The sequence below is a fragment of the Streptomyces angustmyceticus genome, assembly GCF_019933235.1.
Classification (GTDB): Bacteria; Actinomycetota; Actinomycetes; order Streptomycetales; family Streptomycetaceae; genus Streptomyces; species Streptomyces angustmyceticus.
Window position 1 is genome coordinate 783,473 of record NZ_CP082945.1, and the last position, 114,157, is coordinate 897,629.

The following is a 114,157-nucleotide window of genomic DNA, read 5'->3' on the forward strand; positions in this document are numbered from 1 at the left end:
CGGCCCCACGCCGAAGGGAGACACCATGCGGACCCGCTTCCGGCGCCGCCTGTTCCACCGAGTCGACGTCACGGACGCGGTGGCCCTGGCGGTACTCGCCGCGTCGGCGGCGACCGTCTTCCTGTTGGTCGTCACCCTTCTCTGACCGCACGTCCTGCCGCCCCCCGAAGAAGAAAGCACCCAGTCATCATGCGCATCCCCCGTCACACCACCCGACTCGCCGCGTCAGCCGCCGTGCTGGCGGCCGCTCTCTCCCTGACCGCCTGCGACAGTGACGCCAGGAACACCGGCAGCGCGGTCCCGGCCGCGTCCGCCCGGCCCGGGGCCGGCGACCAGGGCGCCCCGTCCTCGTCGAAGGCGAACGGCCAGGCCAAGGGCGGTGACGCGACACAGGTCGCCTCGCATGCGTCCGGCAGCGGGACCGGAGGGAAGAAGGCCGCCGGTGTGGCCGCCGGCAAGGGTTCCGGCAGCCAGAAGGCCGCCGGAGCCTGTACCGGTGCGCAGGTCAAGGCCACCGTGACGAAGGTCGATCGCCCCCTCAACCACATGCTCCTCACCGTCACCAACACCGGCTCCGCGCCCTGCCACGCCTACTACGCCCCCTACCTCCGCTGGGACGACGACCAGGCCGCCACCACGTTCCTGGAGGCGTCCGAGCCGCAGGCCGTGGTCACGCTCGGTCCGGGCCAGTCGGCGTACGCGGGGATCATGTACCGGGCCGCGGACGGCTCCGGCAGCGGCAGCCACACGGCCCACAAGCTGGGCATGCTGTTCGCCAACCGGGCAGGGGGCGGGTCGACCGGCCCGGCCGTGCGGCTCACGCTGCCCAAGGGCGGTATCACCACCGACAGTTCGGCGTGGGTCACCTACTGGCAGTCCACCGTCGGGCAGGCGCTGAGCTGGTGAACGGACGTCACTGACCTCGTCCGGGGCCCGGGGCCGGCACAGACGCCGGCCCCGGGCTCAGCCGTTCTCCTCCGGGGCGGGAATCCATTTGCTGCCGCCCAGCGGGTAGTCGTACTGGGGCCGGCCGGCCATGCCACTGGTGTGGAACGGCTCCCCGTTGTCGTCGATCCGGAGCGTGCCGTGCCGGTTCCCGCTGGACCACTCCAGCTCCATGTACCAGCGCACGTCGCGGGAGCCGGCCCGCGCGATGACCTGGAAGACCTCGGGGTCGCTCTCGCTCGTCCTGTACGGGAAGTCCGGCTGCCCGTTCTGCGGTGTGATCCGTGGCTGCGCCGCGTCCAGGGAGACCGACAGCGACTTGGGCTTGATGCCACCGCCACAGCCCACGCCCATGCTGTAGGCGGTCCAGGCGGGCGGGGCCGCGCTTCCCACGACCCGCACCCGCAGGGCGTGCAGGATCACCGTCTTGCCGCCCACGCCCTGCACCGACATCTGGACGCGCTGGCTGTCCGCCGAGACGGCACCCAGGGCCGCGATCCAGCCGCGGGCGTCCTGTTCCGGGGGCGGCGGGGGCATCTCGCCCGGCTTCCGGTCCACCAAGTAACGCTGGCTGCACGGGTCCTCCCAGGTGTACGGGCGGACGTCCACGCTCACCGGGAGCCCGTCGCGGTCGGCCGCGTCCGGGCTCGTCGCCCGGTCGTCGGATCTGCCCGACGTCCTGCTGCCGGGCGTGTGCGACCAGGTCGGGGTGGGGCTCACACTGCCCTCGCCGTGCGGCTTCGCGGACGCGGACGCCGACCGCCCGTCCCCAGGACGCGTCGGCTTGCCGTCGTCGTTCGTACGGGCGGCCGCCGCGCCGCTTGCCGCCTCGCGGTCGCCGCCGTCGGAGACCAGTCCGGCGAGCAACGCGGCGGACGCGGCCACGGCCGCCACGGCGATGCCGGCGGTCAGCGCGATCCGCCGCCGGTTGCCCGCGGGCGGCCGCCGGCGCACGGTCCGCCCCTCGGGGGTGACCTCGGCGACCTCACCGGCGTCGGCATCGGAGGGGGGCGCGGTGGCGGGGACGGCGGCAGTCGTGGAAACGGAGGTGGAGGCCGCCTCGGCGGAGGCCGTCGGCGGCACGGTATCGCGGCCCGCCTCGGCCTCGGTGTCCGATGCGGAGTGGGCGTCGGTTCCGGATCCGGCCCGGAGCCGGGAGCTGGCCGCATCCCGGGCCTGGGGCCGGGAGTTGGCCCCGGTTCCGGTGCCGGGGCCGGACGTGGCCCCGGATTCCACCGCTGACTCGGCGGACTCGCTCCCGTGCCCGGCTCCCGTCCCCCGCACCGCCGCGGCACCCCCGGTTACCGGCTCGGGTACGGACGCAGTTCGGGGTGCGGACGCGGCCCCGGCTGCCGTCACGAGACCGGATCCGGCAACCCGTTCGCCATTGGCCCCGGCGGGCGCCCCCGCCTCGCCGCCCCCTTGTCTGCGGTCCCGTTCGCGCCGGCGGGCCTCGTCCGCCAGGATCCAGCGCCGGTGCAGCTCCACCAGCTCGTCCGGCGTCGCCCGGCACAGCCGTGCCAGCCGCTCCAGCGGTGCGTACTCCGTCGGCACCGCGTCGCCGTTGCAGTAGCGGTGCAGTGTCGACGTGCTCATGTGCAGTCGCTTCGCGAGCACTCCATAGCTGTATCCGGAGCGGTCCTTCCACTCCTTCAGCAGTGCCGCGACCCCCGCCGCTTCCTCAGCCGCCCCCACTGTTCACTCCCCTCCCCGCCCGCGCGCCCCGCACACGTGCAATCCGCTCCCCACGACCGCTCCCACGGCCCTGACCACGTCGATTCCCCCGCCGCACCCCGGCCCCCCAGTTGGCCGTTCCGCCGGTGACCGGGTGGGTCACCGGCGGTCCGCGTCGCCCGGTACGTCAGGATCAATGTTCGCACCGATCCGCTCAGCCGCTGTTCGGAACACTCGCGACACGCCCAACGGCCCGTATCGGTCATGCCGTTGCGGCACGTTCCGGCCCCCGCGGTCGCTCCCGGTCACAGCGGGCGGGGCAGGGCCCCGAGGCCGTGGTCGTATGCGGCAGAGGGGCCGCATATTGGCCGGTTTACGAGCTTCCAGCGCGCTTTGCCCTTTCCCATCGACAGGCGTGAACGGTGCGGGTTACACCGGACCATCGGAGCGCCCGACCGCCGGAGCAGGTCGGGCAACCGACGCGATCGCGCGCCCGCACCGCACCAGTCCTCAGGTGCGGGCCGTCCAGTACCTCTTGAACACCTCCAGCTGGAGGGAACATTCCAGGGAAGTGACCTCCTCGCTGCCCGCGAAGCCTCCGGTGAGGGAGTCGGCGAGGTGTTCCTCGTCGCGGAAGACGCCTCCGTAGGTGAACACCGAGGAGGCCGCCGTGAGGGGCGAGGAACCGCGTCGCGGGGTGGTCGGCGAGGGAGCCGGCGAGGCGCTTCACGGCGCCCGGGCGGCGCGCGGCGAGGGCCTGTGCCACTTCGGGCGCGCGCCCGGGTTCGGTGCCGATCCACACGGTGGCGGGCAGGCCTTCGGCCAGCAGCGACCACGGGCGACGACTACCTCACCGTGACCACGCCCGATGCGGGCGCGGGCGGACTGCCCGTGCTGGTCTGGCCGCTCCCCCGGCCGCCGGGCTCTTCCGCCGGGCCATCAGCCAGAGCGGCAACGGCCTGTGCGCCGTACCCTCCGACCACAGTCTCGCGATCACGCGGCAGGTGTGTGCGCTGCTCGGACTGCCGCCCCGCGCCGAGGCGTTCCTCGGGGTGGACGACGCCCGGCTGACCGCCGCCGTCGACGAGCTTCCGCCGACCGGTCCCGCGCTCTCCGGCCACGTCGATCCGTCGCTGGGCAACAGCCCCTTCAAGCCCGTGCTCGACGGCGTCCTCCAGGAGCGGCAGCCCGCCCTCGCCCTCCGCGCGGCAGGCCGGAACGGCGCGGGGCCGGTGGCGGCCCGAGAACTCCTGATCGGTACCAACGCGGACGAGGCCGCCCTCTACACCGTCCCCGACGGCGCGGTCAGCGCGATGACGCCCGGCACCCTGGCGGCCGTCGCGGCCCGGCGCTCGGCCCGGCCGGAAGCGCTGCTGGCGCACTACCGGACCCGGTTCCCCGATGCCGGGCCGGGCGTCTGGGCGACCCACCTGATGACGGACGTGTACCGCGCCGGCAGCCGTGCGCTCGCGGACGCCCACAGCGCGCTGCCGGGCACCCGGACCTTCGCCTACGCCTTCGACTGGCGCTCCGCCGCCTTCGAGGGGCAACTCGGCGCCTGCCACTGCGTCGAGCTGCCCTTCGTCTTCGACCGCACGGAACTCCCCGCGCTGCACGGCGCGCGTGCCCTGCTCGGCCCCGGCCGCCCGGGCCGTGTCGCCGGCCTCGCGGCCCGCACGCACGCCGCCCGGGTCGCCTTCGCCACCCACGGCGACCCCGGCTGGCAGCCCTACGACGCCGACGGGCGGGCCACCATGCACCTCGACCACTCCTGGCGACTGCGCTGCGGCGCCCCGGACGTCGCCTGACGATCCGGCAGAACGCTGCCCCTTCGCCGGACGACGGAGGCAGCCGGCGCTGTCCCTTCGCGCCGCCGGGCTGCCTCCCAGGGCACCAACCAGGTTCCTCCTGGAGCCCCCTGCCTGGTCATCACAAAGGTCACCCGCGCCCTCGGGCGTTCCAGGCGGGCGTTCCAGGCGCAAGACGTTCTCACAGGTCACAGCGCGTTTCGGCGTTCCCGCGTTCTCGTTTTGCCCGGATTCGTTGCCGTGCACACGGCCCGCCCCGCAGGCTGGTGCACACGGCATTGCCGAACGGGAGCCGCACGGCGTACCCACTTCGGCAGAGGCGAAGTGCTCGCCGACGCTGCCCGAACCGACCGCAGCGCCTGCCCACTCGCCAACCGCCCGACCGGCAGCAATGCCCGGTCTGAACCATTCGCATCATCCCGATGCCTACGGGTACCGGGAGGCGCCCACCGCCCGGACCGGGCGCGGCCCGCCGGGCGCGGCGGCCCGGTGGGCGGTTCCCGCGCCCTCGGCCGTAGTGGCACGCCGGAGGGACCGGCGGGGCACGGCCGGAGTCGGGCGCTCCAGAGAACGAGGGAACACAGATGCAAGCAACCATGAGTCAGACCGAGCTGGAGATACCCGTCGTGGTCCGCGCACCGGACCCGATCTCCCTGGCGGGCGTGACCAGTCAGCTCAACCAGCACCGGGGGGTGCGGCTGGTGGAGGGCGGCGGGGATCGCCCGCCCTCGGTGGCCGTCGTCGTCACCACGACGATGGACGACTCCACGATCCCGCAGCTGCGCCGTCTCGTCCGGATCGACGGGGCACGGGTCGTGCTGGTGGCGGACCAGATCCGGGAGGCCGAACTGCTCGCCGTCATCGAGTGCGGCGTCGGAGCGATCCTGTGGCGCCATCAAGCCACCCCCCGCCGCCTGTACCAGGCCGTGCTGGCGGCCTCCCGGGGCGAGGGGGACCTGCCCTCTGACCTGCTCGCCCGACTGCTCCAGCAGGTGGGGCAGATGCAGCGCAGCGCCGACGACCGGCCCGGCACGCTGGCCGGACTGGCCCCGCGCGAGATCGATGTCATCCGGCTGATCGCCGAAGGACTGGACACGGCGGAGATCGCGAGCAAGCTCTCGTACTCCGAACGCACCGTCAAGAACGTGCTGCACGGCATGACCACCCGTCTCCACCTGCGCAACCGGGCCCATGCCGTCGCCTTTGCGCTGCGGGAGGGGCACATCTGACCGGCGCCCGGGAGCCGTGGAGCGAGGCGGGGGCGGGGACGGGGCGTCCGCTTCCGCTATCGCGACCGGGAGACGATCAGCACGATGCCGTAGCAGGCCAGGCCCGCGCAGACGGCGAAGCAGAGCGCCGCCGCGGCCCTCGCCGGCACCGCCGCCCTGCCCCCGCGTCCGGTACCGGCCGACCGCGTCTCCCGGGACCGGGTCAGGGCGACGAGCCCGAGGGAGAAGACCCCCACGAGCAGGATCCCGACGGTCAGGCTGACGGCACAGACCGCGGCGAGCGCCTCCCATTCGATCCGCATGGCTCCGGCCTCCTCCGCTCCCCCACCGGGGGAACTGCTGTCGTGTGCGGGCCGTCGGCAGACCGGTGGCTCCCCGGTCACACCGCGGTGCGGTCGGCCCGTTCGTCTTCCGCACCGGCCGGCGCGTTGACGTTGCCCGCGTGGACGGGCCTGCGCCGGGAGAGCGCGTACATCCCGGCGACCGCGGCCAGGGCCGCTGCCGCCACCAGCACCAGGCCGATGTCGCCGCGCCCGGCCAGCCAGGCCGCGACGCCCCCGGCGGCCGCCGCCGCGGGGAGAGTGAGGATCCAGGACACCGCGATCCGCCCCGCCACTCCCCAGCGGACCTGGGCCAGCTTCCTGCCGAGGCCGGAGCCGAGGATGCCGCCCGCGCAGACCTGCGTGGTCGACAGCGGGAAGCCCATGTGGGAGGAGACCAGGACGACGGTGGCGGCGGTGGTCTCCGCGGTGAACCCCTGCGGCGGCTCGATGTCGGTCAGCCCCCTGCCCATGGTCCTGATGATCCGCCACCCACCCGCGTAGGTCCCGAGCGAGATCGCCAGGCCCGCGCCGAGTGTCACCCACCACGGCGGGCCGGAACCCTGGCTCAGCAGGCCGGCGGAGATGAGGGTGAGGGTGATGACTCCCATGGTCTTCTGGGCGTCATTGGTGCCGTGGGCGAGGGCGACGAGTGAGGCGGAACCGATCTGCCCCATGCGAAACCCCCGGCTGACCTCGCCGCCCGGCGTCCGCCGGGTGAGCACATAGGCGAGGTAGGTCGCCAGCAGCGCGCTCACACCGGCCAGCACCGGCGCCACCAGAGCCGGGATCACGATCTTCTCCACGACCTGCCCGAGCCGGACCGCGTCACCTCCCGCGCCCACCCACACCGCGCCGATCAGGCCGCCGAACAGGGCGTGCGAGGAGCTGGAGGGCAGTCCCGCGAGCCAGGTGACCATGTTCCAGAGGATCGCGCCGATGAGCCCGGCGAAGATCATCGTGAGGGTGACCGCGTGGTCGTCGACGATGCCGCCGGAGATCGTCCTGGCGACGGTGGTGGACAGGAACGCACCCGCGAGGTTGAGCACTCCGGCGACCACGACCGCGATCCGCGGCGCCAGCGCCCCGGTGGCGATGGAGGTCGCCATCGAGTTGGCCGTGTCGTGGAACCCGTTGGTGAAGTCGAAGGCCAGCGCCGTGACGATCACCGCTACGAGCAGAACGGAGAGGCCGTCCACCACACCGCTCCCTCCGCAACCGCGCTCCGGGGCCGTCGTGGCACCTGCCAAGAACGTATGCCACTCGCCGTGGCGGGGACGCCAGGCGCCACGGCGGACCGGGGGGCGTGTCGCGGTCGCCGTGAATCGGGCTACCGGCTCAGGCGATCGACGTCCACGACCCGGTAGCCCTGTGCCACCAGCAGCGGTGCGACGGCGGCGTAGCTGTGAATTCGTAGGGCCGGCCGTGCAGAAGCAGGACCGCCGGGCCATGGGCCGGGCCCGCTTCGGCGTGTCCCACGCCGGGGCATTCAGTGGGAGAGGAGCTGCTGTCCGCCGTCGATGTCGTACGTGCCGCCGGTGAGCGCTTCGTTGCACATGAGGTGGACGGCCAGCGCGGCGACATCCGCCGGGAGGACGACCCGCCGGATGGGCAGCGTGGCACGCAACTCCTCGCGCCGGGCTTCGAGTTGATCGCCCAGGAGGGCGGCCGACAGCGGGGTGTCGACGAACCCGGCCGCGATCAGGTTCACCCGGACCGGCGCCAGTTCGAGCGCCAGGTCGGCGGTGAGGGCGGGGAGCGCGGCCGTGAGCGCGGACACCACGCTCATGCCGGCGCCGGGCCGGCGGCCGCCCGTGCCGCCCATGAACACCAGCGTGCCGCCGGCCCGTACCTTGTCACGGCTGTGGAGGGCCACACCGAGCGTGAGGGCGAGCCGTTGTCCGAACTCGCTGCGCGCGGCGTCGAGGTCCATGCCGGACAAGGGCCGGTAGGAAGGGCTGCCGGCCGTCACCATCACATGGTCGACCGGTCCGGGCAGTTCGTCGAAGAACCGCCGGAGCCGGTCGGAGTCGGTGGCGTCGAACGCGGCCGTGGCGAGCGGCCGGAGTTCCTGCGCGGCCTGGTGCAGCCGCTCGGGGTTGCGGCCGACCAGCACCAGCCTGCCGCCCCCTGCCCGTACCTGACGGGCGGTTTCGCGTCCGATACCCGCGCCGGCGCCGATCACCACGACGGTCTGACCGGCGAGAGCGGCGCCGCCGGGAGCGTTGGGCGCGGCCGTCACGACGACCCGCCGCCGCTCGGGGGCATGTGCCGTTCGGGAGCCGGTGCGCTGCCCGTCATCCGTGCCTCCGGACCTCGGGATATCGGCTTCTGGGCTCCATTGTCACGCCACCGGCCGCGGATCACCTGTCGGCCGGCGCGGCGCAGGCCAGGCCGCCGCCCCGCGGGCCGCACGGGTGCGACGCCGCGCGAAAAGAGCGACCGTGGAAGCAGCACGCGAGCGCGAACGGAGGGCGCGATGAGCGGCGGCAAAGGCAGCGGCACGACCTATGACTACGACGTGATCGTCCTCGGCGGCGGCGCGCCGGGCGAGCACACCGCCGGCGCGCTCGCCGAGGGCGGCCTGCGCGTCGCGGTCGTGGAGCGCGACCTGGCCGGCGGCGAGTGCACCTACTGGGCGTGCATCCCCTCGAAGACGCTGTTGCGGCCGGGCGAGGCGGTGCAGGGCGCGCGTACGGCGGCGGGCACCGCCGAGGTCTACGTCCAGGCGGCCCTGGCCTGGCGCGACTACATGGTCTCGGACTACTCCGACGCCGGGGCCGAGCGGTGGCTGACGGAGAAGGGGATCACGCTGCTGCGGGGTCACGGCCGTCTGGCGTCCACCGGGGTGGTGGAGGTCGACGGGGTCCGGTACACCGCCGAGCACCTCGTGCTGGCGAACGGCGCCGACCCCGTCGTCCCCCCGGTTCCCGGCCTGCGGAACCTCGAAGGCGTCTGGAGCACACGCGAGGCGACCGGCATGAAGGCGGTGCCCGAGCGGCTGATCGTGCTCGGCGGTGGGCCGGCGGGGCTCGAACTGGCGCAGGTGGTACGGCGCTTCGGCGGCGAGGTGGTCCTCGTGGAGGCCGCGGCGCACCTGCTCGCGCGCGAGCCCGCACCGCTGGGCGAGGCGCTGGCGACCGCGCTGCGCCGCGACGGCATCGAGTTCGTCCTCGGCACGCCGGCGACCGGGGCGCGCCGCGACGGCGAGGACTTCGTCCTGGAGCTGGCGGACGGACGGGTGCTGCGCGGCGACCGGCTGCTCGTGGCGACCGGCCGCCGCCCGCGCGTCGAGGGGATCGGGCTGGAGACCGTCGGCGTCACCGCGGACGGCCGGGGCGTGCCGGTCGACGCGCGGATGCGGGCGGGCGAGCGGCTGTGGGCGGTCGGCGACATCACCGGCATCTGGCCGCTGACGCACGTCGGCGAGTACCAGGGCGAGGTCGTCGCGTCGAACCTCCTCGGCGAGCCCCGTGAGGCCCATTACGAGGCGGTCCCGCGCGTCACCTACACCGATCCGCAGGCGGCGGCCGTCGGCGCCACCGAGGCGCGGTTCGGCGCGACCGCGCTGCTCACGGAGATCGCCAAGACGGCCACCTACACGCACACCTACGCCGAGTCCAACGGCTTCCTGACGCTGCTCAGCGACGGTGAGGTGCTGACCGGCGCCTATGCGCTGGGCCCCGAGGCCGGGGAGTGGATGCAGCAGGCCACGCTGGCGATCCGGGCCCGGGTCCCGCTCGCCGTGCTGCGCGACACGATCCAGCCGTTCCCCAGCTTCTCGGAGATCCACGCCGCCGCGCTGAAGGCGCTCAGCCGCGAGGTGAAGGGGGCGGGGCAGCCGCTCAGGGCGTGAACCCGACGCCCACGACCGGAACGGCGACCGCGACGGCACCGGGCGCGGCCCGCGCGCTCGGCGTCCGAACGGCCGACCCGGTCCGGCGGCCAGCGCCCCACACCCCTGCCGGCGCCTCAGCTCCGCACCCCACAACCCCGCCTCCGGAAGCCCTAGTTGAGCGTCTTGAGCGCCGTCGCGTCGTACGGCTTCAGCTCCGTGAAACGGTCGCCCAGCACCTTCGCCGCCCACTGCGGGTCCTGGAGCAGGGCGCGGCCGACGGCGACCATGTCGAACTCGTCGCGCTCCAGCCGGTCGAGGAGGTTGTCGATGCCCCGGACCGGGGCGCCCTCGCCCGCGAACGAGCGCAGGAAGTCGCCGTCGAGACCGACCGAGCCGACGGTGATGGTGGGCTTGCCGGTGAGCTTCTTGCTCCAGCCCGCCAGGTTGAGGTCCGAGCCCTCGAACTCCGGGAGCCAGTAGCGGCGGGTGGAGGCGTGGAAGGCGTCGACACCGGCCGCGGTCAGCGGGGCCAGGATCGCGTCCAGCTCCTCCGGGGTCTCGGCGAGCCTCGCGTCGTAGGCCTCCTGCTTCCACTGCGAGTAGCGGAAGATCACCGGGAAGTCGGGCGAGACGGTCTCGCGGACCGCGGCCACGATCTCGGCGGCGAACTTCGTACGGGCCACGGGGTCGCCGCCGTAGGCGTCGGTACGGCGGTTCGTGCCCGCCCACAGGAACTGGTCGAGGAGGTAGCCGTGGGCGCCGTGCAGTTCGACGCCGTCGAAGCCGACGCGCTCGGCGGCCGCGGCGGCCTCGGCGAAGGCGCCGATGACGTCGTCCAGGTCGCGCCGGGTCATCGCCCGGCCGGCGCCCTCGGTGCCGTCGACGCGGATGCCGGAGGGGCCGACGGCGGGGGCGTCGGCGAAGGGCGGCTCGCCCTGCTTGCGCACCATGCCGATGTGCCACAGCTGCGGCACGATCGTGCCGCCCGCCTCGTGCACGGCGTCGGCGACCTTCGCCCAGCCCGCGAGCTGCTCCTCGCCGTGGAACCGCGGCACCCGGTCGCTCTGTCCGGCCGAGTCGTGGCCGACGTAGGTCCCCTCGGTGACGATCAGGCCGACTCCGGCGGCGGCACGGCGGGCGTAATACGACCGCACGTCCTCACCCGGGACGCCGCCCGGCGAGAACATGCGGGTCATCGGCGCCATCGCGATGCGGTTCGGGACGGTCAGGCCGTTGAGCGCGATGGGCCGGGAGAGGATCTCGGCCGCACGGGAGGCGGCGGACTCGGTGACGGTCACGGGGGTGCTCCTCGAAAGTACCAGGCGGTATGTGTACGTGCATCGAATGCGTGCAGGCGTCAACGGTCCACGGCGGCGACGGCATTCCGCCCCGCCGCCCCGCCGCCCTGTGATCCCGGACACCCGACCGCCTCGGCCGTCCCGGCCGCCCGCCACCCCGAGGAAGATCACGGCACCCACTAAGATGCCCCTGAAAGCAGACAAACCCCCTCAAAAATCATCACGTCGGTACCGGCCGGGACCGCCGTCTCCGCAGCAACACGGGCACACCACGGCCCATCCGGAAGACACACAAGAGGGCCCCTGACTTCTGCGGGCACCACCGCGCCAGGAAGCACGAAGCCACCGCAGGGAGCCGGCGAGGACCGGCCGGACACCGGAGAGAGAAGGCGCCGCGTGAGCGTGCAACGGGTGGGCATCGTCGTCCACGGGGGCCGTCCCGCCGCCGTGGCCGCCGCCGGGGTCGTCCAGCGGTGGTGCGAGCGCCAGGAGGTCGGCTGCGTCGCCATCGACGTGTGGAACCAGGACGAACAGCGGCGGGACGCGCGCGAGGAGGTCGACGCCGCCGGCGGCCCCGACCTGATCGTCACGCTCGGCGGCGACGGCACCTTCCTCCGCGGAGCACGCCTGGCCGCACAGAACGACGCCCTGGTCCTCGGCGTCGACCTGGGCACGCTCGGCTTCCTGACCGAGGTCCCGGCCGACGACGTCGCCCGCGCGCTGGACGCCGTCCACCGCGGCCGGGTGACGGTCGAGACCCGTCTGATGCTGACGATGCGGGCGTCCCGGCCGCTGGCGCTCCCCGAAGGGATGGACGCCCTCCTCCACTACGGCCGGGGCCCGGCGCTCCCGCCCCCACTGGTGCGCCCCGAGTGCGCCGTCGCCCTGGACTGGGGGGTGGCCCTCAACCTGACGGCCCTCAACGACATCGTGCTGGAGAAGCTGGCCCGTGACCGGCAGGTCTCCCTCGGCGTGTACCTCGCGGGCCGGCTGCTCGCCTCGTACTCCGCCGACGCCGTCCTGGTCGCCACGCCCACCGGCTCCACCGCCTACAGCTTCGCCGCGGGCGGCCCCGTCATCTCCCCCGCGGCCGACGCCATCGTCTTCACCCCCGTCGCCCCGCACATGACCTTCAACCGCTCGGTGGTCGCCGCCCCCGACGAGGCGGTCGCCGTCCGCGTCCTGGGGCACTCCGGCCGGGCGGCGGTCAGCGTCGACGGCCAGTTGCGCGGCGTGCTGGAGCCGGGCGACTGGATCGGCGTCTACGCGGCGCCACGACGTCTGCGGGTCGTACGGCTCGGACCGACCGACTTCTACGGCAGGCTGCGCGAGCGCATGCGCCTGACCGACGCCCCCGCGGCGGACGACCCCGGCGTCACCCCCTTGTGGCCGCACACCACCCCGGCCCCCGACGACCTCGCGCACCTGCGCCTGCCGCCCCTGCCCGTGGACGCCGACTGACGTCCGAGGCCGCTCGGCGGGCGATGAGTTCCCGCCGCCCCGGGAGTCCTTCCCCGTGCAGACACGTTCCGCAGCACCCGAAAGGCGACACCATGAGCAAGCTGATCGTCACCGCGTTCCTCACCCTGGACGGCGTCATGCAGGCCCCCGGCGGCCCGGACGAAGACGTCGACCGGGGCTTCGAGCACGGCGGCTGGCAGGTCCCCTACGTCGACGACGACCTCATGAGCCTCATGACGGAGGTTCTGGAGCACACCACCGACCATCTCCTGCTCGGCCGCAGGACCTACGACATCTTCGCCGCGTACTGGCCCCGCGTCACCGACGAGAACAACCCGATCGCGGTGAAGCTGAACGCCATGCCCAAGTACGTCGCCTCACGCACCCTCAGCGGCCTGGAGTGGCACAACTCCCATCTGCTGAAGGGCGAGGCGGCCGAGGCCGTCGCACGGCTCAAGGAAGAGCTCGACGGCGTGATCATGACCCAGGGCAGCGGCGACCTCATCCACACCCTGCAACGGCACGACCTCGTCGACGAGTACCGGCTGCTCGTCCACCCGGTGGTCCTCGGCAGCGGCAAACGGCTCTTCGCCGACGGCGCCGCCCCCGCCGCCTGGGCCCTCACCCATTCCCGCAGCACCGCCGCGGGCGTGCAGTACTGCGTCTACGAGCGCACGGGGAAGCCCGCATACGGCTCCTTCGCCCTGGACGAGGAGGAGTGAACCGCCCAGGTGGTGGCGCCCGGCGGTGACCTCCAGGGGGCGGAGCCGCACGCGGCTCGCGCCCCCGACGGGCTTCCCGGTGCGGCCGGTCAGGACAGGATCTCGACGTACCCCTCGGTTCCGTGCACCCGGATCCGCTGCCCGTCCCGGATCAGCCGGGTGGCCCCCTCCACGCCCACGACGGCCGGCAGGCCGTACTCCCGGGCGATCACCGCGCCATGGGTCATCAGGCCGCCCACCTCCGTCACCAGGCCCGCGACGCCGACGAACAGCGGCGACCAGCTGGGATCCGTGAAGGTCGTGACCAGGATGTCGCCCGCTCGGAGATCCGCCCGGGCCAGGTCGAGGATGACCCGGGCCCGTCCCTCGACGGTCCCGGCGGACACCGGCAGGCCGCTCAGGGCGCCGGCCGGCAGGTCGTCGCGCCGGTACGTCCCGTTGACCGCCTCACCCTCCGAGGTGAGCACCCGGGGCGGGGTGAGCGCGTGGTACGAGCGGAACGCGTCCTTGCGCTGCCGGACGAGCTGGTCGTCCACCCGGTGCGAACGCACGACGTCATGGAGTTCCTGGAACGTGAGGTAGAAGACGTCCTCCTGCTCACGGAGCACGCCTGCCCGCACGAGGCGCCCGGCCTCCCTCAGCAGGGCCTGCTTGTAGACGAAGTAGCGGCTGACGATGCCGTACTTCGGGTACTCCCGGTACCCGATGAAGGTCCGGACCCGGTCGATCATCCGCTTGGCCTCGTCGGCCTTCCGGTCCCCGTCCGGCAGTTCCCGCAGGCGCGACAGCACGTCCTGCTCCTTCGCCCGCGCCTTGTGCCGCCCCTGCTCGAAGCGCCGCCCGGCGGCGCCCGGCTCGAAGTTCCTGACATTGTCGAGGATCACGGGCACGAGCGTGGTGGGGCGCTCGCGCCACCGCGGCCTGGTGATGTCGATCTCGCCGACGCAGCGCATGCCGTACCGGTCGAGATACGCCTCGATGGCGTCGCGCGCCGCGGCCCCGCCCGCGACCTTCGCCAGCTCGTCCAGGAAGGCCGCGTCCTCGACGCCCTCGACGCCCCGCAGGAACGCCACCACGTCCGGCAGCGGGCGGATCACGTCCGCGACGTCGAGCAGCGCCAGCCCCATCTCCGACGTGATGTTGTCGGGGGCGGACAGCGTGAGCGTGTCAGCCGCGTTCTTCTCGCCCAGCCACTCCGCCAGCTTGTCGTTGAGCCACCACGTGGCCTCCATCCCGGCCATGATCGCCTGGAGGCTCAGCGGATCGCCGAGGACCCGCTTGTGCTCCTCGAAGGCGTCCAGCAGGAAGTCGAACAGCGCCGGTCCGCTCCTCGTCCGGATGTCGCGCTCCAGAGCGGCGACGGACGCCCGGCTGCGCTCGATCAGCTCGGTGACGACGGCCGGATCGGTCTCGACCGGGGCGGGCGCACCGCCGGCCGGCGGTCCGCCGGGACCCGCGTCCGGGAGGGACGGGACGAAGTCGTCGCGGTCGAGGACGGTCTCCAGCGCGTCCCTGACCAGCGGATCGCCTCTCCCCAGGACGTCCAGGAGGCCGGCGCGGCTCGCGGGCGAGGCCAGGCGCCGGGTGACGTCGACGAACAGCCGCCCGCCGGCTTCGTGCATCGGAACCATGGCCGTCAGCTGCCACATGGAGAGCCCCAGCGGCTTCATGGGGTCGGTCATCATCTGCCCATGGCCGACAGAGACATAGACGTGGTTCTCCTCGTCGCCGCGCTCGGGGACGGGGTACAGCGTCGTGATCGGCCGGCTCTGCACGATCTGGAAGTCATCGTCGGCCAGGCACCATTCGATGTCCTGCGGGCGGCCGAAGTGCGCCTCGATCCGGCGCCCGAGCCGTACGAGCCGCACGACCTGCGCGTCCGTCAGCGCCGGCTGCTCCTGCCGCGTCGGCTCGACCGCCACTTCCCGCGTACCGCCGGCCGGCAGGGCCCGCACCGCACGCTGTTTGGCGGCGATCGCCCTGGCGACGACCTCGCCGTGCCGCACCGTGAAGACGTCCGGGTTCACCAGGCCGGAGACCAGGGCCTCGCCGAGGCCGAAGCCGGCGTCCACGGTGGCGACCGTGCGGTTGCCCGTGACGGGGTCGGCCGTGAACAGGATGCCGGCCGCATGCGGGAGGACCATCCGCTGCACGACCACGGCCATGTGGACCGTACGGTGGTCGATGCCGTTGTGCCGGCGGTAGGCCACGGCACGCTCGGTGAACAGCGAGGCCCAGCACCGGCTGACGTGCCGGAGGATCGCCTCAGGACCCACGACGTTCAGGTACGTGTCCTGCTGGCCGGCGAAGGAGGCCGTCGGCAGGTCCTCCGCCGTCGCGCTGGAGCGGACGGCGCAGGCGGTCCGCTCGCCGAGCCGGGCGAGCGCGCGGATGATCGCCGCCGCGAGATCGTCCGGGACGGCGATCTCCTCGATGGTCCGGCGGATCTGCGCGCTGAGTGTGCGGAGCGCCTCCCGGTCGTCCGGGTCCAGGCGCGCCAGCCGGTCGAGTTGATCGTCGAGCGACGGCACTTCCGCCATGATCCGCCGGAAGGCGTCCGTCGTCACGCAGAAGCCGTCCGGGACGCGGATGCCGTCGATCCGCGACAGCCCGCCCAGGTGCGCGGCCTTCCCGCCGACGACCGCGACCTGCGTCTCGTCGACCTCGTGAAGGTCCCGCACGTACTGCCCGGTCATCGCGACACCTCCGGGGCAGCCGCGCTCCCGTGCACCGCGCCGGCCGACCGCTCCGCCCGGCCCGGCCACGCACACCCCCGGACCACCGCCCCGGCCGCTCGCGGCCGCACCGCCCCTCCCGCCGCCGGTCCGACGCCACCGCGTCCCCCACGCGTCGACAACACACGCACGTCGTGCCCTCATTTCCCCAGGTTGTGGCCTTGGCGGACGATTTTGCGGCACCCTGGGGGCCTTGCCGCAAGCCCCCCTGTGCGCTATACGTTGAGAGTGGCAAGGAGAGACATCTCCTTGCCTTTGTCTTTTGCCGTCCCGGGGAACCGGCGAGCCTCTCGCGAAGCGGTGGCATGCCGCGTACGGGTAGCCGGCCTCGGGGCAGGCGGATGCCCACCCGGCCGGCCGCGCGGCCGCGGGACCAGACGTCCCGTCAGCTCCCCGGAACCGGCCCCGGCCCCGGCGTCGTCGCCCAGGACGGGCGCCAGACCGCCCCGGGGAGGGGCGCCAGACTTCCGAAGTGGCCGATGACCGCGCGGAGTCCCGGATGCGGATTCGCCCGGGGCAGGATGAGCGAGAGCGGGTACGCGAGCGTCGGGTTCACGATCGGGATGCGGCGCAGGTCGTGGTTCGTCGGCCAGAGGTACCGGTCGCGCGAGCCGACGAGCGTGGCCACGTCCGCGGAGTCCGCGAGGACGTCGAGGAGCACCTCGTCGCCGAAGTGCGGGCCCGCGGCGTCGATACGGAGGCCGAATTCGGCGGCGAGCTGATCGTAGAACTCCGCCCATTCGCTGAGCGGGGCGATACCCGGCACCCAGATCCGGTGCCCACGCAGCTGGGACGGGCTCAGTGTGCGCGCGGAGGCCAGCGGATGCCTCGGGCCGGCGAGGAGTTCCAGCGGCGAGTCGAAGGCGTGGATCATCCGCACCTCGCGCGGCAGCGCGGCCGGGCCGGTGACCGAGCGGAACGAGGCGTCGACGTCGCCCGCCCGGACGGCGGCGACCGCCACGCGCGGGTCGTTGACCTTGAGGGTCACCACGTCGAGGTCGGTCTCGGGATGCGACCGCCAGTAGTCGTGCAGGATGACGGCCTGCGCGGTGCGCAGGCCGAGGACGTCGATCCGAAGGGCCCGCGAGCCGGGCCTGATCGCGGTGAGGGCACGATCGACGCTCGTGACGATGTTCCGGGCGTGCGGGAGGAACGCCTGGCCGTCGAGGGTCAGCTCGACCCCTCGGGCGGTGCGGGTGAACAGCCGGACGGCGAGTGTGCGCTCAAGGGCGGCGATGCGCTTCGACACGGCCTGCTGGGTGACGCCGAGCTCGTCGGCCGCGTGCTGCAGCTGCCCGAGTTCGGCCGCGCGGACGAACGACCGCACCGCCTCGGTATCCATCGGCCCAGCATAAGTGTGCCCAACCGATGGTTGTGGCTCTCCCGGGGCCGGTTGTTTGATCCCGGGCGGGTGCGGCCGGTGTGATGGGGAGATCCGGACACCGGTTGTCGCGAGGGGGGCGCGCATGCGCGTGCAGTTGGGGCGTGGTTTCGCTCGGCTGTGGTCGGCCTACGCCGTCAGCACCTACGGCACGTGGCTCGCCTTCGGCGCGTTCCCGCTGATCGCGGTGCACGTGCTGCACGCGCCGGCCGTCGCCGTATCGCTCCTGGAGGCGGCCGGGCCCGCCGTCGCGGCCGTGGTCGCCTTCTCGCTCGGGCCGTGGGTCGAGCACCGGGCCAAGCGTCCGGTGATGATCGCGATGGACCTGATCCGGTTCGTCGCGATGGCGAGCGTCCCGGTCGCGTACGTCCTCGGCCGGCTGTCCTACGGACAACTGCTGGTGGTGTCGGTCGTTTCCGGGACCGCGAGCATCGCCTTCAGCGCCGCGTCCGGCGCGTATCTGAAGCATCTCGTCCGCGGCGAACACCTCCTGGTGGCGAACGGAAGGTTCGAGGGCACGAGCTGGGTGGCGACCGCGGCGGGCCCGCCCCTCGGCGGTGCCCTCGTAGGGCTGCTCGGCCCGGTCGTGACGATCACGGCCGACGCCGTCAGCTACCTGCTGTCCGCGCTCGGGGTCCTCCGCATCCGCGGTGGCGATGTCGCGGCACCCCGCGACCGGGCCACCGGGTCGCGCGGCGCCGGCCTTCTCACCGGCTGGCGGATCATCCTCGGCGACCGCGCGCTCCGGCGCCTGTTCCTCAACTCGATCCTGGTCAGCGGCCTCATCATGGCCACCGTCCCGCTCCTGGCCGTCCTCCTGCTGGGCCAGTACCACTTCCCTGCCTGGCAGTACGGTCTCGCCTTCGGCCTCCCGGCCCTCGGCGGCTTCGCGGGCGCCCGCCTTTCGGCACGCCTGGTGACCCGCTACGGCCGGCACCGGGTCATGACCGTCTCCGGCTGGCTGCGCTCGTTCTTCCCCCTCGGTCTCGCGTGCGTCCGCCCCGGCATCCCCGGACTCCTCACCGTGATCGTCGTCGAGGCCCTGCTGATCACCTCGATGGGCGTCTTCAACCCCGTCTACGCGACCGAGCGCCTGCGACGGGCTCCCGCGGGCCACACCGCCCACGTCCTGAGCACATGGAGCGCCAGCAGCAAACTCCTCCAAGCCGCCCTGATGGTGGTCTGGGGCCTTCTCGCCACCCTCACCAGCCCCCGCACCGCGATCACCCTCTCCGGCGTACTCCTCCTCACCACCCCTCTCCTGCTCCCCAAACGGACACACCTCGCCACCCGCGAACCCACCGCCCCGGCCGAAGACGTCCGATTCGCCTGACGCACCGCACCCACCGCCACCGGACGTACCGCAACACCGCCGCCGGCCTCGTCCCTGTCCACGCCGAAGTTCGCCGTCGACACGCCAACTGGCCGCGCACCCGGCCACTTTCGAGACATAGGGTCGGCGCACCATGGCCGAGGGCCGATCACCAGCCCCCGTCAGGGATTTCTTGTCGTCCACGGCTCCTGGGGACGGCCGGAGCAGGCGGACCGGCGTACTCCGGCAGGTCGCGCTCGCGACGCATCGGGCTCATGGCGAGGATGAGCCAGCAGGACGCGACCACGCTCGTCATGATCCACATCGCAGACCGGTACCCGACGGTGTCACCGAGCACGCCGCCGAGCAGGGAACCCAGTGGGATGGTGCTGTGGTTGATCATCATGGCCGTCGCCACGACGCGGCCGAGCATGTACGGCGGGCAGTAGGTCTGCCGGAAGCTGCCGACCACGATGTTGGCGACGGAGATGCCGATCCCGACGAGCAAGGCTCCCAGCGCGAACAGCAGGAGCCCCGGTCCCGCCGTGGTCATCGGCAGGAGCAACGCGAACGGAGAAGTGGCGACCTGCAGGACAAGCAACCCGCGTGCCGTGCCGAACCGGCGGCTGACCCTGGTGACGACCAGCGCACCCACGATGCCGCCGGTGCTGCCGCCGGCCAACAGCAACCCGACCATGGCCGGATGCAGCCCGACGACGCGGACCAGGAAGACGACTTGGACCGCTTGATAGCCCATCAGCGCCATGTTGATCACGGCGCCCCAGGTGACCATCGGCCGCAGGTACCGGTCCCGGCCCAGGAAGCGGAGCCCTTCGACGATCTGCTGTCGAAGGGAGGCGCGTTCCTCGTCGGGAGCGTGGTCCGGCTCGACCACCCTGATCCGCATCAGGGAGGCGGCGGAAACCAGGAAGGTCACCGCGTCGGCCACGAGTGCGGTGAGCGCGCCGAACGCCTGGGCGAGCAGCCCCGCCGCCCCCGGACCGGCGACCCGAGTGGCGGCCTCGCTGCCCTGCAGCTTGGCGTTGCCTTCCAGGAGGTCGCGGCCGTCGAGCACGGTCCGGATGTACGAGTGGTAGGCGGTGTTGAAGCACACCGCCGCGGTGCCACAGATCAACGCGACGCCGACCATGTGCGGCAAGGAGAGCACGTCGAGCCGCGCCGCCAGTGGAATGCTCACCAGCGCCGCGGCGGACACCAGATCACACACGATCATCAGTGGCCGTTTGCGTATGCGGTCCACCCACGCGCCCACCGGCAGACCGACCAGCAGCCAGGGCAGCCACACCGCCGCGGCGATCAGGCCGACGGCGGTGGAGTTGGCGTCCAGCACCTCGACCGCGATCAGCGGCAAGGCCACCGCGGTGATGCTGTTGCCCAACCCGCTCACGGTCTCGCCCACCCAGAGCAGGCGGAAATCGTGTCGGGCGAAAACTCCCCAGCGTGTGCGGGGACGGTCCGGTGTGCCATTCATCGGGTCCACCCGCGGCATCATGCCGTGTGCTCTGACACCCCGTCGGGGGCCTTGAGACGCGGTGGGCCGGGCACCCGGTGATGACGGTCGGCATGGCGGTCGGCATGGCGGCCCGCCCCACCCACGCCGCCCCTCGCACAGGTCACCCAAACCCCGTTACTCAGGAGTACCGATGCACGCACCGCCCGCACTCTCCACGTTCGCTGCCGCGTCCGCGGCCGAGCCGGGTCCTGCGCCGGGCGAGCCGCCCCGGAAGCCGGATTCCGACGCGCCGGATCCGCCTCCGCCCGGCCCCCAGGACCCCGTCCACCCCGATCCCGAACCTCCGCCGGCCCCTGCCCCGGCCCCGGGCAAGACGCCCGATCCGGAAGAGGGCGCATCACCCGCCCGGCCTACAGCCACCACCGAAACCAGGGGCCGGCATCGGATGCCGTCCGCGAGATGAACCCCGGCGGTCAGCCCACCGCGCCCTCCCCGGCAGCAACGGTTCGCCCCCTGACCGCCTCGGGGACTTGCCCCGCACGCACCCTGAGGGCCTCCGGGGCGCTCCCCGCTCGGACCTGAGCGCCTCCGCGGCCTGGCCCGCACGCACCGCCCGGACCCGGTGGGCCCGCCTGCCTCCCGCGACTGCCCCTGCCTCCTCCCGATTTGACGCTCGCCGCCTCTGACCTGCGTCGATACCGACCGGCCCGCTCTTTCGCCGTCTGGCGGCCCCTTCTGGACGCGCAGACAATGAGGGCCGGAGCAGATGGTGACAAACCAGGCAGCTACGTCGGTCGTCGTCGCGCAGGAGGCAGCGATGCATCACACCCACCCCACCGAGGAGCCGGCCGCATACGTCGACGCCCGGGAGGAGCTGCGACAGGCCGAGATCGAGCTGATGCGTCAGCGCGAGCGCGTCGCCGGCCTGCGCCGTCGGCTGCCCCTGGGACCCGCCGTCGACGACTACGCGTTCGAGGAAGGCCCGGCCGATCTGGAGGCCGGTGACGCGCCGGCCACCACCGTGCGGCTGAGCGACCTGTTCACCCGGCCCGGACGCGACCTGGTCGTCTACCACTTCATGTACGGCAAGCGGCAGACCGAGGCATGCCCCATGTGCACGATGTGGATCGACGGCTTCAACGGAGTCGCGCGTCACCTCGCCCAGAACGTCGACTTCGTGATCGTCGCCGCGGCCGGCCTGCCGACGCTCCGCGCACACGCCCGAAGCCGGCAGTGGACCAACCTGCGCCTTCTCAGCGCGGGTTCCAGCACCTTCAAGTACGACTTCGGCAGCGAGGACGCCGAGGGCAACCAGGACTCGACGGTCTCGGTGTTCACCCGCGACGACAACGGGCCGGTGCGCCACTTCTACTCGGTCCACCCGCAGTTGTCCGACGACATCGACCAGCGGGGCATCGACCTGCTCAGCCCCGTGTGGCACGTCCTCGACCTCACGCGGCACGGCCGGGGCGAGTGGTTCCCCTCCCTCGGCTACTAGCGAGGGGCCGCAGCCGGAGGTGAGCCGGAGCGTCCCACTTCCTCCCTGGGACGCCTGGGACACATCATCGGCGGAGTCGTCGGAAACGCTGAGCGACGCAGGGTCACGCTCCGGTGGACCTGCAGAGCACTCGAGGAGAATCCGATGAAGCGACGCATGATGCGCAACGGCGTGGTCGCCGTGGTTGCCGCCCTCGCCATGGTCCCGGCGGTGGCGTCCGCCGACTCCTGCCCGCACCCCGCCCACGGCCGGCACTTCGGGCACCAGGACACGGCGACGGCGAGGACCACTCATGCGTACGGCCGCGTGATGACCCCGAACAACGCCCGCCTGAACGTCCGTTCGGGCCCGGGCACCGGCTACCGCGTGGTCGGCACCGTACGCGCCGGCCGGGTGCGGGCCCTCGCGTGCAAGACGTACGGCAGCCCCGTGGGCGGCAACGAGCGCTGGTACCGGCTCTCGCACCACCGGGGCTATGTCTCCGCGCACTACGTCCAGCCCTTCCGGTCCGTCCCGTGGTGCCGCGTCCTCGGCGGCTGATGCCGCCGACCACGGTGCCACCGCAATGATCCTTGGCTGCCCGCCCGTTCGAGGGGGCGGGCGGGCGGCCGGCCCGAACCCTTGGAGCGCTTGATGGTCACAGAAATGCAGGGGCCGAGACCGGGACGCCGGGCCGTGTGCGGGCTCGGGATGTTCGCGGCGGCCGGTGCCGTGCTGCCGACGCGGTGGGCGCGGGCGGCCCCCGCCTCGGCCCGGAAGCCGCCCGCGCTGTCCGCCGCGGGCCGGCAGTTCCTCGCCGGGCGGCTGCGGCACACCACGGTGCTGCAGTCCTTCACCGTCGACGAACGGCACGGTCACCTCTACGCGCTGCAGCTGGTGGCGGGCGGGGTCCGGCTGGCGGGCGAGGAGCGGGCGCCGTCCCATGCGGAACGCGTCGAGAACGGTGATCTGTGCCTGAACCGGCTCACCCTCGACGGCTCCGCGGCCGGCCACATGTACCTGAAGGGCTTCGGTCACGGCGGCTCGATCGGGCTGGAGGAGTCCGCGGGCGGAGTCACCCTGTGGACGGAGTGGGACGCCAACCCGGCGTCCGGCTACGGGCGGGGCGTGTGCCGCTTCCGCTTCACGGACGGCCGGGTACTGGAACACGGCAGCGACGGACTCCGCACCTACCACCCCGTCACCGGCTCCACCAGCAACTTCCCTGCCCTCGATGTGACGCACCGACAACTGCTGCTGCGGTACAAGACGGGCGGCATACCGAGGTTCGCCCTGTACGACCTCGACCGGTTCCGGGCCCGGCAGTTCCTCCCGCTGGCCGACTTCCCCCAGCCGGGTGCCGACCTCGACCTGCCCTTCCAGGGCATGGCCGTCTACGGCGACTACGCCTACCAACTCCTGGGCAGCGCCTACGGAACGGGCAATCCGGCGTCCTCGGGCGGCAACACCCGGCTCTACCGCATCGGCCTGCGGACCGGGCGGGTGGTGTGGCAGCAGGTGGAGCGGACGGCTCCGGGGCTGTCCCCGCGCGAGCCGGAGGGCCTGGCCGTGCTGCGGAGCGGTGGCACGCCGCGGCTGTGCCTGGGGTTCGTCGAGGGCCCCGCGGGAAGTCGCACTTTCCGCCTGTACGACAAGGCGCTCAGCTGACATGTCGCGTTCGGCGCGTACGGGGTGTCGTCGGCCGCCACGCGTGGGTACACATTCCGCCATCCGGGAGGAAACAGACCTCCGGACCGCCGGTCGGGACCGCAGAGGCGACCGCTCCCGGGGCGGAGGCAGGTGGTAAGGGGAGGCGCACACGGTGTCCCACTGGCGGCCGCTGCCCGGCACACTCGATACCCACGCGCAACGCCTGACGGAGGAGTTGCGCGTACTCAAGGAACGGACCGGGCTCAGCCTCGACGGGCTGGCCAGGAAAACCCCGTACAGCAAGTCCGCCTGGCACCGCTACCTCAACGGCGAGAAACTGCCGCCGCGCAGCGCGGTGGTGGCTCTCGGCCAGGTGGCGGGCGCGGATCAGGAACGGCTGCTCGCGGCGTACGAGGCCGCGTACCGGGCCCGGACCGCGCCCGCCCCCGTTTCCGCGGCGGCCACCGCACCCCCAACTCCCCCGGCTCCCCCGGCCCCTGTCCCGGCGGAGCGGACCGGACCCGTCCGGAGGATCCTGCGCTGCGCCGGGGTGCTGCGGACCGCCGGTGCGCTGGTGGCGCTGACGGCGCTGGTGGCGACCATGGGGGCGGCGGCCTCGATCGTGCAGCTTCCCGCGCGGGCCGAGCGGACGGACGAACACGCCTCCGCCGCATGCCACGGCCATCGCTGCCAGGGGCGGTATCCGTGGCGGTTCGGCTGCAATCGCGACGCGCGCGCGGAGAGCACCCATGTCGGCACCACCTACACCGTGCGGCTCCGCTTCAGTCCGTCGTGCGGCACCGTCTGGTCGGAGGTGCAGCCACGCTCCGGCGGCGCGCAGAAAGTGTCGATCTGGGTCGGCCGGGACGCGCGGCTCACCTCCCACCCCCGCGGCCGTGAGGGGCTGGCCGTCAGCCCCATGCTGGCCACGTCGGACCTGGGGCAGGCGGTGGCGTGCGCGAAGGTGACGGACCGGGTGGCCTGCACGGGCGCCGTCGAGCTCACCGCCCCGGTCCACCACACGGACGGTGACGGCTTCCCGGGGCCCGCGTTCGTCGAGCGGGTGATGCGGTGAGGCGACCGGCCGGATGAGGTCCGCGTGCCGGCGCCGAATGCTCTGCGGCGCGACGCGGTTCCCGCCGCGCCGGCGCCGCAGGGCCGTATGCGGTCCGCTCCTCAGCCGAACGGGCCGTCGACCGTGAAGCGGCGCAGCCGGCGGGCGAACGCCTCGGCCTCGCCGGCCGGCCATGAGGACAGGCTCGCCATGATGTGGGCGGCCAGCCGCGACCGCAGTTCGGCCACCGCGCGTTGCCCCTCTTCGGTGAGCACCAGCAGGTGTGCGCGCCGGTCGGCGGGGTCGGGCTCGCGCCGGACGATGCCGGCGGCCTCCAGCCGTGAGGCGCGGCGGGTGACGCCGGAGCGGTCGACTCCCACGTCGGGAGCCAGGTCGGCCGCGCTGCGGGGCCCGGTCCGGGCCAGTGCGCTGAGTACCGGGTAGGTCAGTTCGTCCACCGCCTCCCCCATGCCCTCGGTGAGCTGCTGGTGCAGCTGGGTGCGCGTGGTGCGCCTGAGCAGGATGCCCAGCGCGTCGGCGATCTCATGTCCTACTTCGTTGTCCACCCCACCAGAATAGCGTGCGCCGCGCACGCTTCTGCTGCTACAGTGCAGGAGACGCGTGCGCGGCGCACGCACTTCATTTCGTGTGGAAGGAACTCCCATGACTCGCACCGGCATCGAGACCGCCCTGAACGACCTGCTCTTCAACCGCGACCTCACCCTGCAGGAGGCCGCCGACCGCCACTTCGCCCCGGAGTACCGCCAGCGCACGGACGGCGAATGGGCCGACCGCGCCGAGTTCCTCGACCACATCGGCCACCTGCGCACCGTGGTCCGCGACGGCCGCGTCGAGGTGCACGACGAGCTGTACGACGGCAGCAGGTACGCCGACCGGCACACCTGCCACATCACGAAGACGGACGGCTCGACCGTGAGCATGGAGGTCTACGTCTTCGCCGATCTCGCGCCCGACGGCCGGTTCCAGCGCATCGAGGAGACCACGCTGATGCTCCGGGGCTCCGACGCCGACCGGAACCTCGGCAGCGCCCGCTAGGCGATGCCGTCACCTTCCCGTCCGCCCCGCGGCGCCAGGCCCCTCGTCCCCGCCGGCGGGGGCGTGGCCTGGCCCGGCGGGCGGCGGGCGGCGGCTGCGGTCAAAGCCGCCGGGCCAGGAGGTCCTGTACCGGCAGGGGGCGGTGGAGCGCGAGGAGGGCCTGGTCGTCCTGGGGGGCGCCGCCGCTGTGGCGGCTGACGTCGTGGGCCAGCAGGTCGAGGACCGTCGAGGGGTCAGGGAAGTGGCCGGTCTGGCGCATATAGGACTGCGTCATGCGGGGGACGCGCTCGGCGGGGTCGTAGAAGGCGCCGGTGGGGTCACGGGCCTCGGTGACACCGTCGGTGAAGCACAGCAGCATCGCCCCGGGCGGAAAGGTGTGCGTCTCCACGGGCGAGGTCCAGGACCCCAGGGAGGCGATGCCCAGCGGCGGCGCTTCCTCCGCCGGAGCCAGTGCGCGCGCCCTGCCGTCCGTATAGAGCAGCAGGGGGGCGGGGTGGCCGCGGTTGACGATCCGGACCTGGCTCAGGTCGTCGGAGAACTCGACGATCAGGGCCGTGGTGAATCCCTCGGTCGCGTCCAGGCCCTCCCGGCGCTGGCTCTCGCGCAACAGGGCCTCCTCCATGCAGTCCACCAGGGCGGGCAGATCGGCTTCGTGGTCGGCCGCGTAGCGGAAGACCCCGATGTCGACACTGACCGCCGTGACGGCGGACAGGCCCTTGCCCCGCACGTCGCCGACCATGGCGCGCACCCCGTACGGCGTCTCCTGCATTACGTAGAGGTCGCCGCCGATCAGCGCCATGTCCTCGGCCGGCACATAGCGGGCGGCGATCCGCAGGTCCCCCAGCCGGCTCGGGGGCGTGGGCAGCACGGCACGCTGGGCCACCTCCGCGGCGTAGCGTGCCCGGTTCGCGCTCACGTGCTGGGAGCGCAGGGACCGGTTCAGGCCGACGGCCAGCACGGTGACGGCGGCCAAGGTGATCTGGACGGCTGCGTCGCCCTGCCAGTTGTAGGTTCCGTCGACGAAGGCCAGGCCCGTCTGCACCGCCATCGCCGCCACGCCGATGCCGACGATGCCCCACGGGGTGAGCAGCGAGACGGCTGCCACCGGCGCCACGGCCAGCAGGGGGGCGGAGGAGACCGCGCGAGGCGTCAGCACATCCACCAACGCCGCCAGAGCAATCACCACCGCGGGAACCCAACGGCGTACCCGTGACCACACCGGCAACACCCTCATCAGGCCATTCTGCCCTCCCAACCGCCCCACCACAGCCGAGCGGAGATGGGCGGCCGTCCGACGGGCCCAAACGACCGGCGTCACCAGGCAGGCGGCGGCCTGCCCCGTGCACCCCTGCGGCGCGGCCATCCACCTTGTGAAGCAGGTCACACGGCCGGACTGTCACGCTCTCCCGGTGCGAGGTGTCTCGATGGCCGGCCGAAGAGAGGAGCCGCGCGTGATGCCCGGATACCGACGCACGGGGGCGGGGACGGGTCATGGCTGAGGACGTCTTCACCGAGCACCGTCGACCCTGAACCGGGCCGAACGCGCGGTCTTCGTGCTGCACGACGTGTTCGGCTTCGCCCATGGCGAGACCGCCGCCTCGATCGGCAAGGCCGGGACCGCCGTCCGGCAGATCACCCATCGCGCCCGCCGGCACGTGCAGGCGCGGCGTCGTCGCTTCCAGCCCGACTCCGCCGCCGCCCGCCGCCCGATCACGGGCCGCGCCGAGGTCGCCCGGTTCGTCCTCGGCGTGCTCCGTACGACGACCGCCACCTCTGGCTGATCGGCTGGTTCCGGGAACGCATCACCCACTACGACCCGTCGTACGCCACCGAGTACCGCGTCGAGCGGAGTCTGCCGCCGGCCCGGCACGAGCTGGGCCGTATGACGTTCACCGAGGTCGACGGCGGCACCCGGGTCCGCTGGACCACCCTCGCCGAGATCCCCCTCCCCGTGCTCGGCCCCCTGCTCACCCGGCGCCAGCCCCGGGGAGCGCGGCGGGGCGCCGGTGGCCGGGCCGGTCAGGAGGGCTCGCGGGTGGTCCCCGGGGCGGCCGGTCCGGGCAGGACGCGTTCCAGGGCCTCCCAGCCGACGTCCCGGGCGCGTGCGGCGGCTTCGGCGCGGCCGCCGCCGCGCAGGCCGAACAGCCGCTTGGCGACGAGGAGATAGGCGACCACCGCGATGTTGATCGCCAAGGTGAGGAGCTTGAGGGGCGAGACGCTCGCCGTCAGCCCGTAGACCTCGGGCACGAGCAGCAGCGTGGTGGCGACGAAGGTGAGGTACTCCGCCCAGCGCTTCGTGAACCACAGTCCGACGGCTTCCACGCCTTCGAGCAGCGCGTAGCAGGCCAGGATCACGCCGATCCACCAGAGCGTGGCGGATCGCACGGCGAAAGCCCGGCTCAGCTCGCCCAGCAGGCCGTGCCCCGATCCGCCGGGGCCGCCGATGCCGGTCTGCAGGTCGTCCATGACGCGGTAGAACGGCGCCCGCAGCCTGGCGCGCTCGTCGGCGAAGACCAGCACCCCGACGGCCAGCACGCCGAGCACCAGGAAGTGCAGCAGCCGGTCCAGCGCGATCAGCCGTAGTACGTAGCGGTCCCGCAGGGGCTTGCCGCGCAGCGGAAGGGCGATCTCGGCGCGGCCCGGCGGAACGCCCCGGGCCGGGTGCCGCGGCGGCCGCAGCGGCAGCCAGGCGTCGCAGCGCAGACAGCGGTGCCAGCGCAGCCCGTCCGCCGACGCGCGGACGAGGAGTGCGTCCTCGGGCCGTACGCGGGCGGCGTCGGTACCGACCAGATGGTGCCCGTGCAGACCGCAGCCGAGGAGCTCGTACCGCGGACGGCGCCGCCGCCCGCCGGCGCCGGGAGGCGGCAGCAGGTCCCGTTCCTCGGCCATGACCTGCCTTTCTGCCGTTCCTGGCTTCCTGTCGTGCCTGGTTTTCCGGGGTGTGGTGGCTCCCGTCCGCGTCACCCGCGGGCGTGGCGCTCGATGTCCTCCTGGAAGGCGGTGATCGCCTCGTTGGTGAGGGCGGGGCGGGTGTCGGCGATGGCGGCCAGGAAGTCCTCGGTGCCGGCGGGCCTGTCGTGGCGGTCGGCGACCTCGCGTTCGAACGCCGCGTGGGCGCCCTTTCGCGCGGCGAACTCGATGTCGGCGGGGGTGAACAGCTCGCTGGCCGCCACCAGCCGATGCAGCTCGACGCTGTCCGCGACGGGGCCGAGGTAGCGCTGCCAGATCGCCGCCCGCGCGGCCCGGTCGGGCGGGCCGACCGGGAGGACGTAGTCGAACCGGCCGGGCCGCAGGAACGCCGGGTCGAGGGAGCGCACGGAGTTGGTGGCGCAGATCAGCAGGCGGTCGTCGTGGTCGCGGAAGCCCGGAATCAGCTTCAGCAGTTCGTTGGTCACCCCGTGACCGGGGTCGGCGACCCGACCCGACCGGATGCCGGCGATCTCCTCGACCTCGTCGATGAACAGCAGGACGCTGTCCAGCTCGGCCAGGTCCGCGAAGGTGTCCCGCAGCGAGGCCGCCAGCCCCCCGTCACCGGTCGCCGCGAGCCGGGAGGGGAAGAGCTCGACGAACGGCCACTCCAGACGGGAGGCGACGGCCTTGGCGAAGCTCGTCTTGCCGGTGCCCGGCGGGCCGAAGAGGATGACGGCCTTGGGCGGGGTGACCCCGTGCTTCTCGGCCAGCACGGGCTCGGCCAGCGGCAGGACGATCCGCCGCTCGATGGCCTCCTTCTCCCGCTCCATGCCCGACAGGTCGCTCCACAGCCCCGGGGGCATTACCCGCCCGCCGAGTTCGGCGAGCAGCCCCGCGTCACCGGCGCCGAGGTGGTCGACCTTCTCGTAGAAGAGGAGCCCGTCCTGTGCGCGGTAGCCGGAGTTCTCCAGGGCGGCGGTCCCCGTGGCCCCCGGGGCGAGCAGGGCACCGATCCGGGTCACGCCCCGCACCCGCAGGCGCCGCTCCAGTTCGGCGATCAGGGCGCTGCCGATTCCGCGGTTGCGCCAGCTTCCGGCCAGTGCCACCAGCGTGATCCAGGCCCGTTCGCCCTGGACCTGGGCCACCGCCATGCCCACCAGCTCCTGGCCGACCACCGCGACCACGGCCGGTCCGCCGGAGCGGGCCACTGTCACGACCTCGGAGAGGGGGAACACCGCGGGCGATTCGTCCTGCTGCCGGTCCTGGTCCCAGATCTGGATCGCCCGGTCCAGGTCGTCGTCGTGGTAGTCCCGCAAACGCCACGTAGCCACCGTCACCACCTTGCCGAAAGGCGGCCCCCACGTCTTACCGGCGCTCGGCCGTGCCCCCGGAGGCAGCCTGCCCTCATTGTCGGCGCCGCGAGGGGCTCCGGCGAGCCGGTCCGTCCCGGTGGGCGGACCCCGGCACCACGCGACGCGACGCCCTGCGGCCGCTCTCGATCCGGGGCGGTTCCACGGACCGGCCCGCTCGGTAGCGTGACCCCGGTGACGACGCCTTCCCCGACACGGCTCGTGGTGCTGCGCGGCAACAGCGCCTCCGGCAAGAGTTCCGTCGCCGCCGGGGTGCGCGAGCGCTACGGCCGGGGCCTCGCGCTGGTCGGGCAGGACAACCTCCGTCGCGTGGTGCTGCGCGAACGCGACATCGCCGGTGGCGCGAACATCGGCCTGATCGACCTGACCGTCCGGCACGCCCTGGAGCACGGCTTCCACGTCGTACTGGAAGGCATCCTGTCCGTCGCGCACTACGGGGACATGCTCGCCGGGCTGCTCGCCGACCTTCCGGGGCGTACCCACTGCTTCTATCTGGACGTCCCCTTGGAGGAGACCCTCACCCGCCACGCCACCAAGCCGATCGCCGACGCGGTCGGTGAGGCGGAGCTGCGCGCGTGGTACCGGCCGCTGGACCTGCTGCCCGGCGGCGTCGAAACGGTGATCCCGGCGACGAGTTCGCTGCCGGAGACGATCGACCGGGTGATGCGCGGGTCCGGCCTGGCGGAGTCGGCCGAGGCGCCGCCCGCCGGCTGACCCGGCCGAGGGCCCGTCCATCCACTGAGCCGATCGGGCCCCACGGCGGCCGGGCCCCACGGCGTCCGGCCGCCGCGGTGGCTGCGGACTACCCGAATCCGCATCACCTAAGTTAGGTTAGGCAAACCTAAGTAATTCGCTTTGGTGTCTCCCTACCCGCGCCTGGAGAACCCGGATGCGTCCTTTCCACACCCGCGCCGTCACCACGCCGACCGCCGCCGAGCGCGTCCGGTCGATCCTCGCCGCCGCCCACTCGATGTCGGTGGTGAGCGACGGGCAGCACGCCGAAGTGCGCCGTCTCGACGGAGCGGGGGCGATGGGACACTTCCACCTGCATGCGCCGTTCGAGGACACCGGCGCCCAGACGGCGACGCGCGTGCCGGTACGGCTGGAACTCACCGACATCGCCCCCACGCCCGTACGCGACCGGCTGCGCGCCCGCGTCACCGTGACCGGACTCCTGGCCGCCCCGTACGACGCGGAGGCCACGAAGAGCACCTGCATGAAGTTCGGGCAGGCCGTCCTCGAAGACGACCAGGGCCGCGCCTACGTGACCCTCCAGGCCCTGGAGGCGACCGAACTCGACCCGGTCGCCACCAGCGAGGCGGGCATGCTGACCCACCTCGTCGACGACCACAGCGAAGTCGTTCCGCTGCTGCTGCGCCTGGTCCGCCCCTATCCGGAGGGCGGCATCCTGCGCGCCCTCCCGGTGGCCATGGACCGCCACGGCGTGACGCTGCGCCTCGAATACCCCCGCAGCCACCGCGATGTCCGGCTGCCGTTCAACACACCCGTGACCGACATCGACCAGGCCGGCCCGCAGATCCACGCCCTGCTGACCACGGCCCGCCGCCTCTCCCACACGGGCCACCTGCTGACCTGAGCCGCCGGGCAGCGGCACCGGGACGCCCGGCGCGGGCCGGTCGCCCGGAAGCCTCCGTCCCAACGCCGACCCGCCGATCGACACCAGCCGGCTTCGCGCAGCGCCCCCTTCAGCGCCCCGCCCGGTCTCACACCGAACCGGTCTCCGGGCGCCGGGCGACGAAGACGAACTCCCGGCCGGGACGGTCCGGAGCGTCCCGCACGTCGTCGACCACGAACCCCCGCGCGACCAGGTCCGCCTCGACCTCGCGCCGCTCACGGAAACGCAACGTCGAATCCGACGTCAGCACCTGCCCGTCCACGGCGAAGACATAGGTCCAGCGGAACGTCACCAGCGGCCACCGCACCTCGGTCACCTCGACCCAGCTCTCCACCGCACCGGTGCCCGGGATCTCCGTCACGCGGTACGAGTCCTCGCGGTTCCACTCCTCCCAGGCACGCCGGGCCGGGTCCCGGGTCTCGCACACCAGCCGGCCGCCCGGCCGCAGTGCCGCGTAGGCGCCCCGCAGGGTCCGCTGCCAGTCCTCCGGGCCGACGATCTCCTGGGCGGCGTTCGCCGTCATCGTCGCCAGGTCGGCCCGCAGCGGCGGAAGCGCGGTCGCGTCGCCGTGGATCCACCGCACCCCTTCGCCGCCCGGCTTGCCCCGGGCCACGCGAAGGGACGCCCCGGCCGGGTCGACTCCGACCACCTCGATCCCCCGGCCGGCCAGGAGAAGGGCGAACACCCCGGTCCCGCAGCCGATGTCCAGCACCCGCCGTGCGCCGAACTCCTCCGCCATGCCGACGTAGGCATCGAGATCGCCGCGGTCAGGGTCGAGCGGGTCGTAGATCTCGGCGAGCCGGGGATGTCCGAAGCACTCGTCAGCCATGCGCTCGACGGTAGGGGGCGGCGGCTCCGCGACTCCACCCGGTTTTGCGGCGGCCCGAGGACACCGGGCGGGCCTCGGCGGGGCGCCCCTCGCTCCGGCCGTCCGCCGACCGGTATCCGCTCGCCCTCAGGCCCGGAGCGCGGCGTCGAGAGTGCGCAGGAACTCTCCTACGCGGCCGCCTCCGGGAGGTGCGGCGGGCAGCCGGCCGAGCACCGTGGTGACCGCTGCCGGAGCCTGTCGGCGCGCCCATTCGAGGGTCTGTGCGGCGAGGTGCCGGCCTTCTCCGGAGGCCGGCTCTGCGGCATCCGCCGCATGCGCCAACTCCTGCGCGCGTGCCGCGTGCGCCGCCGCGCCGAGAATGTGTTTCACCTGATGTGCGCTGGCCTTGGGGTGCAGGTACGCGGCGGCGGCCGCATGGCTCGCCGCCCGTGCCGCGTCGGCCGCGGCGGGTGAAGCGGCCTCCGCTGCCGCCTTGTACGCCGCCCATGCCCTCTTCCGCAGCTCCGCCGTACGCGGGGCGCCCCCGGCAAAGGTCCGTGCCGCGTCGATGGCGTCGCGAGGGCGCGTGTCGGCGGGATGGCTCTGCTCGAAGAGCGACAGCACCCTGCCCGCACAGTCCGCCGCGTAGCCCGCGATGTCACGCAGTTCCTGGTGGCTCAGTTCTATGGTGTCCGGTTCGGTTGGCACGGCCTCATCCTGCCGCAGGCCGCCGACCGGCGTGGCAGCGTTTCCCACAGCCGTCCTCCTCTCCTCGCCGGTCGGTCACCGCCGTCCCTCACGCGCGAACCCGCCCCCGGCCGTCTCTGTTCTCCGGTCACGCCACGGGCGCTTGGCGCGCGAACGCCGAGCGCGCCCCGGGTTGCGATCACGGCGCCTCTCCCCTCCCTGCCGGCCGCCCACTTCTGACCAGCAGCTCTCGATTCCTGTTCACGGAGGGGAGGAACGGCCGGCGGGTACGCGGCCGCGCCCCGGGCTCTCTCGCGTCACGCGGCGGTCACGCCGGATCCACGCCTCGGTCATGGCCGGGCCTTCACGCTGAGGTGGACCCACGGCCCCTGAAGAGGAGGCATCATGCAGAACATCCGTAAGCGCATACCGCACGTCATCGGCGCGTCCGTCCTGGCTGTGACGCTCACCGGAACGCTCGGCGCGATCAGCGCAGTGGGCGCTGATGCGTCGTCCGCGTCGTCTGCGAAGTCGAAGGCACAGGTGTCCAAGCAGGTGCCCGATGTGCGCTGCCGGTCGGTCTTCGTCAACCGGAGGACGGGCCGGCTGGTGAAGTTCCCGCCGAACTGCGTCCTGGGCCGCATCGGCGGAGGCATCGGCAGTGTCACCACAGGCGCCACCACAACCGGCGCGACCACCACCACAACAGGCTCCACCAGCACGACCGGCGCGACCACCACGGGCGCGACCACCACCACAACGGGCGCCACCAGCACGACCGGTGCCACCACCACAGGCGCCACCATCGGCGGCGGCGTCGGCGGCACGACCGGTGCCACGACAACCGGCGCGACCATCGGCGGCGGCGTCGGCGGGACCACCGGTGCCACCACCACGGGCGCCACCATCGGCGGGCTCGTCGGCGGCACCACCGGTGCCACCACGACCGGCGCGACCATCGGCGGGCTCGTCGGCGGGACCACCGGCGCGACCACGACCGGCGCGACCATCGGCGGCGGCGTCGGCGGCACCACCGGTGCCACCACCACGGGCGCCACCATCGGCGGCGGCGTCGGCGGCACGACCGGTGCCACGACAACCGGCGCGACCATCGGCGGCGGCGTCGGCGGGACCACCGGTGCCACCACCACGGGCGCCACCATCGGCGGCGGCGTGGGCGGCACCACCGGTGCCACCACGACCGGCGCCACCATCGGCTGAGGCCACGTCACCCGCGTGCAGGGCTCGCGCCGCGATGCAGCACCGCGGTGCGCGGCTCGTGCCGCCGGGCGGGGACACTCTCCCTGCGGCACACGCGGTGCACCACTGAGCTGAACGCGCAGGGTCCCTCCGGCAGTTCGCGCTCTCACGAGCCGAGGCCGCCGGAGGGACCGTTCGCCTTGCCCACGGGAGGGGCGAGCCGGCCCCGGTGTCACACGCGGGCCCGCACTCCCGTCCTCGGTGGGCTCTTGCTGCGGCGGTTCCGCCGGGTGAGGCGGTCCCGCCCGGCCGACACCTTGGCCCCCACCCAGCGCAGGGCGTTGGTCGGCATGAAGACCATGTCCGCGAAGACCATCGCCATCGAGAAGAACGGCAGGCCGCAGATCACCGCGATCGTCGCGTGTTCGGTGATCAGGATCGCCAGCAGCACGTTCTTCACCCGGCGGTTGAGGAGGGCGAACGGGAACGCGACCTGCGCGAAGACCGTGCCGTAGGTGATCAGCGTGACGATCGTGGAGCGGCTGTCGAGCGCCTGGGACAACGAGACCCACGGGCTGAAGTAGTTGAGGTGCAGCGGGTAGTGCAGCGCGGTTCCGTCCTGCCAGCGCGGGCCCTGGATCTTGTACCAGCCGGCCGTGGCGTAGAGCAGGCACACCTGGGCGGCGATCACCAGCATCGCCGAGTTGTGGACGAGGTTGGCGACGACGTCGCACAGCGCCCGCACCTCGGTGAACCGGCTGCGCACCGCCCAGAACCACAGGGCCTGGACCAGCCACAGCGTCCAGAGGATCAGGACCCAGCGCAGCGGGATGTCGGCGAACCCCGTCAGTTCCGCGAGGGCGAGGCCCGCACCGCAGACCGCCCACAGGGTCACGCTCATCGCGTTGCTGCCGTCCCCGACCGACGTCGCCGCGCGCGCCCGCCGTCGCGCGTCCAGCGACCAGACCTGGCCGCACCGGGTGAGGACCAGATAGCTGGCCATCAGGTGGATCAGGGTGTCGCCGCCGTCGCCCAGCAGGACGTTGCGGTTCAGCAGCGACAGCACCCCGACCATGAACAGCAACGACATGGTGCGGGTGTGCCAGCCGACGAGCAGCAGCAGACACGCGACGATCGTCCCGTGGTAGACCAGCTCGAACCACAGCCGGTCGTTGGACCACAACAGCACCGTGAACGCGTGGTTCGACGCGACCAGGCGGTGGGCCAGGTCGAATCCCCAGGGGCTGGTGGTGCCGTACAGCTCCAGCCGGTGCGGCCATTCGCGGAGGAGGTAGAGCGCGAAGGTCAGCGAGAAGCCGATGCGGACGATCGCGGACTGATAGGGCGCGAGTGCCGCACCCGTGATCCTGTTCAGCCCCCTGGCGATCGCCGTATCGAGCTTGATGCCCATCCCCTTGAAGGGGGAGCGCGCCCGGGCCGTGTCCTTCTCGACGCTCACTGGAACTCCTTTTTGGAGACCGGCCACCAGGGAAGCACCTGGTAGGTCGTCCTGGTGTCAACGCGCTCGGTACTCCACGTCGGCGGAACAATCGGGGTGTTGGACGCGTAGATCTGCACCTTGACCACCTGGCCGCCGTCGACCCGCGGCCCGATCCGGTGTGCCGCGATCCGGCGCACATATGCCTCGGAGAGCTCGCCGCGCAGGCCGAGCGGTCTCCCCTTCTCGTCGTGCGACCTGTTGTAGAAGTCCCAGGCCTGGCGAAGCATGTTCTGGTGCGCGTGACTGGGCGCGGGGTTGTCCCTGATCTTCTTGATGTCCTGGGCGGTCATGGCCACCCAGTTCGTGGTGCGTACGGAGCCGTCGGCGAACTTGACCTGGGCGCGCGCGTGCACGGCGATGTTCTGCTGGAGCGGGTTCGGGGCGAAGAGCTGCCAGTTCTGGTCGAACTCCGGATAGACGTAGCCGTCGACCAGTCCGCCGTACTCCCTGCTGATGGCGTTCGACGGGGCGACGAAGAGGAAGACCAGGGTCAGGTGCAGCAGCACACCGATCGCCGCCACCACGATGGCCAGCATGATCACTATTCGTGACGCCAGCGACCAGGAGCCGTTCGGCGCGGGCGGCAGCCCACGGACCGCGGGGGACTCTCCGGGCGCCGGATTTTCGCCGGTGCTCTGCGAACCGGTCTCGACCGAGGCTGCCTCGCGTGGCTCCACAATGCTCCCCCGATCACGGGTCCGGGTTCTCCATGGATGACGGGCGGGCCACCTGCTGATTCAGCGGGTCACCGCACCTGAATTGAGAGTAATTGCACCCATTGCCGCATAAGCACTCTATTGAGCCGAATGGTGGAGGGGAGCGTCTTACCGGGGCCCACGTCCACGACGTGGGCCCCGGACGCGGGCCGAGACGGGGACCGCCCCCACCTCACCCGCCACGGAGAGTCACCAGACGGAGCCCGGCCGCTGCAGTCCGTCCACCAGGTGGCACAGCCGCGGCGTGGGGCGCAGCCCGAGTTCGTCGCGGAGGCGGTGTGTGTAGCGCTCGAACTCGTCGAGCGCCTCGGACGGGTTGCCTTCCGCGAGATGGGCGCGGATCAGCGAAGCCTGACTGCTCTCGCGCAGGGGATTCGCCTGTACGGCCGCGTGGGCGGCCGCCACCGCCCCGGCGAACTGCTTGGTGTCGATGAAGGCGCCCGCCAGTGCCTCGAGGGCGTGGAGCCGGAGCTGTTGCCATTGCTCCGCTTCCCGCAGGGCCCACTCGTCGTACCAGCCGGGCAGCAGTTCGTCGGAGAGCTGGTCGACGGTCGCCGCGTTGATGTCGAGTTCCTCGGGCGGGATGCCGGGGTCGAGTATGCGCTGCGCCAACGACCGGGCGTGGTAGAGGTCGACGGTGACCTTGCGTGCCAGCCGCACCTCGGTGGGGCAGACGTCCAGGGCCTTCCTGCCGATGCCTCGCAGACGGGAGAGCGCCGACCGCAGATTCGCGTACGCGCTCTGTTCGCACGCTTCGGGCCAGAGGGTTCCGGCCACCAGAGAGCGGGGCACCGCGGCGCGGCCGTTGAGCGCGATGAACGCCAGGAGCCGCTTCGAGCCGACCGGGACCGTCACCGGGACGTCGCCCACCACCAGGTCGAAGCCGCCGAGAAGTGCGATGTGCACGGACGGCCTGCTGCTCGCAGGTGGCCAGGAGAAGATCAGGTCGTCAGAACTCATGACACTCGATCGCGGAGGGGGCCGACCCGTACGGCGCACGCCGACCTGCCGCGCTCCGGATGTTTGAGGTTCGCAATCATCTGTGCACCTCCCACAACCACATGTTGCGCTGCCCGGGGAGGGTTGTCGAATTGTTCCAATTCAGCGGCAGTATTCCCCGTATGGCCCAAGGGCGCGCTCGCCCTTCTGCGGCAAGCGGGAACGCATGCGGAGCCCGTCTCTTCGACGACCGTCGCAGCGGCTCCCGCGCGACGCGCAAGCCGAGCCGGCCGGCCTCCCTGCACAGAACCGGCTCGTACGCCACTCGGCGAGGCGTCCGGGCTGCTTCCGCACGCCGCGAAGAACGACCTGACCTGGGCCGCAACGCCAATGTGGGCTCGTTGGAGGCCCTTTGCCCGCACTCCCGGTAGAGGGCGCGTGCACGGCCTGTCAGCCGGTCGCCAACTGGCCCCGCCCGTCGGCCCCGCCCATTGGTCCCGGTCGGCGGCTCCCCGGTCAACCGATCAGGTAGAGGAAGGTCCCGGGTGCGGTGGCGCTGCCGCCCGTGGTGGTGAGCGCGACGGTGACGGCGCCCAGGGCGTGCACGGGGGCGATGGCCGCGACCCTGGTGTCGGACAGCACGGCGAACGTGGCGGGGACACCGCCGAAGGTCACGCCGGTGGTCGTCGCCAGGTTCGTGCCCGTGATGCCGACGAGGGTGCCGCCCGCGGGCAGGCCGGTCAGCGGGCTGAAGCCGGTGGCGGTGGGCGGGGCCACGAAGGCGAAGGGGTCGGCGGCGGTGGCGGCGCCGCCCTGGGCGGTGACGACCAGGGAGACGGAACCGGCCGCGTGGGCAGGGCTCACGACGGTGAGTTCGCTGTCGGACACCACCGTCGGCGTCACGTCCGTCGCCCCGAACGTCACGGACTCGGTGGTGTCGAGGCCGCGCCCGGTGAGGGTGATCGTCGCGCCGCCCGCGACGGGCCCGGAGGACTGCGAGACGTCGACGATGACGGGCGGTGGGACGTAGTAGAAGGACACCGGATTGCTGGTGCCGCCCGGTGTGCGGACCGTGGCGTCGACCACCCCGGCCCCCGAGGGCAGGACGGCCGACACGGAGGTGGGCGTATTGGCCGTGATCGTGGCCGACTTGGCCCCGAAGAGCACGGCCGTGGCGTTGGCGAGGCCGGTGCCGGTGAAGGTCACCGTGTCCCCGCCGCCGGTGGACCCCTGGTCCGGGCTGATCGGCATGTCCCACTCCACCTCTGCGTTGGTGAAACCGTTGAAACGCCTGTCGTCTGCCGGCCGTTGCGCAGGGAACGCGACCGGTGGCGAGAGAGTCTCTTCCTCTCCGCCCGGACGGCGCGGCCGGGGCCCGGCACCGTACGGTCCCGGCAGCGTCGGGACCGTACGGGCGGATTCAGCTGTGGTTCTCCGCGATGAACTCGGTGCGGGTGCACCGCCCCGCCCTGCCCGGCTGCCGGGCCGTGACCGCTCCGGGCATGCCGGGGCAAGAGGGATCGACGCTCACACGTAGGTGTATCCGCCGGCGGCGGTCGCGCTGCCGCCCGGTGTGGTGACCACGACGGGAACGTTGCCGAGCGGTCCGGCCGGGGTGAAGCCGACCAGCGCCGTACCCGACGCGTTGACCGAAACCCCCGTCGCCGCAACCCCGTTGAACGTCACCACCGCCCCACCCAAATTACTCCCCACGATCACAAACGCCGTACCACCCGTCGCACTGCCCGACGACGGCGTCAGCGACGTCACCAGCGGCGGAACCGGTGCGGTGTAGGTGTAGCCCCCGGCGACCGCGGCGCTGCCCGTCGGCGTGGTGACCACGACCGGCACATTGCCGAGCGGTCCGGCCGGGGTGAAGCCGACCAGCGCCGTACCCGACGCGTTGACCGAAACCCCCGTCGCCACAACCCCGTTGAACGTCACCACCGCCCCACCCAAATTACTCCCCACGATCACAAACGCCGTACCGCCCGTCGTACTGCCCGACGTCGGTGTCAGCGAGGTCACCACGGGCGGAGGCGGCGTGTAGGTGTACCCGCCGGCGACGGTGGTGCTTCCCGCGGGTGTGGTGACGACGACGGGGACGTTGCCCGCGGGGCCGGGCGGGGCGACACCGGTGAGCACCGTGCCCGTGGCGTTGATGGACGCCCCGGTGGCCGGCACTCCGTTGAAGGTGACCGTCGCGCCGGTGAGGTGGGTGCCGATGAGGGCGAACGCCGTGCCGCCGGCCGTGGACCCGCTGTTGGGCACCAAGGAGGTGACCGTCGGGCCGCTGGGCGAGACGACGGTGTAGGTGTAGCTCACCGAGTTGGTGTTGCCTCTGGGGGTGGTGGCGACGACCTGGACGGTGCCCGCCGCGTGCGGGGGCGCGAGGACGGTGACCGAGCCGCCGGACGGGTCCTGGGCGGTGAGGGTGGCGGGAATGCCTCCGAAGGTGACCTGGCTCGTGCCCTGCAGGCCCGCCCCGGTGAGCAGGACGGAATTTCCTCCGCCCGTCGGCCCCGAGTCCGGAATGGCTTCGTAGAGCCGCGGATATCTGGGCCAGTTCCCTCCGTCCCCGCCGGGCCAGGAGCCCGAGGGCTGCGGGTTTTCCTGCTGCGCTATCACTGCGGACATGGTTTCTCCCTGGGCAGCCGCCGCTTCATGGCCGTGCGCGAACCCATTCGCGCACGGGCCTTTGCAGAAGCGGGAGATGCCGCCGTCACTTGTCGGATGCCTGTGACCGTAGGGTTCCCGGCACTTCGGCAAAAGGCGTGCGGGTGACAGCAGTGACGCGTTCGGAAATCAATATGACAAGAGGTAAATGAGCGTCACTCCCGCTCTGCCGACCGGTGTGCGCCGGTATGCCGCGGGCGCGTTCGCGGGTCGGCCGGAGGGCGCGTCGGGCGGGCGGTCGTGCGCAATGCGGGGCTGCCGCGCGGGTCCGCGCCGCGGCTTGCGGTGCGGGCGCGGCGAAGCCCGGGAGCGCCGTCCGCGCACCCCCGGGCCCGGTTCCTGCGGCTCCGTCCGCCGGCTGACGAACCTGCCGGCCGCTACGGGTGGTAGATGGTCGCCGCCCAGTTGGCCTTCCAGTTGCCGTCGCCGTACTGGAGATTGACGGAGCAGCGGCCGGTGTCGCCGTCGCAGGTCAGGCTGTTCGCCGGGACAGGGGCGGCGAGCCGTGCGCCCTGGGCGGACCGGAGGGACTGGTGGTAGATGGTGGCGGGCCAGCTCGCCCGCCAGTTCCCGTCCCCGAACTGCAAGGTGGCGGTGCACTTGCCGGTGTCGCCGTCGCAGGTGAGCGCGGTCACCGGTACCGGAGCGCGGCGGGCGGCGCGGGGCGCCTGGTGCTGGATGGTCGCACCCCAGCCGGCCTTCCAATTGTTGTCACCGAAGCGGAGGTTGGCGGTGCACTTGTAGGTGTCGCCGTCGCAGGAGAGGGCCGTCACCGGTACCGGAGCGGCAACGGCCGGGCCGGCCCATCCGATCCCCAGAGCCACGAGTGCCGCGCAGGTGCCGACGATGATGCGTCGCATAGCCGTCCTTCCCTCGTGGGCGCACGGCGCGCCCGGTTCCAGAGAAGGATTCGCTGGTTTCCCGCCGTACCAAGCCCGCCGGCGTCGGCCTTCAACAGAACGTGTGCATCCCCGCACCGGCGGCCGAAATCGCGGCCGGCGGTCCCGTCGCGATGAGGGGTGAACGGCGCGTACACGGCGGATTCGGGGAGTGCCGAGGGCGCACCGCCCGGTACGGCGGGCTGCCGGTGGCCCATGCCATCGGCACTGTCCGGGCCGGCGGCGGCCGCCTCGCCGGGCGTGCTTCCATGTGTGCCGGCTGCGCGGATGAGGGTGCGGTGCGTGGGTAGCTTCTACGGTTCGCACGGACACGACGCCGACGCCCTGCCTGCCTGCCGCGCCGCGCCGGGCTACCCGGGCTGTGTGGCGGCCGCGCCCTCTCGATACGCCGGGGACGCGACCGTCGGATCGTCGTCGAGGACGCGGCGGGCCAGCTCCGCGAAACCGCGTACCTCGGCGGTGAACGCCAGGCCGGCTTCGGCGACGGACGCGGCGGCGTCCACGCACTCGGGGGACCCGGCGTCGCCGCGCTCCTGCGCGCCGATGGAGTTCCGCAGGGGCCTGATGCACCGGTGCGCACTCCTGATGAGTTCCTGTGAGGGAGAAAGCACGGGCGGTGGCCCTTCGAGGAGCACCTGCACGCCGAGGTGGTCGAGTGTGTCGACCTCCCGGTGGAAGGCGTCCAGGTCCGTCGTGTGCGATTCCCGGTATCGTCCGAGCGCCCGCTCGACGGCGCGTGCCTGGGTGAGGAAATCCGCGTACACCTTCCGGCGCGGCTCCCGGCGCTCCCGTACCTGGCCGACGCGCCGCTGCCGCCTCAACCGCAGCTCATGAGCCATGAGTTGGTCCCGGACGGCCCTGGCTCGCCACCGTCCCGTGACGACGGCGGCGCCTCCCGTACCCAGTGCGCCGACGGCGGCCCCCAAGATCGCTGCTATGCCCGAATCCACCTCGGCAGTCTTGCGTATTCCGCCGTTCGACGGGCGGGAGCGGCAATCAAAGGGCCGGACGGTTCACCTTCGGTCACGGAGCGGTCCGACCCGCGCTTTCCCGGTCCGGAAGTGCAGGTGCCCAGGTCGGTTTTCGGCCCGGTTTTCCGGGCGAAGGTTTCCTGCCGCCGCGCCCCTTACACGGACGCCTTCCGCGTGGGGCACCGGGGGCCGCGCCTCGCCCCGGCAAGGACGGATGTAAGGATGCCGTCATGACTGACAACGTGTTTTTCGACATCACCATCGATGGCGCCGCCGCCGGGCGGATCGTCTTCACCCTGTTCGACGACGTGGTCCCCAAGACCGCGAGGAATTTCCGTGAGCTGGCCACCGGCGAGCACGGCTTCGGCTACGAGGGCTCCGGCTTCCACCGCGTCATCCCGGACTTCATGCTCCAGGGCGGCGACTTCACCAACGGCAACGGGACCGGTGGCAAGAGCATCTACGGCGAGAAGTTCGCGGACGAGAACTTCCAGCTCAAGCACACCAAGCCCGGTCAGCTGTCGATGGCGAACGCCGGCCCGAACACCAACGGCTCGCAGTTCTTCATCACCACGATCGTGACGGACTGGCTGGACAACAAGCACGTCGTCTTCGGCGAGGTCGTCGAGGGCATGGACCTCGTCAAGAAGATCGAGGCCCTGGGCTCGCGCAGCGGCGCCACCCGCGCCGACATCGTCATCGCCAAGTCCGGCGTGGTCGCCCAGTAGCACCCCGCCTCCGGCGCCGGCCGACCCGGCCGGCGCCACCGTGTGATGTCGGCGGGCGGCCGTCGCCGTGGACGCGGCGGCGGCCGTCCGCGCCGGCCCGCTCCCGTCAGTCCCGGCGGGTGGCGTAGGCCGGCACCTGTTCGCTCAGCAGGCCCTCGACGAGGTCGAGGAGAGCCAGTACGGCCTCGGCGATCGCGTCCGGCTCCTCGCCGGTGACGACGCGCCGGCCGATCTCGGCGTGGACCAGCGCCGGCGCGTCCGGCGCGAAGTCGGCGGCTCCCGGCAGGTACCCCATGCCGAGGTTGAGTCCCGCGCCGGCGCGCAGCAGGTCCGGGACGAGACCCGCCCCCCCGTGAGCCAGCTCACACCGCACCGCCGGAACTCACACGTCCGGTTGTCCGACTCCCTGAAGTGGCACGGCGGGGAGCCGGGCCACTTCGCCTTCGAGCCGGGAGCATCCGCGTGCCCACTGAACAACGTCTCGCATCGAGCGACGCCGACGAGGCCCCGGACGCCGCCGGTTTTGGGGCGCAGCGGGCGGCCGCCCGGCGGACCGGGTGGTCCGCGCTGCGCCCGCTGGTGTGGCGGCTGCACTTCTACGCCGGTGTGCTCGTGGCACCCTTTCTGCTGGTCACCGCGGTCACCGGACTGCTGTACGCCGGGGCGTTCCAGGCGGAGAAGGTGGTCTATGCGCACGAGTTGAGGGTCCCGGCCGGTGAGCACACCCTGCCGCTCTCGCGGCAGGTCGCCGCCGCCCGCGCGGCGCATCCGGAGGGCACGATCGCCGCCGTCCGTCCGGCACCGCAGCCGGGCGAGACCACGCGCGTCCTGCTCGCCGGTGTGCCGGGGGTGCCCGCCGAACACCAGCTCGCCGTCTTCGTCGATCCGTACACCGGCACCCTCCGCGGAGCGCTGCCGACGTACGGCGCCACGGGCGCGCTGCCGCTGCGCACCTGGCTCGACGACCTGCACCGCAACCTGCACCTGGGCGAGCCCGGCCGCCTCTACAGCGAACTGGCCGCCAGCTGGCTGTGGGTGGTCGCCGGCGGCGGCCTCGCGCTGTGGATCGGCCGGAAGCGGACGAACCGCAGGCTCCGGGCACTCGCCCTGCCGGACCGCACCGCCACCGGACGGCGCCGGACGCTGTCCTGGCACGGGTCGGTGGGCGTGTGGGCGGCGGTCGGCCTGTTCTTCCTGTCCGCGACCGGCCTGACCTGGTCCACCTATGCCGGCGGGCACATCGACGAGCTCCGCCGGGCCCTGGGTCAGGAGACGCCGGCCGTCTCCACGGCGGTGGCGGCGGAGCACGCCCACCACGGCTCCGGCGGGATGGCCGGGATGCCGGACATGCCGGGGATGGACGGCAAGCAGGGCGGCGGGGCGAACGGGGCCGCCGGATCCGCGTCCGGGGACGTGGGGGTCGACAAGGTGCTCGGGGCGGCTCGTGCGAAGGGGCTGTCCGATCCCGTCGAGATCGACCTGCCGACGGGCAAGGGCACCGCCTATGTCGTCAAGCAGATCCAGCGCAGCTGGCCCGAGAAGCAGGACGCGGTGGCGGTGGACCCGGGCACGGGGCAGGTCACCGATGTCTCTCGGTTCGCCGACTATCCGGTCCTGGCCAAGCTCACCCGCTACGGCATCGACCTGCACACCGGGACCCTGTTCGGCCTCGTCAACCAGGTCGCGCTGGCCGCGCTGGCCCTTGCGCTGATCTTCCTGATCCTCTGGGGCTACCGGATGTGGTGGCAGCGCCGCCCCACCCGCGACCGCACCCTGTCGTTCGGGCGGCCGATCCCGCGGGGCGCCTGGCGGCAGATTCCGCGGCCCGTGCTGATTCCGCTGGTGCTCGTCGTCGCGGCGGTGGGCTGGGCGGTGCCGCTGCTCGGCGTGTCGCTCGCCGCCTTCCTGGCGGTGGATACGGTGCTCGGCGTTCTCGCACGCCGGCGGGCCGCCGCGGGGGCCCGCGCGGACTGACGGCCTCGGGGCCGCAGGTCGTGGGGGCGGGCGCGCGTGCGGCCCTGCCCGTAGCGCTGCGGCCTGCCCGTAGCGCTGCGGCCTGCCCGGAGCGCTACGGCGCCACCAGCCGTGCCGCTGCGCTACCAGTAGTGCTTTCGTCCGGCGACCGCGTGCCCCATCGTGCCGAGGAGCCACAGGATCGCGCCGATCACGGCGAGAATGATTCCGATGGTCCAGAGAATGGAAATTCCGGTCAGGAATCCGATGACGAGAAGAATGACTCCCAGAACGACCACGGCGCGCTCCGATCTCGCATACGTTTCCTCAACTTTGCGCCTCCGTTTGCGGCCGGGCAAGTTCTGGTGACGCCCTCGGCTCGCGAAGGCGGCAGTTCGGGCGGCCTCCGCATTCCTCGGCGATTTCCCGGGGCGGGTGTCTTTCCGGTCCCCTGGGTGGCGTTTCCGAGATCCGCCGCCCCCGGGGAGGCCCCGCCGGCGCGGGTCCGGCGGCGACGAGTATGCGGGCGGACGATCAGGGGGGACGATGGAAGCCACAGCACTCACCTGCCAGGGGCAGGCCACAGCGAGACACGTGGGCAGGTCGGGCCACGGACGGAGTGCGGCACACCCGCAGTGGTCCGGCGGACGGAAGGAGTGCCGGGGTGAGCGCAGACGCGGAGCGGGTGGCCGGCGCCGGTGATCCCGAGGGCAAGTCGTCGCAGCCGAGCGGGCTGATGGACCTCCTCGCCGTCGCCGCGGTGCTGGTGGACGCCGAGGGACGGATCGTCCTGTGGAGCCCGCAGGCCGCCGATCTGTACGGCTACTCCGCGGAGGAGGCGCTCGGGCAGTACGCGGCGCCGCTGCTCATCCACCAGGAGCACTGGGACCTGGTGATCGAGAAGTTCGCCGAGGTCATGCAGACGGGCCGGAGCTGGGGCGGTACCTTCCCCGTCCGGCACAAGGACGGCTCCGCGCGGCTGGTGGAGCTGCGCAACATGCGGCTGCTGGACGACCGCGGCGATTTCTACGCCCTCGGGCTCGCCACCGACTCTCCGACGCTCCGCGAGGTGGAGCGGGACGTGGCCCTGTCCACCCGGCTGATCTCCCAGTCCCCCATCGGGGTGGCGATCCTCGACACCGAGCTGCGCTATGCGGCCGTCAACCCCGCCCTGGAGCGGATGCACGGCATCCCCGCCAAGGACCACCTCGGCCGGCACTACCGCGAGATCATGAGCGCCTCGAAGTTCGAGGTGCCGGAGGCCGCGATGCGGCAGGTCCTGGAGACCGGGGTCCCCATGGTCGACCAGGCCACCGTCGTCGGCCGCAGCCCCTCCGACCCCGACCAACAGCGCGCCTGGTCCATCTCGCTGTACCGGCTGGAGGACCCGCAGGGGCGCATCCTGGGGGTGGCCGACCTGGTGGTGGACGTCACCGACCGGTATCAGGCGGCCATGGAGGCCAGCGAGGCCCGGCGGCGGCTGGCCCTGATCGCGGACGGCTCGGCGCGTATCGGGACGACGCTGGAGGTGGAGCAGACCGCGCGGGAGCTGGCGGAGGTCACCGTCCCCCAACTCGCCGACGTGGCCACGGTCGACGTGCTCGACTCCATCCTGGGCGCGCACCGCCCGGCCCGCGAGGAGGGGGGTCCCGCGGTCTTCCGTGCCCTCGCGGTGAAGGGCGCCTACCCCACCGAGGCCCTCCGGGCCGCCGACCCGCCGGGCCAGACCGCCGCCTACGAGGCCGACCGGCTGGCCACCCAGTGCGTCCGCACCGGCCGCCCGATCCTGGTCTCCGACACGGACGACGACGACCTGGCGCGCATCGCCCGCGACGCCCACGCCGCCACGCTGCTGGCCCGCGCCGGGGTGCACTCCTACCTGCTGGCGCCGCTCATCGCCCGCGGTCAGATCCTGGGCTGCCTGGGGCTCACCCGCGCCCGCAACCCGCTGCCCTTCGACGAGGACGACCTCGCCCTCGCCGTCGAACTGGCCTCCCGCGCCGCGGTCTGCATCGACAACGCGCGCTGGCACCAGAGCGTGCGCAACGCCGCCGAGACCCTGCAGCGCAGCCTGCTCCCCGACCATCCGCCCCACCTCCCCGGCCTGCAGCTCGCCTCCCGGTACCGGCCCGCGCAGGCCACGTACGAGATCGGCGGCGACTGGTACGACGTCCTCCCGCTCGACGGCGAGAAGACCGCGCTCGTCGTGGGCGACGTCATGGGCAGCGGTATCGACGCCGCCGCCACCATGGGCCGCCTGCGCACCGCCACCAGCGCCTTCGCCGACCTCGATCTCGAACCCGCGCAGGTCCTCCAGCACCTCGACAAGATCACCTCGGGGCTGGAGCACTACATCGCCACCTGCGTCTACGCCGTCTACGACCCGCGTCGCGCCGAGTGCCACATCGCCACCGCCGGGCACCTGCCGCCCGTCCTGGTGCGCAGCGGCAAGCACCCCGAGCTCCTCGACCTGCCCACCGGCACGCCCCTCGGAGTCGGCGGGGTCCCCTTCGAGACCACCACCTTCCGGCTCGACCCCGGCGACCAACTGGTGCTGTACACCGACGGGTTGGTGGAGACCCGTCACCACCCCATCGACGAGCGCCTCGACACCCTGTGCCGCTTGCTCGACGCGCCCGACAGCTCCCTGGAGGAGACCTGCGACCGGCTCCTCGCCGACCTGCGGCGCCCGGACGACCCGGACGACGTCGCCCTGCTCATCGCCCGTACCGAGCCCTTCCCCGCCGGCCCGGGGCCGTACGGATGACCGGCGGGGCCGGCGCGGCGCCGACGCCCCCGCCGGCCGGTACGGGCAACGGGCCCGCCGTCTCCCGCCGGGAGTTCGACGCGCTCTTCGCCCGGGTGCGCGCCTGGGGCCGCTGGGCGCCCGCCGACCGCGGCGCCTGGAACCGGGTGACCCCGGAGCACGTACGGCGATCCGCCGCCCTGGTCCGGTCGGGAACGGCCGTCGCCCTGGGACGCCCCTGGAACACGGCCGCCGGCCCTGACAACCCCACACCCGCCCTCCACTACATGTCCGACCTCGGCGACATCGAGCCCCCGGAACCCGCCACGCACAAGGACTTCATCGGCGTCGACTACCACGGCAAGGCCGTCACCCACCTGGACGCGCTGTCCCACGCCGCCTACCGCGGGCAGCTCTACGACGGCCGCCCCGCCCGCGAGTGCGTCGACGCCGGAGGGGCCCGCTTCGGCGCCGTGCCGGCGCTGGGGCCGCTGGTGACCCGGGGCGTGCTGCTCGATCTGCCCGCCGTGGCGGGGTGCGGCTGGCTGGAGCCGGGGCGGGCCGTGCACGCCGGGGACATCGCCTCCGCGGAGCGGGCGCTCGGGGTGACGATCGGCGAGGGCGATGCGGTGCTGCTGCGGTCCGGCAGCGTCCGCCGGCGCCGCGAAGCGGGCGCCTGGGACCCCGGAACGGCGAGCGCGGGCTTCCACGTGGACGCCGTGCCGCTGCTGGCCGAGCGGGGGATCGCCCTGCTCGGCGCGGACGGTGACAACGACGTACGGCCCTCGCCGGTGGACGGTCTGCACTCGCCGGTCCATGCGCTCGCCCTCGTGGCGATGGGGGTGCCGCTGCTGGACAACCTCGATCTCGAAGCGCTCTCCGTCGCCGCCGCGGAGACGGGGCGCTATGCGTTCCTCCTCGTGGTGACGCCGCTGGACATTCCGGGGGGCACGGGCTCGCCGGTCAATCCGGTGGCGGTGCTGTGACCGGGCGGGCGGGGAGGGCGCTCGGGCCGGGCCGCCGGCGGACCTCCGGACGGTCACGGGCGAGCGGGCCGATCGCCCGTGACCTCGGGTGACGGCACGGGCTCGCGCGCCCCTCTCCCCCGGGCCCACGCTCAGTACCGCTATATGAGCAAAGATCTACAATAAGACCGAATGGTGCGGCTGCACGGCCGAGTGACCGAAGGGTGCGGCTGCTCCGGCGTACGGGCGGCCACAGCAGCAGTACCGATGTGGGAAGTGATCGGGATGGGGCTCGTGGGAGCGGACATCGGCCCCGTGCGCGCCCGTGAGGAGTTTCTGCGCGGGGGAACGGTCGAGGGGACCGTGCGCAGCCCGATCCTGGATTCCTGGCAGCGTTCGCGGTCTCTGGGGCTCGCGCCGGAGGGCTGCGAGCTGCCCTACCGTCCGGACATCGATCTGGACGGCCGCCTCGTCCGCGCCGCCACGCCCGTACTGGACCGGCTGCAGGCCAGGTTCGCGGGCCGGAACATGAACGTGTCCCTCGCCGACGGGCACGGGGCCGTACTGCAACGGCGGTTCGGCGACACCTCGCTGGTCAGGCACCTGGCCGCGATCCAGAGCGTCCCGGGGTTCGTGTTCGCCGAGGAGTTCGCGGGGACCAACGGGATCGGCCTGGCCCTCGCCGAGCGGCAACTGATCAATGTGTACGGCGCCGAGCACTTCGCCGAGCGCTCCCAGGCCAACGCGTGTGCGGCCATCCCCGTCCGGGATCCGCTCAGCGGACGCATCGAGGGCGTCCTGTGCTTCGGCTTTCCGCCCACCGACGCGGACGCGGCGCTGAACGACGTGATCAGCAGGGCGGCCGGCGCCATCGAACGACGGCTGCTGGAGCAGAGTTCGACGCGGGAGCGCGCCCTGCTGCAGGCGTACCTCGACGCCAGGAGCGGCGCCCCGGCCGGCCGGACGACGGTCAACGGGCAGCCGGGCGGGCTCGCCGGGAGCGGCCTGGACTGGCGTGACGAGATGATCCTCAAGGAGCGGGCCACCGAGCTGATCTCTTCGGCGCAGCGGGCCGCCGTCGAGGTCCCCCTGCCCGGCGGCCGGCGGATCACCTTGCTGAGCCGCCCGGTGACCAGCCCCTCCGGGGTGGAGGGCGTCGTCATCGAGGCCGTCCTCCCCTCGCCCCACCAGCACCTCGCCGTCCTCACCACCGCCGAGTCCGCCCCCGGCCCGCCGGCCCCGCAGGTGCTCGCCCCCACCGCCCCGCCGCCCGGCCCCCTTCCCGGCGGCGCACCGGAGCGGCCGGCCGCGTCGGTGCGTCGGCCCGGTACGTCCGGCGCCGCCGGGGAGCCCGCCGACGGGGCGGCCGGCCGGCTGGTGCTGATCGGCGAGCCGGGAGTGGGCACGTACGCGGTGGCGGCCCGGCGGCGGCTGGAGCTGCTGTCCGAGGCCAGCACCCGCATCGGCACCACGCTGGATGTGAGCCGTACCGCCCGGGAGCTCGCCGAGATGGCCGTCCCGCGACTGGCCGACTACGTCACCATCGACCTGCCCGAGGCCGTGCTGCGCGGCGAGGAGCCGACCGATCCGCGCGCCGGCCTCCACCGCACGGTGGTCCACGGGATCCGCGACGACTGCCCCTTCTACCCCGCCGGTGAGCCGGTGGACCTGCGGCCCAGCACGCCCCAGCTCCGCTGCCTGGCCGACGGGCAGCCGGTGCTCGAACCGGACCTGCGGACGGCCGGCGGCTGGATCGCCCAGGATCCCGCGCACGCCCGGCGGCTCCTCGACCACGACATCCACTCGCTGATCGCCGTGCCCCTCCTGGCCCGCGGCATCGCCCTGGGGACGGCGAGCTTCTACCGTTCGCGGGACCCCGCGCCGTTCGGGGACGACGACCGTTCGCTGGCGCAGGAACTCGGCACCCGCGCCGCGATCTGCATCGACAACGCCCGCCGCTTCACCCGCGAACACGCCATGGTTCTCGCGCTGCAGCGGAGCCTGCTGCCGCAGAGCATCCCCGAGCAGAACGCCGTCGAGGTCGCGCACCGCTACATGCCCGCCGAGTCGCGGGTCGGCGGCGACTGGTTCGACGTGATCCCCCTCTCGGGCACCCGGGTCGCCCTCGTCGTCGGGGACGTCGTCGGCCACGGCGTCCACGCCGCCGCCACGATGGGCCGGCTGCGCACCGCCGCGCGCAACTTCGCGGAACTCGACTTCGGCCCGGACGAGGTCCTCACCCACCTCGACAACCTCGTGGGCCGCCTGGACCGGGACGAGGGCACCGAGGACACCGCGGGCAGCACCGGCATCATCGGCGCCACCTGCCTGTACGTCATCTACGACCCGACGAACCAGCAGTGCGTGATGGCCCGGGCCGGCCACCCGCCGCCCGCGCTGGCCCGCCCCGACGGCACCGTCACCTTCCCCGAGCTTCCCGCCGGACCGCCGCTGGGCCTGGGCGGACTGCCCTTCGAGACCGCCGAGTTCACCCTGCCCGAGGGCAGCCGGCTCGTCCTGTACACCGACGGGCTCGTCGGGGGCCGCCACCGCGATGTCGATACGGCCCTCGACCAGTTGCGCGGCGCCCTGGCGCACCCGGACCGTCCGCCCGAGGAGACCTGTGAGGCGGTTGTCCGGGCCGTGGTGCCGGAGCATCCCGCCGACGACATCGCGCTGCTCGTCGCCCGCACCCACGCCCTGGACCCCGGCCGGATCGCCACCTGGGACCTGCCCGCCGACCCGGCGCGCGTCTCCGGCGTCCGCGCCGCCGTGACCCGCCAACTGGCCGCATGGGGGCTGCACGACGTCGTCTTCGCCACCGAACTCCTGCTCAGCGAGCTGGTCACCAACGCCATCCGCTACGGCGCCGCCCCCATCCAGGTGCGCCTGCTCCACGACCGCACGCTGATCTGCGAGGTCTCCGACGCCGGCAGCACCGCCCCGCATCTGCGCCATGCGGCCAGCACCGACGAGGGCGGGCGCGGCCTCTTCCTCGTCGCCCAGCTCGCCCAGGCGTGGGGCACCCGCTACACCTCCGGCGGCAAGGTCATCTGGGCCGAGTGCGCCCTGGAGGCGCCCGCGGGCGGGCCCGGCGCGGCCGCGGCGTACTTCGACGGCATCCCCGCCCTCTGACGGACCCTCCGGCATTTCGGACGAAGCGGGACGTAGCATGGCGCGCGTGCGGTAACCGCTACGGGTGGCGCGCCGTCGGGCCGCGGGCGCGCCGCCCCGGCCGTCAGGAAACGCCCCCGCAGTGCCCGTCAGTCGGGAAACACCCAGCAGAACCTGGCAGGACCAAGAGGCCGACCTCCGGAGAAGTCCGTGCACGACGCTCCCGACCGCACCCCTCCCCCGCGCCGTGCCCCGCAGCCCCTCGTCCGGGTGCGCGGCCTCGGCAAGCGGTTCGGCGGCACCGTCGCGCTGGACCGCGTCGACCTCGACATCCACGCCGGCCGCGTCCTCGCCCTGCTCGGCCCCAACGGTGCCGGGAAGTCCACCCTGATCAAGGTGCTCGCGGGCGTCCACCACGCGGACGAGGGCGAGGTGAGCGTCGCCGGCCATCCACTCGGCACCGAAGCGGCCTCCCGCGCGCTGTCCTTCATCCATCAGGACCTGGGCCTGGTGGACTGGATGACGGTCGCCGAGAACATCGCCCTGGGCGCCGGCTATCCGCGCCGTGCGGGGCTGCTGTCCCGGCGCGGGGTCCGCGGGCAGGGCGCCGAGGCGCTGGACATCGTCGCCGCGCACCTCGACCCGGACGCCCCGGTCACCGGCCTGTCGCGCGCCGAACGCTCCCTGGTGGCCCTCGCCCGCGCCCTGTCCACCCGGGCCGGCGTCATCGTGCTCGACGAGCCGACCGCCAGCCTCCCGGCAGCGGACTGCGCCCGGCTGTTCGACGTCCTGCACGCCCTGCGCGACCAGGGGCGCGCCATCGTCCACGTCACCCACCGGATCGACGAGGTGTACCAGGTCGCCGACACCTTCGCCGTCCTGCGCGACGGACGCCTCATCAGCCGGGGCCCGGTCGCCGGCTACCCCCCGGCCCGTCTGGTGCGCGACATCGTCGGCCGCGAACCGGGCGGCTACCGGTTCGCCCCCGCCACGGGTCCGCCCGTCCTGGTCCTCGACCGCGTCCGGACCGGGAACACGGCGCCGGTCAGCCTGGAGCTGCGCGGCGGGGAGATCGTCGGCATGGTGGGCCTCACCGGCGCGGGGCACCGGGAACTGGGCCGTGCCCTCGCCGGCGTGGGACCGCTGACCGGCGGGCGGGCGCTGCTCGACGGCCGGCCGTACGCCCCGCACACGGTCACGGCCGCCGTCCGCTCCGGCGTCGGCTTCGTCAGCAGCGACCGTCAGGAGGAGGGCCGCGCCGCCGAACTGACGGTGCGGGAGAACTTCCTGGCCAACCCCCGGGCGAGCGGGGTGCCGTTCTGGCGCCTGCTCGCCCCCCGCCGCGAGCGCGCCGAGGCGGCGGACCTGATGGCGCGGTTCGCGGTGTCGCCCCGGGACACCGAGGCGCCGATCGCCACCCTGTCCGGCGGGAACCAGCAGAAGGTCATGGTCGGCCGGTGGCTCCGGACGCACCGGCGCCTGCTGATCCTCGAAGAGCCGACCGCCGGGGTGGACGTCGGCGCCAAGACGGCGCTCTACCGCCTGCTCCGGGACGCGCTGGCCGACGGCCTCGCCGTCCTGCTCCTGTCCACCGACTTCGAGGAGGTCGCCCAGGTGTGCCACCGGGCCCTGGTGTTCGTCCGCGGGGCGGTGACGGCGGAACTGAGCGGCGCGGCCCTCACAGTCGCCGAACTCGCCCGTGCCTCCTCGGCGATGAGCGCGCTGACCGGGACGGTGGAGCCATGACCCGCTCCCTCCGTCCCCGGCTGGGCCGCCGGTCCGGGCACCTCCTCGGCGCCTACGGCCTCCTGGCCCTGGCCGCCCTGCTGTTCCTGGCCTTCTCCCTCGCCCTGCCGGGCACCTTTCCCACCCTGGACAACATCTCCGAGATCCTGTCCAACCAGTCGATCCCCGCGCTGCTCGCCCTCAGCGCCATGATCCCCATCGTCACCGGCAACTTCGACCTGTCCATCGGCTACGGTCTGGGCCTCGCGCACGTCATGACGATGCATCTCGTCGCCGACGAAGCCTGGCCCTGGCCCCTTGCGTGCCTCGTGGTGATCCTAGGCGGAGCCGTCATCGGCGTCGTCAACGGTGTCCTCGTCGAATTCGCGAGGATCAACTCCTTTATCGCCACGCTCGGCACCGGCAGCATCCTGTACGCCCTCACCGGCCGGCTCACCAACGGCGCCCGGATCGTGCCCGGTCCGCAGGGCCTGCCGGCGGCCTTCACCGATCTCTACGACTCCCGGTTCCTGGGCCTGCCGGTGTCGGCGTGCTACGTCCTCGCGCTGACCGCCGTCCTGTGGCTGCTCCTGGAGCGGCTGCCGCTCGGCCGGTACCTGTACGTCATCGGCGCCAACCCCCGCGCCGCCGAGCTGGTGGGCATCCCCGTCCGGCGCTACGTCGTCCTCGCCTTCGCCGGTTCGGGGCTGGTCGTCGGTGCCGCCGGGGTCCTGCTCGCCGCGCAGCAGCGGATCGGCAACCCCAGCGTCGGCCTGGACTATCTGCTGCCCGCCTTCGTCGGTGCGCTGCTCGGGTCCACGGCGATCAGGCCCGGCCGCCCCAACGCCCCGGGTACGCTGGTCGCCGTCGTCGTCCTCGCCATCGGCCTCGCCGGAATCGGCCAGCTCGGCGCCCAGTTCTGGGTCACCCCGCTGTTCAACGGCGCCACCCTGCTGCTCGCTGTCGGCATGGCCGGCTATGCCGCCCGCCGCCAGTTGCGCGGGCGGCGGACCAACCCACCCCGCGCCCGGCACGACGCGGTCCGTGCCGTCTCATGACCTCCGCCCCTCCCCCGCGCGCCGTCCCTCCGCACGAAGCTCCCGTACGCGCGCACCGCAGGGCCGCCCTGGGCTGCGCCGCCGCCGTCGCGATGGCGGCCGCCGTCCTCGTCGGCTGCGAGCGCGGCGCCTCGTCCGGGGCCGCGCCCTACTCGCCGGGCCCGGCGTCGTCCGGCTGTCCCGCCGTGCTGGCCGGGGCCCGCACCGCCGTCGCACGGGCCGAGCGGCCCCGCACCACCTGGGACGGCCCGACCACCGGGCCCAGGGCGGTCGCCGGCCGGAGCATCGTCTATGTCGCGCAGACCATGACCAACCCCGGTGTCGCGGGCGCCGCCAAGGGCGTTCGGGAAGCCGCGAAGGCCATCGGCTGGCGCGTGCGGGTGATCGACGGCCAGGGCACCCCCGCCGGCATCCAGGCGGCCTTCAGCCAGGCCATCACCCTGAAGCCCGCGGGCATCGTCATCGGCGGCTTCGACCCGCGTCTGACGTCGCAGCAGGTCGCCAAGGCCCGCGCGGACCACATTCCGCTGGTCGGCTGGCACGCGGTCGACGCCCCCGGCCCGAGCAAGGACCCGGACCTCTTCAGCAACGTCACCACTCGGGTCCGGGACGTCGCGAGGATCAGCGCGGACTGGGTCATCGCCCACTCCCGCGGCCATGCGGGGGTCGTCGTGTTCACCGATGCCTCGATCCCGTTCGCCCGGCACAAATCCGAACTGATCAAGAAGCAGCTGGCGACCTGCCCGGGTGTGCGGCTGCTGGCGGAGGAGAACATCCCGATCCCCGACACCAGCAGCCGCACGCCCCAGGAGGTCTCCTCGCTGCTCTCCCGCTTCCGGGACCGCTGGACCCACTCGGTCGCCATCAACGACGTGTACTTCGCCGACGCCGCCCCGGCTCTGCGCGCGGCCCGCAAGAAGGGCGGCGGCGCCCCGTTCAACATCGGGGCCGGCGACGGCGACCCGTCCGCCTTCCAGCGGATCAACAGCCGGCAGTTCCAGGCGGCCACCGTCCCCGAGCCCTTCTCCCAACAGGGCTGGCAGATCCTCGACGAGTTCAACCGCGCCTTCTCCCACCGCCCCGCCAGCGGCTACGTCGCCCCCGTCCACGTCTCCACCGCCGCCAACAGCCACGGCGCCACGACCTGGGACCCACCCGGCTACCGCGCGGCGTATCTGAGGATCTGGGGGAGGCAGCGGGACGGCGGCGCCGGCGGCCGTGGCGCCCGGCCCGTTTACTCGAACCGGGTGGGGTCGCCCGCGCCGCGGCGTACGATCTCGACGCTGTCGCCGGAGAAGTCGATGACGGTGGTGGGCTCGGTCCCGCAGTCGCCCGAGTCGATCACCGCGTCCACCACGTGGTCGAGCCGCTCCTTGATCTCCCACCCCTGGGTCATCGGCTCCTCCTCGTCGGGCAGCAGCAGGGTGCTGGAGAGCAGCGGCTCGCCGAGTTCCGCGAGCAGGGCCTGGGTGACGCCGTGGTCCGGGATCCGGACGCCGACGGTCTTCTTCTTCGGGTGCAGCAGCTGGCGCGGCACCTCCTTCGTCGCCGGCAGGATGAAGGTGTAGCTGCCGGGGGTCGCCGCCTTCACCGCGCGGAACACGTCGTTGTCGACATGCACGAACTGGCCCAGCTGCGCGAAGTTCTGGCACACCAGGGTGAAGTGGTGGCGGTCGTCGAGGTTGCGGATCGACCGGATGCGGTCGATGCCGTCGCGGCTGCCCAGCTGGCAGCCGAGTGCGAAACAGGAGTCGGTCGGGTACGCGATGAGCGCACCGGAGCGGATGCTCTCGGCCACCGTGCTGATGGTGCGCCGCTGCGGGTTGTCGGGGTGCACATCGAAGTATTTCGCCATCCGTCGAGCCTACGGGATCAGGCCACCCGTGCTCCGGTGACAGCGGCGGCGGGCCCGGCCGGGACCCGTGGGTCCCGGCCGGGCCCGCCGCTCCGCGGTGCGGCCGGCGAGGGCTGCGGGGTTACGGCGCCATCTCGTACGCCCCGGCCAGCGCCTCGACGCGCTCCCAGACGCGGGCCGAGCGGGCCTCGTCGACGACCGGGCGGCGGACCGCGCCCAGGGCCCAGCTCTGCTGCGCCGCGGTGGCCGAATCCTTGCCGTGCAGCTCCACGGCGTGGGCGGAGTAGTCGCGGACGAGGACGGCGAACAGCTCGTCGAGCACATCGGCGTCGAGGCCGGTCAGGCGGGCCTGCTCCAGGATCAGCTGGCCGTGCACGACCAGCGCGAACAGCTGGCCGACGGCGAGCAGGAGGTCGAGGTCGCGGCTCTGCGCCTCGTCGGGGGCGGCGGTGGTGACGAACTCGCAGAGGGCGTCGGCCTGCTCCCGGAAGCGGGCGACGTTGGGCACCTCGGCGTAGGCGTCGAAGGCGGCGCGCCAGTCGTGGAAGCGGATGGCGCCCAGGCCGCGGGCCGGTCCCTGCCGGAAGAGGAACGCGTCGTCGGCCGCGTCGAGGCGGGTGGGCACCTCGGCGTACTCGGCCGGGTTGAGCAGGTGGTTGCCCATGAACTTGAGGATCAGGGCGAGGTTGACGTGGACCGTGCCCTCCAGCTTCGGCAGGCCGCGGATCTCGGTGGCGGCCTGGGAGAAGTAGGTGTCCTTCTCGAAGCCCTTGGCCGCGATGACGTCCCACATCAGGTCGATGACCTTCTCGCCCTCGGTGGTCACCTTCATCTTCGTCATCGGGTTGAAGAGGAGGTAGCGGCGGTCGTCGGGGCCGGCCGAGCGGAAGTAGTCGACGGCGCGGTCGCTGAAGAGCTTCATGCCGACGAGGCGGACGTAGGCGTCGGTCAGCTCGCGGCGCACGTGCGGGAAGGCGGTGACGGGGCGGCCGTAGAGGATGCGGTTCTGGGCGTGGGTGACGGCCTCGTACATCGCGTGCTCGCAGATGCCGATGGCGCCGGTGCAGAGGTTGAACTTGCCGACGTTGACGGTGTTGAGCGCGGCGTCGAAGGCGGCCCGGCCGGTGTGCAGGATGTCGTCCGCGCCGACCGGGTAGTCCTCCAGCCGGAACTCGCTGACGTACTTGGAGGAGTCGACGACGTTCTTCACGAGGTGGTAGGCGGAGTGGCGGCTGTCGGCGGCGAAGAAGACATAGCCGTCGGGGCCCTCGATGTCGGTGCGGCGGCCGAAGACGGAGACCAGTCCGGCGGCGTTGCCGTTGCCGATGTAGTACTTGGAGCCGGTGGCGCGGAAGCCGCCGGCAGCGTCACTGTCCGGCTCCAGCAGCATGTCGGTGGAGTAGATGTCGGCGCCGTGGGCCTTCTCGGACAGGCCGAAGGCGAACACCTCGCCCTGGGAGAGGAGTTCGGCCGCGCGGGCGCGGACGGTGGCGTTGTCGCTCTGCCAGACCGGGCCGAGGCCGAGGATGGTGACCTGCCAGGCGTACCAGTAGTCGAGCCCGTAGAAGCCGAATATCTCGTTGAGGGCGGCGATCCGGGCGGTGTCCCAGCGCTTGTCGGACTGCCCGTCGGCGGCGGAGGCCGGGGTGAGGAAGGTGGCGAACAGCCCTTCCTTGGCGGAGAACTCCAGGAACTCCGCCAGCCAGGCGCGGGAGCGGTAGTCCTCGATCAGCCGGCGCTTGCCGCGCGCCTCGAACCAGTCGACGGTGGCGCGCAGCAGCCGGCGGGTCTCGGGGTCGAAGTGCGCCGGGTCGTAGGTGCGGGGGTTGAACAGGAGCTGGTCGGCCATGGCGGGTCGCCTTTCCGGATCGGGGGTCGAGGGTCGTGACGGACGGTTTCCGGGCGTGCCGGTGGACGGCGGGGCCCGGGTCGTGGGTGCCTGTTCAGCGCTCGGGGCCGCTCGGGTGGCGCGCGGCGAGCCGGTGGAGGGTGGCGAGCACGTCGTCGAGCCAGGCGAGGGTCATCCGCTCGTACGCGATGCCGCCGCGCAGCACCACGTGCTGGAGCTCTTGCCCCGCGTCGGGCGGGGCGGGGGCCTGGGGGCCGGTGAAGTCCCGCCGCTCCCCGGCGAGATAGTGCGCGAGCCGGTCGGTGTGCGCCCGGTGGTGCCGTTCGACCTCGCGGATCAGCGCGGCCGGGTCGTCGAACGCCGCGCCGCGGATCTTCACGGCGAGGTCGTGGCGGACGCTCTCGGGTTCGATCGGCTCGTGCAGCCACGCGGAGAGCGCGGCCCGGCCCGGCGCGGCGACGGAGTACTCCTTCTTGTCCGGCCTGGCCTGCTGCGGCACCTCGCGGACGTCGATCCAGCCGTCGCTCTCCATCCGCTTCAGGACGCGGTAGATCTGCTGATGGGTGGCGGTCCAGAAGTATCCGATGGACCGCTCGAACCGCCGGGCCAGCTCGTAGCCGGAGCCCGGCTTCTCCAGCAGGGAGACGAGGATCGCGTGGTCGAGCGCCATGCCCCGATCCTTCTATGCAACTTGTTGCATATACAAGTGGGCGCCGCCCGGGTGAGACGCGGCTCACCCCGCGGGCCGGTCCACGGCCACGGCGAGGGCCCCGGCACAGCGCCCGGCGGGTGACCCGCTCGTGCGCGTGTGCAACCACCTCGCAACGTTGCGGGGAGTTAACTGGGGTACTGCCTCTGTGGCGGCCCGGTGACCGTGATCCGGCCCGTTCGGCCGGCTCGCCGCCGTCCCGGGAGCGCCACCCGTTGTGGCCGGTCGAGAGAGGAAACCCCACGTGTACCGACAAGAGACCGACAATCCGCAGGTCAGCGCATTGGCGACGGAATCGGGGCGGCTGTGACGGGCGCCGGCGAGGGCCAGGCGGAGGCCGCCGGGGAGGCCGTGCGGGAGGGTGCTTCGCGGATCGCGCTGAGCGCCGCGGCGACCGAGCTGCTGCGCCTGCTGCACGCGCAGCACGGCCCGCTGATGTTCCACCAGTCCGGCGGCTGCTGCGACGGCAGCGCCCCCATGTGCTACCCGGCCGGGGAGTTCCGTACAGGGTCGTCGGATGTGCTGCTGGCCCGGCTGGCGGTGGAGGGCGTGCCGGAGCCGGTGGGGTTCTGGATGTCGGCGGACCAGTACGAGCGCTGGCGGCACACCCACCTGACGGTGGACGTCGTACCGGGGCGGGGCAGTGGCTTCTCCCTGGAGGCGCCGGAGGGCGTGCGCTTCCTGATCCGCTCGCGGCTGTTCACGGACGAGGAGCGCGCGGCTCTCGGCGATTGACGTGCCGGCCGGAGCGACGGAGGCCGAGCGGGCCCGGTCGCGTCGGACCGGGCCGGACGAGCCGGACCGGGCCGGCCGCGTCTGACCGGAAAGGGGAACCGGAGACGCAGGTGAGGCCCCACACACGGGGGAGAGCGTGGGGCCTCACTCTGGAAAACGGGTGAAAGCCTCCCCGGGTTCCCTCTCGGTGAAAATTCCGCAAGAAAATCTTGTGGGCGGGGTGGAGATGAGGGGTGTGCCCGCGGGCGGCGGCACGCACCGGGCCCCCTCGCGTGGACCGCGGCGCCGCCGCTCAGGCGTCGTCCTGCACCAACCGCTCCAGCATCGCCTGGAAGTCCGCGTCCGCCACCACCCGCAGCCCGTCGCCGTCCAGCCGGCTCAGCGGCGTCATCACGCCCCGGCGCCACCAGAAGACCCTGGGGCTGATGGCGCCCGCCGCGTCCTCGTGCCCGGCCGCCGCGAACTGCGCCATGGCCTGCAACGCCGGGATCACCTGCGCGTCGTGGATGCGGTGGAACGCCAGCTGGTGGCGGAACGGCAGGGCGACCAGCGCACCGTCCGCGGTGAGCCCGGTGCCCATCAGCCGCTGCACCAGTTCGTCCAGCACCAGCACCCGGCTCGCGGTGAAGAACGAGTCGCCGAGCAGCACCTCGAACGCCGAGCCGTCGCCGCGCCGCACGGTCTCGTGCCCCTCGACCGGAAGGGCGCGCAGATTGTTCATCGCCCGGATGCGCAGCTCCGCCACGTCCCCGAGGTCGGTCAGGGAGTCCTCGCTGAGCATCTGCACGGCCTCGGGCAGATCGAGGGCGAGCACCTCCCGCAGCCCCGGCGCCGGCGCGCGGCCGTAGCGGAAGGAGTCGGACGCGGGCAGCGTCTCCTGGGCGACCACCCGGGGGTAGAGGCAGGCCCGGATCTCGTCCGCGCTGAGGATCTCCAGCGGCTGCGGGCCGTCCATCGTGCGGAGCACCTTGCCGACGTGGTCCCGGATCAGCGCGGGCCAGCTGCGCTCACCGCGCCGGTCGCGGTGGCACACGGCGGCGAGGTTGCCGAGGCCGAACTGCCGGCCGGCGGAGTCGGTGACCACCCCCGCGTACGCGGTGACTTCGAGGCCCTGTTCCGCGAAGGCCTGCCGGACCTGTGATCTGAAGACGCCGCCCTCGCGCTCGGAGAAGAAGCCGAACTCCCCGTCACGTGCCAGGTCGCGGGGATCCCGCTTCGGTCCTCGGCGGAACAGGCCCATCTCTTCCTCCCGGCAGCGGCCACGCACAACGGCCTCGAATGGGCCGATCGTAACCGGTGCGCCGCCGCCGTCGTCGTCCTGACGCAGCCGTTCAGGGCGGTGCCCCGCACCGGAGGGCGAGCCGCCGGAGTTGACGGAGCGGAGGCGGGCAGGGACGGGCCCACCTCGCCGTCGTGGCAGGTGGCGGGCCACTGCCCGCCGGTGAAGTGCGGCCGAGGGACGCGTGCATGATGCCCCGTCAGCTCTCAGCCGGAGTCCCGTACGACGAGCCGCGGGGCGAGCCGGACCGTGTGCCGCGGCCCCTGTTCCCCGCCGGGGCCCCGGCCCAGCAGGCGGGCGGCCTCGGCGGCGAGTTCACCGACCGGTTGGCGGACGGTGGTCAGCGCGGGGTCGGCGAGGCCCGCGAGCGGGATGTCGTCGAAGCCGGTGACGGCGACCTCGCGCGGCACGTCCGCGCCCAGTTGCCGCAGGCGTTGCAGCGCACCGGCGGCGATCAGGTCGTTGGCGCAGATCAGGGCGTCCGGGCGGGACGGCCAGAGCCGGTCGACGGCGGCCCGGCCCCACTCCACCGAGAAGTCGCCGAGCGCGATGCGGCCGGGGGCCTCGGGGTCCAGCGCCGCGGCGCCCGCCTCGTAGGCCGCGCGCCGCTCGACCGCCGCCGACGCGGTCCCGGCCGCGCCGACGAAGCAGGGGCGGCGGCGGCCGGTGGCCGCGAGGTGATCGAGCACCAGAGCCATGCCGGCCGCGTTGTCGACGGCGACGGAGTCGGCGACACCGGGGCCGCAGCCGCGGTCGAGCAGCACCAGCGGCACCCGGGCGGCCGCGCCGGCCACCGCCTCCCGGCTGCGCCGCTCGTCGACCGGTATCAGCAGCAGGGCGTCGACCTGCCGTCCCAGGAACGCGGCGATCCTGGCGGCCTCGGTCGCCGGGTCGTCGTCGCAGTCGGCGAGGAGGACGGCCCGCCCCTCGGCGTGCAGGGCGTGCTCCAGCTCCCGGACGAGGGAGGGGAAGAACGGGTTGGTGATCTGCGGCAGCACGAGCCCGACGGTGCCGGTGGAACGGCTGCGCAGGGCGCGGGCCACATGGTTGGGGCGGTAGCCCAGGCGCTCGGCCGCCGCGCGGACGGTGCGCGCGGTCTCGGCGCCGACCGGACGGGTGCCGGCCAGGACGCGGGAGACCGTGGCGATGGAGCAGCCCGACGCCAGCGCGACGTCCTTCAACGTGACTTCGGCCACCGTCTCCCGGCTCCCTCCGGTTCGGCCCGCCCGAACCGGAGGGAGCATACGCCCTGGTACGCCATGGGCAAACGTTGTCCCAAGGGATGCGGATCGCCCGGTCGTCGTGCCCGCTCTTCGTCCCGATAACGTCCGGATAGCGCGAGATTGAACCATTGACAACCAGCAGGTTGATGGGTCAAGTTTCCGGAGAACGTTTTCCATGCTGCTCGCTCGCCGGCTGACTCCGCGCCCGGGCTCGCCATGGGTGACCGCCGGGCGCGTGGTGCGCCGGACCCATACCGGCCCCCACCCACCACCCTCATCACCGCTTCACCGAGCAGCAGAGCAAAGGGGCTCTTCCGTTGGCCAGAAAGATCATCCTCGACTGCGACCCGGGGCATGACGATGCGATCGCCATGCTCCTGGCACATGGCAATCCCGATGTCGAGCTGGTCGCCGTGACGACCGTGGTCGGGAACCAGACGCTGGAGAAGGTGACCCGCAACGCCCTGTCCGTGGCGCGCATCGCCGGGATCACGGGCGTGCCCTTTGCCGCCGGCTGCCCGCGCCCGCTGGTGCGGGCCATCGAGACGGCGCCGGACATCCACGGCGAGACCGGTCTCGACGGCCCCGACCTGCCCGAGCCCGCCTTCGAGCTGGACCGCCGGCACGCGGTGGACCTGATCATCGACACGGTGATGTCGCACGAGCCCGGCGAGATCACCATCGTCCCGACCGCGGGCCTGACGAACATCGCGCTGGCCGTGCGCAAGGAGCCGCGGATCGCGGAGCGGGTGCGCGAGGTCGTCCTGATGGGCGGCGGCTACCACGAGGGCAACTGGAGCGCGGTCGCCGAGTTCAACATCGCCATCGACCCCGAGGCCGCGCACATCGTCTTCAACGAGCGCTGGCCGGTCACCATGGTCGGCCTCGACCTGACACACCAGGCGCTGGCCACCCCCGAGGTCGACGCGCGGATCGCCGCGGTCGGCACCCGCCCGGCGCGGTTCGTCGGCGAGCTGCTGGACTTCTTCCGCGAGGCCTACCGCGAGAACCAGGGCTTCGACCACCCGCCGGTGCACGACCCGTGCGCGGTGGCGTATGTGATCGACCCGGACGTCATGACCGTGCGCAAGGCCCCGGTGGACATCGAGCTGCGCGGTGCGCTGACGGTCGGGATGACCGTGACGGACTTCCGTGCGCCCGCCCCGGAGGACTGCACCACCCAGGTCGCGGTGAAGCTCGACCACGAGCGGTTCTGGAACCTCGTCGTGGACGCGCTCGAGCGGATCGGCGACATCGAGGCATGAACGTTTCCACCACTCAGCGCCCCGTAGCGGCGACCGGCGGCGGCTCCGGCGTCCGGATCGGTGTCCTGGTCACGGCGCTGCTCGCGGCGTGCTTCGCCTTCCAGCTCAACGCGAGCATGCTCAGCCCCGCGCTCAAGAACATCGAGGACACCCTCGGCGCCAGCTCCGCGGAGATCGGCCTCACCCAAACCGCGTTCTTCACCTCGGCGGCGCTGTTCTCGCTGTTCCTCCCGCGGCTGGGCGATGTCGTCGGCCGCCGCCGGGTGCTGGCCGGGATGCTCGCCCTGATGGTCGTGGGATGTGTGGTCGCCGCGCTGGCGACCAGCGTGCCGGTGCTGTTCGCCGGCCGTGTCATCCAGGGCGTCTGCGGCCCGGTCGTCCCGTTGTGCCTGATCATGCTGCGGGTCGAGGTGAAGGAACCCAAGCGGTACGGCACCCTGCTCGGCGTGATCACCGCCGTCAACGGCGGTATCGCCGGTGTCGACTCCCTCGCGGGCGGCTACCTCGCCGACCGCCACGGCTTCGGTTCGGTCTTCTGGGCGATGGCGGTCGTCGCGGCCCTGGCCGCCGTGCTGGTCGCCACCCTGACCCCCGAGTCGAAGGCGCCGACAGCGACCCGGATGGACTGGCCCGGGGTCGCGCTGCTGGTCGTCTCGGTGGGCTCGCTGCTGATCGCGCTCAACGAGGCGGGCAAGCTGGCCGCCGCGAACTGGCCGCTGATCGCCGTTCTCCTCGTCCTGTCCGCGGCCGCCTTCGCGCTGTTCTGGCGGACCGAGGACCGCAGCGGGCACCCCCTGGTCGCCACCCGGCACCTCAAGCAGCGCGCGACGTGGGCGACGCTGCTGACCACCGTGCTCACCATGACCGGCGTGTTCGCCGTCATGAACGGGCTGATCCCGGCGTTCGCCCAGGACGCCCAGGCCGGGCTGGGGATGAGCGCCGAGGCCTCCGCGTGGTGGACGCTGTCCCCGTACGCGCTCGCCGGGCTCGCCATGGGCCCGCTGGCCGGACGCCTCGCCGCCACCTTCGGCTACGGCCGCGTCCTGCGGTGCGGCCTGGTCGGGTCGGTGGCCACCGTCGTGCTGATGCTGCTCACGATGCACAGCCACGCACGGATCCTGCTGCTGGTGACGTCCGTCCTGGTGGGCATCGCCTACGCGGGCGTGGCGAACATCGTCCTCAACGGGCTGGGCATCGTCCTCTCCCCCGCCGAGAACCCGGGCTTCCTGCCCGGCCTCAACGCGGGCGCGTTCAACCTCGGCGCGGGCCTCAGCTTCGCCGTCCTGTACGCGGTCAAGACCGCCGCCACCCCGGCGGACCCGTCGTCGGCCGGCGGCTACACCGCCGGAATGATCGCGGGCGTGGTCATCCTCGCCGCGGCCATCGCGACGTCCTTCCTGATCCCGAAGCCGGTGGCGGCCGAAGCCCAGGACTGAGGCACACACCGCCGCTTCGTGCCGCACGCCCCGGCGCTACGGGGCACGCACCCCGCCGCCCGCCGCCGGATGTCCCCGGTCGGCGGGCGGCGGGGTGCCGGCGTCCGTACGGGCGGGGTCCGAGGGCGTGCGGGAGCGGCGCGTCGCGGCGGATCGCTCCGGCGTCGCGTACGGGCGGGATCCGACGGCCTGCGGGCCCGCCGAGTCGGAGCGGATCAGTCCGGCGTCGCGTCGACCGTCCCGCGCAGGAGGGCTCCGAGGCCGCCGGAGGGTGCGCGCTCGGGGTCACGGACCACCACGATGTCGGCGCCGGTCGCGGCCGCCGACCGCACCAGGGCGTCGTCCGCCCGCGCGACGGCCGGCCGCTCCTCCCCCAGGTACGTCAACTCCGTTCCGCGTACGGCGAGTTGGTCGGCGTCCGCGCCCACCCAGACCTGCCGGGCGATGTCCGCGCCGTGCGGGCTGACCAGCAGGGTGTCGATCCGGTGCTCCCGCGCCGCCTCGACCAGCGCGGGGATGCCGGCCGCGGCATGCGGGGCGCTCTTGTTCCCGGGCCCGGCACCCGTGCGGAAGCGGTCGGTCACCTGCGCGATGTGTTCGCGTTCCTGGACCGCTCTGACCTGGGCGATGTCCCGGTCGACCAGCGCGCTCTCGGCGCCCGGCGCACGGCCTCCGTGGGTGCTCTCGCAGGTGAGGGCGCGCAGCGGTTCGGGCAGCTTGTCGTGCACCAGGTGGCGGTCCCGCTCCTCCCCGACCAGGACGACGGCCTCGGCGCCGCTCCGCTCGAACGCCGCGCGCACCGCGTCGGCGATCTCCCCGGCGTTGTGCTCCCAGGAGTTCGCCGGGTCGGTCCGGAAGTGCCGTTCGGAGGAGCCGTCCGCGGAGGCGCGGGGGAAGGTCCGCCCGGCGCCGTCGGCGCCGCCCCGCTCGCCCAGCAGGGCGAAGTCCGCTCCGTTCCGGTCGAGGCGGACCACCAGGCAGACGGGGTCGTCGCCGATCGCCGCCAGCAACGGGGTGACCCGGGGCACCGGCCCCCAGGCGGCGAACGGCATGGCCGGGGGCCCGGGAAGCGGGGTGTCGAGCACGATCGCGCCATGGGCGGCGAACAGCACCCTCCCGGCGTGCGCCCCGGTGTCGCCTTCCCGCCGCGTGAGCAGCGCCTCGTGCACCGCGCCGCAGGTGGCCTCGTCCGCGCCGAGCGCGAACAGCTGCGCGGTGGTGGCACTCGCCGTCAGCTCCTGCTGCTTCGCCGTGTCCTCGCTGCTCTGCGGGACGGTGGCGTAGACGGATGCCCAGGGGCCGGGCCGATCGATGACCGGTTTCAGGAGCGAGAGTCGCATGGCGCTGCCTCCTTGGCTTCCTCGGATTCCGCGGATTCTCCGGTGGTGCGGTGGACTGTCATCGTGAGCGGCTGTGTGTCGTCGGTATGTCGTTATCCGGTGGGTGCCTTACGAATTCCCGTTCCCGAAAGCCGTATGCATGGCGGGCATATGCATCTGCGGTCACGTTCCGCTCATGCGCGGATGATTTCGGTGTGCGCGGCGGAAACGGGGCTGCCGGGTTGTTAGGGCCGGTGGACCAGGGAAACTGGGAGTAATGCGTCGGGTCTGTACGACTCGTAGAGCCGGAGGCACCCATGGTCATGGAACACGGCACGGACAAGACCGGCCCCGCCCGGGACGACGTGATGAAACGGCAACTGCGGGGGCAGCTGACGGCCGAGCGCTCCCTGCGGACCGACGAGGAGCACGAACTCCAGCCGGCGGGAGAGGACCAGCCGGTGGCGGCGTGGTCCCCCGAGAGCGACTTCAGGGGCGGCACGCCGAGCGGGATGTCCGAACGGGACGTCGGGCTGCGCTCCGAACTCGCCCAGCACCTCGGGCGCAGCCTGTACCCGGCCGACAAGAACGCGATCATCGAGACCCTCCGGCGGAACAACGCACCGGACCGGCTGGTGGCGATGGCCGAGCGGCTGCCCGCGCACGAGCGGTTCGGGAACGTGCAGAGCATCGCGGAGGCCGTGGGCATCGCCACGGAACACCGGCGCGCCTGAGACCGCGCCGGCGTCGCCCACTGACGCTGCCGCGCGACGCCAGGAGGCGGACAATTGGTCGTACAGGCACCTGCCGCACCCGGCGGCCGGGCCTGCGACGGGGAAGAGGGAGGCGGTTATGTCCGACGACGCGATGGGCGACGAGGTCTATCAGCCTCCCCGGTCCGATCCCCAGGACAACCCCAACGACCTCGACATGGAGGACGCCCTGGACGAGCCGGATCTCGACGAGACGCTGGACACGGGCTACTCGCCCCCGGAGCGGCCCTTCGTGGTCAACCACGACGGGACCACCGCGCGCGAGCTGCACGACCGCGAGACGCTCGATCACCGGCTGGCCGTGGAGGTACCGGACGTCTGCGCCCCCGACGGCGACGGCATCGGCGACCTGCCCGGCGGGGTGGGGGAACCCACCGACCTCGAATGCGGCGAGGAGCGGGCCGGCCGGCTCGTGGGATCCGATGAGGGATTCTGGCGCGGCGGCAGCAATGACATCGCCGCCCGCGACGTCGGTATCGACGGCGGCGCCGCGTCGGCGGAAGAGGCGGCGGTGCATATCGCGCGGGACAATGCGGGGGACGGGGACCGGGAGGTATAGCGGCGGGCACGCGGGGCGCCCGGGAGGGGATTTCCTGCCGGAATTCTTCGGGCGGGGCGGGGATTTTCCTGTGGGGTGGACATGCGGGGTGCGCACCGCCGCGACGGAACCTTTCCCGGGGGAATCGTCTGCATGCCACGGGGCAGGGCCCGCACACGCCCGGTGACTGCCCGGTTGGGTGAGTAACCGGCCCGCCGAGGGGCACACGGAGCCCGGGCGAGCGAGCTTGGAGGCAAGCACCGGCCGGCCGCCCGCGCCGGGCCGCGAGCCCCCGTCCGGACCCGCGCCCGAGCAGTGTCCCTCGACCGCAGGAGTTCACGTGAAGCGACGTCGTCCTCGGATCGTGATCGTCGGAGCCGGCTTCGCCGGCTTCGAATGCGCCCGCACGCTCTCCCGGCTGGCCAAGGGAGCCGCCGAGATCGTGCTGCTCAACCCGCACGACTACTTTCTGTACGTACCGCTGCTGCCGGAAGTGGCGGCGGGGCTCCTGGAACCCCGCCGGGTCGCGGTGTCGCTCACCGGGAGTCTGCCCGGCACCCGGCTCGTCCTCGGGCAGGCCCACGGCGTGGACCTCGACGCCCGCCGGGTGCACTACACCGACCCCGAGGACGAGGAGGGATCCCTCTCCTACGACCGGCTGGTCCTGACCGTCGGCAGCGTCAACAAGCTGCTGCCCGTCCCCGGCGTCGCCGAGCACGCCCACGGCTTCCGCGGAATGCCCGAGGCGCTGTACCTGCGCGACCACATCACCCGTCAGATCGAGCTGGCCGGGGCGGCCGGGGATCCCGCCGAACGGTCCGCCAGGACCACGTTCGTGGTGGTCGGCGCCGGCTACACCGGAACCGAAGTCGCCGCCCACGGCGTGCTGTTCACCGACGCCCTGGCCAAGCAGAACGTGGGCCTGCGGGACGGTCCGCGCCCCCGCTGGCTGCTGGTGGACGTCGCCGACCGGCTGCTGCCCGGACTCGACGAGCGGCTCTCGCACAGCGCGGACCGGGTGCTGCGCTCCCGGGGCGTCGACGTCCGCACCCGCACCTCCGTCAAGGAAGCGACCTCGGACGGTGTGCTGCTCGACGACGGCGAGTTCGTCCCCAGCCGCTCGCTGGTGTGGTGCGTGGGCGTACGGCCCGACCCGCTGGTCGACTCGCTGGGGCTGCCCACCGACAAGGGGCGGCTGTGCGTCGACGAGTTCCTGGGCGTGCCCGGCCGTCCCGAGGTGTTCGCCTGCGGTGACGCCGCGGCCGTGCCGGACCTGACCCGCCCCGGCGAGGTGACCCCGATGACCGCCCAGCACGCGCAGCGGCAGGGCAAGGCGGCGGCACTCAATGTGGCGGCCTCCTGCGGCCAGGGCGCACGGCGCGCCTACGAGCACCGGGACTTGGGCTTCATGGTCGACCTGGGCGGCGTGCAGGCCGCGGCCAACCCCTTCCACATCCCGCTCTCCGGCCCGCTCGCCGGCGCCCTGACCCGCGGCTACCACCTCCTGGCGATGCCGGGGAACCGCATCCAGGTGGCCGCCGACTGGATCCTGGGCGCGGTGCTGCCGCGGCAGGGCGTCCACCTGGGGCTGGTCAGCTCCTGGTCGGTGCCGCTGGACACCGCGTCACCCGAGGTGCCCCGCCTGCCGGGCGGCAAGACGGGCAGGTCGTAGGCGTACTCGTCGTCGACGCCATAGGCACAAGAACCCCGCGAAAGCCCCGCTGCGGCCGTGGTGCGCCTACTGCACGCGTTCCGGTTCGCCTTCCTCCTCCTCGGGGAGCCACACATCGCTCACCGCGATATTGACCTCCACGACCTGGAGGCCGGTCATCGTCTCGACCGCGGAGATGACGTTCTGCCGCACGCCCCTGCCCACGTCGGGGATGACCTCGCCGTAGTCGACGACGAGATCCAGATCGACCGCGGCCTGCTTCTCGCCGACCTCGACCTTCACGCCGTGCGTGGTGGTCGTGCCCCCGCCGGGTACGCGTTTGCGCAGGGCGCCCACCGATCTCGAAAACCCGCTGCCGAGCGCGTGGACCCCTTCCGATTCCGTGGCTGCCAGGAAGGCGATCTTCGCCACCACTCCGTCGGCGATGGTCGTGCGCCCCAGGTTCCCGGTGTTCCGCGACCCACGCTCTGCGAACTCGGTCATCGCGCCTCACCTCTTTGCTCCGTCGAGGGGAAGTCTTCGGACCCTCTCTTCACGCTATGGCCGTACGGGTGACGCTGCCTCCCGGAGCGGGGCGGGACCGGGCCCGGAGCGGGGCGTGCGGGACGGGGTCGGGACCCGAACCGGCACGTCCCCCTCCCTTTGCCGTTCCGGCAACGAAACTTGCCCTTCCGCACCGCCCCGCCGGACTCTCCTCCCCAGGGGCACGACGCGGCGGCGACACCGCCGGTGCCCCAGGTGCACCGACGCACCGGACCGCCATCCAGCCACCGGGAGGACCCGCCGATGCCCCACGACAGCACCATCCCCGACCACGCGTACTGGGACGCCCGCTACACGGAGAGCGACCGGATGTGGAGCGGGCGCCCCAACGCACCGCTGGTCCGTGAGACCGCCGGCCTGATCCCGGGCACTGCACTCGACCTGGGCTGCGGCGAGGGAGCCGACGCCGTCTGGCTCGCCGAACAGGGCTGGCACGTCACCGCCGTCGACGTCTCCCGTGTCGCCCTCGACCGCGCGGCACGGCATGCGCGGGAGACGGCGGCGGACGCGGCGCACCGCATCGACTGGCAGTGGTGCGACCTCGCCTCCTCGTTCCCCGCGGGCAGCTTCGACCTCGTCTCCGCCCACTTCCTGCACTCCCCGAGCGACATGCCGCGCGACGAGATCCTGCGGAAGGCCGCCTCGGCGGTGGCACCCGGCGGGATCCTCCTCGTCGTCGGTCACGCGGCGGCCCCGACCCAGGACCACGGCCCGCACCCCGACCTGCACTTCCCCACGCCGGACGAGGTCCTCGCGGCTCTCGGTCTCCCGGACGGGGAGTGGGAGGTCCTGCGCAACGAGGAGCACCAGCAGGCCATGACCGGCCCGGACGGCCGGCCGGGCACCCGCACCGACAACACCCTGAAGCTGCGCCGCGTCCCGGCCTGACGCCGCGGTGCCGGGGCCGGTGCGCGGCCCCGGCGCCCCGTCAGGCCCGACCGGTCCCGACACGCTTCGTGCGGGGCGGCGTTCAGCGGGCCAGCAGCAGCGCGTTCAGGAGCACCAGGGCCGTCAGCAGGGCCAGCGCGGCCACCAGGACACGGCGCCGGAGGGCGTCATAGCGCTGCTGGTACTCGCGGCGGAGCTGGAGGGCGCGGGTGGCGACGCGGGCGACGGACTGCCGGGAGAGGTCGAGCTGCCGGCGGGCCAAGAGGGCCACCAGCTCGTCGCGTTGGGCGGTCGTGGGCCAGTCGAGGGCGTCGACGAGGGCTTCGGCGTCGGTGCGGGCGCGGTCGGTCTCCGCCTGCCACAGCAGGTATCCCTCCATTCTGGCGATACCCGCCTGGACGGTGCGGCGGTCCGGGGCCCGGCCGTCCCGGGACCGGCCGCCGGGCGGGCGGCCGTCCGGCGATGGACGGTCCGGCGTGCGGCTGTCGGTCATGGCGCGGTCCGCTCAGCGCGGCCCGTCCCCCGGCGGTCGGCCGGTGCCGCGGGGTTCGCCGGGGCGGAGCGCGGCGCGGCGCGCGGCCTTTCTGGCGTTCTCCAGGGCGGCGACATCGGGGTGGTGCAGGTCGAAGGCGGGTGACTCGGAGCGGATCCGGGGCAGCGTGGTGAAGTTGTGCCGCGGCGGCGGGCACGAGGTGGCCCACTCCAGGGAGCGTCCGTAGCCCCAGGGGTCGTCGAGGGTCTCCTTCTTCCCGTACTTGGCCGTCTTCCAGACGTTGTAGAGGAACGGCAGCACCGAAAGACCCAGCAGGAACGAGCCGATGCTGGAGATCGTGTTCAGCGTGGTGAAGCCGTCGGACGCCAGATAGTCCGCGTAACGGCGGGGCATGCCTTCGACGCCGAGCCAGTGCTGGATGAGGAAGGTGAGGTGGAATCCGATGAACAGGGTCCAGAAGTGGATTTTGCCGAGACGCTCGTCGAGCATTCTCCCGGAGAACTTGGGCCACCAGAAGTAGAACCCGGCGAACATCGCGAAGACCACGGTGCCGAACACGGTGTAGTGGAAGTGGGCGACGACGAAGTACGAGTCGGAGACGTGGAAGTCCATCGGCGGTGAGGCCAGCAGGACACCGGTCAGTCCGCCGAAGAGAAAGGTCACCAGGAATCCGATCGCCCACAGCATCGGGGTTTCGAAGGACAGCGATCCGTGCCACATCGTGCCGATCCAGTTGAAGAACTTCACGCCCGTCGGGACCGCGATGAGGAAGGACATGAAGGAGAAGAACGGGAGGAGCACCGCGCCGGTCACGAACATGTGGTGCGCCCAGACGGTGACCGAGAGCCCCGCGATGGAGATCGTCGCCGCGACGAGCCCGATGTAGCCGAAGATGGGCTTTCGGCTGAAGACGGGGAAGATCTCGGTGACGATGCCGAAGAACGGCAGCGCGATGATGTACACCTCGGGGTGGCCGAAGAACCAGAAGAGGTGCTGCCACAGCAGCGCTCCGCCGTTCGCGGCGTCGAAGACCTGCGCCCCGAACTTCCGGTCCGCCTCCAGCACCAGCAGCGCGGCGGCCAGCACGGGAAAGGCGAGCAGCACGAGCACGGCCGTCAGCAGGATGTTCCAGGTGAAGATCGGCATCCGGAACATCGTCATGCCGGGCGCCCGCATACAGATGATGGTCGTGATGAAGTTGACCGAGCCCAGAATGGTGCCGAAACCGGAGAAGGCCAGGCCCATCACCCACAGATCGCCGCCGGTGCCGGGGCTGCGGAGGGGGCCGGACAGCGGGGTGTAGGCGGTCCAGCCGAAGTCGGCGGCCCCGGCGGGGGTGATGAAGGCGCTCAGGGCGATCAGGGAGCCGAACAGGTAGAGCCAGTAGGCGAACATGTTGAGCCGGGGGAAGGCCACATCGGGTGCGCCGATCTGCAACGGCATGATCCAGTTCGCGAAACCGGCGAACAGCGGCGTCGCGAAGATCAGCAGCATGATGGTGCCGTGCATCGTGAACGCCTGATTGAACTGCTCGTTCGAGAGGATCTGCAGTCCCGGGCGGGCGAGTTCGGCGCGAATGGCGAGCGCCAGCACTCCGCCGACCATGAAGAACGCGAACGACGTGCCCAGATAGAGCGTGCCGATGGTTTTGTGGTCGGTGGTCGTCAGCCAGTCCACCACCACCCGTCCGGCATTCCGTCGCCGCCTGGCCGGTCGGGGCGATTCCGTCTGCTGAACGGCTGTCACGGTCCGGACTCCTCCTCGCGCGCTGACCCCCTCAACCGGGCCGACGGTACCGATACCGCCGAAAACGCCGGGGAGGCTCGCCGCCGCGCCGCATCAGTCACATCAAGGGCGCGGGGCGAGCCGGAAATCCGGCCGGGCCGGTCCTCGCGTCACAGGAGTTCGAGGGGCTGCTTACCGGACGGGGGCGGGAACGCGTCGTCGAGGAAGCGGAGGTCGTCATCGGTGAGCGTCAGGTCGAGTGCCGCACGGTTCTCCTCGACATGGGCCGTGCCGGCCGCCTTGGGAATGGCGAGGACGTCGTCGCGGCGCAGCACCCAGGCCAGTGCGATCTGGGCGGGGGCCGCTCCCCGGGCGGAGGCCAGGGAGGTCAGTGCCTCGTGGCCCAGGAGCCGGCCCTGTTCCACGGGCGAGTAGGCCATCAACGGGACCGCGAGTTCCCGGCAGCGGGGAAAGAGGTCGTGCTCCGGGCCGCGGCGGGTGAGGTTGTAGAGCACCTGGTCGGTCTGCGGGCGGGCGCCTTCGGGCAGGTCGGCGAGGTCGTCGACGTCGAAATTGCTCACTCCCCAGGCGCCGATGCTGCCCTGCGCCACCAGGGACTCCAGGGCCTCGACGGTCTCGTCGAGGGGCACGCTGCCGCGCCAGTGCAGCAGGTAGAGGTCGATCCGGTCGGTCCGCAGCCGGCGCAGGCTCGCGTGGCAGGCGTCGACCGTGCCTCTTCTGTCGGCGTGGAAGGGCAGCACCTTGCTCACGAGGAAGGCTTCGTCCCTGCGGCCGTGCACCGCCTCGCCGACCAGTTCCTCGGCGGCGCCGTTCCCGTACATCTCCGCCGTGTCGATCACGCTCAGCCCCAGGTCCAGGCCACACCGCAGAGCGGCGATCTCCTCGGCGCGCCGCGCGGGGTCGTTGCCCATGTGCCAGGTGCCCTGCCCGAGAGCGGGCACCCGCACACCGGAGGGAAAGGTCACCGTGCGCGTGCGGGTCATGGTGTGCTCCTTCGCCGTCCTCGTCCTCGACGGCCGTCACGGTCACGCGGTCGCGCCGTCGGGTGGTGGTCAGGTGGTCACGCGGTTCTCATGATCGCAGCCGGGTGTGCGCGGCGGGTTCCCCGGCGGTGGTGCGGCGGGGGGCCGCGCCGGGCGGTGCCCCGCGCCTCCTCCCCCACGGCCGGCCCTCACCCCGCCGCCACCGCCCGTTCCGCGACGCCCAGGGCGGCGGCCATGATGCTCAACTGCGGGTTCACCTCGGGGCAGCCGGGCAGCAGCGAACCGTCGGCGACCAGCACCCCGCGCACCCCGCGCAGGCGTCCCGCCCCGTCGGCGGGGCAGCGCTGGGCATCCGCCCCGGCGGCCACGGTTCCGGTGGGGTGGAAGGCGGAGAGGTGGAGCCGGCGGGCGCTCACGCCGTCCAGCAGGGCGGACAGCTCGGGCAGGGAGCGGGCGCGCGGCGCGGTGGGAATGCCGGTCAGCACCTCCCGGGCGCCGGCGGCGAAGAGCAGTTCGCCCATGGCCCGTACGGCGGTCATCAGGCGGCCCGCGTCGCGGGGATCGAGGTCGTAGCGGAGCAGCGTGCGGTCCCGGCCCAGGACCCGGCCCGAGGGACGGTCGGCGATCATGGCGCCGAGGGTCGCCAGCCGGTCCGCGGTGTCCACCTCGCGGCGCAGCGCGCGGCCGGCGCCGGGGAGCACGAAACTGCCCATGCCCGGTGGGGTGGCGGTCGCCTCGATGAGGATGCCGCCGCGGTGCAGTTCCTCGACGCCGACGCTCTGCAGCACCCCTTCCCAGGCCGTCACCGGCTCGGCGAAGCGGCCCGCCACGCTGGTCGCCGGATGGACGCTGAGGTTGCGGCCCAGCCGGGGGTGGGTGCCCAGCCCCGAGCGGCGCAGCAGCGGCGGCGACTGCAGCGCGCCGGCCGCGACCACCACCAGCGGGCTCAGGATCTCCAGTTCGCCGCCGTCCGGACGCTCGACGGCCACCCCGGCCGCACGCGGGCCACCGGGCCGGTCGGTGTCCACGAGAACGCGCCGCACCCGCGCCCCGGTGACGATCCGGGCCCCGGCGGCGCAGGCGTCGGGCAGCACCGAGCGCTGCACGCTCTGCTTGGCGCCGGTGGGGCAGCCCACGACGCACTGGCAGGAGCCCTGGCAGCCGGGGGCGTTGCGGCGCAGCGGCGCGGCCCGCCACCCGAGGCGCTCCGCCCCGGCGAGGGTGAGCAGCCCGTTGTTGCCGAGGACGTCGAGGGGCTGGGTGGCCACGCCCAGGGTGCGCTCGGCCTCGTCGAGGTGGGCCGCGAAGCCGTCGGCGAGGTCGAGTCCGAAGGCGGTGCGCCAGCGCTCCAGCACATGGTCCGGGGTGCGGTAGCAGGTGCCGGAGTTGACGAGGGTGGTCCCGCCGACGGCCCGTCCGGTGGGCAGCAGCAGCGGCGGACGGCCCGCGGCGACGGTGGCGCCGCCGTCCCGGTACAGCTCCGTGAAGCGTTCCAGGGGCGTGCGGCGGCGGAACGACGCGGTGGTGTGGTGGTCGCCTTCCTCCAGGACGACGGTGCGCAGTCCGGCGCGGGCCAGGACGCGCGCGGCCATGGCTCCGCCGGCGCCGGAGCCGATCACCACCGCGTCGGCGGTGCTGCGCGCGGGCCAGTCGGCGGCCGGTGTGCAGTCCAGCGGCGGATCGTCCGGCGGCGCGAGGGCGAGCGGGCGCGCCGGCGGCGTTCCGGTGCGGTCGCCCGCGGGGGCCTGGTGTGCGAGCATCCGCTCCGTGCCGGCGGCCAGCAGCACCGGCACCTTCACCAGGTCCAGCAGCGGCGCCAGGCGCGGCCGGGCGGCCAGCGCCGTCATCACCTCGTCCCGCTCGTCGGGGCCGAGGGCGGCGAGCGGGCGTCCCGTGCGGGCCAGCGCGTAGGCGTCGACGGCACGAGCGGCGCCGCGCACCCCGGCGCGGGCCGGTGCGGGCATGGCGGCCAGCAGGTCGTCGAGGCGTCCGGGCACCCTGCCCGGCCAGGCGGTGCCGCCGTCGTCGGCGAGGAGGGCCGCGACGAATCCGGCGGTGCTCATCGCTCCCCCACCTCCGCGTGCGCGGTTCCTTCGAGGAGCCACTCCTCCTCGGGGCGCCAGCGTCCCCACCAGCGTTCCAGGCGGACGACGGCGTCGGCGGTCTCGCTGTTGCGGCAGACGGCCGGACTGCCATCGGGGTCCGCGTAGTCGAGCCGCAGGGTGCGCTCGGCCGGCAGGCTCACCTCGACCCGGATACGGCGCAGTCCGGCGCGACCCGTCACGCTCCAGTCCGGACGCCCGAGGGCGGCGCGGAAGCGGCCGAAGCCCGCCCAGCCGAACGCGGCACGCTCCGCCCGGCGGGGCCAGGTGCGGCCGCCGCGGCGCAGCCGCAGGAAGACCAGGGGCGGCAGCCGGCGCAGCCCCGGCCGGGTCGAGACCGCGGCGACGATCTCCAGCACCTCGCCCCGGCCGAGATCCGCGTGCAGCCAGGCCCAGCGGTGGGCGTTGCCGTGGCCGTAGATGCGGGCGGAGGCGCCGGGCGCGCCGTGCAGGGTCAGCTTCTCGCCGCCGTAGGTGACCGTGCCGTCGTAGGTGGCGCGGGCGGCGGGCAGGATCTGCGCGGCGGGCAGCCGGGGGCGGCGCCAGGACCAGCGGGGGAAGGTGAACAGCGGGGTGTCCTCGGGGCGTTCGGTCAGCTCCCAGCGGAAGTCGCCGGCTGTTCCTTCGAGGTGGCCGGGCCGGGCGGCGATGCCGTCCGCGCGAAAGCCGTCCGCGCCGCCGCGCCAGGGTTCGGGGCCGAAGCGGGCGTGCCGCACCGGGTCCCGCGGGCCGTCCGGGCCGGCCGCGGGGAAGACGGCGGCCCAGCCGTGCGCGAAGGGCGGGGAGCCGTCGGACGGCGCGGTCAGTTCGTGGTGCAGCCACAGCCCGCGGCCGGTCGCCGGGTCGGTGACGGTGGTGTACCAGACCTCGGTGCGGCCCCGCTCCCCGCGCCAGCGCGGCGCCAGATGGCGGGTGCCGTCCTCGCGGCGGGGGAAGCGGACGCTGCCCAGGAAGGGGGCCAGGCCGGTGGCCAGGGGGAAGCGCAGGGTGCCGGTGCCGAGGCGTTCCTCGCCGTCGTAGAGCGTGTAGGGCAGGACCGTCATCGAGGCGACGGGGCGGCGCGGCGACACGGACTTCCAGCCGTCCAGGGTCAGCCGGCGGCCCTGGACGGTGAAGGCCAGCCGGTAGCGGATGCGGCGCCGGGCGAGCGGTGAGATCTCCATCTCGCCGCCGGCGCAGGGGTCGTCGGCCCAGCCGGCGATGCGCAGGCGGCCGCTCACCCTGGCCATGGTGGTACCGAGCGGCCGGAGCACATGGGGCGCCGTCACCCGCAGGTCGAGCCGGGCCCGCCGGACGGCGTCCTCGCCGTCGAGCCGGGCGGAGCCGAGCATGGTCTCGGTGAACGCCGTCCCGCGGGCGCTGTCGCCGCCGCTCACGCCAGTTCCTCCAGCATGATCCGCTCGGTGGCGGTCAGATAGCTCTCGGCGGCGGCGCGCGCGGCGTCCCGCTCGCCCGCCACCACCGCCTCGACCACGGGCGCCAGCCGGTCGTGCGCGGCCTCCGGGTCGGTGAAGGGCCGGACGAGCGCGGAACGGACCGGCAGATAGGCGTGGAAGAGGGTGTTGGTCAGCAGGACGTAGACGCGGTTGCCGGTGGCGCGGGCGAGCGCGCGGTGCACCTCGATGTCCGCCAGCTGTACGGCGTCGCCGCCCTCGGCGGCCCGCACCGCCGCCAGCAGTGCGCGCAGTTCCTCGTGGTGCTTGCGGCCCGCTCGGGCGGCGGCCCGCTCGGCGATCAACGCGCCGACGCTGCGCCGCACTTCGAAGATCTCGCCGGTCCAGTCGGGGCTGTGCCGTACCAGCATCGGCAGCAGATCGGCGCCGCCGAGGCGCAGGTAGTCGCGCACCTTGGTGCCCACGCCGTGCCGGGTCTCCAGCAGACCGGCCTGGAGGAGACGGCCGTAGGCGTGCTTGAGGGTGGTGCGGTTGACGCCGTACCGCTCCGCCAGCCGGCGCTCGGTGGGCAGATAGTCGCCGGCGGGGTAGCGGCCGGTGAGGATCTCCTCCCGCAGCCGGTTCTCCAGGACGTCGACGACGGTCTCGCGGGGCAGCGTCTCCACGATTTCCCTCCCAGGGCAGCGATGATCACCGACCCGCTCGGCAGACCGAGTGGGCCAGTGACTGAGTGGATGATCCACTGCACCACCGGAGTTGAGCCCCGTCAAGCCCTTTCGCTTCAGCCCCGTCGAGCCTCTTCACTGCCGCGTGCGCTTGCCGCTTCCCCTGCCGTTCGTCGGCCGCTTCCGTCACCGCTCGTCGGCCGACGGCCACCGCCACGGCCGGAGTTCACCGGTCACGGCCCGGCGGGCGGGGCCGCCGGGCCGCCCCGGACCGGCCCCTCAGCCGGTCCCCACCAGCGGCGCGTACTCCTTGCCGAGCTGGGACATGGCGTGGTCGAACTCCTTTTGCGAGATGACCTCGTGGAGCGTGCCGAGCACCGCCCGGACCCCACGGGTGGCCTCCGCCTTGGTCAGGCCGGTGTGCTCGCGCACCCTGCGGACGGACTCGTCGGGGCCGAAGGTCACCATGGCGCTCCGCCCGCGCCGGAGCGAGTTGCGCAGCGGCTCGGGAAGTTCGAGCGCCAGATCGCGCACTTCGCCGGCGCTCAGGCGAAGGGCGAGCGTCTCGAGAGTGGCACGGGTGAGGTCGGCCGCTTCCTGGCGGGAGAAACCCGTGCGGTGCGCCACTGCCTGGAAGAACTCCTTGTCGTCCATGCGAGCCTCCACCTCGGTATGGGGGAACGGGCGAGGGAGGCAAAACCTCTCCCCCCACCTTGCCACGCCCGCATCCCCCGTGCGAGGCACCGGCGGACCGCCCCTCCCGGGAGACGGCCGCCCGCCCGCAGCCGGAAGCCCATGGTCACCGCGCGACCACCGAAAGCGAACCCGGCCCGAGCCCCTCCCCCAGCCCCCCTCAGATGGCCATCGCCTCCTGGATCCACCGGTTCACCCGGTACGGCAGCCACCACAGCAGGGGCCCGGTGCGGGAGACCAGGCGCTCCTCCAGGAAGTCGGCGGCGATGGCCTCGGGTACGGCCGACGGCGGTGCGCCGTAGGAGAGTTGGGCGATCGCCGTCCGGTAGGCGGGCTCGTCCGCGGTGAAGCGGCGCAGGTTGCCCCAGCGGCGGTCGCGGATCTGGACGAAGCCGGGGCCCTCGCGCCACAGGCATTTGCAGAGGTAGTGCTCGTTGCGCCACCGCGCGAGCGCGTCCGCCGGGTCGGCGGGGCCGGTGAGGGTGCGGGGCGGCTGGAGGTGGCTGAGCTCGCGCCAGCCGTCGGCGGGCTCCGCCGGGAGGCGCAGTTCCCACTGGACGAGCACGGCGCGCGCCGTGAGATCGCGGATCAGGCACAGCCGCCGGACCGCGTGCGCGGCGGATGCGGGGTCGTCGACGGCCGTCAGGTCGATCTCTCCGGCGATCCGCGCCCGCCGTACCCCCAGCTCCCAGAGCCGGGCGGCGTCCTCCTCCGGGGGTCCGGCCAGGTCGATGTCGCCCAGGCTCATGCCGGGCAGGGCGCAGGCGTCCTCGTCGTAGTCCCGCCACGCGGCGAGCGTGAGCGCCCCGGGGGCGGAGGTGGTGGTGCGGGTCATGGGGGTCTCCTCGTGGGCGGCGGCGGTCAGGCGTGGACGACGGCCCGGGGCGCGTCCGGCGTCTTCTGCGGGGCGGGCACGGCGTGGCGGTGGCGCATGAAGTCGAGCCGCAGCAGGTCCTCGTTGACGGCCGCGGGCGCGAGGTGGACGTACTGGCCGCCGTCGGTGAAGACCAGCCCGAGGGTCACCCAGTGCTGGAGCAGGGCGTGCACGGCGGCCTCGTCGACCGGGTGCCCGGGCAGGCGGGCGGCGAGCTTCCGGGTCAGCGCGGCCGGGGCGTGCGGCTGGTCGAGGAGCCGGAAGGCCGCGAGCTCCAGGGGCGCGGTCAGTTCCATGGCTCCCCAGTCGAAGGCGCGCCGGCGGCTGACGCAGACGATGCGGTCGCCGAGGTCGGTGTGGGTGAGCCTGCTGTCCACGTGGTGTTTGCGCCAGGCGCCCAGGGCGTCGTTGAGGGCGGTGACGGTGGTCTCCCCGATGCCGCGTTCGGGTGCCTCGAAGACGTAGGCCAGGTCGTAGAGTTCGGACTCGGGCAGGTCGTAGGTGAAGCGGTAGTGCTCCTCGGGGCGCAGGCCGGTGAAGCCGAGTTCGGGCCGGTTGAAGTACGGGCTGAAGCGTTCGATGGCGATGCGCGCGGAGAGGTCGACCGGTGGGTCGAGGTGTTCCAGTGCGGGCAGTTGGGCGATGACCGGCTCGTAGTCGGCGGCGGTCTCGCCGGGGAAGCCGTGGAGGTAGTTCCAGGAGACGGAGAGTCCGGTCTCGGCCCCGTCACGGAGCATCCGGACGTTCTGGCAGCCGCTCACGCCCTTGTCCATCAGGTCGAGCACCCGGCTGTTCAGGCTCTCGATGCCCGGCTGGACGTAGATCATCCCGGCGTCGGCGAGGGTGCGCAGCTGGGGCCGGCGCATGTTCGCCTTGATCTCGATGTGCAGGCGCAGGTCGTAGCCGCTGTCGATGATGCGGGGCAGGACGGTGCTGAGGTAGCCCATGTCGAGGATGTTGTCGACGACGTACATGTCCAGCACCCGGTGACGGCGCGCCAGGTCCATGATCTCTTCGTAGAAGGTGTCCGGGCTCTTGCTGCGGAACTGCATGAAGGAGCCGTTGAGTCCGCAGAAGGTGCAGTGGTGCTTCTCGCCCCACCAGCAGCCGCGGGCCCCCTCGACGACGAGCTTGGGCTCCACCCAGTTGCGGGCGACGGAGGACGCCAGCCGCTCGAAGTAGCCGCTGTAGTCGGGCGGCAGGATGGTGGCGGGCGGCAGTGGGCTGGTGCTCATCGGGTTGGCGGTGCTGGTGCCGCCGGCGCTCCGGTGGCACAGCCCGGGGACGGCGGACAGGTCGCCGCCCTCGTCGAGGGCGGTGAGCAGTTGGGGGAAGGCGGCTTCGCCCTCGCCGCGGACCACGTGGTCGAGGAAGGGGAAGTTGCGGTGGCCGGCCTCGCCCTGCTCGCCGTCGCAGTTGGCGCCGCCCATGACCGTGACGATGTGCGGGGCGAGGCGTTTGACGTACTTGGCGGCGGCGAGCGCGGCGGTGTTCTGCTGGAAGGTGGAGGTGAAGCCGACGACGTCGGGTCCGGCCGCGACGATCCGCTCGGCGGTCTCCTGGACGAATTCCGGTACCACGCGGTGCAGTTCCTCGGACATCCGGATCCGTTCGTCCCGCAGCTTGCCGCGCATGGAGGCGCGGAACTCCGGTACCCGCCACTCGGGATCGTCGTAGAGCGCGGAGGAGAACACCCAGTCGCCGCATCCCATGAAGTACGAGGAGAGCGCGTAGAACTGGTAGTCGTCCGCGGTGAACTCGGTGCGCCGGGTGATCCAGTCGGTGAACTCCAGGTTGGCGTGGAGGACGTCGGCGTGACCGGAGGTGCGCTCGTCGACGCTGCGTCGCAGGATGCCGAGGGCGAGGGACGGCAGGTCGATCGGGGACCAGGGCATGTTGACCAGCAGGACGCGCATGTCGGCTCCTCGGAGGCGGCGGGGTGGAAGGGGAGGCGGCCGGCGGCCGTCCGGTGACGTGCGGCGAACCGGCCGGCCCGGTGGTGCACCGGGCCGGCCGGGGAGGGTCAGTCCTCCTCGGTGTCCTCGGCGTTGCGGAACGGGACGGTCACCGTGATGCCGATGCCCGGCTTGCGGTTCTCCTCGTCACCCGCGAGCGGGTCGTTGTGGATGATGTCCTTCTGCATGGCTGTGTCTCCTGTTCTGCCGGTGGTGCGGGAACGGATCTCACATTCCGGGGGGCGCCGGGCTCGCCGGCGTTCCCGGAGACCCCGTCCGCCGGGGGACGGGGGGTTCGGTGGGCCGCGGGGCGCGGCGCAGGTGGCGGCCGAGGAAGCCCATGGCGCGCTGGAGGGCGGCCACGTGGTGGGCGCCGGTGTAGCCGTCGTGGCCGGTGTCCAGCCAGAGGGACTCGTGCGCGACGCCGGCCTCCCGCAGGGCGGCCAGGTAGCTCCGGACCTGGCCGGGCGGGCATTTGACGTCGCGGGTGGCGGCGATCACCAGCAGCGGGGCGCGGACGCCGGACGCGTAGTGGAGCGGCGAGCTGCGCGCGTAGCGTCCGGGCACGGTGTCGGGGGTGCCGCCGAACAGCCGCTCGTCCAGGGCCCGCAGCGCGGGGGTGCCCGTGCGGTGGGCGGCGGCGCAGTCGGCGACCGGTTTGACGGCGACGCCGGCCTGCCAGAGGCCGGGCCGGGTGCCGAGGGCGAGCAGGGCCAGGTAGCCGCCCCAGGAGGTGCCCCACAGGCCGATCGCGTCCTCGCGGGCCAGGCCGCGGCGGAGCAGGTCGGCCCGGACCGCGACGAGGTCGGCGACCTGGGTGAGCCCGACGCCCTCGCCGTAGGCGGCGCGCCAGCCGGGGCCGTAGCCGGTGGAGCCGCGGTAGTTGACCCGTGCGACCGCGAACCCGGAGGCGACCAGGGAGTGCACCTGCGGGTCGTAGGCGTCGCGGTCGTGGTCGGCGGGGCCGCCGTGCACCAGGAACACCAGCGGGGGCCGGCGGCGGGGCGCGGTCTCCGGTTCGCTGAGCAGGGTGTGCACGGGCCCGTCCGGGCCGGGGGTCCACAGGTCGCGGTGGCGGCCGGGTGCGGGGGCGGGCAGGGCGGGCAGCGCCGGCAGCCGGGTGCCCGCGGTGGAGCGCATCCGGGGCGGGGTGGCCGTATCGGTCCAGAGGTAGTGCACGTCGTCGCCGGGGTGCGGGGCGGCGTCGAGCAGGGTGCCGGGCGGGCAGGGCACCGGGGTCAGGGTGCGCCGGTCGAGGTCGGCCGTGGTGAGGGTGGAGCGGCCGTGGCGGTCCTGGCGGACGAGGACCCGCCGCCCCTCGGGGTACCAGCGCGCGGTGATCTCGGTGTCGAAGCGGCACCAGGTCAGCGGCCGCAGTCCGGTGCCGGGCCGCCAGCTGGCCAGTCGGTAGCGGTCGTCGTCCTCCTGGACCAGCAGCAGTTCGCTGGCCGACAGGGACGGCGCGAAGCCGAGCGCCCACAGCCGGCCGCTCCGCCCCGAGAGCCGGTCGACCACCGCCCCCGAGCAGGTCAGGAGGGTGACCGCACGGTCGGAGCCGGCCGCCCCCGACAGCGCCAGCAGCCCGCCGGACGGCGAGATCCCGGTCAGCAGCGCGGCCCCGTCGACGGTGCGCAGTCGCCGGGCCGGGCCGCCCGGTGTGCCGAGGTGGACGGTCATCGCGCGGCCGTCCCCGAGGCCGAGGGCCACGGTGCCGGCGTCGCTGAAGGCGAGTCCGCACGGGAGGCCCGGCAGCACTCCGGTCAGGCCGGGGCGCCGCGGTCCGCCCTCGAAGTCCTGGAAGTACCAGAGCCCGTGGCCGCCGCGGTCCTCGGCGAACCACCACACCCGGGCGTCCGCGTCGACGGCGCAGTGCGCCGTGCCCTCCGGGCTGTCGGTGACCTGGCGGGCGTCGCCGGTGGCGGCGTTCCAGGTGAAGATCTCGCAGCGGCCGTCGGCGTCCGCGGCGAGGGCCATCCGCGCGGGGTCGCCGGGGCAGACCTCGGGGAGGGCCGGCCGGTAGACCCGGAAGCCGGCGGCGGGCGCCGGTACGGCGGTCCCTGTGGCGGTCGCGCTCATCCGGTCTCCTCCTCGGTGCCGCGGGTGCGGCGCGGTGCCGCCCAGGTCACGTACAGCGCGAGCACGGCCAGCAGCACCGCGCAGCCCGCGCAGGTGGCTCCGGCCCCGGCCCGGCCGGCGGCCAGTCCGGCCAGGGCCGGCGCGAGGGCCGCCGCGGCGCCCGACGCGGTGGCCAGGACGGTGCCGGTGCGGGCCTGCAGCGCGGGCGGGGTGAGCTGGATGATCCGGGCCTGCAGCGCGACGGTGGCCGGGGGCGTCAGGAAGCACAGGAGCCCGAGGAGCAGCCCGAACTGCCAGGCGTCGCGGGCCAGCGCCAGGGCCGCGGCGGGCGGCACCAGCAGCCAGGACACCGGTACCAGCACGCCCGCGGCGGCGTGCCGGCGCACCAGCCGGGGTGCCGCCAGCGCCCCGGCCAGGCCGGCCGCCCCCGCCAGCGCGAGGACCAGGCCCAGGGGGGCCGCGCCCCGGCCGTGGTCCTGGAGGGCGAAGACGGTCGTGTAATACAGCGCGACGAGCAGGGAGTTGACGGCCGCGATCCACACCAGCGCCAGCCGCAGGAAGGGTTCCCGGCAGACCAGCGCCACACCCGCGCCCGCTTCGGCGCACACGGCCCGCAGGGCGCGCCGCGGACGCGCGGCCCGCGGACGCCGCTCCCGCGGCGGGGACAGCGGGGAGCGCATGGCGCGGATGCCGCCCGCCGCGACGGCGTACGACAGCGCGTCCACGAGGAACGGCAGCCAGGCACCGGCGGCGAAGAGCAGCCCGCCCAGTGCGGGCCCGGCGACGAGGGCGCCCCGCTCCCCCGCCTGTAATCGGGACAGCACCCGCCGGTGCTCCTGCGGGGGACACACCAGCGCCACGGTGCCCAGCGACGCCGCCTCGTAGCAGGCACTCGCACACCGCTCGACGAGCACGGCGGCGAGGAGCACGGCCAACGGGACCGGGCCCGCCGCGACGGCCACGGTGACCCCGGTCATGGCCGCGGTGGACACCAGCGCGGCGCCCACCATGATCTGCTTGCGGGCCCCGCGGTCGGCGGGCACCGCGGCGAGCGGGCCCAGGACCAGCGTGGCGGCCGCGCCGAGCCCGGCGACGGCACCGGCCTGCGCGGGCGAACGGCCGAGGCTCAACAGCAGCAGCGGCAGCACGAACCCGGCCGTCTGACTGCCGAGCGCGTCGCAGGTGCCCGCCCACCAGAACAGCCGGACGTCGCGGCGCGCATGCGGCTGGGGGACGGCGGGGGCGGCCACCGGGGCGGGGTGCGTCATCAGGAGCGACCCGCGACCGTTCTCGCGGCGGTGCGCGAGGCGCCGCCGGAGAGGTGCCGCCGCGGGGCCGGCGGTAAGCCGTGCGGCGAGTCCTCTGCGCGCGGGGTCGCTGATCGCGGTTCCATGCGAAGCCACCTCACGTTCGTGGGCAGATCGTGAAGATCGCCACACCAATAGGTCAACTTGCGGAGGAAATGTGCCAGAAGCGTGCTGGAGCTTAACCAGCCAGTGACACAGGCCACAAGGTGTCGGTCGGTGAACAACTTCGGCCGGCACGCCACGCCCGGATTCCGCCGCCTTGAACCGGGATGCCCGGATGGCGCCGCGCCCCGCCGCGCCCGCGCGCCGCCGGACACCCCCGACGCGGCACGGCCACCCCGCAGTTCGCGCCGTTCCGGTTCTGCCGTCTTGCCGCCGCCCGCCGCGGCCTCCCGCACCGCCAGGACAAAATGGTCCGACCACACAGGGTGTGTGACATAGTTTTCGCGTGGACACATGAGGGCCGAGCCAGGGAGTTGGGGATGTCTGCCGAGTGGCGACCGGTGCGGCAGTCGCGCACGCACGAGCTCGTGCTCGAACGCATCGAGGAACGGGTGCTGGCGGGCGAACTCAAGGCCGGGGACCGGCTGCCGCCCGAACGCGAGCTGGCGCCGGTCCTCGGGGTCAGCCGGTCGGCGCTGCGCGAGGCGCTGCGGGTCCTGGAGACGATCGGGGTACTGGTCTCCCAGGCGGGCCGCGGACCGGACGCCGGGGCGCGGGTCGTACGCAACCCGGACGACGCGCTGGGCCGGTTGCTGCGCCTGCACTTCGCCCTGGGCAGCTACAGCCTGGCGGACGTCCTGGAGGCCCGGGTGGTGCTGGAGCGCTCCAGTTTCGAGACCGCGGCGGCGCACGCGTCGGCGGCGGACCTCGACGAGGCGGAGGCGCTCCTCGCCCGCATGCAGGAGCCGGGCGTGGGCGTGGACGACTTCAACGACCTGGACACCCGCTTCCATGTCGCCATCGCCCGCAGCTCGGGCAACCAGCTCACCTCGACCCTCACCTCGGCCGTGCGCGAGTCGGTCCGGCCGCTGATCCTGCGGGCGCTGGAGGCGGCCGAGGACTGGCCGGCCACGACGGCCGCGCTGAACAAGCAGCACACCGAACTGCTGCGGCTGGTACGCGCGGGCAAGGGGGCCAGGGCCGCCGATCTGGTCGAGAAGCACATCCGCGGCTTCCACGGCACGCTGGTCGACGAGAACGCGCCGGACGACGCCGAGCGGTAGGGATTTCCGTACGGCGGACGGCGCGCGGGAGGCGGCCGGTGCGGAGCGGCCGGCAACGGGCCGCCCCACCGCACCCCGGCCGCCTCCGCCGCTACGGCAGCATCCAGGAGAGCACCGGCAGCGACTGCAGGAAGACCAGGACGCACAGGACCGCCAGCATCACGACGCTGTAGCCGACGACCTTGCGCAGCAGGAGCCGTTCGGAGCCGGGTTGTTCCACCGCGGTCGCCGCGATGGTGAGGTTCTGCGGGCTGATGAGCTTGCCGACGACGCCGCCCGTGGTGTTGGCGGCGACCAGCAGGGTCGGGTCGATGCCCGCGGCCTTCCCCGCGGTCTGCTGAAGGGTGGCGAACAGCGCGTTGGACGAGGTGTCCGATCCGGTGACGGCGGTGCCGAGCCAGCCGAGGACCGGGGAGAGCAGGGCGAAGAGCCCTCCGGTGGCCGCGAGCCAGGTGCCGATGGCGAGGGTCTGCCCCGACTGGTTCATGACGTAGCTCAGCGCCATCACGGTCGCGACGGTGGCGATGGCGCGCCGCATGTTCCGCACCGTGCGCCCCGCGCAGGCCAGGCCCGTGCGCGGGGTCATCGGGAAGCGGTCGGCGTCCTTCGCCCTGCTGTAGACCAGCGTCACGAGCAGGCCGGAGAGCAGGAGCAGGGTGCCGGGGTTCCCCAGCACCTCCAGCTTGTAGACCGCGCTGCCGGCCGGGGAGCCGTCGGGGGCGAGCAGCGTGCCGTACAGGCCGGGCCAGTTGAGCTGGATGTCGGCGGCGCCGAGCAGTTCGGGCATGCGCAGGCCGCCGGCGTCGAGCTTGGCGAGGGCGAAGACCGCGATCACCAGGAGGTACGGCAGGACGGCCAGGGTGACGCGGCGGCCGGTCAGCGGTTCGGCGTCGACCCGGGAGCGCTGGTCGTCCGGGGTCCGCGGGGTCCACAGGCGCAGCATGAGCACGGCGGCGGCGAAGCCCGCGAGGGCGGCGACGACGTCGGTCAGCTCGTAGGCGAAGTGGGCCGAGCACCAGAACTGGGCGAGGGCGAAGACGCCTCCGGTGACCAGGGCGACGGGCCACAGTTGCCGCAGGCCGCGCCACCCGTCGACGAGGAAGAGCAGGAGCTGCGGGACGAAGAGAGCGAGCAGCGGGCTCTGGCGGCCGATGACCCCGGCGATGTCCCCGGCGGGGATGCCGGTGAGGTTGCCCGCGGTGGTGATGGGGATGGCCATGGCCCCGAAGGCGACCGGTGCGGTGTTGGCGACCAGGACGGTCACGGCCGAGGTGATCCGGGGCAGCCCGAGCGCCATCAGCATGGCGGCGGTGATCGCGACGGGCGCGCCGAACCCGGCGAGGGCTTCGAGGAGTCCGCCGAAACAGAAGGCGATGAGCATGGCCTGGACGCGCAGGTCTCCGCGCCCGACGGCGTTGAAGGAGCGGCGCAGGTCCTCGAAGCGGTTGCTGACGACGGTGAGTTCGTAGAACCAGAGGGCCGACACCACGATCAGCATGACCGGGAAGAGGCCGAAGGCCATGCCCTGCGCCGCGGACAGCGCGCCGAGCCGCAGGGGCATGCCGTAGCCGAGGACGGCCACCGACAGGGCGGCCAGCAGGGCGCCGAGCGCCGAGTGGAGCGCGGGCCGCCTGGCGGCCGTCAGCAGCAGGAAGAAGACCGCGAGGGGCACCAGGCCCAGGAGCGCGGTGGCGGTGAGGCTGCCGCCGACGGCGGCCACGTCGGGGGCGTAGAAGGCCAGTACGGCCGGTGGTGTGGTGGCCACGGATGCTCCTTCTCGGGTGGGGTGCACCGCCGGCCCACAGGGCCCCTTCCCGGAGTGCGGCGCCGCCCGGCTGGCGTTTCGGCCCTCAGTAGCCCATTGAAGATGTCGCATGTCAATAAGGTCGGACCAAACTTCTTCCACTTCCCCGACCGGTCCGGAGCTAGTATGGTCGGACCATAAATGGAGAGGAGGCGCTATGCGCATCGGACTCTTCGCCACCTGTCTGGGAGACACGCTCTTCCCCGAGGCGGTGAAATCCACCGCGGTACTGCTGGCCCGCCTGGGACACGACGTGGTGTTCCCGCCGGAGCAGACCTGCTGCGGCCAGATGCATGTCAACACCGGCTACCAGCGCGAGCCGGTCCCGCTGGTGCGGAACTTCGCCGAGCAGTTCGGCGACCCGTCGATCGAGGCGGTGGTGATGCCGTCGGGGTCCTGCGCCGGCTCGGTCCGCCACCAGCACGAGATCGTCGCCGAGCGGTACGGGGACGCGGGCCTGCGCACCGGGGTCGCCGCCGTGAAGGCCAAGACGTACGAGCTGTCGGAGTTCCTCGTCGACGTGCTCGGGGTGACGGACGTCGGCGCGTACTTCCCGCACCGGGTGACCTACCACCCCACCTGCCACTCGCTGCGGATGCTGCGGGTCGGCGAGAAGCCGCTGCGGCTGCTGCGCGCCGTCGAGGACATCCGCCTGGTGGAACTGCCGGAGGCCGAGGCGTGCTGCGGCTTCGGCGGCACCTTCGCGGTCAAGAACGCCGCGACCTCCTCCGCGATGCTGCGGGACAAGATGGACCACATCACCGGCACCGGGGCCGAGGTCTGCACCGCGGGCGACTCGTCCTGCCTGATGCACATCGGCGGCGGGCTCTCGCGCATCAGGTCCGGTACGAGAACCCTGCACCTGGCGCAGATCCTCAGCTCCACCCGCACCTCGCCCCACGTCCTCGCGGAGGCCACCCGATGAGCCGCCCGACCGGCCCGCCGACGAACGGCACCTTCCTCGGGATGCCCGCCGTCCCGCCGCGCTCCCCCTACGGGACGGGCCATCTGCGCGGCACGCGGAAGTTCCCCGAGGCCGCCCGGGACGAGCTGGGCAACGAGCAGCTGCGCCGCAACCTGGGCCGGGCCACCCGCACCATCCGCGGCAAGCGCCTCGACGCCACCGGCGAACTGCCCGACTGGGAGCGGTTGCGCGACGCCGGCGCGGCGATCAAGTCCGACACCATGAACCGGCTCCCCGAACTGCTGGAGCAGTTGGAGCGGAAGGTCACCGAGCACGGCGGCACCGTCCACTGGGCGCGCGACGGCGTGGAGGCCAACGAGATCGTCGCCCGGCTGGTCAAGGACACCGGCAGCGACGAGGTGCTCAAGGTCAAGTCCATGGCCACCCAGGAGATCGGCCTCAACGAGCACCTGGAGAGCGAGGGCATCACCGCGTACGAGACCGACCTCGCCGAGCTGATCGTGCAGCTCGCAGGCGACCAGCCGTCGCACATCCTGGTCCCCGCCATCCACCGCAACCGTGACGAGATCCGGGAGATCTTCCTCAGGGAGATCCCCGGGGTCGACCCCGGTCTGGACACCGTCCCGGCCCATCTGGCGGCCGCGGCACGGGCGTATCTGCGGGAGAAGTTCATGACGGCCCGGGTGGCCGTCTCCGGCGCCAACTTCGGGATCGCCGAGACCGGCACCCTGTCGGTGGTCGAGTCCGAGGGCAACGGCCGGATGTGCCTGACCCTGCCGGAGACGCTGATCACCGTCATGGGCATCGAGAAGGTGCTGCCGCGCTTCGCGGACCTGGAGGTCTTCCTGCAGTTGCTGCCGCGCTCCTCGACCGGGGAGCGGATGAACCCGTACACCTCGATGTGGACGGGCGTGACGCCGGGCGACGGCCCGCAGGACTTCCACCTGGTGCTGCTCGACAACGGCCGTACGGCGGCGCTCGCGGACCGGGTCGGACGCGAGGCCCTGAACTGCATCCGCTGCTCGGCCTGCCTCAACGTCTGCCCGGTGTACGAGCGGACGGGCGGCCACGCCTACGGGTCGGTGTACCCGGGTCCGATCGGCGCGGTCCTCACCCCGCAGCTCGCCGGGATGCACGGCACCGACCACGACCCCAACAGCTCGCTGCCGTACGCCTCCAGCCTCTGCGGCGCCTGCTTCGACGCCTGCCCGGTGAAGATCGACATTCCGTCGCTGCTGGTCGAGCTGCGGCACCAGCACACCGAGGAGTCCGGCACGACCGCGGAGGCGCTGGCGATGAAGGCCGCGGCCGCGGTCATGAAGCGGCCGAAGCTGTTCACGGCCGCGCAGCGGACGGCGGGCCTCGGGCGCGTACTCGCGGGGCGCAGCGGCACGTTCTCGCGGCTGCCGGCGCCGTTCAGCGGCTGGAGCGACAGCCGGGACACCCCGGCCCCGCCCGCGCAGTCCTTCCGCTCCTGGCTGGCGTCCGCCGAGGGCGCGGCCACGATGCGGGCCGCGGCGGCGGAAGGCGCCCGGCACCCCGACGACGACGCCCCGGAGGGATCATGACAGCGACCGCACGGGAGACGGTGCTCCGGCGCGTCCGGGACGCCCTGGCCCTCTCCGACCACCCCGAGGTGGAGGTCCCCCGCGCCTATCGCACCGGGCGCTCCCTCCCCGACGAGGAGCGGCTCGCCCTCTTCACCGACCGGCTGGTCGACTACCGGGCCCGGGTGCACACCGGCCCGTCCGACCGCACCGCGGCCCTGATCGCCGAGGTGCTCCAGGAGCACGGGGCACAGCGGGTCGGCGTCCCGACGGGGCTCGATCCGGCCTGGCTGACCGCCTTCGACGGGGAGGTGCTGACCGACTCCCCGGACATCCCGGCGCCCGCGCTCGACGCGCTGGACGGCGTGGTGACGTCCTCCGCCGTCAGTTGCGCGGAGACCGGCACGATCTTCCTGGACGGCGGGGCGGCGGATCAGGGCCGGCGGGCGCTGACGCTCGTTCCCGACCTGCATGTGTGCGTCGTCGACCTGTCGTCGGTGGAGGCCGGGGTGCCGGAGGCGGTGGCGCGGCTGCGGCCGACGCGTCCGCTCACCCTGATCAGCGGCCCCTCGGCCACGTCCGACATCGAGCTCGAACGGGTGGAGGGCGTCCACGGCCCGCGCACGCTGGAAGTGGTGATCCGCACCGACGCGTGAGGGTTCCCGCGCCTTCCGCGGACGCCGCCGAACGCGGGCGGAGAGGGCCGGAGGCGATCGGGCCGCGCCCTGTCATGAACCGGGGTCGGCCTCGTGACCTGCTACGACGCAGGCCGCGAGGCCGACCCCGGCCTCATGCTCACCCCATTCGGGCGATCCCCCGCGTCGCCCGAATCGGGCAGCTCGGCCGGTTTCCGCTCGCCGCGGATAACCGGAGTTGTACAGAGTATATTGGCCCTGAACCAGTCAACGCAGGAGTTACAGGATGTCCCCCCGCAGCGCATCGGTCAATGAAGAATTGCGGCGGCGGTCCCGCGAGCGGCTGCTCCGGGCGACGGTCGAGCTGGTGGGCGAGCGCGGCTTCGAGGCGACGACGCTGGGGGACATCGCCCAGCGGGCGGGGGTGGCGCGGGGGCTGGTCTCGTACTACTTCCCCGGCAAACGCCAGCTGCTCCAGTCCGCCGTGCACCGCCTGATGCACCTCACCCTGCAGGCGGCGCTGGAGCGCGAGCCGCGGCCGGACGGGCCGGACGCGGGGCGGGAGCTGCTGGCACGGGCCATCGACGCCGTCCTGGGGCTCGCCCGGGACCGCCCGCTGCTGATGCGGACACACATGGCGGGAATCCTGGCCGCCGACGGGTTCATCCAGTGCCCCGAACAGCAACGGCTGGCCCAGTTGCTGCGGGAGACGGTCGTGGCGTACGGCTCCCCCGATCCCGATGCCGACTATCCGCTCCTGCGGGCGCTGCTGATGGGTGCGGTGGTGGCGATGCTGCTGCCGGGGGCGCCGATGCCGGGCGGGCGGCTGCGCGCCGAGCTGTTCCAACGGTACGGACTGGACTGGGAGTCGGGGTTCCCGCCGGGCCAGGAGCCGCCCGGCGGGAGTGCCGGCGCGAGGAACGGTACGGGAGCCGTCGGTCAGCGGTAGTCCGGCTGGGTCCGGACGTCGGGTTCCGGCAGTGGTGGCACCGGGCAGGCCGGGCGAGCGGGCGAAGCCCCCTCACCGCCGACGAGGCGGGAAGGCGCGCACCGACTTCCCCCACTCCGCCGACTTCGGCTACGTCCCGATGATGATCCCGCACCACCGGCAGGCGCTGGTGATGACGGGCCTGGCCGAGCGGTACGCCCACGACGCGCGGGTGTGCCGGCCGAGCGGATCACCGACGGCCAGGGGCCCGAAATCGGCGCCATGGAAGGCTGGTTGGAGGTCTTCGGCGGACCGCCCGCGGAGAACGGGCCCCGTCATCACGGGGAGATGCCCGGCATGGCGACCGACGCCCGGCTCGGCCAACTGCGGGCGGCGCGTGGCGAGAAGTTCGACGCGCTCTTCCTGACACTGATGATCACGCACCACCGCGGCGCGGTCTCCATGGCCACGGACCTGCTCTCCGCGGGCCGGAACACGCCGGCGGAGGAGATGGTGAACGGCGTCATCGCGCAGCAGACCGCCGAGACCGGACGGATGCGGCGGGGGCAGCGGGTGCGGCTGGTGTCGGAGGGCGTGGGCGGGCGTCCCGGCGTGCACGCGTCAGCGTTTGTTGTGACGTGGCGTCAGCAGACCTTCGTCACGGGCACCGGCGATCAGACGCAGCGATCTCCGACGATTGCGGCCGGTGGCACGCATGACGGCCAGCACCGGATCGCGCCCCTCCCGCTGGGCCTGACGGTACGCGTCCGCGGCGACCTTGCGGCGCTCACCGGCCCGCGACCGGGCGAGGACGGTGGAACGGGCACGCCCCGGAGGCGGCGCGGAAGCGGAGGATCCGGCCGGCGTCGCGGGCTCGGACGGCGCCGGCGCGGCGGAGGACATCGACGCGTCGGATGACGCCGCGACCTCTGACGCCGTGGCGACCTCGGATGGCGTGGTGGCTGCGGACGATGTCGACGCCTCGGACGGCACCGGTGGTTCGGACGTCACCGGTGCCGAGACCGGCACGGTGGCGGGTGACGCGCCGGTGGGGGCGGACGCGGCGGACAGGCCGGTCGCGGAGAGCGGGGCGGAAGGGGCGGCGGGCACCTCGGCGGCCGGTGCGCCGGGCGGGTCGGTCGGGTCGGCGGCCTGCTCGGCGGCCGGTGCGCCGGGCGGCTGCGCGGTCGGCTCGGCGGCTCGTCCGGCGGCGGGCCCGGCGGACGGCTCGGCGCCGCCCTGTTCAGCGCCGCCCTGTTCAGCCCCGCCCCTGTCTGCGCCGCCCCTGTCTGCGCCGCCCCGGTCTGCGCCGCCCCGGTCGGCGCCGGTGTCCGGGTGCGCGCCGTGGAGTGTGCCGTCGCCCCGTACGGTGCCCGCCGCCTCCGCCGGGTTCTCCCCCGGCTCGGGCGCCGGCCGTTCCGAGGCGGTCGCCGGGCCGGGCCGGCGGGGCGTGGGCCGGGTCCTGCGCGGGCGCCCGGTGGCCGCGCGGAAGGCGTCGTCCAGCGGGCCCTCGATCCAGCCGGCCAGGTCGGTGAGGCCGGCGAGGGTCAGCGGCGGGTCGGCCCGTACGTCCTCGACGGTGATGCGGTCGTCGGAGACCGTCACCACGACATCGACCCGGGCGCCGTCGGCGAAGGTCAGCCGGGCACTGCACCAGGGGCCCAGCGGATCGGGCCGGGGCAGCGAGCCTCCGGGGCCGAGGCCCCCCGGGGGATCGTCCGGCGCGGCGGGGTCGGGGGCGAGAGCGGGCGCGGCCGAACCGTGCGCCCGCAGCTCCCACGTGGGCCACTCCCCTGGCGCGCCCTGGGCTTCATATCGGTGATTAACGGTATAAAAGTCACTTTCCGACACATTGAAAACCTAGCCCCCCGCTCACCCGGCCCAGTAGCGCGGCACGCTCATCCCACCGGGAGCAACCCCGATAGCGCATCTCCCGTCGCGCGCCTGCCGGTGCGATCCTGGGGGTATCCCGCGGAAGGGGCCACTCGTGCTTCGTGTCGCAGTGATCGGTTCCGGACCCAGCGGCGTCTACACCGCCCAGTCCCTGATCGAGCAGCAGACCGTACCGGACATCGAGGTGTACGTCCTGGACCGGCTGCCCTGCCCGTACGGCCTGGTGCGCTACGGCGTCGCGCCGGACCACGAGAAGATCAAATCGCTGCAGAACAACCTGCGGACGGTGCTGGAGCACCCCGGAGTGCGCTTCCTGGGCAATGTCGAGGTGGGGGCGGCGGGGCTGGGCGTCGCGGAACTGCGGGAGATCTTCGACGCGGTGGTGTTCTGCGTGGGCGCCGCCACCGACCGGCGCCTGGGCATCCCCGGCGAGGAACTGCCGGGCAGTCATCCCGCGACCGACTTCGTCGCCTGGTACAGCGCGCACCCGGACGCGGCCGCGGTCCGTTTCACCCTCGCGGCCCGGTCCGCCGTCGTGATCGGCGTGGGGAACGTGGCGGTGGACGTGGCGCGGATGCTGTCGCGCGGTGCCGCCGAGCTCGCCGCCACCGACATGCCGCAGGGTCCGCTCGGCGCGCTCGCGGACAGCCGCGTCGAGGACGTCTGGATGGTCGGCAGACGCGGCCCCTCCCAGGCCAAGTTCACCACCAAGGAACTGCGCGAACTGGGCTCCCTCCCGGACACGGAGGTACGGGTGCGGCCCGAGGAACTGGCGCTGGATCCGGCGTACCGCGAGCCGGGCGAGCTGCCCGCGGTGGCACGGCGGAACGTCGAAGTGCTGCGCGGCTGGGCGGCGCGGGCGGCGGCGCGGGAGGCGGATCCGGCGAGTCCGGACACAGGGGTCCGCGGCCGGCGCCGCCGGATTCATCTGCGGTTCTTCCTGCGGCCGGTCGAGGTGCTCGGGGACGCCGGCGGGGTGCGCGGGGTGCGGTTCGAGCGGACGGCGCCCGACGGGCGCGGCGGGGTGACGGGCACCGGCGAATACGAGGAGATCGAGGGGCAGTTGGTGCTGCGTTCGGTGGGCTACCGGGGGACGCCGCAGCCCGGCCTGCCGTTCGACGAGGCGACCGGGACGGTGCCGCACCAGGCGGGGCGGGTGCTGCGGGACGGCGTGCCGTTGCCCGGTGTGTACGTGGCGGGCTGGATCAAGCGCGGGCCCACGGGGGTGATCGGCACCAACCGGCCGTGCGCCAAGGAGACCGCGCAGTCGCTGCTGGCCGACGCCGCCGGTCTCGCGGGGCGCGGCACGGCCGAGGACCCGGTGGCCGCGCTGACCCGGGCGGGGCAGCGGCCGGTCGCGTGGCCGGGCTGGCTGGCCATCGAGGCCGCCGAGACGGAGTGGGGCCGCGGGCTGGGGCGCGGCACCGTCAAACTCCCGGACTGGGCAGGGCTGTTGGACGCGGCGCGCACGGCGGACCTCACCGGCTGAGAGGCGATACGGGCGGGCCGGCCGGGGCATCGGACTCCGGCCCCCGGGCCGGCGCGGCGACACCATCCACACCGGGACAGCCGACCGCCGCTCCCGCCGGAGTCGGCGCCCCCTGCCCGAGGCGGTGGGCCGCTCTGCCCGCGGCGGCCGGCTACTCCTGTCCGAGGCGGCCGGCCTGTAGGTCCGCCGCCCGGAGGACGCCGTCGATCAGGCCGGGGAAGAGCGCCTCCAGGTCGGCCCGGCGCAGCCCGTTCATCTTGGCCGTACCGCGGTAGAGCTGCTGGATGACGCCGTGCTCGCGCAGCACCCTGAAGTGGTGGGTGCAGGTCGACTTGCTGACCGGGAGTTCGATGTCCGCGCAGTTCAGCTCGCCCTCGGCGGCCGCCAGTGCGCAGACGATCCGCAGCCGCACGGGGTCGGCGAGGGCGTGGAGCACATCGGCCAGCCGGATGTCCTCACGGGCCGGGTGCTCCAGCGACCGGGAGCCCGAAGAGGCCCTCGGGGAGGTCGTAACGGTCGGCATGACGGCTCCTGACTCGTGCTGCGGGGCTCGGTGCGGCCCGGCGCGCCGCCCGCCCGCTCATTGTACGAGAAGCATCGTAGTTTGACACTTGCCGTACTACGACGCCTATCGTATGAGTGCGGGGCCGGCCGGCACCCGTTCGCCTTCAGGTACAGGAGCCCGCCGTGAGCGCACTGTTCGAGCCCATCACCCTCCGCGCGCTGACCGTCCCGAACCGCCTCTGGATGGCGCCCATGTGCCAGTACTCCGCGGCTCCCGAGGGCCCGGCGGAAGGCGCGCCCGGCGACTGGCACTTCCAGCACCTGGCCGCGCGGGCCGCGGGCGGCACCGGCCTCATCCTCACGGAGGCCACCGCGGTGAGCCCCGAGGGACGCATCAGCCCGTACGACCTCGGCCTGTGGAACGACACCCAGACCGAGGCGTTCCGGCGCATCACCGGCTTCCTCAAGGAGCAGGGCACCACGCCGGGCATCCAGATCGCCCACGCGGGCCGGAAGGCGTCGACGGAGCGCACCTGGGTGAGCCGCGGCGCGCCGATCCTCCCCGGTCAGGGTTACGGCTGGGAGCCGGTCGGGCCGAGCCCGGTGCCGTTCGGCGAGGGTTTCGCGGCTCCCGCGGAGCTGACCGTGGCGCACATCGGCGAGATCGTCGAGCAGTTCCGCGCGACGGCGCGGCGGGCGCTGGCGGCGGGCTTCGAGGTGGCCGAGATCCACGGTGCGCACGGCTACCTGGTCAACCAGTTCCTCTCGCCGTTCACCAACCTGCGCACCGACGCCTACGGCGGCTCGTACGAGAACCGGACGCGGTTCGCCCTGGAGATCGTGGACGCCGTGCGGGAGGTCTGGCCGGACGAACTGCCGGTGTTCTTCCGGATCTCGGCGACCGACTGGCTCACCGAGGACGAGAGCGACGAGCGCGAGGGCTGGACGGCCGACGACACCGTGCGCTTCGCCCACGAGCTGCGCGCGCACGGCATCGACCTGCTGGACACCTCCACGGGCGGCAACGCGCCGGACGCGAAGATCACCACGGGGCCCGGCTACCAGGTGCCGTTCGCCGAGCGGGTCAGGAAGGAGAGCGGCCTCGCGGTCGGCGCCGTCGGCCTGATCACCGAGGCGCGGCAGGCCGACAAGATCATCGCGGACGGGCAGGCCGACGCCGTGCTGCTCGGCCGTGAACTGCTGCGCTCCCCCAGCTTCGCGCAGCACGCGGCGCGGGAACTGGGTGCGCGGGCCGCCGTGCCGCAGCAGTACCACCGGGCGGTCTGAGGACGGCGGGCCGGGCGGCCCCCACCCGCCCGGCCGCGGCCGGCGGCCGCCCGGAGGCCCCGCGGTGCCGCACCGTCCGACCTGCGCGAATGCGTTCCGGGACGCCGTTGTCAGTGGTCGGGTGCAGACTTGCCCTTGTCCGAGACAACGGCGTCCGGAGGTGTTCCGGCATGACTGACGTACTACTCGGCGTGGGTACGCGCAAGGGGCTCTTCATCGGCCGCCGGCGGCACGGCGACTGGGAGGTGAGCGGTCCGCACTTCGCCGCCCAGGCGGTGTACTCCCTCGCGATCGACACCCGCCGCGCCACGCCCCGCCTGCTGGCCGGCGCCGACAGCGCCCACTGGGGCCCGTCGGTGTTCCACTCCGACGACCTGGGCCAGACCTGGCACGAACCCTCCCGCCCCGCGGTCAAGTACCCGAAGGACACCGGGACTTCGCTGGAGCGGGTGTGGCAGCTGCATCCGGCCGGCCCTGCCGCTCCCGATGTGGTCTACGCGGGCACCGAGCCCGGCGGGCTGTTCCGTTCCGAGGACGGCGGCGAGACCTTCGAGCTCGTACGGGCGCTGTGGGACCACCCCACCCGGGAGAAGTGGGTGCCGGGCGGCGGCGGACTGGCCGTCCACACGGTGATCACCGACCCGCGGGACGCCGACCTGGTCACCGTCGCCGTCTCTGCGGCAGGGGTCTTCCGCACGCTCGACGGCGGCGCCGGCTGGGCCCCGTCCAATACGGGCGTGAAGGCGGTCTTCCTGCCGGACCAGCATCCGGAGTTCGGCCAGTGCGTCCACAAGATCGCGCAGGACCCGGTGCGGCGCGACCGCCTGTATCTGCAGAACCACTGGGGCGTCTACCGCAGCGACGACGCGGGCGCCCGGTGGACGGACATCGGCGCCGGACTGCCCACCGACTTCGGCTTCGCCGTTGCCGCCCATCCGCACACGGGAGACGTCGCCTACCTCTTCCCGATCACCGCCGACAGCGACCGGGTGCCGGCCGGACACCGCTGCCGGGTCTACCGCACGGCAGACGCCGGCGGGAGCTGGCAGGCGCTGGGCGCCGGGCTGCCCGACGAGGACCATTACGGCACGGTGCTCCGCGACGCGCTCTCCGTCGACGACGCCGATCCCGCCGGGGTGTATTTCGGCAACCGCAACGGCGAGGTGTACGCCAGCGCCGACGACGGCGACAGCTGGCGGCAACTCGCCTCCCACCTGCCGGATGTGCTGTGCGTGCGGGCGGCGGCGGTGGCCTGAGGGGAGCGGTGCGGCACACCGCCCCACGGGGTCGTGGGGGGGGCCGCGCGGGGAGCCGCCCCGCGGGGAGCGGCGGTGGCCTGCGCGCGCCGTCGGGGCGAGGAGCTCGGGCCATCGATTGATCGGGAGCGGGCCTGGGCCAGTAGGGTGATCCCGTGGCTGCACGACCTCTCCAAGACATCGTCGAACCGGGCTGGGCCAAGGCACTTGAGCCCGTCGCCGGACGGATCGCCGCGATGGGCGACTTCCTGCGGGCCGAGATCGCCGCGGGGCGGAGCTATCTGCCCGCCGGCGACAACGTGCTGCGCGCCTTCCAACAGCCCTTCGACGAGGTGCGGGTGCTCATCGTCGGGCAGGACCCCTACCCCACCCCGGGGCATGCCGTCGGGCTCAGTTTCTCCGTGGCGCCGGAGGTGCGTCCGCTGCCCGGCAGCCTGGAGAACATCTTCCGCGAGCTGCACTCCGACCTCGGGCTGCCCCGCCCGTCCAACGGCGATCTGACCCCCTGGACGCGGCAGGGCGTACTGCTGCTGAACCGAGCGCTGACGACCGCGCCCCGCAAGCCCGCCGCGCACCGCGGCAAGGGCTGGGAGGAAGTCACCGAGCAGGCCATCCGCGCGCTGGTGGCGCGCGAGCGCCCGCTGGTGTCGGTGCTGTGGGGGCGCGATGCGCGCAATCTGCGGCCGCTGCTGGGGAGTCTGCCGGCCGTCGAGTCCGCGCACCCCTCCCCCATGTCGGCGGACCGGGGCTTCTTCGGCTCGCGGCCCTTCAGCCGGGTGAACGACCTTCTGGCGCGGCAGGGCGCCCAGCCCGTCGACTGGAGGCTGCCCTGACATCGGGAGATAGTGTGCCCGGCATGACGAATGCGAACATCCCTGCGGGCTGGTACGCCGATCCGCAGGGCACCCCCCACCAGCTCCGCTGGTGGGACGGGTCCCAGTGGACGGAGCACACCCACCCGGGACAACAGCCCGCGGCGCCGGACCGGGGCCCGGCGGCTCAGCCGGCCCCGCAGCACTCCGCACCGCAGCCTGCTCCCCAGCAGCAGGCCGGTCCGCAGGCACATCAGCAGCCCGCGCAGCAGCAGCCCCTCCAGAAGTCCGCACCGCAGCAGCCGGTGCCCCAGCAGTCCGCACCGCACCAGCAGGCGCCGGGCCAGGCCCCGTACCCGGGTCAGCAGCAGGGCGCCGCACCGTACGGGCAGCAGGGTTACGGCTACCCCCAGCAGGCGCCCGGCCAGCAGGTACCCGGCCACCCGGCGCCCGGCCGGCCGATGCAGCAGCCGTACGGGCAGCAGCCGATGCCGGGCGCGCAGGCGGGCGCCGTGCAGCAGCAGGTGCACCACCAGGCCGGGGTGGCGCCGGGCGGGCCGGGCGGGGGCACGCTGTTCACCGAGCCGGTGCTGGTGGTCAACCAGAAGGCCAAGCTCATCGAGGTCACCAACGAGTACGGCGTCTTCGACCAGCACGGCAACACGATCGGCGCGGTCGTCCAGGTCGGCCAGAGCACGGCCAAGAAGGTGCTCCGCGTCGTCTCCAGCCTCGATCAGTACATGACCCACAAGCTGGAGATCCGGGACGCCCACGGCCGGCCGCAGCTGGTCCTGACGCGGCCCGCGAAGATCATCAAGTCCAAGGTGATCGTGCAGCGGCCGGACGGCTCACCGGTCGGCGAGATCGTGCAGCAGAACGCCATCGGGAAGATCAACTTCGCGATGATGGTCAACGGCCAGCAGATCGGCGCCATCAAGGCCGAGAACTGGCGCGCCTGGAACTTCGCCATCGTGGACCACGCCGACACCGAGGTCGCCCGGATCACCAAGACCTGGGAGGGCCTCGCCAAGACGATGTTCACGTCGGCGGACAACTACGTCCTGCAGATCCACCATCAGCTGCCGGACCCGCTGCTGAGCCTGGTCGTCGCCACGGCCCTGACCGTCGACACCGCCCTCAAGCAGGACGCCCGCGGCCTTGGATGAACCCGCCGGGCGCGCCCCGGACGCCCGCGCGCCCGGTCGCTTCCCCGGAGTTCTGGGGATCGACTCGGGCGGCTCGGGGCTGCGGATCGCCGTCGCGCGCGCCGACGACACCGCGGCCCGTCCGCTCGCCGTGCGCGCCTGGGACGAGCCGGTGCCCACCGGCCCCGCCGGGATCGACGCGGAGCACCTGCTGTCCCGGATCCTGCCCGCCGCACGGGAGTTGGGGCGCGAGGCGGGCGTGCGCGACTTCGCCGCGGTGTGCGTGGGCGCGGCCGGCCTGGCCTCCCTGGGCGACGGCCTGCGGGCCCGGCTGCCGGGCGCGCTGACCACCGGACTCGGGGTGCGCCACCTCGTCCTGGCCACGGACGCCGTGACCGCGTACGCCGGTGCACTGGGCCAACGGCCCGGTGCCGTGGTCACCGCGGGCACCGGCATGGTCGCCCTGGGCACGGATCTGACCGCGGCGAGCGGCTGGCGCCGGGCGGACGGCTGGGGTCATCTGCTGGGCGACTGCGGCGGCGGCGCGTGGATCGGCCGCGCCGGTCTGGAGGCCGCGCTGCGGGCGCACGACGGACGGACGGGCGGCTCGGCCGCCCTCCTGGCGCGCGCGGAAGCGGTGTTCGGGCCGGTCGCCGGGCTGCCCGGCGCGCTCTACCCGCGCCCCGACCGGCCCGCCGTGCTGGCCTCGTTCGCCCCGGAGGTCGCCCGCTGCGCCGCCGAGGACGACGCGGTGGCCCGCGGCATCCTGACCGCCGCCGCGGGCCATCTCGCCGATGCCGCCGCGGCGGTCTGCCCGCCGGCGGACGGGACCCCGGTGGCCTGCGCCGGCGGGCTGTTCGGCCTGGGCGAACCGCTGCTGACCCCGCTGCGTGCGGCGCTGGCCGAGCGGCTGCCCCATGCCCGTCCGGTGGCCGCCGCCGGGAGCCCGCTCGACGGGGCGCTGGCCCTCGCCGCGGCACTGGCCGGCGACCGTCTCGTGCTGCCCGCCGATCCGAAGTTGTTGCAGATCACACGGCCTGCGCCGGGGTAGTGCGCATGACGCGCGGGATAAATCGGGACGGATACCTCTCCACCGAACCCTCCCTCCGCGCGGGGGTGGCCCGAACCGTTAGCATGCGGCGCCATGAGTTCCCCCACTGGGCCCGCACCTGGCTCGCCCGATTTTGACGCCGCATCCCCGAGCCCGGGAGCCGCACCCGGCCTGCCGGTACGCATGCCGCGACGGCAGTCCGGCCGTCACCGCAAGCCGGAACCGCTCGCCGCGCCCGAGGGCGCGCCCGCCCTGGTACTGGCCGTGCCCGGCACCCCCTCCTCCGCCGCGCGCAGCCTGGCGGAAGAGGTCTCCAGCATCGCCCGCTCCGAGCTCCCGGGCCTCGACGCCCGGATCGGCTATGTCGACGGCGGTGACGACGAGTTCCCGTCCCTGGAGGCCGTACTGGCGCAGGCCGCCAACGAGCACAAGGCCCGGGAGGACGCCGACGGCCGCCCCGACCCCGGCCCCGCCGCCGTGGTGGTGCCGCTGCTGGCCGGCCCGGACAGCGCCCTGCTGCGCCGGATACGCCAGGCCATGATGAACAGCGGCTCGGGCGCGGAGCTGACCGATGTCCTCGGTCCGCACCCGCTGCTCGCCGAGGCGCTGCACGTCCGGCTCTCCGAGGCCGGTCTGGCGCGCGCGGACCGCGCCCGGCTGTTCACCGTCGCCACGGCGGCGGACGGCATCATCCTCGCCACCGTCGGCGGCGAGGAGGCCGTGCAGGCCGCCGGGATCACCGGCATGCTGCTCTCCGCGCGGCTCGCGGTGCCGGTACTGGCCGCCGCCCTGGACGAGGAGGGCGCCATCTCCCGTACGGCCGAGCAGCTGCGCGAGTCCGGTTCGCAGCAGCTGGCGCTGGCCCCGTACCTGATCGGTCCGGAGATCACCGACGGCCTTCTGGGGGCGGCCGCGGCGGAGGCGGGCTGCGCGTCGGCGGAGGCGCTGGGCGCCTACAGCACGGTCGGCCGGCTGGTGCTGTCGAACTACGCGGCCGCGGTGGGGCTCACCCTGCCGTCGCAGGCACAGGGAGCGCCGGTCCGCTAGCACTCCTGCCGGACACCCGCTTCGGGAAGGGCCGCCCTCGCGCAGTGCGCGGGGCGGCCCTTCGCCGTGTCCGGCCAACCGGCTCTTCGCCGTATCCGGCCGGGCGGCCGCCCGGCCGCCACAGGCGGAGGCGATACGTCCGATTCCGCCCCGAGCAGCGCAGATGCCTCTCAGGCGGCCCGGGAGGGCGTCGGCGGCGGTGCGGGTGGGTGCGGGGGTGCGCGTCCGGGAGAGGCCCGCACAGGGGGCCTGCCGTACCCCTGACGCGCCGACCGATGAGTCCGGGGGCGCCGCGGCGTCTACCGTCCTGCCAGGGCCGGTCGCCGGCCCGTCCGCGCCGTGCGCCGGAGCGGGCCGCCCACGGAAGGAAGTTCATGTCGAACGTCGACCTCGTCCGCGCCGCCTTCGCGGCCTATCTCGCCCAGGACCGTGCGGCCATGGAGCGGCTGCTCGCCGACGATTTCGTCTTCACCAGCCCGCAGGACGACCACATCGGCAGGGCCGCGTACTTCGAGAAGTGCTTCCCCACGGCGGACCGGCTGCGCTCACAGGTGATCCTCGACGCCGTGGCCGTCGACGACGCGCAGGTCTACGTCCGCTACGAGTACGAGCTGAAGACCGGCGAACGGCACCGCAACGTCGAGGTGATGACGGTGCGCGACGGCCGGCTCGCCGAGACGCAGGTGTACTTCGGCGGGAGCTTCCCGCAGGGCTGAGGCGCCCACGGGCGGCTCAGCCGAAGACCACGCAGGAGGCGGCCGGGGCCGCCACGGATCCGCCGCGGGCCGGGATGCCGGTCGCCGGGTCGACGGTGAACCAGGTGACGTCCCCGGAACGCTCGTTGGCGGCGTAGAGGTGCCGGCCGTCGGGGTGCAGCGCCAGGTCGCGGGGCCAGTGGCCGCCGCAGGGGACGGTGGTGACGAGGGTGGCGGTGGCGCCGTCGAGGGCGAGGACGGAGAGGCTGTCGTGGCCCCGGTTGGCGGCCCAGGCGAACCGTCCGTCGCGGGAGACGACGAGTGCGGAAGGGAAGGTGCCGGCCGCGTCGGCCCCGTCCGGGAGGAGGCGGGTCTCCCCCAGCGGCGTCAGCGCACCGGGGCCGGCGTCCCAGCGGCAGACCGTGACCGTGGGGTCGAGTTCGTTGACGACGTAGGCGCGGTCGCCGTGCGGGTGGAAGGCGAGGTGGCGCGGGCCGCTGCCGGGCCGCAGCCGGGTCTCGGCGCGCACCACCGGTGCGCCGTCGGCGGGGCCGAGGACGCAGCAGCGGACCGAGTCGGTGCCCAGGTCGACGCTGAGCAGCCAGCGGCCGCTGGGATCGGGCAGCACGGCGTGTGCGTGCGGGCCCTCCTGGCGGTCGGCCCGCGGGCCGCTGCCCCGGTGGGCGAGGACGGCGGCGGGGCCGGTGAGCGTGCCGTCGGGCCGTACGGGCAGCGTACTGACGCTGCCGGAGCTGTAGTTGGCGGTGACGAGGCGGCCGCCGGCCAGGGCGAGGTGGGTGGGGTCGGCGCCGTCCACGGGGACGGCGGGCGCGCGCAGTTCGGGTCCGTGCGGGGTGAGTGCGAAGGCGGCCGCGGCGCCGTCCGGGGTCTCGCTGACCGCGTAGAGCCACCGGCCGTCCGGGCTCGGGGCCAGAAAGGAAGGGTTGGGGAGGACGTCGGTGGAGTGCAGCGGGGTGAGGGCGCCGGTCTCCGGGTGGACCGCCGCGGTGGTGATGCCGGCGCCGCCCGCCGTGGTGAACGAGCCGATGTACGCGCGCCCGTGGCCGCTCGTCCCCACTGGTCCGCCCTTCGTCCGCCTGCCCGTTGAGGTCGCCCGGCGACGCTAACAGCCGGGGCGGGGCGGTGGGCGGCGATGACCGGTTCCTGCCGGTGGGGGCGGATGCCTGTGGGCCCCTCGGTCAGGCGTCGATCAAGGGGGCGCGCGGGGAGCTGCGCAGGGGGGCGGAGAGTTCGGCCAGGGCCCGTTCGAGGCCGTGGAGGTGGACCAGCGCGGGTTCCGCGGCGGGCGGGTGCGCCAGGGTGACGATGGCGGCGGCCGCTTGGGGGGTCCCGTGCGGGGTGGTCAGGGCCTCGACGGCGGCCTCCACGCGCTGGCAGGCGGCGGTGAGCCGGGCGTCATGGGACGCCTCGGGGTCGGCGGCGATGGAGGCCAGCCCGCGGACCTCGCGGGCGCAGTCGTCGAGCAGCGCCAGCACCTGGCGCGCCCGCGCCTTGCGGGCGCGCAGCGGGCTCAGGGGGTGCACGAGCGGGGAGAGCGACAGCCGCACCCGGCCCAGCAGCGGTTCCAGTGCGGCGACATGGGGGGCGGGGTCGGCGGTCGGGTGGCCCGCGAGACGGGCGGCGGCCTCGGCGGTGCAGTGGTGGACACAGCGCAGGGCACGCTGGATCCAGGCGTCGGTGGTGGCGTGGGTCGTGACGGGCAGCACGAGGACCACCGCCAGCGCCGCGCCGAGCGCCCCGACCCCGGTCTCCGCGAGACGCAGCGTGAGCAGGTCGGAATCGAGCACGCCCAGGAGCCCGTAGAGCAGCGTGGCCATCAGCGTCACCGCGAGCATCATCCAGGTGTAGGAGACGGCGGCGGTGTAGAAGATCCCGAAGACGCTGAGCGCGATCAGTGCCACCGTGGGGACGGGCGCGCCGTGCAGCGGGACGGCGACGAGCAGGCCGAGGACGATGCCGATCACCGTGCCGAGGGTCCGGCGGAAGCCGCGGACCAGCGTCTCGCCGCGCGAGGTGGTGTTCACGAAGATCCACCAGGTCGCGCCCACCGCCCAGTACCAGCGCTGCTCGGAGAGCAACTGGCCCACGACGAGGGCGAACGCGCTGCCGGCGGTGGCCTGGATCGCCTGGCGGGTGGTCGCCCTGGCGAGCCCCCTGCCGCCCGGCGGGGCGGGCGGCGCGGCGGCGGGCAGCCGGCGCTCGTAGCACCAGACCCCGAAGCGGACGGTCGAGGAGGCGGCCAGGGAGAGGGCGATCGCGGCGTACAGCTCGGGCAGCCGGCCGGGCACCGTGTGCAGGAACTGCGCCGCGAAGAAGGTCATGAACGCGAACACCCCGAGGGAGTGGCCGCGCGGCCCCCAGCGGCGGGCGTAGACCCCCGCGCCCACCACCGCGGCGAAGACCAGGCCCCGCCCCACCGGATGGTCATGGAGTACCGCGGCGGCGGCGAGCACCGGGAAGCCGACGGCGGGCAGCAGGGCGGTGGTGACCATCTGCGCACGGACCGTCGTGTCGGTGACCGTGAAGAGGGCGAGCAGCGCGGCGAGCCCGCCGGTGATGGCCGCGACCAGCGAGTGTCCGGCGGCACCGCAGACGGTGACCGCCAGGCCGATGCCGAGGACGGACCGGGCGGCGCTGCGCAGCCGCAGCCGGCCCGGGTCCGGAGCCACGAACATCCTCTTCAGCACAGTTTCCGCCCCTTCGCCGTTCCTGCTTGGAATGCCGCATGGAATGCCGCATGAAAAAGGCGCCGCGGAGATCCGCAGCGCCATCGACGGGACCATCAGAGCATCCCGTCGGCAGATTGCTCAACAGACGCCGGGAAGGCTGTGCCATTGGTACAGCGCTGCGGGCCCAGGGCGGGCCAGAAGCGAGCCAATGGGCGGGAGCGGCGCACGGGCAGGGGCCCGGGGCCGGAGGCCACTGCGCGGGGGGCGGCCGGTGCGAGGGAGCCGCGGCGGGTGGCCGGCGCGCCGTCCGCCGGGGCTCCCCCCGTGCGTGATGGCCTCAGCCCGCGACGCCCACCGGGGAGCTGTCGGCCCGGGCGGCGGGGGCGGCCGGGGTCTCCTCCGCGGCGCAGGTCCACAGGCGGGCCAGGGCCTCCCCCTTGAGCCGGTGGCCCTCCTGCCAGAGGCGGCCGGCCGCGGTCAGCACGGCGTGCCGGTCGGCATCCGGACCGACCGGACGGGCGGGCAGGAGGGGGACGGCGGCCGAGGCGCCCAGGCGGACGGCGCGGTGGCGGCGGGCGAAGACGGTGAGGGTCTGCCGGGGGCCCGCTTCGAGGAGGAGCATGTCGTCGGCCGCCAGCAGCTGGTCGAGGGCGGGCAGGAAGAGGACCGGGTCGGTGATCTGGCGGGCCCAGAAGCGGGGGCTCACCGCGTCGTCGGGCCCCAGCAGATGGCCGGTGTATCCGGAGTAGAGCGGCAGGCCGGGGGCGCGGAACGGCATGCCGGTGTAGGCGCGCTCCACCGCGTCCGACGCCGGGGCCATGGCCGGGCTGTGGAAGGGGCTGGTGGCGGGCACCGTGACGACGGTGTGCCCGTCGGCGCGCAGCGCGGCGGCCGTTTCCGCCAGCGGAGTGGTCGAACCGGCCAGCATGGTCTGGCTGGTGGCGTTGACCGCGGCGACGACCACATCGGCACGCAGGTACGGACGCAGGGCGTCGGCGCCGGCGGCCACCGCGAGCATGCCGCCCGGGGGTATCCGCCTCGCCGCGACGACCCGCTCGCGCATCATCGCGACCGCGGTGCTGAGCGGCACCACCCCGGCGAGGACCGCGGCGACCAGTTCGCCGGCGCTGTGGCCGAGCAGGGCGGCCGGGCGGATGCCCCAGCTGAGGACCATGCAGCCCAGCCCGTAGTCGACCGCGAAGAGCAGGGGCTGGGCGCGGCGGACGTCGTCGATGGCGACGGCGGGGGTGTCGGCGAGCCAGTCGGCGCGGATCGCGGGCCCCTCCGGGCCCATCAGCTCCAGTACGGCATCGACTGCGGCGGTGAAGACCGGCTCCCGGCCGTAGAGCCCGGCGGCCATCGCGGTGTGCTGGGAGCCCTGGCCGGGGAAGAGCAGGGCGACCGGGCGGGGGCGGGGCGCGTGCACGGCGCGGGCCGCGGCGACCGCGGCGGGGGCGCGCTCGGCGGTGGTGACGGCCCCGGCACGGACCGGTCCGGGGGCCTGGCCGCAGGGCATGGTGGCCGGCAGGGCGGGGAACGCCTCCGGGAACAATCCGTCGAGCAGCGGCGCCAGTTCGCGCCGTACGCGCTGTTCCTCGGCCGCGTTGCCGCCGGACCACAGCAGCAGGCGGGGCGCCGTGGGGTCGGTGAGCCGGCGGCTGTGCCGGGAGGGCCGCAGGACCGGCTCGTCCGCGGGCCCCGCACAGCCGTCGAAGTCCAGCACCCCCAGCACGCTGTCGTCGGCGGCGACCGCTTCGGCCGCCCGCCGCAGGCTCTGCACGGTGACGGCCCGGCCCGGGGGCTCCTGGAAGCCCGCGACCAACGCCAGGTCGGCGCGCAGGGCCTGGAGTTCGTGGTGGGCCAGGTGCAGGGCGTGGGCGGGAGAGGGAGCGGTGCGCACCTCGATGCCCTCGTACGCGGCGGGGAGGGCGGTGAGCGGCGCGGTGGAGCCGATGAACACGACGGTGCGGGGCGGCAGTTCGCGGGTCCGGCCGCCGAAGGCGTGCAGCACGGCGGCGACGGCGGTGGGCGGGAGGGCACGGGCGGCGGGTGCGGCGGGTGCATCGGGTGCATCGGGTGCATCGGGTGCATCAGGGACGGTGCGGGAGTCGGTGGCGGTGCCGGTGGCCCGAGGCGGGGCGGCGGTGGAGCCCTCGGGGGCGTCGGAGGAGTCGGGCGCGGCGATGGCGTCGGTCGTGGCCAGGGCCGCCCTGTCGTCGTCGGCGGTGGCGGCCGGAGCGTCCGTCCCGCCCGGGAGCGGTGGCGACTTGGGCGTGATCTCCAGCCTTCTGGTCACCGCGGTCTGGTTGGCGAGAGACATGGGTGCCCTCCTTCCGGGCGGGTACTCAGGGGCGCGTGGGGCGGGTGGTGCGCGGCGGGCGGACGCCGGACGGGGCGGTCCGCCGGGCGGTGGGCGCGGACGGGGCGGCACGGGGAGGGAGGCGGGGACGACGGGGGATACGGGGGGGCGGGGAGCCTGCGTGGCGGGGGCCGGCGGTGGTGCGGGCACCCGCCATCAGGCAGCCTCACTCCCCGGGGAGCGGCGCCGAAGGCGGCCCGTCCGGCCGGGGGAACCGGGATGGCCGCCTTCGACGCCTGATCATGCGGCCGGCGCGGTGCCGGCGTTGATGAGGTCGAGCAGGGCGCGCGGGGTCTCGGCATCGACGACCGCGTCGTCCGGGATCTCCACGCCGTATTCCCGCTGGATCTCGCCGATCACCTGCAGCAGGGCGAGGGAGTCGTAGCCCAGCTCGATGAAGGGCGTGTCCATGACGTCGCCGTCCAGGTCGACGCCCTCCTCCTCGCCCGCGCTCTCCCGCAGCATCCGGGTCAGGTCGGTCAGGGTGACGTGGGTGGTGGTGATGGGCATGGCGTGTCCTCTCAGTGGTTCCGGCCGGATGCCGGGTCCGTCGTCGCGGCATGCCGTCGTACGACGAGGGCCGCGTTGAAGCCACCGTGGCCGCGGGCGAGCACCAGCGCGGCGCGCAGGTCCTGCTCCCTCGGTGAGCCGGTGACCAGATCGAGGGGGAAGTCCGTGGCCGGGGCGGCCACGTTGACGGTGGGGGGAATGACGCCGTCGCGGAGGGCGAGCAGCGCGGTGGCCGCGTCCAGGGCCGCGCCGCCGGCGAGCAGCCGCCCGGTCATGGTCTTGGGAGCGGTGACGGGCACGGCACGCGGGCCGAAGAGGGCGGTGATCGCCTCGGCCTCCTCCCGGTCGAGTTCCGGTACGCCCGCGGCGTCGGCGAAGACCACATCGATGTCGGCGGGCGCGAGGCCGGCGTCGGCCAGCGCCTGGCGCGCGGTCCGGCCCAGACCGGGCGGGCGGCCGGTGCCGGGGGCCGGGTCGAGGGTGGCGGCGTACCCGGCGATCTCGCCGTAGATCTGCCGTGCGCCGCGGTCGCCCGCGCTGCCGGCGTCCTCCGTGACGAGGATCGCCCCGCCCTCCCCGGCGACGTATCCGCGGGCGTCCGGCGAGAACGGCAGGAAGGCGCGGGCGGGGTCGTCGGCGGTGCTCATCCGCCCGGAGGCGAGCTGCGGCACCCAGCCCCAGGGGCACAGGGCCGCGTCGACGCCGCCGGCGACGACCAGCGGGATGCCCTTGCGGATGTGGCGCCGGGCGTGGCCGAGCGAGTCGATGCCGCCGGCCTGTTCGGTCAGCAGCACCCCGCTGGGGCCGCGCATCTTGTGCCGGATGGAGATCTGGCCGGTGTTGACGGCGTAGAACCAGGCGAAGGACTGGTAGGCGCTGACGTACTCCTTGCCCTTGCTCCACAGGTTCTGCAGTTCGCGCTGGCCGAACTCGACGGCGCCGCCCGAGGCGGCGGTGACCACCCCCATGCCGTATTCGGGCAGGGCCGCCGCGTCGACCCCCGCGTCGTCGATGGCCCAGGCGGCGGCGGTCAGTGCGAGGCGCGTCATGTGGTCGGTCTGCGGCATCAGCCGGCTGGGGATGTGCTCCTCGGCGACGAACCCGGGGACCTCGCCGGCCAGCGTCGCGGGGTACGGGGAGGCATCGAAGCGGGTGACCGGGCCGATGCCGGAGCGGCCGTCCAGGGTGGCCTTCCAGTACTCCTCGGTGCCCAGTCCGTTGGGCGCGGTGATGCCGATGCCGGTCACCACGGTCGTGGCGGTCATACGGCGCTCCTCTCCGGGCGGGCCAGCACCATCGCGCTCTGGAAACCGCCGAATCCGCTGCCGACGCTGAGGACGGTGTCGGCCTTCTGCTCGCGGGCGGTGAGCGGGATGTAGTCCAGGTCGAGTTCGGGGTCGGGCTCGTGCAGGTTGGCGGTGGGCGGCAGCACCGAGTGCTCCATGGCCAGCGCGCAGGCGGCGATCTCCAGCGAGCCGATCGCGCCGAGCGAGTGCCCGATCATGGACTTGATGGAGCTGACCGGGGTGCGGTGGGCGTGCGCGCCGAGGCTGCGCTTGAAGGCGCCGGTCTCGTGCCGGTCGTTCATCTTGGTGCCGGAGCCATGGGCGTTGATGTAGTCGATGGCGGTGGGGGCGATCCGGGCCTCGGCCAGGGCGGCGTCGATGGCCTGGGCCATCTCCCGGCCGTCCGGCTTGAGTCCGGTCATGTGGTACGCGTTGCAGCGCGCGGCGAACCCGGCGATCTCCGCGTAGATGTGCGCGCCGCGCGCCCGTGCGCTCGTCAGCTCCTCCAGGACCAGGACGGCGGCGCCCTCGCCCAGGACCAGTCCGCTGCGGGTGCGGTCGAAGGGGCGGCAGGCGCTCTCCGGGGTGTCGTTGCGCGGGGTGGTGGCGTGGATGGCGTCGAAACAGGCCGAGGTGATCGGGGAGATGGGGGCCTCGGTGGCGCCGGCGATCATGACGTCGCAGGTGCCCTCGCGGATCAGCTCGACGGCGTGGCCGAGGGAGTCGAGACCGGAGGTGCAGCCGGTGGAGACGACGGCCGCGGGGCCCTCGGCGCCGGCCGCCATGCCGACCTCGGCGGCCATCGAGCTGGGCACGAAGTGCCGGTAGAGCTCGGGGACCGCATAGGTGTGGTCGACCTGCCAGCTGCGTCCGCCGTCGCTGACGACGACGTACTCGCGCTCCAGGCTGGTGGTGCAGCCGACCGCGCTGCCCAGGGAGGTGCCGATCCGGCCCGGGTCGATGCCGGCCGTCTCCAGGCCGCTGTCGGCGAGCGCCTCGCGGGCGGAGACGACCGCGAACTGCGCGGCGCGGTCCAGCCGGCGGATCTCCTGGGGCGTCAGCCCGGCGGCCGCGGGGTCGAAGTCGCACTCGGCGGCGACCCGCGAGCGGAACGGGGAGGCGTCGTAGAAGGTGATCGTGCGGGTCGCCGACCGTCCCGCGGTCAGCAGGTCCCAGTAGTTCTTGATGCCGACTCCCCCGGGCGCCACGGCCCCGAGTCCTGTGATGGCGACTCTGCGCATCGCCGCTACCTCGCCTTCGACGGGGCCGGGTACCCCTGCGGGTACGGGCCTGACGGAACGTTGCGGGCCACGGTGTTCCCTTCGGTCGGTCCGCTCTCGGTGAGCCCGGCGGCCGGGGCCGGGCGGGGATCCTCCCCCGGGCGCCCCGCCGCCGTGGCGGACAGCTGCGGCGGCCGCTGGTGGCGCTCCCCCGCTGTCGGCTCCGCCATGGTTCGGCCCTCGCCTCGATACCCGCTCGTATGTGCGTGGATCTGCCGACAGGGGTGCCGCAGGCGCTGGTCAGCGAGGTGCGGACGGTCTCAGGTCGGGACGATGCCGTGCTTGCGGTCGGGCAGGTCGGCCTTCTTCTCGCGGAGCATGGCCAGGGACCGCGCCAGCACCCGCCGGGTGTCGCCGGGGTCGATGACGTCGTCGACGAGGCCGCGCTCGGCCGCGTAATAGGGGTGCATCAGCTCGGACTTGTACTCCTTGACCAGCCGCTCGCGGGTGGCGTCCGGGTCGGGGGACGCGGCGATCTCGCGGCGGAAGACGACGTTGGCGGCGCCCTCGGCGCCCATCACCGCGATCTCGTTGGTGGGCCAGGCGAAGGACAGGTCGGCGCCGATGGAGCGGGAGTCCATCACGATGTAGGCGCCGCCGTACGCCTTGCGCAGCACGATCGAGATGCGGGGCACGGTGGCGTTGCAGTAGGCGTGCAGCAGCTTGGCGCCGTGCCGGATGATGCCGCCGTGCTCCTGGTCGACGCCCGGCAGGAAACCGGGCACGTCCACCAGCGTCACCAGCGGGATGTTGAAGGCGTCGCAGGTGGTGACGAAGCGGGCGGCCTTCTCCGAGGCGTGGATGTCCAGCACGCCGGCCAGGGTGTTCGGCTGGTTGGCGATCACGCCGACGGTCCGCCCGTCGATCCGGGCCAGGGCGCACACCACGTTGCGGGCCCAGCCCTCGTGCACCTCCAGGTACTCGCCGTCGTCGACGATCTCCTCGATCACCGCGCGCATGTCGTAGGCCCGGCCGGGGTCGGCGGGGACCAGGCCGGTGAGCGCGTCGGTGCGCCGGTCCGCCGGGTCCTCGCCCCGTACGGGCGCGGCGAGTTCACGGTTGTTGCGGGGCAGCAGCGAGAGCAGCCAGCGCACCTCGTCGAGGCAGGCGGCCTCGTCGTCGAAGACGAAGTGGGCGACGCCGGAGGTCCCGGCGTGCACATCGGCGCCGCCCAGACCGTTGTGGGTGATCTGCTCCCCGGTGACGGCCTGGACGACGTCCGGCCCGGTGATGAACATCTGGGCGGTCTCGCGCACCATGAACACGAAGTCGGTCAGCGCCGGGGAGTAGGCCGCGCCGCCGGCACACGGACCGAGCATCACCGAGATCTGCGGGATCACCCCGGAGGCGCGGACGTTGCGGCGGAAGATCCCGCCGTAGCCGGCGAGCGCGGTGACGCCCTCCTGGATGCGGGCGCCCGCGCCGTCGTTGAGCGAGACCAGCGGGGCGCCGGACGCCTCCGCGAGGTCCATGACCTTGTGCACCTTGGCCGCGTGGGCCTCGCCCAGCGCCCCGGCGAACACCCGGAAGTCGTGGGCGTAGGCGAAGACGGTGCGGCCGTGCACCAGGCCCCATCCGATGATCACGCCGTCGCCGTGCGGCTTGCGGGACTCCAGGCCGAAGCCGGTGGCGCGGTGCCGGCGCAGCGGTTCGATCTCGGTGAAGGTGCCCTCGTCGAAGAGGAGTTCCAGCCGTTCGTGCGCGGTCAGCTTGCCCTTGGCGTGCTGGCGCCGGGTGGCGGCCGCGTCGGGGCCCCGGCCGACCTCCTCCTTGAGGCGGTGCAGCTCGTCGGTGGCGCGGCCCAGGTCGGGGCGCGGCGGGGTCAGCGGCGGCGTCGCGGTTTCCTGAAGGATCGTCATCGGCCGAACGTAGGAACGCCGGCTCGAACTCCGCTGGAGAGCGGGGCGGCGCGGCCGCGGCCGTGCGCGGCCCGCCCGCCCGGCGGCGGCCCGGGTCCGCCGTCAGCCGGTGGCGGTCAGCGGCTGCCCCAGGCCGAGGTCGCCGGAGAGCACGGCGTGCTGGAGCTGCTGGAGCCGGGCCGAGGGCTCGATGCCGAGCTCCCCGACGAGGGCCTCGCGCAGCCGCTGGTACGCCTCCAGCGCGCGCCAGGAGCTGCCCGAGCAGTGCAGTGCGGTCATCAGCTGGGCGCAGAAGTTCTCGTGCATGGGGTTCCTGGCGGCGAGGAAGCAGAGTTCGGGCACCACCTCGGTGTGCCGGCCGAGCTTGAGGTCGGCGTCGATCCGGCGTTCCAGGCAGGCCATCCGGTCCTCCTCCAGCCGGAGCACCTCCAGTTCCAGCACCCCGCCCACGGGCACGTCGACCAGCGCGGGCCCCTGCCAGACGGCCAGCGCCTTGCCCAGCAGGGCCGAGGCGGCGGCGTAGTCGTGGGCGTCGTAGGCGCCGCGCCCCGACAGGGCGAGCTGCTCGAACTCCTGGACGTCGACCTGGCCGGGCTGGATCTGGAGGAGGTAGCCGCCGTGCTGGGTGACCAGGACTTCCTTGGCGTTGCGCACGGGGTCGCCGTCCAGGGCCACCGCGATCTTGCGGCGCAGCTGGAGGATGTAGGTCTGCAGGGTGGTGGCCGCGCTGCGCGGCACGTTCTGCCCCCAGATCTCCTCCATCAGCGTGGGCACGGTCACCACATGGTCGCCCTGCAGGGCGAGCAGCGCGAGTATCTGCCGCGGTTTGGCGGCGCTGGGCACCAGCGAGACACCGTGCTCGTGGGCGGTCAGCGGGCCCAGAACCTTGATTTCCATGAGTGCTCTCCCCTCGTGAGTCACAACCGCCGGCCACGGGGCCGCGGGTCATCTCGAGCTTCAAGCGAGGTTCGCACCGGGGAGCGCGCGAGCCCAGTGAGCCACTCATGAGCACAATCATGAAAATGTCATGCCGATGTGGTGAACCAGGCACTGGGGCCCTGCCTCCGGCGCCCGCAGAATACTGCCTCACCGGACGCCGGGCCGTCGCGCCGAGCAGTTCAGGCCACCTGGGACGGCCCATCCGACAACGGAGGGAACAGTCACATGCCCGCGATGCACCGGACCATGCCTGCCCGCCCCGCGGCCGACGCCGCCGACCTCTCCCGCTTCGCCGAACTCGTGGCCCGCGCGGGCCTGGAGCCCGACCTGAAGCACCGTTACACCACCGACCCGGCGGCCGTGTTCGCCGAGTTCGGGCTGCTGGGCGCGGAGCCCGTCTACACCGCTCCCGCACTCGTCATCGAGGATCTGGGACGGCCGGACGCCACGGCCACCGCGCTGCTGACCGGTATCCCGTACGCCGTCTGACGCCGTGGAGACCACGGAGCCCTTCGTCGGCTTCCGCCGCCATCTGCGTGCCGAAGTGGTGCCCGACGAGGCCACCTACCTGCTGTCCGAACG

The 114,157-nt window shown here is 73.5% G+C and carries 97 protein-coding genes and 5 pseudogenes (1 of these 102 only partly in view); 48 read left to right on the plus strand and 54 right to left on the minus strand.

The genetic code is table 11. The features are described 5' to 3' along the window. The first annotated feature begins 189 nt into the window (after positions 1 to 189). Positions 190 to 906, plus strand: coding sequence for a DUF4232 domain-containing protein (locus K7396_RS03915; protein ID WP_086715525.1), 717 nt, complete (start codon positions 190 to 192; stop codon positions 904 to 906). 57 nt (positions 907 to 963) lie between these two features. On the opposite strand, the gene K7396_RS35610 is transcribed toward K7396_RS03915, so the two are convergent. Together K7396_RS35610 and K7396_RS03930 are read right to left on the minus strand one after the other, a co-directional pair. Further along, complete coding sequence (locus K7396_RS35610) at positions 964 to 2,640, minus strand: transcriptional regulator (protein ID WP_152104203.1); 1,677 nt, start codon at positions 2,638 to 2,640, stop codon at positions 964 to 966. Between the two features lie 489 nt (positions 2,641 to 3,129). After that, positions 3,130 to 3,276: a hypothetical protein gene (locus tag K7396_RS03930; RefSeq protein ID WP_174886804.1), complete on the minus strand. Its 147-nt coding sequence runs from the start codon at positions 3,274 to 3,276 to the stop codon at positions 3,130 to 3,132. Between the two features lie 146 nt (positions 3,277 to 3,422). Between K7396_RS03930 and K7396_RS03935 the strand changes: the two genes are divergently transcribed. Both K7396_RS03935 and K7396_RS03940 read left to right on the plus strand, forming a co-directional pair. Continuing rightward, on the plus strand, positions 3,423 to 4,427 hold the full coding sequence (locus tag K7396_RS03935; RefSeq protein WP_223659614.1) for a carboxylesterase family protein: 1,005 nt from the start codon (positions 3,423 to 3,425) through the stop codon (positions 4,425 to 4,427). A gap of 596 nt (positions 4,428 to 5,023) precedes the next feature. After that, entirely contained in the window at positions 5,024 to 5,656 is a 633-nt protein-coding gene (locus K7396_RS03940) for a helix-turn-helix transcriptional regulator (protein ID WP_223659617.1), read from the plus strand. A gap of 56 nt (positions 5,657 to 5,712) precedes the next feature. Here K7396_RS03940 and K7396_RS03945 read toward each other — a convergent pair whose 3' ends face one another. From K7396_RS03945 to K7396_RS03960, 4 genes and pseudogenes are all read right to left on the minus strand, one after another. Next, complete coding sequence (locus K7396_RS03945; RefSeq protein ID WP_086715847.1) at positions 5,713 to 5,958, minus strand: hypothetical protein; 246 nt, start codon at positions 5,956 to 5,958, stop codon at positions 5,713 to 5,715. 77 nt (positions 5,959 to 6,035) lie between these two features. Continuing rightward, positions 6,036 to 7,175: an inorganic phosphate transporter gene (locus K7396_RS03950; protein ID WP_086715845.1), complete on the minus strand. Its 1,140-nt coding sequence runs from the start codon at positions 7,173 to 7,175 to the stop codon at positions 6,036 to 6,038. Positions 7,176 to 7,330: 155 nt separating this feature from the next. Beyond that, positions 7,331 to 7,455, minus strand: a pseudogene (locus tag K7396_RS03955) (alpha/beta hydrolase); the annotation flags it as partial. Between the two features lie 10 nt (positions 7,456 to 7,465). After that, entirely contained in the window at positions 7,466 to 8,218 is a 753-nt protein-coding gene (locus K7396_RS03960) for an SDR family oxidoreductase (protein ID WP_086715844.1), read from the minus strand. A gap of 237 nt (positions 8,219 to 8,455) precedes the next feature. Between K7396_RS03960 and K7396_RS03965 the strand changes: the two genes are divergently transcribed. After that, positions 8,456 to 9,832: a dihydrolipoyl dehydrogenase family protein gene (locus K7396_RS03965; protein WP_086715842.1), complete on the plus strand. Its 1,377-nt coding sequence runs from the start codon at positions 8,456 to 8,458 to the stop codon at positions 9,830 to 9,832. A 152-nt stretch (positions 9,833 to 9,984) separates the two neighbouring features. Here the strand turns inward: K7396_RS03965 and K7396_RS03970 are convergent, their stop codons facing one another. Continuing rightward, positions 9,985 to 11,112, minus strand: a complete 1,128-nt coding sequence (locus K7396_RS03970; RefSeq protein WP_086715839.1) for an NADH:flavin oxidoreductase — start codon at positions 11,110 to 11,112, stop codon at positions 9,985 to 9,987. Between the two features lie 396 nt (positions 11,113 to 11,508). Here K7396_RS03970 and K7396_RS03975 point away from each other — a divergent pair, with 396 nt between their 5' ends. Then, positions 11,509 to 12,573: an NAD(+)/NADH kinase gene (locus K7396_RS03975; protein WP_086715836.1), complete on the plus strand. Its 1,065-nt coding sequence runs from the start codon at positions 11,509 to 11,511 to the stop codon at positions 12,571 to 12,573. 92 nt (positions 12,574 to 12,665) lie between these two features. Further along, positions 12,666 to 13,295, plus strand: a complete 630-nt coding sequence (locus tag K7396_RS03980; RefSeq protein WP_086715834.1) for a dihydrofolate reductase family protein — start codon at positions 12,666 to 12,668, stop codon at positions 13,293 to 13,295. A gap of 89 nt (positions 13,296 to 13,384) precedes the next feature. Here K7396_RS03980 and rph read toward each other — a convergent pair whose 3' ends face one another. After that, positions 13,385 to 15,991: a rifamycin-inactivating phosphotransferase gene (gene rph / locus K7396_RS03985; RefSeq protein WP_086715826.1), complete on the minus strand. Its 2,607-nt coding sequence runs from the start codon at positions 15,989 to 15,991 to the stop codon at positions 13,385 to 13,387. 424 nt (positions 15,992 to 16,415) lie between these two features. Then, the gene (locus K7396_RS03990; protein WP_086717982.1) at positions 16,416 to 17,372 is read right to left on the minus strand and encodes a LysR family transcriptional regulator; all 957 of its coding nucleotides are present in this window, start codon (positions 17,370 to 17,372) and stop codon (positions 16,416 to 16,418) included. A 124-nt stretch (positions 17,373 to 17,496) separates the two neighbouring features. On the opposite strand from K7396_RS03990, the gene K7396_RS03995 reads away from it, so the two are divergent. Further along, positions 17,497 to 18,744: an MFS transporter gene (locus K7396_RS03995; RefSeq protein WP_086717984.1), complete on the plus strand. Its 1,248-nt coding sequence runs from the start codon at positions 17,497 to 17,499 to the stop codon at positions 18,742 to 18,744. 148 nt (positions 18,745 to 18,892) lie between these two features. On the opposite strand, the gene K7396_RS04000 is transcribed toward K7396_RS03995, so the two are convergent. Further along, positions 18,893 to 20,236, minus strand: coding sequence for an MFS transporter (locus K7396_RS04000; RefSeq protein ID WP_317851965.1), 1,344 nt, complete (start codon positions 20,234 to 20,236; stop codon positions 18,893 to 18,895). Positions 20,237 to 20,963: 727 nt separating this feature from the next. On the opposite strand from K7396_RS04000, the gene K7396_RS04010 reads away from it, so the two are divergent. The 4 genes from K7396_RS04010 (at position 20,964) to K7396_RS35615 (ending at position 24,399) form a co-directional block, all read left to right on the plus strand. Then, a complete protein-coding gene (locus tag K7396_RS04010; protein WP_223659619.1) occupies positions 20,964 to 21,695 on the plus strand; it encodes a DUF899 family protein in 732 nt (243 codons plus the stop codon). A gap of 144 nt (positions 21,696 to 21,839) precedes the next feature. After that, a complete protein-coding gene (locus tag K7396_RS04015) occupies positions 21,840 to 22,235 on the plus strand; it encodes an SH3 domain-containing protein (RefSeq protein ID WP_086721860.1) in 396 nt (131 codons plus the stop codon). 93 nt (positions 22,236 to 22,328) lie between these two features. Further along, the gene (locus tag K7396_RS04020; protein ID WP_143589321.1) at positions 22,329 to 23,342 is read left to right on the plus strand and encodes a phage baseplate protein; all 1,014 of its coding nucleotides are present in this window, start codon (positions 22,329 to 22,331) and stop codon (positions 23,340 to 23,342) included. A 154-nt stretch (positions 23,343 to 23,496) separates the two neighbouring features. Continuing rightward, a complete protein-coding gene (locus K7396_RS35615) occupies positions 23,497 to 24,399 on the plus strand; it encodes a helix-turn-helix domain-containing protein (RefSeq protein WP_152104201.1) in 903 nt (300 codons plus the stop codon). A gap of 101 nt (positions 24,400 to 24,500) precedes the next feature. Here K7396_RS35615 and K7396_RS04035 read toward each other — a convergent pair whose 3' ends face one another. Further along, on the minus strand, positions 24,501 to 24,944 hold the full coding sequence (locus K7396_RS04035) for a MarR family winged helix-turn-helix transcriptional regulator (protein WP_152104200.1): 444 nt from the start codon (positions 24,942 to 24,944) through the stop codon (positions 24,501 to 24,503). Between the two features lie 97 nt (positions 24,945 to 25,041). Here K7396_RS04035 and K7396_RS04040 point away from each other — a divergent pair, with 97 nt between their 5' ends. Beyond that, entirely contained in the window at positions 25,042 to 25,434 is a 393-nt protein-coding gene (locus K7396_RS04040) for a nuclear transport factor 2 family protein (RefSeq protein ID WP_086720600.1), read from the plus strand. Between the two features lie 100 nt (positions 25,435 to 25,534). Here K7396_RS04040 and K7396_RS04045 read toward each other — a convergent pair whose 3' ends face one another. After that, positions 25,535 to 26,620 carry a PP2C family protein-serine/threonine phosphatase gene (locus K7396_RS04045; RefSeq protein ID WP_308686882.1) on the minus strand — a complete coding sequence of 362 codons (1,086 nt, stop codon included), beginning with the start codon at positions 26,618 to 26,620 and terminating at the stop codon, positions 25,535 to 25,537. 328 nt (positions 26,621 to 26,948) lie between these two features. On the opposite strand from K7396_RS04045, the pseudogene K7396_RS04050 reads away from it, so the two are divergent. Then, positions 26,949 to 27,215: pseudogene (locus K7396_RS04050) on the plus strand (sigma factor-like helix-turn-helix DNA-binding protein); the annotation flags it as partial. Positions 27,216 to 27,235: 20 nt separating this feature from the next. After that, positions 27,236 to 27,340, plus strand: a pseudogene (locus K7396_RS35895) (SRPBCC family protein); the annotation flags it as partial. Positions 27,341 to 27,453: 113 nt separating this feature from the next. Here the strand turns inward: K7396_RS35895 and K7396_RS04060 are convergent. Together K7396_RS04060 and K7396_RS04065 are read right to left on the minus strand one after the other, a co-directional pair. Continuing rightward, positions 27,454 to 28,323 carry a DUF2127 domain-containing protein gene (locus K7396_RS04060; RefSeq protein WP_086720597.1) on the minus strand — a complete coding sequence of 290 codons (870 nt, stop codon included), beginning with the start codon at positions 28,321 to 28,323 and terminating at the stop codon, positions 27,454 to 27,456. Positions 28,324 to 28,394: 71 nt separating this feature from the next. Continuing rightward, on the minus strand, positions 28,395 to 29,684 hold the full coding sequence (locus tag K7396_RS04065) for an ATP-binding protein (protein ID WP_208629160.1): 1,290 nt from the start codon (positions 29,682 to 29,684) through the stop codon (positions 28,395 to 28,397). Between the two features lie 204 nt (positions 29,685 to 29,888). Between K7396_RS04065 and K7396_RS04070 the strand changes: the two genes are divergently transcribed. Both K7396_RS04070 and K7396_RS04075 read left to right on the plus strand, forming a co-directional pair. Continuing rightward, complete coding sequence (locus K7396_RS04070; RefSeq protein ID WP_086720604.1) at positions 29,889 to 30,428, plus strand: P-loop NTPase family protein; 540 nt, start codon at positions 29,889 to 29,891, stop codon at positions 30,426 to 30,428. Positions 30,429 to 30,603: 175 nt separating this feature from the next. Then, on the plus strand, positions 30,604 to 31,311 hold the full coding sequence (locus K7396_RS04075; protein ID WP_086720595.1) for a DUF2470 domain-containing protein: 708 nt from the start codon (positions 30,604 to 30,606) through the stop codon (positions 31,309 to 31,311). Between the two features lie 127 nt (positions 31,312 to 31,438). On the opposite strand, the gene K7396_RS04080 is transcribed toward K7396_RS04075, so the two are convergent. Further along, positions 31,439 to 32,179, minus strand: a complete 741-nt coding sequence (locus tag K7396_RS04080; protein ID WP_086720594.1) for a class I SAM-dependent methyltransferase — start codon at positions 32,177 to 32,179, stop codon at positions 31,439 to 31,441. Positions 32,180 to 32,305: 126 nt separating this feature from the next. Continuing rightward, a complete protein-coding gene (locus K7396_RS04085; protein ID WP_086720603.1) occupies positions 32,306 to 32,866 on the minus strand; it encodes a putative immunity protein in 561 nt (186 codons plus the stop codon). Between the two features lie 384 nt (positions 32,867 to 33,250). On the opposite strand from K7396_RS04085, the gene K7396_RS04090 reads away from it, so the two are divergent. Next, positions 33,251 to 34,066, plus strand: a complete 816-nt coding sequence (locus K7396_RS04090; RefSeq protein WP_143589218.1) for a hypothetical protein — start codon at positions 33,251 to 33,253, stop codon at positions 34,064 to 34,066. Positions 34,067 to 34,277: 211 nt separating this feature from the next. Here K7396_RS04090 and K7396_RS04095 read toward each other — a convergent pair whose 3' ends face one another. From K7396_RS04095 to K7396_RS04125, 7 genes are all read right to left on the minus strand, one after another. After that, positions 34,278 to 35,504 (minus strand): HTTM domain-containing protein, encoded by a 1,227-nt coding sequence (locus K7396_RS04095; RefSeq protein WP_086720593.1) that lies wholly within the window; start codon positions 35,502 to 35,504, stop codon positions 34,278 to 34,280. Then, entirely contained in the window at positions 35,501 to 36,223 is a 723-nt protein-coding gene (locus K7396_RS04100) for a DUF5819 family protein (protein WP_223659621.1), read from the minus strand. Before K7396_RS04100 ends, K7396_RS04095 begins: the two co-directional genes overlap by 4 nt. 228 nt (positions 36,224 to 36,451) lie before the next feature. Beyond that, the gene (locus tag K7396_RS04105; RefSeq protein WP_086720592.1) at positions 36,452 to 37,222 is read right to left on the minus strand and encodes an AfsR/SARP family transcriptional regulator; all 771 of its coding nucleotides are present in this window, start codon (positions 37,220 to 37,222) and stop codon (positions 36,452 to 36,454) included. Between the two features lie 495 nt (positions 37,223 to 37,717). After that, positions 37,718 to 38,452 carry an IPT/TIG domain-containing protein gene (locus K7396_RS04110; RefSeq protein ID WP_086720591.1) on the minus strand — a complete coding sequence of 245 codons (735 nt, stop codon included), beginning with the start codon at positions 38,450 to 38,452 and terminating at the stop codon, positions 37,718 to 37,720. 276 nt (positions 38,453 to 38,728) lie between these two features. After that, on the minus strand, positions 38,729 to 39,838 hold the full coding sequence (locus K7396_RS04115) for an IPT/TIG domain-containing protein (RefSeq protein ID WP_086720590.1): 1,110 nt from the start codon (positions 39,836 to 39,838) through the stop codon (positions 38,729 to 38,731). Between the two features lie 416 nt (positions 39,839 to 40,254). Then, complete coding sequence (locus K7396_RS04120) at positions 40,255 to 40,737, minus strand: hypothetical protein (protein WP_086720589.1); 483 nt, start codon at positions 40,735 to 40,737, stop codon at positions 40,255 to 40,257. 389 nt (positions 40,738 to 41,126) lie between these two features. After that, positions 41,127 to 41,615, minus strand: coding sequence for a hypothetical protein (locus tag K7396_RS04125; RefSeq protein ID WP_143589217.1), 489 nt, complete (start codon positions 41,613 to 41,615; stop codon positions 41,127 to 41,129). Positions 41,616 to 41,977: 362 nt separating this feature from the next. Here K7396_RS04125 and K7396_RS04130 point away from each other — a divergent pair, with 362 nt between their 5' ends. Next, complete coding sequence (locus K7396_RS04130; protein ID WP_086720587.1) at positions 41,978 to 42,475, plus strand: peptidylprolyl isomerase; 498 nt, start codon at positions 41,978 to 41,980, stop codon at positions 42,473 to 42,475. 106 nt (positions 42,476 to 42,581) lie between these two features. Here K7396_RS04130 and K7396_RS04135 read toward each other — a convergent pair whose 3' ends face one another. Next, positions 42,582 to 42,770: a hypothetical protein gene (locus K7396_RS04135; protein ID WP_170314242.1), complete on the minus strand. Its 189-nt coding sequence runs from the start codon at positions 42,768 to 42,770 to the stop codon at positions 42,582 to 42,584. 167 nt (positions 42,771 to 42,937) lie between these two features. Between K7396_RS04135 and K7396_RS04140 the strand changes: the two genes are divergently transcribed. Continuing rightward, positions 42,938 to 44,449 (plus strand): PepSY-associated TM helix domain-containing protein, encoded by a 1,512-nt coding sequence (locus tag K7396_RS04140; protein ID WP_152104199.1) that lies wholly within the window; start codon positions 42,938 to 42,940, stop codon positions 44,447 to 44,449. 122 nt (positions 44,450 to 44,571) lie between these two features. Here the strand turns inward: K7396_RS04140 and K7396_RS04145 are convergent, their stop codons facing one another. Next, entirely contained in the window at positions 44,572 to 44,727 is a 156-nt protein-coding gene (locus tag K7396_RS04145; protein WP_086716983.1) for a DUF6131 family protein, read from the minus strand. Positions 44,728 to 45,092: 365 nt separating this feature from the next. On the opposite strand from K7396_RS04145, the gene K7396_RS04150 reads away from it, so the two are divergent. From K7396_RS04150 to K7396_RS04175, 6 genes and pseudogenes are all read left to right on the plus strand, one after another. Next, positions 45,093 to 47,195, plus strand: a complete 2,103-nt coding sequence (locus K7396_RS04150) for a SpoIIE family protein phosphatase (RefSeq protein ID WP_223659623.1) — start codon at positions 45,093 to 45,095, stop codon at positions 47,193 to 47,195. Further along, positions 47,192 to 48,160, plus strand: coding sequence for a cyclase family protein (locus K7396_RS04155; protein WP_086716982.1), 969 nt, complete (start codon positions 47,192 to 47,194; stop codon positions 48,158 to 48,160). The genes K7396_RS04150 and K7396_RS04155 overlap by 4 nt, the downstream gene beginning before the upstream one ends. Before the next feature lie 264 nt (positions 48,161 to 48,424). Next, a complete protein-coding gene (locus tag K7396_RS04160; RefSeq protein WP_170314253.1) occupies positions 48,425 to 51,274 on the plus strand; it encodes a SpoIIE family protein phosphatase in 2,850 nt (949 codons plus the stop codon). A 189-nt stretch (positions 51,275 to 51,463) separates the two neighbouring features. After that, the gene (locus K7396_RS04165; RefSeq protein ID WP_086719625.1) at positions 51,464 to 52,999 is read left to right on the plus strand and encodes a sugar ABC transporter ATP-binding protein; all 1,536 of its coding nucleotides are present in this window, start codon (positions 51,464 to 51,466) and stop codon (positions 52,997 to 52,999) included. Then, the gene (locus tag K7396_RS04170) at positions 52,996 to 54,036 is read left to right on the plus strand and encodes an ABC transporter permease (RefSeq protein WP_086719626.1); all 1,041 of its coding nucleotides are present in this window, start codon (positions 52,996 to 52,998) and stop codon (positions 54,034 to 54,036) included. Before K7396_RS04165 ends, K7396_RS04170 begins: the two co-directional genes overlap by 4 nt. Positions 54,037 to 54,128: 92 nt before the next feature. Then, positions 54,129 to 55,229, plus strand: a pseudogene (locus K7396_RS04175) (substrate-binding domain-containing protein); the annotation flags it as partial. 41 nt (positions 55,230 to 55,270) lie between these two features. On the opposite strand, the gene K7396_RS04180 reads toward K7396_RS04175, so the two are convergent. From K7396_RS04180 to K7396_RS04190, 3 genes are all read right to left on the minus strand, one after another. Then, positions 55,271 to 55,891, minus strand: coding sequence for an L-threonylcarbamoyladenylate synthase (locus tag K7396_RS04180; protein WP_086719627.1), 621 nt, complete (start codon positions 55,889 to 55,891; stop codon positions 55,271 to 55,273). Positions 55,892 to 56,012: 121 nt separating this feature from the next. Beyond that, positions 56,013 to 57,740, minus strand: a complete 1,728-nt coding sequence (locus tag K7396_RS04185) for an acyl-CoA dehydrogenase family protein (protein WP_086719628.1) — start codon at positions 57,738 to 57,740, stop codon at positions 56,013 to 56,015. A gap of 94 nt (positions 57,741 to 57,834) precedes the next feature. After that, positions 57,835 to 58,410 (minus strand): PadR family transcriptional regulator, encoded by a 576-nt coding sequence (locus K7396_RS04190; RefSeq protein WP_086719629.1) that lies wholly within the window; start codon positions 58,408 to 58,410, stop codon positions 57,835 to 57,837. A 390-nt stretch (positions 58,411 to 58,800) separates the two neighbouring features. On the opposite strand from K7396_RS04190, the gene K7396_RS04195 reads away from it, so the two are divergent. Next, on the plus strand, positions 58,801 to 59,184 hold the full coding sequence (locus K7396_RS04195; RefSeq protein WP_086719637.1) for a DUF779 domain-containing protein: 384 nt from the start codon (positions 58,801 to 58,803) through the stop codon (positions 59,182 to 59,184). 292 nt (positions 59,185 to 59,476) lie between these two features. On the opposite strand, the gene K7396_RS04200 is transcribed toward K7396_RS04195, so the two are convergent. Beyond that, the gene (locus K7396_RS04200; RefSeq protein ID WP_086719630.1) at positions 59,477 to 60,424 is read right to left on the minus strand and encodes a hypothetical protein; all 948 of its coding nucleotides are present in this window, start codon (positions 60,422 to 60,424) and stop codon (positions 59,477 to 59,479) included. A gap of 245 nt (positions 60,425 to 60,669) precedes the next feature. Continuing rightward, positions 60,670 to 61,659 (minus strand): LacI family DNA-binding transcriptional regulator, encoded by a 990-nt coding sequence (locus tag K7396_RS04205; protein WP_086719631.1) that lies wholly within the window; start codon positions 61,657 to 61,659, stop codon positions 60,670 to 60,672. Between the two features lie 344 nt (positions 61,660 to 62,003). On the opposite strand from K7396_RS04205, the gene uriH reads away from it, so the two are divergent. Both uriH and uriT read left to right on the plus strand, forming a co-directional pair. Further along, the gene (gene uriH, locus K7396_RS04210; RefSeq protein ID WP_086719632.1) at positions 62,004 to 62,951 is read left to right on the plus strand and encodes a uridine-preferring nucleoside hydrolase UriH; all 948 of its coding nucleotides are present in this window, start codon (positions 62,004 to 62,006) and stop codon (positions 62,949 to 62,951) included. Then, complete coding sequence (gene uriT, locus K7396_RS04215; RefSeq protein WP_086719633.1) at positions 62,948 to 64,387, plus strand: uridine transporter UriT; 1,440 nt, start codon at positions 62,948 to 62,950, stop codon at positions 64,385 to 64,387. The genes uriH and uriT overlap by 4 nt, the downstream gene beginning before the upstream one ends. A gap of 215 nt (positions 64,388 to 64,602) precedes the next feature. Here uriT and K7396_RS04220 read toward each other — a convergent pair whose 3' ends face one another. Then, positions 64,603 to 65,727, minus strand: a complete 1,125-nt coding sequence (locus tag K7396_RS04220) for a baeRF2 domain-containing protein (RefSeq protein WP_086719634.1) — start codon at positions 65,725 to 65,727, stop codon at positions 64,603 to 64,605. A gap of 296 nt (positions 65,728 to 66,023) precedes the next feature. Between K7396_RS04220 and K7396_RS04225 the strand changes: the two genes are divergently transcribed. From K7396_RS04225 to K7396_RS04235, 3 genes are all read left to right on the plus strand, one after another. Next, positions 66,024 to 66,440, plus strand: a complete 417-nt coding sequence (locus K7396_RS04225; RefSeq protein ID WP_086719635.1) for a DUF2795 domain-containing protein — start codon at positions 66,024 to 66,026, stop codon at positions 66,438 to 66,440. Positions 66,441 to 66,558: 118 nt separating this feature from the next. Continuing rightward, on the plus strand, positions 66,559 to 67,038 hold the full coding sequence (locus K7396_RS04230; RefSeq protein ID WP_152104198.1) for a DUF5709 domain-containing protein: 480 nt from the start codon (positions 66,559 to 66,561) through the stop codon (positions 67,036 to 67,038). Positions 67,039 to 67,381: 343 nt separating this feature from the next. Next, positions 67,382 to 68,689, plus strand: a complete 1,308-nt coding sequence (locus K7396_RS04235; RefSeq protein ID WP_152104261.1) for an NAD(P)/FAD-dependent oxidoreductase — start codon at positions 67,382 to 67,384, stop codon at positions 68,687 to 68,689. Between the two features lie 66 nt (positions 68,690 to 68,755). Here K7396_RS04235 and K7396_RS04240 read toward each other — a convergent pair whose 3' ends face one another. Next, entirely contained in the window at positions 68,756 to 69,172 is a 417-nt protein-coding gene (locus tag K7396_RS04240) for an Asp23/Gls24 family envelope stress response protein (RefSeq protein ID WP_086721159.1), read from the minus strand. Positions 69,173 to 69,475: 303 nt separating this feature from the next. On the opposite strand from K7396_RS04240, the gene K7396_RS04245 reads away from it, so the two are divergent. Further along, positions 69,476 to 70,120, plus strand: coding sequence for a class I SAM-dependent methyltransferase (locus K7396_RS04245; RefSeq protein WP_086721158.1), 645 nt, complete (start codon positions 69,476 to 69,478; stop codon positions 70,118 to 70,120). A gap of 82 nt (positions 70,121 to 70,202) precedes the next feature. On the opposite strand, the gene K7396_RS04250 is transcribed toward K7396_RS04245, so the two are convergent. The 11 genes from K7396_RS04250 to K7396_RS04300 all read right to left on the minus strand — a co-directional run bounded on the left by K7396_RS04250 (position 70,203) and on the right by K7396_RS04300 (position 84,369). Continuing rightward, positions 70,203 to 70,613, minus strand: coding sequence for a hypothetical protein (locus K7396_RS04250; RefSeq protein ID WP_086721157.1), 411 nt, complete (start codon positions 70,611 to 70,613; stop codon positions 70,203 to 70,205). A gap of 12 nt (positions 70,614 to 70,625) precedes the next feature. After that, positions 70,626 to 72,359: an aa3-type cytochrome oxidase subunit I gene (gene ctaD / locus K7396_RS04255; RefSeq protein ID WP_086721156.1), complete on the minus strand. Its 1,734-nt coding sequence runs from the start codon at positions 72,357 to 72,359 to the stop codon at positions 70,626 to 70,628. Positions 72,360 to 72,508: 149 nt separating this feature from the next. Then, complete coding sequence (locus K7396_RS04260; RefSeq protein ID WP_086721155.1) at positions 72,509 to 73,342, minus strand: aldo/keto reductase; 834 nt, start codon at positions 73,340 to 73,342, stop codon at positions 72,509 to 72,511. Between the two features lie 188 nt (positions 73,343 to 73,530). Continuing rightward, positions 73,531 to 75,405 (minus strand): GMC family oxidoreductase N-terminal domain-containing protein, encoded by a 1,875-nt coding sequence (locus tag K7396_RS04265; protein WP_086720719.1) that lies wholly within the window; start codon positions 75,403 to 75,405, stop codon positions 73,531 to 73,533. Beyond that, a complete protein-coding gene (locus K7396_RS04270; RefSeq protein ID WP_223659625.1) occupies positions 75,402 to 76,820 on the minus strand; it encodes a hypothetical protein in 1,419 nt (472 codons plus the stop codon). The genes K7396_RS04265 and K7396_RS04270 overlap by 4 nt, the downstream gene beginning before the upstream one ends. Then, entirely contained in the window at positions 76,817 to 77,503 is a 687-nt protein-coding gene (locus K7396_RS04275; RefSeq protein WP_086720720.1) for a FadR/GntR family transcriptional regulator, read from the minus strand. Before K7396_RS04275 ends, K7396_RS04270 begins: the two co-directional genes overlap by 4 nt. Before the next feature lie 279 nt (positions 77,504 to 77,782). Then, a complete protein-coding gene (locus K7396_RS04280; protein WP_086720721.1) occupies positions 77,783 to 78,157 on the minus strand; it encodes a DUF2267 domain-containing protein in 375 nt (124 codons plus the stop codon). A gap of 199 nt (positions 78,158 to 78,356) precedes the next feature. Further along, a complete protein-coding gene (locus tag K7396_RS04285; RefSeq protein WP_086720722.1) occupies positions 78,357 to 79,031 on the minus strand; it encodes a DUF5825 family protein in 675 nt (224 codons plus the stop codon). Between the two features lie 26 nt (positions 79,032 to 79,057). After that, entirely contained in the window at positions 79,058 to 80,986 is a 1,929-nt protein-coding gene (locus tag K7396_RS04290; protein WP_086720723.1) for a RiPP maturation radical SAM C-methyltransferase, read from the minus strand. 267 nt (positions 80,987 to 81,253) lie between these two features. Then, positions 81,254 to 83,101 (minus strand): S9 family peptidase, encoded by a 1,848-nt coding sequence (locus tag K7396_RS04295; RefSeq protein ID WP_223659627.1) that lies wholly within the window; start codon positions 83,099 to 83,101, stop codon positions 81,254 to 81,256. Beyond that, positions 83,098 to 84,369, minus strand: a complete 1,272-nt coding sequence (locus K7396_RS04300) for an MFS transporter (protein ID WP_152104197.1) — start codon at positions 84,367 to 84,369, stop codon at positions 83,098 to 83,100. Before K7396_RS04300 ends, K7396_RS04295 begins: the two co-directional genes overlap by 4 nt. A gap of 521 nt (positions 84,370 to 84,890) precedes the next feature. On the opposite strand from K7396_RS04300, the gene K7396_RS04305 reads away from it, so the two are divergent. After that, on the plus strand, positions 84,891 to 85,634 hold the full coding sequence (locus tag K7396_RS04305) for a FadR/GntR family transcriptional regulator (RefSeq protein ID WP_086720655.1): 744 nt from the start codon (positions 84,891 to 84,893) through the stop codon (positions 85,632 to 85,634). Positions 85,635 to 85,725: 91 nt separating this feature from the next. Here the strand turns inward: K7396_RS04305 and K7396_RS04310 are convergent, their stop codons facing one another. Next, positions 85,726 to 87,399: an L-lactate permease gene (locus K7396_RS04310; RefSeq protein ID WP_208629164.1), complete on the minus strand. Its 1,674-nt coding sequence runs from the start codon at positions 87,397 to 87,399 to the stop codon at positions 85,726 to 85,728. Between the two features lie 196 nt (positions 87,400 to 87,595). Here K7396_RS04310 and K7396_RS04315 point away from each other — a divergent pair, with 196 nt between their 5' ends. From K7396_RS04315 to K7396_RS04335, 5 genes and pseudogenes are all read left to right on the plus strand, one after another. Continuing rightward, on the plus strand, positions 87,596 to 88,363 hold the full coding sequence (locus tag K7396_RS04315) for a (Fe-S)-binding protein (RefSeq protein ID WP_086720653.1): 768 nt from the start codon (positions 87,596 to 87,598) through the stop codon (positions 88,361 to 88,363). Then, complete coding sequence (locus K7396_RS04320) at positions 88,360 to 89,931, plus strand: lactate utilization protein B (RefSeq protein ID WP_086720652.1); 1,572 nt, start codon at positions 88,360 to 88,362, stop codon at positions 89,929 to 89,931. Before K7396_RS04315 ends, K7396_RS04320 begins: the two co-directional genes overlap by 4 nt. Continuing rightward, complete coding sequence (locus K7396_RS04325) at positions 89,928 to 90,566, plus strand: LutC/YkgG family protein (protein WP_086720651.1); 639 nt, start codon at positions 89,928 to 89,930, stop codon at positions 90,564 to 90,566. Before K7396_RS04320 ends, K7396_RS04325 begins: the two co-directional genes overlap by 4 nt. 265 nt (positions 90,567 to 90,831) lie before the next feature. Then, entirely contained in the window at positions 90,832 to 91,494 is a 663-nt protein-coding gene (locus K7396_RS04330; protein WP_086720650.1) for a TetR/AcrR family transcriptional regulator, read from the plus strand. Positions 91,495 to 91,755: 261 nt separating this feature from the next. Beyond that, positions 91,756 to 91,977: pseudogene (locus K7396_RS04335) on the plus strand (DUF305 domain-containing protein); the annotation flags it as partial. 117 nt (positions 91,978 to 92,094) lie between these two features. Here K7396_RS04335 and K7396_RS04340 read toward each other — a convergent pair. Beyond that, entirely contained in the window at positions 92,095 to 93,324 is a 1,230-nt protein-coding gene (locus K7396_RS04340; protein ID WP_152104196.1) for a DUF6214 family protein, read from the minus strand. Positions 93,325 to 93,460: 136 nt separating this feature from the next. On the opposite strand from K7396_RS04340, the gene K7396_RS04345 reads away from it, so the two are divergent. Beyond that, positions 93,461 to 94,855 (plus strand): FAD-dependent oxidoreductase, encoded by a 1,395-nt coding sequence (locus tag K7396_RS04345; RefSeq protein WP_223659629.1) that lies wholly within the window; start codon positions 93,461 to 93,463, stop codon positions 94,853 to 94,855. A gap of 151 nt (positions 94,856 to 95,006) precedes the next feature. Here the strand turns inward: K7396_RS04345 and K7396_RS04350 are convergent, their stop codons facing one another. Next, the gene (locus tag K7396_RS04350) at positions 95,007 to 95,378 is read right to left on the minus strand and encodes an ArsR/SmtB family transcription factor (protein WP_086720726.1); all 372 of its coding nucleotides are present in this window, start codon (positions 95,376 to 95,378) and stop codon (positions 95,007 to 95,009) included. A gap of 164 nt (positions 95,379 to 95,542) precedes the next feature. Between K7396_RS04350 and K7396_RS04355 the strand changes: the two genes are divergently transcribed. From K7396_RS04355 to K7396_RS04385, 7 genes are all read left to right on the plus strand, one after another. Further along, positions 95,543 to 96,646, plus strand: a complete 1,104-nt coding sequence (locus tag K7396_RS04355) for an NADH:flavin oxidoreductase/NADH oxidase (protein WP_086720727.1) — start codon at positions 95,543 to 95,545, stop codon at positions 96,644 to 96,646. A gap of 170 nt (positions 96,647 to 96,816) precedes the next feature. Next, positions 96,817 to 97,902 carry a WD40/YVTN/BNR-like repeat-containing protein gene (locus K7396_RS04360; protein ID WP_167392824.1) on the plus strand — a complete coding sequence of 362 codons (1,086 nt, stop codon included), beginning with the start codon at positions 96,817 to 96,819 and terminating at the stop codon, positions 97,900 to 97,902. Positions 97,903 to 98,057: 155 nt separating this feature from the next. Beyond that, positions 98,058 to 98,735, plus strand: a complete 678-nt coding sequence (locus K7396_RS04365; RefSeq protein WP_086720729.1) for a uracil-DNA glycosylase — start codon at positions 98,058 to 98,060, stop codon at positions 98,733 to 98,735. Between the two features lie 23 nt (positions 98,736 to 98,758). Beyond that, positions 98,759 to 99,880 (plus strand): phospholipid scramblase-related protein, encoded by a 1,122-nt coding sequence (locus K7396_RS04370; protein ID WP_086720730.1) that lies wholly within the window; start codon positions 98,759 to 98,761, stop codon positions 99,878 to 99,880. After that, positions 99,873 to 100,910 carry an N-acetylglucosamine kinase gene (locus tag K7396_RS04375; RefSeq protein ID WP_086720731.1) on the plus strand — a complete coding sequence of 346 codons (1,038 nt, stop codon included), beginning with the start codon at positions 99,873 to 99,875 and terminating at the stop codon, positions 100,908 to 100,910. Before K7396_RS04370 ends, K7396_RS04375 begins: the two co-directional genes overlap by 8 nt. A 93-nt stretch (positions 100,911 to 101,003) precedes the next feature. After that, the gene (locus K7396_RS04380) at positions 101,004 to 101,957 is read left to right on the plus strand and encodes a sirohydrochlorin chelatase (RefSeq protein ID WP_373866861.1); all 954 of its coding nucleotides are present in this window, start codon (positions 101,004 to 101,006) and stop codon (positions 101,955 to 101,957) included. 374 nt (positions 101,958 to 102,331) lie between these two features. Then, the gene (locus K7396_RS04385; RefSeq protein ID WP_086720733.1) at positions 102,332 to 102,673 is read left to right on the plus strand and encodes a nuclear transport factor 2 family protein; all 342 of its coding nucleotides are present in this window, start codon (positions 102,332 to 102,334) and stop codon (positions 102,671 to 102,673) included. 16 nt (positions 102,674 to 102,689) lie between these two features. Here K7396_RS04385 and K7396_RS04390 read toward each other — a convergent pair whose 3' ends face one another. From K7396_RS04390 to K7396_RS04425, 8 genes are all read right to left on the minus strand, one after another. After that, positions 102,690 to 103,730, minus strand: coding sequence for a lactonase family protein (locus tag K7396_RS04390; protein WP_152104195.1), 1,041 nt, complete (start codon positions 103,728 to 103,730; stop codon positions 102,690 to 102,692). A 121-nt stretch (positions 103,731 to 103,851) separates the two neighbouring features. Then, positions 103,852 to 105,360, minus strand: a complete 1,509-nt coding sequence (locus K7396_RS04395; RefSeq protein ID WP_086721419.1) for an FUSC family protein — start codon at positions 105,358 to 105,360, stop codon at positions 103,852 to 103,854. 319 nt (positions 105,361 to 105,679) lie between these two features. Further along, entirely contained in the window at positions 105,680 to 107,662 is a 1,983-nt protein-coding gene (locus tag K7396_RS35620; protein ID WP_263295764.1) for an acyltransferase domain-containing protein, read from the minus strand. Between the two features lie 279 nt (positions 107,663 to 107,941). Then, positions 107,942 to 108,211 carry an acyl carrier protein gene (locus K7396_RS04405; RefSeq protein WP_152104193.1) on the minus strand — a complete coding sequence of 90 codons (270 nt, stop codon included), beginning with the start codon at positions 108,209 to 108,211 and terminating at the stop codon, positions 107,942 to 107,944. 11 nt (positions 108,212 to 108,222) lie between these two features. Next, positions 108,223 to 109,476 (minus strand): ketosynthase chain-length factor, encoded by a 1,254-nt coding sequence (locus tag K7396_RS04410; protein WP_086717502.1) that lies wholly within the window; start codon positions 109,474 to 109,476, stop codon positions 108,223 to 108,225. Next, a complete protein-coding gene (locus tag K7396_RS04415; protein WP_086717501.1) occupies positions 109,473 to 110,738 on the minus strand; it encodes a beta-ketoacyl-[acyl-carrier-protein] synthase family protein in 1,266 nt (421 codons plus the stop codon). The genes K7396_RS04410 and K7396_RS04415 overlap by 4 nt, the downstream gene beginning before the upstream one ends. 299 nt (positions 110,739 to 111,037) lie before the next feature. Then, positions 111,038 to 112,636 (minus strand): acyl-CoA carboxylase subunit beta, encoded by a 1,599-nt coding sequence (locus tag K7396_RS04420; protein WP_086717499.1) that lies wholly within the window; start codon positions 112,634 to 112,636, stop codon positions 111,038 to 111,040. A gap of 102 nt (positions 112,637 to 112,738) precedes the next feature. Then, complete coding sequence (locus K7396_RS04425; protein WP_086717497.1) at positions 112,739 to 113,533, minus strand: AfsR/SARP family transcriptional regulator; 795 nt, start codon at positions 113,531 to 113,533, stop codon at positions 112,739 to 112,741. Between the two features lie 267 nt (positions 113,534 to 113,800). On the opposite strand from K7396_RS04425, the gene K7396_RS04430 reads away from it, so the two are divergent. Beyond that, positions 113,801 to 114,064 carry a hypothetical protein gene (locus K7396_RS04430; protein ID WP_086717496.1) on the plus strand — a complete coding sequence of 88 codons (264 nt, stop codon included), beginning with the start codon at positions 113,801 to 113,803 and terminating at the stop codon, positions 114,062 to 114,064. A 4-nt stretch (positions 114,065 to 114,068) separates the two neighbouring features. Continuing rightward, positions 114,069 to 114,157 carry the beginning of a TOMM precursor leader peptide-binding protein gene (locus tag K7396_RS04435; protein WP_143589081.1) on the plus strand. The gene runs 2,203 nt beyond the window's last position, so the window shows 89 of its 2,292 coding nt (coding positions 1–89); it begins with the start codon at positions 114,069 to 114,071; its stop codon lies off the right edge, out of view.

What these genes read in the sequence shown, in the direction of transcription:
- K7396_RS03915 (WP_086715525.1), top strand. Translation starts at nt 190, where the DNA reads ATGCGCATCCCCCGTCACACCACCCGACTCGCCGCGTCAGCCGCCGTG.
- K7396_RS03940 (WP_223659617.1), top strand. Translation starts at nt 5,024, where the DNA reads ATGAGTCAGACCGAGCTGGAGATACCCGTCGTGGTCCGCGCACCGGAC.
- K7396_RS03945 (WP_086715847.1), bottom strand. Translation starts at nt 5,958, where the DNA reads ATGCGGATCGAATGGGAGGCGCTCGCCGCGGTCTGTGCCGTCAGCCTG.
- K7396_RS03965 (WP_086715842.1), top strand. Translation starts at nt 8,456, where the DNA reads ATGAGCGGCGGCAAAGGCAGCGGCACGACCTATGACTACGACGTGATC.
- K7396_RS03980 (WP_086715834.1), top strand. Translation starts at nt 12,666, where the DNA reads ATGAGCAAGCTGATCGTCACCGCGTTCCTCACCCTGGACGGCGTCATG.
- rph (WP_086715826.1), bottom strand. Translation starts at nt 15,991, where the DNA reads ATGACCGGGCAGTACGTGCGGGACCTTCACGAGGTCGACGAGACGCAG.
- K7396_RS03990 (WP_086717982.1), bottom strand. Translation starts at nt 17,372, where the DNA reads ATGGATACCGAGGCGGTGCGGTCGTTCGTCCGCGCGGCCGAACTCGGG.
- K7396_RS03995 (WP_086717984.1), top strand. Translation starts at nt 17,497, where the DNA reads ATGCGCGTGCAGTTGGGGCGTGGTTTCGCTCGGCTGTGGTCGGCCTAC.
- K7396_RS04000 (WP_317851965.1), bottom strand. Translation starts at nt 20,236, where the DNA reads ATGATGCCGCGGGTGGACCCGATGAATGGCACACCGGACCGTCCCCGC.
- K7396_RS04010 (WP_223659619.1), top strand. Translation starts at nt 20,964, where the DNA reads ATGGTGACAAACCAGGCAGCTACGTCGGTCGTCGTCGCGCAGGAGGCA.
- K7396_RS04015 (WP_086721860.1), top strand. Translation starts at nt 21,840, where the DNA reads ATGAAGCGACGCATGATGCGCAACGGCGTGGTCGCCGTGGTTGCCGCC.
- K7396_RS04020 (WP_143589321.1), top strand. Translation starts at nt 22,329, where the DNA reads ATGGTCACAGAAATGCAGGGGCCGAGACCGGGACGCCGGGCCGTGTGC.
- K7396_RS04040 (WP_086720600.1), top strand. Translation starts at nt 25,042, where the DNA reads ATGACTCGCACCGGCATCGAGACCGCCCTGAACGACCTGCTCTTCAAC.
- K7396_RS04060 (WP_086720597.1), bottom strand. Translation starts at nt 28,323, where the DNA reads ATGGCCGAGGAACGGGACCTGCTGCCGCCTCCCGGCGCCGGCGGGCGG.
- K7396_RS04075 (WP_086720595.1), top strand. Translation starts at nt 30,604, where the DNA reads ATGCGTCCTTTCCACACCCGCGCCGTCACCACGCCGACCGCCGCCGAG.
- K7396_RS04080 (WP_086720594.1), bottom strand. Translation starts at nt 32,179, where the DNA reads ATGGCTGACGAGTGCTTCGGACATCCCCGGCTCGCCGAGATCTACGAC.
- K7396_RS04090 (WP_143589218.1), top strand. Translation starts at nt 33,251, where the DNA reads ATGCAGAACATCCGTAAGCGCATACCGCACGTCATCGGCGCGTCCGTC.
- K7396_RS04105 (WP_086720592.1), bottom strand. Translation starts at nt 37,222, where the DNA reads ATGAGTTCTGACGACCTGATCTTCTCCTGGCCACCTGCGAGCAGCAGG.
- K7396_RS04110 (WP_086720591.1), bottom strand. Translation starts at nt 38,452, where the DNA reads ATGCCGATCAGCCCGGACCAGGGGTCCACCGGCGGCGGGGACACGGTG.
- K7396_RS04115 (WP_086720590.1), bottom strand. Translation starts at nt 39,838, where the DNA reads ATGTCCGCAGTGATAGCGCAGCAGGAAAACCCGCAGCCCTCGGGCTCC.
- K7396_RS04120 (WP_086720589.1), bottom strand. Translation starts at nt 40,737, where the DNA reads ATGCGACGCATCATCGTCGGCACCTGCGCGGCACTCGTGGCTCTGGGG.
- K7396_RS04125 (WP_143589217.1), bottom strand. Translation starts at nt 41,615, where the DNA reads ATGGCTCATGAGCTGCGGTTGAGGCGGCAGCGGCGCGTCGGCCAGGTA.
- K7396_RS04130 (WP_086720587.1), top strand. Translation starts at nt 41,978, where the DNA reads ATGACTGACAACGTGTTTTTCGACATCACCATCGATGGCGCCGCCGCC.
- K7396_RS04135 (WP_170314242.1), bottom strand. Translation starts at nt 42,770, where the DNA reads ATGGGGTACCTGCCGGGAGCCGCCGACTTCGCGCCGGACGCGCCGGCG.
- K7396_RS04155 (WP_086716982.1), top strand. Translation starts at nt 47,192, where the DNA reads ATGACCGGCGGGGCCGGCGCGGCGCCGACGCCCCCGCCGGCCGGTACG.
- K7396_RS04160 (WP_170314253.1), top strand. Translation starts at nt 48,425, where the DNA reads ATGGGGCTCGTGGGAGCGGACATCGGCCCCGTGCGCGCCCGTGAGGAG.
- K7396_RS04170 (WP_086719626.1), top strand. Translation starts at nt 52,996, where the DNA reads ATGACCCGCTCCCTCCGTCCCCGGCTGGGCCGCCGGTCCGGGCACCTC.
- K7396_RS04180 (WP_086719627.1), bottom strand. Translation starts at nt 55,891, where the DNA reads ATGGCGAAATACTTCGATGTGCACCCCGACAACCCGCAGCGGCGCACC.
- K7396_RS04185 (WP_086719628.1), bottom strand. Translation starts at nt 57,740, where the DNA reads ATGGCCGACCAGCTCCTGTTCAACCCCCGCACCTACGACCCGGCGCAC.
- K7396_RS04190 (WP_086719629.1), bottom strand. Translation starts at nt 58,410, where the DNA reads ATGGCGCTCGACCACGCGATCCTCGTCTCCCTGCTGGAGAAGCCGGGC.
- K7396_RS04200 (WP_086719630.1), bottom strand. Translation starts at nt 60,424, where the DNA reads ATGGGCCTGTTCCGCCGAGGACCGAAGCGGGATCCCCGCGACCTGGCA.
- uriT (WP_086719633.1), top strand. Translation starts at nt 62,948, where the DNA reads ATGAACGTTTCCACCACTCAGCGCCCCGTAGCGGCGACCGGCGGCGGC.
- K7396_RS04220 (WP_086719634.1), bottom strand. Translation starts at nt 65,727, where the DNA reads ATGCGACTCTCGCTCCTGAAACCGGTCATCGATCGGCCCGGCCCCTGG.
- K7396_RS04225 (WP_086719635.1), top strand. Translation starts at nt 66,024, where the DNA reads ATGGTCATGGAACACGGCACGGACAAGACCGGCCCCGCCCGGGACGAC.
- K7396_RS04230 (WP_152104198.1), top strand. Translation starts at nt 66,559, where the DNA reads ATGTCCGACGACGCGATGGGCGACGAGGTCTATCAGCCTCCCCGGTCC.
- K7396_RS04240 (WP_086721159.1), bottom strand. Translation starts at nt 69,172, where the DNA reads ATGACCGAGTTCGCAGAGCGTGGGTCGCGGAACACCGGGAACCTGGGG.
- K7396_RS04245 (WP_086721158.1), top strand. Translation starts at nt 69,476, where the DNA reads ATGCCCCACGACAGCACCATCCCCGACCACGCGTACTGGGACGCCCGC.
- K7396_RS04250 (WP_086721157.1), bottom strand. Translation starts at nt 70,613, where the DNA reads ATGACCGACAGCCGCACGCCGGACCGTCCATCGCCGGACGGCCGCCCG.
- K7396_RS04260 (WP_086721155.1), bottom strand. Translation starts at nt 73,342, where the DNA reads ATGACCCGCACGCGCACGGTGACCTTTCCCTCCGGTGTGCGGGTGCCC.
- K7396_RS04265 (WP_086720719.1), bottom strand. Translation starts at nt 75,405, where the DNA reads ATGAGCACCGCCGGATTCGTCGCGGCCCTCCTCGCCGACGACGGCGGC.
- K7396_RS04280 (WP_086720721.1), bottom strand. Translation starts at nt 78,157, where the DNA reads ATGGACGACAAGGAGTTCTTCCAGGCAGTGGCGCACCGCACGGGTTTC.
- K7396_RS04285 (WP_086720722.1), bottom strand. Translation starts at nt 79,031, where the DNA reads ATGACCCGCACCACCACCTCCGCCCCCGGGGCGCTCACGCTCGCCGCG.
- K7396_RS04290 (WP_086720723.1), bottom strand. Translation starts at nt 80,986, where the DNA reads ATGCGCGTCCTGCTGGTCAACATGCCCTGGTCCCCGATCGACCTGCCG.
- K7396_RS04295 (WP_223659627.1), bottom strand. Translation starts at nt 83,101, where the DNA reads ATGAGCGCGACCGCCACAGGGACCGCCGTACCGGCGCCCGCCGCCGGC.
- K7396_RS04300 (WP_152104197.1), bottom strand. Translation starts at nt 84,369, where the DNA reads ATGACGCACCCCGCCCCGGTGGCCGCCCCCGCCGTCCCCCAGCCGCAT.
- K7396_RS04305 (WP_086720655.1), top strand. Translation starts at nt 84,891, where the DNA reads ATGTCTGCCGAGTGGCGACCGGTGCGGCAGTCGCGCACGCACGAGCTC.
- K7396_RS04315 (WP_086720653.1), top strand. Translation starts at nt 87,596, where the DNA reads ATGCGCATCGGACTCTTCGCCACCTGTCTGGGAGACACGCTCTTCCCC.
- K7396_RS04320 (WP_086720652.1), top strand. Translation starts at nt 88,360, where the DNA reads ATGAGCCGCCCGACCGGCCCGCCGACGAACGGCACCTTCCTCGGGATG.
- K7396_RS04325 (WP_086720651.1), top strand. Translation starts at nt 89,928, where the DNA reads ATGACAGCGACCGCACGGGAGACGGTGCTCCGGCGCGTCCGGGACGCC.
- K7396_RS04330 (WP_086720650.1), top strand. Translation starts at nt 90,832, where the DNA reads ATGTCCCCCCGCAGCGCATCGGTCAATGAAGAATTGCGGCGGCGGTCC.
- K7396_RS04350 (WP_086720726.1), bottom strand. Translation starts at nt 95,378, where the DNA reads ATGCCGACCGTTACGACCTCCCCGAGGGCCTCTTCGGGCTCCCGGTCG.
- K7396_RS04360 (WP_167392824.1), top strand. Translation starts at nt 96,817, where the DNA reads ATGACTGACGTACTACTCGGCGTGGGTACGCGCAAGGGGCTCTTCATC.
- K7396_RS04370 (WP_086720730.1), top strand. Translation starts at nt 98,759, where the DNA reads ATGACGAATGCGAACATCCCTGCGGGCTGGTACGCCGATCCGCAGGGC.
- K7396_RS04380 (WP_373866861.1), top strand. Translation starts at nt 101,004, where the DNA reads ATGAGTTCCCCCACTGGGCCCGCACCTGGCTCGCCCGATTTTGACGCC.
- K7396_RS04385 (WP_086720733.1), top strand. Translation starts at nt 102,332, where the DNA reads ATGTCGAACGTCGACCTCGTCCGCGCCGCCTTCGCGGCCTATCTCGCC.
- K7396_RS35620 (WP_263295764.1), bottom strand. Translation starts at nt 107,662, where the DNA reads ATGTCTCTCGCCAACCAGACCGCGGTGACCAGAAGGCTGGAGATCACG.
- K7396_RS04405 (WP_152104193.1), bottom strand. Translation starts at nt 108,211, where the DNA reads ATGCCCATCACCACCACCCACGTCACCCTGACCGACCTGACCCGGATG.
- K7396_RS04410 (WP_086717502.1), bottom strand. Translation starts at nt 109,476, where the DNA reads ATGACCGCCACGACCGTGGTGACCGGCATCGGCATCACCGCGCCCAAC.
- K7396_RS04415 (WP_086717501.1), bottom strand. Translation starts at nt 110,738, where the DNA reads ATGCGCAGAGTCGCCATCACAGGACTCGGGGCCGTGGCGCCCGGGGGA.
- K7396_RS04420 (WP_086717499.1), bottom strand. Translation starts at nt 112,636, where the DNA reads ATGACGATCCTTCAGGAAACCGCGACGCCGCCGCTGACCCCGCCGCGC.
- K7396_RS04425 (WP_086717497.1), bottom strand. Translation starts at nt 113,533, where the DNA reads ATGGAAATCAAGGTTCTGGGCCCGCTGACCGCCCACGAGCACGGTGTC.
- K7396_RS04430 (WP_086717496.1), top strand. Translation starts at nt 113,801, where the DNA reads ATGCCCGCGATGCACCGGACCATGCCTGCCCGCCCCGCGGCCGACGCC.